We start from the raw sequence: 115,343 nt of genomic DNA on the forward strand, positions 1-115,343 counted from the left end.
AGCGAAGCCTACTGATACTAAATCCAACTATAAGCAAAAGTCTACATTAGAGAAAAAAGGTGAAGCGAAGCCTACTGATACTAAATCCAACTATAAGCAAAAGTCTACATTAGAGAAAAAAGGTGAAGCGAAGCCTACTGATACTAAATCCAACTATAAACAAAAGTCTACATTAGAGAAAAAAGTTGAAGCTGAAGCTGAAGTTAAACAAGAACCTATAATAGAATTAGATAATAAACCAGAAAAAGAAATTGAAAATCAGGGAATAAAAGATAAAACGAAAACTCATTCTGTTAGAGATATGATTAAGGAGTCGCTTAGGGAATCGGTTAGAAAGACGATCATAGAACAGATGATTATCGATTCGAATGAAGTTTCAACTGAAGATTCGATTAGCAACTTAATTAGGGAGTTGAAAAGAAGAAGAAACATTGAATAAGTGAGTAAGGCTGCATCATGATAATGATAAGCCCCGTTTCAAAGTAGAAACGGGGCTTATCATTGTGAAAAGTATATCGTAAAAATTTATTTCGGATGTCTTAAATAGATTTGACTCTATACACCCAATACACCTACAAGCTATATATTAAGGAATAGATCTGAGCATTTGTATATTGGACAACCTCTTGGAACTTAGAAGAGGGAGTGGAGTAAAATGGCCTTTTAATAGATTGAACTTGATCCACTTAATTATAATTAAGGGTACAAGTCAATATACTCAAGAGAAATCATTTTTGTGGCACCAATTATTAATTTTATATCCTCGTCAGGAAAATCGATTTTTTAACCTCTAACTAACAGATTATCGGCCTGAACCACTACTTTATTTAACAATTCGGTATATTGCATTCTTCTACCTATAAATTCTTCTTCAAGTCGCATATTGTTTCACCTCGACTATTCGTTTATACTCAGCATTTGCTTTAGGGGAGGCATCTGATCAACCTCTACCCAAATATCCTTGTCCAGATCACATCCATCAATCAAACGGTACAATGCGAATTCATATTCGTGCAAAAAGCTCATCTTTCTGTCGGAATAGTTCCAGCAATAAGAGATCCTTTTGAAAAAAGAAAGTCTAGAGTAACAGTTGTGAACTCCGCAATATGTATTGATATCCTAATCAGTTTTAAACAAACCGTGCTTTTTGAAGGTTCTATTTTCCAAATAGTTTTAAAATCTCCTCTTTGCATGACTTTCATGTTAAACATTTAAAAGTGAGAATAAAACGTAGTCATCAAATGTTGAATCGGGAGATATGTTTTGAAGTATCCATTTTGCTTCGCGCATTGTGTAGTTTATGGATATTAGACCATAAAATAAAGAGTGAATAGCATGTCTAAAGAATAAGATATTGAGCCTTCGTTCAAAGATGAACAAGGTGATAAGTTTTCATCATCTTTGTTTAATATTTCACTCATATCGGAAATTGGGCGATCGACAGTGAGAGAATCCATTTTATAGATAAAAATTCCGTCACTGTCAATCACAATCATACTTGAGGCAAAATCCTGGTGGCATAATGACTTGTTCATCTTTATTTCTTCTGGTCATGAATCAAAAACCAGATTAATGAGCATGGTGATAGAAGTCTGGTATCTTATTAATAAAGTATCTATATGTGAAAAAATAGCAGTTCAAATTTATTTTGAACAGTTACTAGTGATCTTCGTTATTTCAAGTTGACTATCCACACCTATCTTTTTTCAAATCTGATTTCCATTCTGTTAATTGAAAAGGCGGCAGTGTTTCTGCTGGGAATCCAATTACTTTTGAAGTTTGATGAAAGGATACTCACTCTTTCATGAATTTCAGCAGTTCATTTAGATACTCATTTTCCGGAAATCTTCCATAGATCGCTTTAAAGACTAAAAAGTATTTGCTATCAACATTTACAGAACCTCGCCCAAATCAGTTTTGAGTGCAACCGAGGTATGAATCTTGACGTTTTCCAAATAATGTATTTTGTGAATTATAAAGATAATATGGTCTTATTAAATGAATCCTTTTCATCATGACTCCACCAAAATCCGTTTCAATTGACATACTGCTTTTTTACTTTAAAACGATATTAAATAATTCTTCTTCACTGCTAGTGGATAGTGAGCGATTCTGTTTTTTGCATCTACTACGAATACCGTTTCCATTTAGACTCCTCTCTAAGGTTTCTTTCTTTGCGTGGAAGCTACATAAAGCCCTTCCATCCGTTTTGTTACATGCTCAAATCCAAAATTTGATTCAACGAAAATCCGGCCTGTTCTCGCAATCGAGTTGGCTACTTGCTTATTAGATAATAAAAAGGCAATCGCGTCTGCAAAAGCTTCTGAATTTGTATAATCATCAATGACGATACCGTTTTCTAGATGTTTAATAATTTCCGCATTTCCGCCTCGGTTCGTAGTAATGATCGGTAATCCAGCGCCCATCGCTTCATAATGTACTCGAGCAAGGGGCTCTTGCCATTGGGAGCTGCATACGAATAGATCCCCTATAAGGAAATGAGAAGGAATTTCGCTTGGTGGTACAAAACCGGTAAATACAACTTTGTTCTTACCTAACACTTCAGCGAGCTTTCGCAAGCTTAGTCCAAACTCGTCAATTCTATCGTCACTAAACCATTTACTACCTACAATAACTAATACTGCATCAGGATGATTTTTGATGACTTGCTCCATGGCTTCTAGAAGTATATCGGGTCCTTTTACGGTACTCAATCGTCCTACGAATAAGACGACTTTCTTATCTTCTACGCCATACTTTTTCCGAAGTTCGTTCCTTCGCGATTGTGCATCTTGTTCCCAAATCGGTTTATATCTTTGCAAATCGACTCCTGAATAAATAGCCTTAACTTTACTTTTGGCTAAAGGAAAACGAGATATGATCGTTTGTCCGATATATTCGCTGATGGTCATGATCCTATCCACAGCTCTAATGACCAGATTCCCCATTTCAGTAGAGATTTTGCCGTCCCGAAACATTTCATTATGGAGACTCAACACAAAACGACTCATTGGCATAGCATTTTTATAGATCAGGAGATCACGAGGTCGGTTGAATACATGAATTACATCGTAATATTCCATGCTTGCCGTTTTTTCTGCTAGCTTTTTGCCGACATGAAAGGCGTAATTCTCACGAGGAAAACGAATGTATTTAACCTCGTTCACTACTTCCATGTCAGGAAGATCAGGGTCTGTAATACAATAGATTGTTAAATGATGGTTTTTACTAAGATGAGGTGTTATTCCATCGATTAAAACTTGAATAGCACCCCCTCTAATTGAAGGAACGGTAAGCATCTCTGTACAAATCAATGCGATTTCTATTGGGTACACGCCCTTTCATTGAAAACTGGGTCTTGCTGGTTTTAAACCAATAGTACTAATTTCACTCACTTAAGTGCTTCTGTTAGAATGTTAAAATTGAATATACAATGCTCCAGCCATCAATTATAGGGGGTTACTCCATAAATGGTTGGATGTATTGATTGGCAGCTAAAAATTCTTCAAATCTGCTAATATCAAAGCGCTTACCAAGAAGCGTTGTACCAAAGAAATTTTCCGTCTTCATCATTTCGTTAATGGCATCTGTTAATTGAATTTCGTATCCTACTCCAGGTGTTATTCTTTCTAGATAGGAAAAAATTTCAGGGTTAAAGACATATCTACCGATGACGGCTAAATTTGAAGGTGGATTTTTTGCAGGTTTCTCAACGATGCTAATAACTTTACTTATCTCATTTTTAATTTTCTCACTTTTAACTACGCCATAGTTTGACAATAAGTGTTTTTCCACTTCATATAGACCAAGTACACTTTTTTTATGCTTTTCATAAACTTTTATTAATTGATTTAATCCTGTTGTCTCCTTATCAAAAATAATTTCATCTGGTAACAAAACAGCAAATGGTTCATTACCAACAAAATTTTTCCCTAGGAGGATTGCATCACCAAGCCCTTTAGCATATGGTTGTCGAATATATTGGATATGAATATCGGGAATTTTGTTTTTTTCTAATAAATGAGTGGATTGTTTTTTTTCAAGAAATGCTTCAAGTTCAAGTGATCGATCAAAATAGTCAGCAATCAGATTTTTTGATTGTGAAACTATAAATAAGATCTCCTCAATCCCTGAGGCCAGGGCTTCTTCTACGACATAATGAATAGCAGGTTTTACACCAATCGGAAATAATTCTTTCGGAACAACTTTAGTTATCGGTAAACCTCTCGTTCCATATCCAGCTGCAGGGATAATAGCCTTTTTGATCATTTCTTAATTCACCTCGAATGCTATTGCTTATTCTATGAAAAAATGGGGTTTTATGACAATGTTAAATTTTTATTAACTTTAATATTAAATGATTTTGTGGTCCTTATTGGCAGTGCAATAGTCTAATTTCTAAGTATTTTATTAAAATAATTGAATAATGGTGTTTCGGTTAAAAGAAGTTGAGAATAACATGTGATTATTCTTTATTTAAAGAGAGGATGAGGTCGAAATAAAAGAAACTTTCATTGTATATAGGCAGATGTTAAATCATTGTAGATTGTCCACTAATATGATATAGAACTTTAGATTATTAGAGAGGGGACAATGTCGTATGGAAATCTGTGTGATAGGTGCGGGATATGTTGGCTTAACGACTGCAGCGGTTCTGGCCGATCTCGGACACACTATTTGCTGTGTAGACACAAATATTGAAAAAATAAAACAATTAAAACGCGGGGAAATTCCAATCTATGAACCAGGTTTAACTGAATTAATAAGTAAAAATAAAGACCAATTAACCTTTAGTTCAATGATTGTTGAAAATATTCAAAAAGCAGCGGTTATTTTCATCGCTGTTGGCACTCCATCTTTAGCAGATGGAAGAACGGATTTGACTTATATTCAATCAGTAGTAGATGAAATTGCAAAAGCCATAAGGTCTTATAAAACGATTATTACAAAAAGTACGGTACCGCCGGGAACTAATGAAAATATATATAGAATGATAAAAGAAAAAGGAGTAGACCCACAGCTTTTCAATGTCGTCTCCAATCCTGAATTTCTAAGAGAGGGTTCTGCCATCTCAGATATGATAAAACCAGACAAAATTGTCGTGGGTAAACAACAAGAAGATCAAAAATCCCTTTCTATCATAAAAGAAATATATGTAAAAATTAAAGCACCCTTCATCATTACAAGTCTCAACGGTGCTGAAATGATTAAATATACATCTAATGCTTTTTTAGCTACAAAAATATCGTTTATCAATGAAATAGCTAGAATCTGTGATAAGTATAATGTGAATATTGAGGATGTTTCAAAGGGAATAGGCACCGATCCAAGAATCAGTCCCCATTTTCTTTCAGCGGGTATTGGATATGGTGGTTCCTGCTTTCCAAAGGATGTTCGTTCATTAGAACACAGTGCATTAGACAAAAATATAACGCCACAGTTGTTACAAGCTGTTCAAGCGGTCAATCATTCACAAGTTAATCTGTATATTGATAAGCTAAGTGCCTTCATAGATGATTTTTCAGAGAAAACGATTGCAATATTAGGAGTTGCCTTTAAGCCAAATACGGATGATACAAGGTATTCTCCAGCCGTTTCATTAATTGAAAAATTAAGTTCGCTAGGATGCTTAGTACAAACGTATGATCCGAAAGCTCAACTACCTTTCGCAATGATGGAAACGGTCAGTCAGCATTCCAAGTTAGAACAGGCAATTATGAATGCTGATTGTGTGATTATCGCAACAGATTGGGAAGAATTTAAACAGTTGAATTGGCTGAAAATAAAAGAGTTAATGAAAGGTGAATACATTTTGGACGCACGTAACTGTATTGATCCACAAGCAGTTAGAGATACTGGCTTAACGTATATCGGAGTTGCCCGTCCATGAAGATATTGGTCACAGGGGCAGCGGGATTTATTGGTTCACATCTTTGTGAGAAGCTTTTAACAGACGAGAACAACGAAATAGTTGGGGTTGACAAATTTACTGGTCCAACACCTAAAAACCTGAAGAGTGTGAATCTAGGCAATTTGCTCAAAAACGCGCGATTTAGGTTAATTGAAACGGATTTATTGACAGCTAACTTAGAAAAGTTACTAGAGGATATAGATGTTATTTATCATTTAGCTGGTATACCTGGTGTACGTTCGAGCTGGGGGGTGGACTTTGATCCATATGTGAGTAACAATATATCTGTCACACAGCGTCTTTTAGAAGCCGTTAAGAATAAAAAAATAGTTAAGTTTATATATGCCTCCACATCCTCTGTTTATGGAGAAGTAGATGGGAAAGTGACAGAAGGTGCATATCTATCTCCGCTTTCTCCATATGGAATTACAAAATTAACAGGTGAACATTTATGTAATGTTTATCATAAAAGCTTCAACATCCCGATTGTAACTGTAAGGTTTTTCACTGTTTATGGGCCAAGACAGAGACCGGATATGGCATTTCATCGCTTCATCACACAAGTTTTGAAAGAAGAAACGCTTTCCATATTTGGTGATGGGACACAGACAAGAGATTTTACCTATGTAACGGATTGTGTTGAAGCTATTGCGTCGATTATTTACAAAAAACATGTGATTGGCGAGACCATCAATATTGGAGGAAAAGAACGGGCCTCGATTAATGAAATCCTTGCAATTATAGAAGCGCTTACAGGAAAAAAAGCAACGATCGATTATTTACCAAAACTACTTGGAGAGCCAACTCACACATGGGCAGATATCTCAAAAGCAAAAAAATTGCTGAACTACAATCCTGAAATTTCCTTGAGGGAGGGGATTGCAAAGGAAATAGAGTATATCCGTTCTATATACACATTAAATGGGGAGATCGATTCTTGTTGAGATAAAGGAAAATGAATGGATATTATGTGTAACTGTTGAGAGGATCCAATACTCAAAGTGTCAAACTTACAATCCCTCTTTTCGAAAACCTTTCTTTAGTTCGAACTAGAACAAAAGAAGGGCTTCTTTTGTTATTTTGGGCGAGGTTCGCCAAGCAAACGCTTATGCATCCATATAGCTGCTTGGGAGCCGTCTCCCATTGAAATGGTCACTTGTTCGGAATGTGCAATCAGGTCGCCGCCTGCCCAAATCCCAATTATATTCGTTTCCTTTGTGCGCGGATTAACGACAACGTGCTTACTTTCATTTAATTGGACACCAACTTGTTTAGCTAAATGATTGTTTAATTGATTGCCGCTAAAGCCGGTAAATCCGCGCTCGGCTTTAATCAATTCACCATTTTCAAGCAATAAGCCAATAAGCTGTTTTTTTGCATCCACTACGATCTCGCTAATGGGTTCTTCAATAATCTGAATCCCAAGCGATTTTAATTTCAAGAGGTTCTCTTCACTGATTTCTTTATTATCATGATTGATGACGGTTAGTTCTTTTGACCAATATGTAAGAGTCATTGCCATATTTGCTACAGTATTTCCACTCCCAAATACTATGGTCTTTTTACCAGTTATTTCATAGCCATCACAGTCAGGGCAAATAAAGATTGAAGTCCCAAGGCACTGTTGAAGATTAGGCAAGTCTGGTAAATAATCCGTTAATCCTGTTGCTAAGAACACGGTATTTGTTAAATATATTTGCTTTAGTAAGGTGCGCACGGTAAATATATTGTCAGATTTTTCAAGAGAAGTCACTTTATCATCAATAAAAGAAACACCGTATTTCTCAGCATGTTGCTTGCCGAGGTTTCTTAATTCTGGTCCGCTAATTCCATCCGGCCAGCCGAGAATATTATGATATCCCCTTGTAATTGTGGACCGGCCTTGATTCGAATCGATTACAAGAACAGAATGATTATATCGGCCTAGTTGAATGGCAGCCTGTAACCCAGCAATTCCACCCCCAATAATGATGCAGTCAACTGTCTCCATATCCTTCACCACCCGTAAAAAAGAAATCAAATAATAGTTCCTAGTTTTAAAAAATATACCCATATTAATCTGTAACTATCCCCAGAAAGTGAAACTTCAATCAGTGGGGGTTTCTTCATTCTCTACTAATTTCCCATGATACTCTAAACAAAAATACAGCCTGTGAAACCGGGATAAATAAAAAAGTAACCCAACGTATATGTATTGGATTACTTTTTATTGTCATATATCCTCATTTTTCTTCACTACTATTTTCGATCCATTCTTGTGACCATTTCTGGATTTCTCTGACAGCAGGTGCAAGTGCACTTCCTTTTTCAGTTAGGGAATATTCAATCCGTACCGGTGTTTCGGCGAAGACTTCGCGTTTAATGATGCCTATTTGCTCAAGGTCCTTTAGCCGTTCCGATAAAATACGACCGCTAATTGGAAAGGCAGATTCTATTTGACAAAATCGTTGAGGTCCATTCAATAATTGATTGACGATTAGAACCGTCCAGCGTTTTCCGAGTATCTGTGTGCCCTTTTCAAAGCGAGGGCATAACAAATCTTCAGTTTTATTCATTTAATATCACCCCATAATAGTAGTATAACTCTTTACGCATAATGTAACAACATAACAGTTTAGTATATAGTGTCATAAAGTAATCATGAAAAAATGATTCTTGATGGCATGAATAATATGCAGTCTTTGTTTAGAATTTTTCAGTAAGTGGTATATAGAAGTAATCAAAAAGGAGGTTGGTAGGGATGGGATTAGTAAAATCCGTAGGTTCATATGTCATGCTTGGGGTCGGAATTGCAGGTGTCTCAATGGTATCAACGAAAAGGAATAGAGAAAAAGTTGTTAGTGCATATTCCAAAATGAAAACGAAAGCACTGAAATTTTGGCAAAAACAACAAAGTGAGGTAGACCAATTATTAGAAAAAGCGGGACATCCTAATCCATACGATATCGGAGATTCGCGAATGATTGACGAAGGTAGCATGACGGGTATTCAATATTACAATAAAAAACAGTGAATGAAATGCTAGTAGCTAAGATGGGGTTCAAATGACTTCTACCAGAAATTAATTAATGGGCAATTTGTGGTTACGGTGTTTAATAGCATTGTAAATGAGGATATTCCAAAAGGGTCTTGACCCAGCACTCACCACACGGTTTATAGTGTTACTTACACTTCATTTAAACTGTATGTAGCAGTTGCGGGGTCTGACCATTTACTTATATGACATCCTTACTGATCGAAAAAATCTTGCTTTTTAATCCCCACTTTTTGTTGATATGGATTTTCTTCGTCGGTATTTTGATCCAAATTTGTTGAGCTCACAAGTTTAGGACTGTCTGAAGGTTCTACATAAAGTCTAGCACGATGTTTTGGATTCGTTCCTTCAGTCATATATCAGCCGCCATTTTCAAATATGTTCTTTCGGCACATTAAAGAAGAATGAGAGAAATTAACTGCGTTTTTGTTTCTTGTTTGATGAAGGTACTTGAATGGAACCTGTTTCATGAGTGGTAGTTCCTTGACCTTCTACTTGTGAAGAACGTAGGCTTGCTTTGGAATGATCCTTTTTAATTTTACTCATTATGTTCACCTCCAACATTACTTTTTGCTAACAGGTGAGAAACTATACAAGACGAAAAATGGTTTCTAGAGTGGAGACAAAGTTTCTAAATAGGAATGTAAAAAGGCTATTTGCTTTTCTTTCTCTAGTGTGCAGATATGATCTCTACTTCTAAAGAAATTTCTACATTCCCTTTTAGGGCTCGTGAAATCATACACGATGTCTCGGCTTTTTCGGCAAGCTTTCTTGCTAAACGATGATCACTTTCATTCGCCTCTTGTTTGAGAACGACTTTAGGCCGATGGATGATTTTCTTATAAGTAAATACCCCATCCGTTACATCTACAATGCCTTCTGAATGAAGAGTAATTCTTTCTTTTTCCAGCTTACTTCTTTCCATCATCGCCGCTAACGTAATAATATAGCAAGTTGCTGCTGCTCCAAGTAGCATTTCATCTGGATTTGTCCCAATACCTGGTCCATTCATTTCAGGGGGAATGCTTATTTGTGTTTTCAGATTGCCAGACTCTATTGTCCCAGTATCGTTTCGTCCACCTTCCCAAATTGCCTGTAAATGAAACTGGTGTTCTGCCATATCAATAGCCTCCTTGTTTAGTATGTACTCCTATTGTATAGCAAACTGCAGGTAATTCCTTGTGTTTTGCTTTGGAACAGAGGGGATGAAATCTCTTGCAATCTGCAAAAAGTAGAGGTTGTATTGACAATTGCTAAAAAAAAAGTTATCTTTAATTCAAGATATCTGAATAAAGGTGATTATGAATGATTTCGTCACATATCTCGAAAATAAGATAAAAATAGAATATAAAATCCAATTTTAATTAAAGTAATATTTAAAAAGGAGCTGGATAATATGGAACTTAAAGGAATTCACCATGTATCAGCGATTACTGCAAGAGCAGGAGAGAATTTTGATTTTTATACTAAAACATTAGGTCTGCGTTTAATCAAGAAAACAGTGAATCAAGATGATATTGGTGTGTATCATTTATTTTACGGTGATGAAGTGGGGAATCCTGGAACGGAATTAACGTTTTTTGAAATTCCGAACGCAGGAAAAGTACATGAAGGTAATAACAGTATTTCTGAGTTATCACTGCGTGTTGCAAATGACGATGCGTTAAATTTCTGGAAGAAACGTTTTGAAGAAGAGGGCGTTTGGCACGGGGAAATCACTAAAAGATACACACGTCTTGTTCTTCCATTCAAAGATTTTGAAGGACAGAGATTTGTGTTAGTTTCCGATGAGTATAATCAAGGTATAGCTGGTGGAAACCCTTGGGAAAGAAGTCCGATTCCAGCTGAATTCGCGATTCTTGGATTAGGACCAGTCTCATTGACTGTACCAAATAGTGAGCCAACGGAAAAAGTACTAGTTGAAATTATGGGGTTTAGGAAGGCAGGAAGCTATCCGTCAGAAGTTGAAGGGCAATTAGAGACAATCGTCTATGAAACAGGTGAAGGTGGAACAGGTGCAGAAGTGCATGTTGTAACACGTAATGATCTACCACGTGAACGTCTAGGGCATGGAGGCGTCCATCATGTTGCTTTCCGCGTGGATAATGAAGAAGAAATGAAGCAATGGATTGCAAAAATAAATGAAAATAGAATTCCAAATTCAGGATTTGTAGATCGATATTACTTTAGATCATTATATTTCAGAGAACCCAACGGAGTTTTATTTGAGCTTGCGACAGATGGCCCAGGATTTGCAACAGATGAAGAGCTAGCACATTTAGGAGAAACTTTAGCATTACCGCCCTTCTTGGAATCAAAACGAGAACAAATTGAGGCGAAATTAAAACCATTGAACACGAAAATAAATTAACGAGTAAAGGTAGAATCACTATGCAAAAGCAAACAACTGGAATTCACCATATTACGGCTATTGTCGGCAATCCACAGGAAAACGTCGATTTTTATGCAGGTGTCCTCGGCTTAAGAATGGTCAAGAAAACTGTAAACTTCGATGATCCAGGCACCTATCATTTATATTTTGGGGATGACGCAGGTTCGCCAGGGTCAATTATTACTTTTTTCCCTTGGCCAAATGCTTATCAAGGTCGTTTAGGTTCCGGACAAGTTGGAATCACATCCTATGTAGTACCAGAAAAAACATTGGGATTCTGGGAGGAACGTTTAACGAAATTCAAGATTACCTTTGAAAAACATACACGATTTGGAGAGGAATATCTCGAACTTCATGATCCACATGGCTTAAACGTGGAACTTGTTGCCCGAAAAGCCGGGAAAAACAGTAGGTGGTCATTTGGCGGCGTACCTACTGATAAAGCTATTAAAGGATTTGGCGGCGCTGTTCTTCTATCGGCCTCGCCAGAAAAAACAATGAAAACGTTAGAAGAAGTTATGGGTTTGAAAAAAATGGCTGAAGAAGGAGATTTTGTACGATTTCAATCAACTTCAGATATTGGAAATATGATTGATGTAAAGAAAATCGCTTTACCAAGGGGCCAAATGGGTGTAGGAACGGTTCATCATATTGCTTGGCGTGCGAATGACTCAGATGACCATAAAGAATGGCGTGAGCATGTAAGTCGTTTTGGCTTTGGTGTAACTCCGTTTAAGGATCGACAATATTTCGATGCGATTTACTTTCGGGAAGATGGTGGCATATTATTTGAAATTGCCACAGATCCACCAGGATTTGCTTATGATGAATCATATGAGACGATGGGAAGTAAGTTAATGCTCCCATCATGGTTGGAAGAGAAACGAGAATCTATTGAAACAACTTTATTACCGGCAATCCCAAGAGTATTGGAGGAAGATAAGTAATGATGAAACATATTTTTCAAAAGGGAAGTAATTTAGAGACACCTGTTTTATTGCTTTTACATGGTACAGGAGGGACGGAAACCGATTTACTGGGAATAGCTGAGATGGTATCCCCTGAATCCTCTGTTTTAAGTGTTCGAGGAAATGTGTTAGAGAGTGGGATGCCTCGTTTTTTCCGCCGACTTGCAGAAGGTGTATTTGATGAAGAGGATTTGGTGTTTCGCACACAGGAATTAAATGAATTTCTTGATCACGCAGCAAAAGAATACGGGTTCGACCGCAAAAACATCGTAGCACTTGGCTATTCAAATGGTGCCAATATTGCTGCAAGCTTGCTGTTTCATTATGAGGGAGCGTTGAAAGGAGCCATCCTTCATCATCCGATGGTGCCAAGACGTGGAATCGATTTACCGAATAATAGCGGCATCCCCATCTTTATTGGCGCAGGGGTGAATGATCCATTATGTCCAGCGAAGGAAACGGAAGATTTAAGCCAACTGCTTGAATCGGCTGGTGCATCGGTTGAAGTGAAATGGGAAAACTTTGGTCACCAGTTGACACGATCTGAAGTAGAAGAGGCAGGAGTTTGGTTTCAAAAACATTTTGGCTAAAAGGGTGATCAAATGATTTCTTTGAATCCAGAAACGATAACGGAACGGGATAATTATAAAATTTTGGTTGGGAGTATTATTCCGAGACCGATTGCCTTGGTGACAACACTCTCGAATGAGGGTGTCATCAATGCAGCCCCATTCAGCTATTTTAATATTGTTAGTTCAAATCCGCCGTTGCTTTCTGTGTCGATCCAGCGTAAAGCTGGTATTCAAAAAGATACGGCACGGAATGCTATCGAAAAAGGGGAATTTGTTATTCACATTACCGATGAGAATATTGTAACAGAAGCAAATGAAACAGCAGCTGAACTGCCACCAGAAAAAAGTGAATTGGAAAGAACGAATTTTACCCTTGTTGAAAGTGAACGGATTACTGTCCCTGGAATTAGAGAAGCAAAAATCCGTTTTGAATGTAGGCTTGAACAGGCGATTCCATTAGGTGGCAATGATTTGGAGTTGGGATGCGACTTATTGATTGGAAGAGTGGTGTGCTATCATATCGACGAAACGCTCTATCATGAAGGCCGGATAGATGCACTGGGATTAAACCCAGTGGCAAGACTTGCTGGTACTAATTATTCGAAACTAGGTGAACAATTTTCGATCGAACGTCCGAAATAAGATAAGCAAACACTGCTTTATGACATGATAAAAATATAGGTTGTGAAAAATTGGGTGTTCCTTTCATTACGGAACATCTTCTTTTTCTTATAATGAAAGATTGATATTAGTTGATTCAATAAATGGATCTGGTTATTAAGCAATATCATTCGATTTTTATGCAAGTCATCCTTTCTTTTATGTTATCAAACGTTGCCATCAAGTTTTTTATTGATTTTGCTCACAAATCAATCATACCCTTAACAAATACGACCTTTTTTATCCAACTCTTAACGGGCAGTAAGACCCCCCACTGATGGAACTTTATTTGTTAGAAATGATAAGTAGAAATAGCTTCTATTTGAGGGTTTTAGTTCTATTTTGACTGTCTGTGTATATACAGTAATGAGAGAGAGTTGTGAGGAGATGAGCAAAATGGCGAGTGGTGAACATAGTGTAATCATACCATTATCTATTGAAAAGGTATGGGATTTTGTTAGTGTGATTGATAATTGGGCTCCGCTAGTACCAGGATACATTTCACATACGGTGATGACAAAGAACCAGTCAACATGGGAATTCATAAGTGATTTTGGGCTGTTTAAGAAAAAGGTAAAACTGCTTGTGGATATTACAGAATGGTCGGGACCAGAGATCGTCACATTTCGCCTAACAGGAATGAATGAAAATTTCTTAGGTAGTGGTTATTTCAGAGCTGAAATGATTGATAAGAACCAAACGAAAATGACTGGGCAACTGGATATAACAGCAAAAGGAATGAAAGCACCTATGGCTAATTCGCTGTTAAAATCAAATGTCCCTGAAACTGCAAAAGCACTTTCAGATGCGGTTGCAGGCAAGTTGCTAGAAATTCATCATGTAGCAGGATAAGATACAATTCACTTATACTAAAATAGTAGTGCGTGTTCAAAATGTATGATCAGAAAAGGGAAACCAATTTTTATTGATGGCGAAGCTTTGTACCCTTGTTAAAGTGTACAGAGCTCCGTCTTTATTTCTTACATAATGATGAACACTTTCTAAATGAGAAAACAGTCTTAACAGAATAAAATAATGAAACTTATTATAGATGATCATCGTATATACTACTATCCCCTTACATTTAAGGTACGAGCAGATACACTTTTCTTATCCGTATTTGCGTGGTATTGTTAATCTTACTAAGAAATATTCGAAGGTGTTGATTGAGATAGAGGCGCAAATCACTTCTATATTATTTAATTTTGTGCTGGGACTAAATATTCTTTTTGCTTTATTTGTTGTTTTTTGGGAAAGAAGGGATGCAGGCGCTTCTTGGGCTTGGTTACTTGTGCTATTCTTTTTTCCGGTGGCTGGTTTTATCTTATATTTAATTTTAGGACGGACATTGCGACGTGCTCATCACTTTGAATGGGAAGGTCGCGAGAAAATCGGGATTGATGCTATTCTGAAAAATCAACAGGAGCAATTGAATTTAAATCAATTTGCTTTCAGGAATCAGATAACCGAAGAGAATAAAGACTTGATTTATATGCATTTGCGAACGAATGATGCAGTATTAACAGAAGACAATTCTGTTGAAATCTTCACAGATGGCAATGAAAAGTTTGCACAGCTGTTTGAAGATATTAGAGCGGCGAAAGATCATATACATATTCAGTATTATATTCTTAAAAAAGACGAGCTAGGCAAAAAATTCATTGACCTGTTGACCTTGAAAGCAGAAGAAGGTGTCACAGTACGTGTACTCTATGATGAACTAGGTTCCCGTGGACTAACGAAGCGTTTTTTTAAGGAGTTTCGGAAAGCTGGAGGTTTAATCGAAGTATTTTTCCCGAGCAAATTGCCCTTTATTAACTTGCGGCTTAACTTTCGTAATCATCGCAAGCTGGTCATTATTGATGGGAGGATCGGTTATATCGGCGGCTTTAATGTTGGTGATGAATATTTAGGATTAAATCCAAAATTCGGTTATTGGCGTGATACTCATCTGCGGATTCAAGGTTCAGCTGTTTACACGATTCAGACGGTGTTTATTCTCGATTGGAATGAGGCGTCTAAACACCATGATATTGGCTTTGTTCCGAAACATTTTCCTGAAATACATGCTCCTTGTGATTCCATTGGGATGCAGATTGTAACAAGTGGTCCAGATTCCAAATGGGAGCAAATAAAAAATGGGTATATTAAGTTAATCATGTCGGCTAAAGACTCCATTTTAATTCAAACACCTTATTTTGTGCCTGATGCAAGCTTACTGGATGCCCTCCGTATTGCGGCATTATCTGGTATTAAAGTAAGCCTAATGATACCCAATAAGCCTGACCATATGTTCGTATATTGGGCTACCTATTCTTATATTGGTGAGTTGCTTGAGGCAGGAGCAACGATTTATATTTATGATAATGGCTTTTTACATGCGAAGACGATTATCGTAGACAATGAAACAGCTTCAGTAGGAACGTCGAATATTGATATGCGAAGCTTTAAATTAAATTTCGAAGTAAATGCCTTTATTTACGATGGTAAATTCGCCAATGCACTTACAAATGCTTTTTTTGAAGACATCAAAGTTTCAAAGCAACTTACTCTTGAAGACTATCATAAGCGCTCATTATGGCTTCGTTTTAAAGAATCGATATCAAGGTTATTGGCACCTATATTATAAAATGAAATTTCGATTAGAGTGAGTATTACAACATAAATACGTTCATGCCCCTTGAATTAGGTTGCGTCTTTGTAGCCCTAAGTATGGCATTTATGTACACTTAGTAACAAAAACTAATTTAAAAAAATGATTAACTAAAAAAATTCTATCATTTCGGAGTGGAGGAAATCACTTGTTTAAAACGAAGTCAAAATTACAGTTTTGGACTTTACAGTTATTATTAATGGCTCTTTTGATATTCGTTTCTACAAAAATCTCTTTTTTGTTTGAGCCGATCGTAATCTTTACGACTACATTATTTTTCCCAATATTAATCGCAGGCTTTCTTTACTTTATTTTCAATCCAGTTGTCATTTTTTTGACGAATCAAAGAGTTCCCAAAGGCTTAGCAATCCTATTGATTTTTGTCTTATTTGTGGGGATCATTGCCATCCTTGGCAGTTTAATTGGACCAGCGTTAACTAAACAAATCACAGAATTGGTGAATAATTTACCAGAGTATATTGTTCAAGGTCGAGAATTTTTCGATAATTTCCTAGCTTCTAAGCAATATCAATGGTTGTTGAATCAAAATTATGTATCATTGGATAAGATAGAATCATCGCTCATAAATTTTGTGAAAGAATTACCTAGTTACTTAACCACTAGTTTATCTTCTGTATTCAGCGTAGTAACGAACATTACATTAACAATCGTTACGGTACCTTTCGTTCTATTTTATATGCTGAAGGATGGACATAAATTCCCCCATGCGATTGCCAAATTCATTCCTGCTCATTATCGACGTGAAGGGATTACTTTATTAGGAGAAACAGCAACAACATTGTCCACTTATATTCAAGGACAGTTCTTAGTTTGTCTGTTTGTCGGGGTAGCAACATTTATCGGCTATTTAATCATTGATCTTCCATATGCCATAGTCTTGGCCTTAATCGGGGCACTTACTAATATTATTCCCTATGTTGGCCCATTTTTGGGAGCAGCACCGGCGGTCATTGTTGGATTGATTGATTCACCCATTCAAGCGGGTATTGTTATAATAGTTGTTGTTATTGTTCAACAGCTTGATAGTAATCTTATTTCTCCACTTGTTATAGGGAAGAAATTAAATACACACCCATTGACGATTATCTTCGTGTTGCTCGTAGCTGGTAATCTGGCTGGAATTTTAGGGATGATTCTTGCTATTCCTACATATTCTGTCATCAAGACGATTGTGCTAAATATTGTTAAATTCATTCGCTTAAAAAGACGTTCTGAAATTGAAAATCCAGACTCAGAACCACCTATCATTGAATGACTTTTTAAAACGCCTGGTTTTCGTGCTGATTTCCAGGTGTTTTTTTAGATAGATCATAAACATGTAGAGATGATCCATATTTTCGTACAAATTAAGTAAAAGGCGGGATAATATGAAAACATTTATTATAACAGGAGCTTCTAAGGGACTTGGTGCTGCATTGGCAGAAATATGTCTTAATCAGGGATTCCGATGTATACTAGTCGCAAGAAATAATCATAAAACCTTGCAAAAGAGTGAAAATCTTGCATTTGTTAGCGCAGATTTAACTGAAACAAACCAATTAGAAAAGGTCATGGATGAAATTATTTCTCATTTTCACAATGATGAAGATGAGTTGTATTTCATTAATAACGCTGGTATGGTTGAACCAATAAAACGGATTGGAGAACTAGATGCGGAAGCGTTTATTTTACATGCAAAATTGAATTATCTGGCTCCGGCGATTCTAATGGATTCATTTTTAAGAAGAACAAAAGGGTACAAGAATAAGAAAGTGGTTGTCAATATCTCAAGTGGGGCAGCAAAGAATCCTTATGAAGGCTGGGGCGCGTATTGCAGTTCGAAAGCGGGTCTTGAAATGTATACGAGAGTTGCTGGAGCTGAACAATTGAGAGAGGAAAATCCCGCATACGTGATATCGTTTTCTCCTGGTGTGATGGATACAACTATGCAAAAAGTGATCCGTTCTGCAAATGAGACTGATTTTGCTGATTCTGCGAAATTTCATGATTATAAGGAGAAAGGAATGCTACGGACACCTGATTTTGTTGCAAATATCTTACTTGAGTTACTAGATGAACAGGAATTGGATAATGGGAAATTTTACGATATAAAAGAGTTAATAAAATAACTACCAAGAAATATGGATAATTCATCCCTATCAAAAACAGTGTCCAAACCATTCATTCATTTTTCATATTCCATGATGAGTGAATGGAGAGTTTGGACTTCTCTGTATGTATTTACATCGTACAAATCAATCGAATGCTCGATTGTATTCTCTTTACTTATACATGAAATGCTATGAGGAACAACGCATTTGTCATAGCTATCTCTGTTACCCAAGACAGATTCCATGGACGGTGTAGCCTTTACGGCTTCATTGCTAGTATATAATTCTCCTTTGTTTAATTGCGACTTTGCATGGAAAGAAGCTATAAAGCAAGCCGAAAGCAGAAAAGCTAAGCTTATAATCTTCAAATTACGCATTCTTATCCTCCTAATAAAAAATTACTCCCTTTATAATAGACGTTTTATTCCAAGAATAGGTTTCAAAAAAACATAATTTTTAAAAAAAGACATAACAAGACCAAAGAACCCCATAAACTAGTATTAAGTATAATTTTTATCCCAGTTTAACTAACCAATGGAAGTTTCACATGATCTGTAAGTGTGACCTATACAAAATGTGGTCAAGCTATTGAAGGGACAAAAGATGTGACGAATTTAGTCTGTATGGTTAGAGTAATTAAACGGGGGAAAATAGAAATGAGGTGGAGTAATGGGAATCCATGTGGTGAAAACGGGTGACACAATATGGTCAATTTCCCTCATGTATAAGATTGATATAACCAGTCTTATGAATATAAATGGTTTGGTATTAAGCACGGCAATCGTACCTGGTCTTGCGCTTTATATCCCAGAAACTACATTAAGGAATCGGCTGTATTATATTAAACCGAGAGATACATTATATGAAATAGCGAAAGTTTACGGAACGAGTGTGCAAGCTATTACGCAAGCAAATCCGGGCATCGAACCGTCTAACCTTCAAATTAATCGAAGGATTAGAATTCCTTCTCCTTATAAAAACAGGCTGATTACACTTGGTTTTTCATTTCCAGTTAGCGGAGGATTAGTTTTTACCAATCTTGAACAGCATGCCTACCAACTTACATATTTGGCGATTGTTGCATACTCCTTTACCAATGAAGGCAATGCCTATGTCGATGGAGATGACCATGCACTTGTTGCGAAATGTAAACAAGTCGGAGTTAAACCGCTTTTGATGATCCGGAATTTTCAAGATGGCGATTTTAATGCTGAATTGGTTGGGACTGTGTTAGCAAATCCAATCTATCGTACCAATTTAGTAAGAAGCATGATGAATTTCATAGAGGAAAAGGGGTATAGCGGTGTAAGCATGGACCTTGAATTTATCCCGCCAGCAAGACGTGAAGATTATGTATTATTACTTAGAGAATTGAAAGCTGCACTCGGTGCACGCATCCTTCATGTTAATGTTCATTCAAAAACGGAAGATAATTTTTCAAATCGAATTGTTGGAGGACACGATTATCGCGCAATTGGGGAAGTGGCCGATCTTGTTGCGATTATGACCATTGATTATGGCTATCCAACAGGTCCGCCGAACCCCGTTTCTCCACTATGGTGGATGGCTCAAGTATTGCGGTATGGACTTGCCAATATCCCATCAATGAAGCTCCAAGCTGCCATCCCGTTGTATGCATATGACTGGATTGTTCCAAGTAATGTCACCACGGCCACTTCAGTAAAAAATGCCCAAAATCAAGCCATTGTTAAATGGAGCGAAATTAAGTACAATCAAGCTGCAGCTTCCCCTTGGTACACTTATTTGGAAGGTGGCAATCAGCATACTGTCTGGTTTGAAGATATTCGGAGTATAACAGCTAAATATGAGTTGATTGACGGCTATCGCTTAGCTGGGACAACTTTTTGGCATATCGGATTGTCGTTTCCGCAGAATTGGGTGTACATGAATAATAATATACTTGTTTTGAAATAGAAATAGTCCAAAAGAATTTGGATCTTTAGTTATGGGTCAGCGTTACTTGTGAAAAATTTAAGTCCTTCCATATTTTTATTAGTATTGTCGGCTGCTTAATACCAAATATGAGTTTTGAATCATTCTGAAAAAATTTCAATAATATGTAAAAAACGATAATTTAAACGATAGAACACCTTTTTATTAAAAGATCTCTGTTTTTTTTATCGGTAAAAGTGGGGAAATATAAAATTTAGAAGCAATTTTATTAATAAGTCTAAAAAGAATGTATCACTTTTCTTGAAATTCATATTAATCCCGCCTTTAGTTGTTGTACAATAAATAGGGCATTTTTAATAAGTGAGAGAGGAATAGGATAGTTCCTAAAGGGGCTATAACGTCACACTATATACACCTGGGGGATCTGACCCTTTCGTTATGGGGCAGCGTTATTAAGAATAGGTGTGAATGAACCCATTCTTTTTAAGCTAAATTGAATATCTCTCAATATATCACTAAGTACTATGGCTTTTTTACAACAAGGAGTGAACAACATGCAAAAATTAGTTAAACTTTCGGAACGATTTCTTTATTTAACACCTGTTCAAAAAACAGACCGCCCGGTATTGGCAGCGGTTGTAGGAGATGATCAAACGCTGCTGATTGATGCGGGAAATTCCGTGAATCATACAAAATTGTTTCAAGAACAATTAGCAAACCACGGCGTAAAAGGTGATTATCTTGTTCTTACCCATTCAGATTGGGATCATGTTTTTGGTTTAAATGAAATCAAGAGCCCGGTCATCGCGCAACAAAAAACAGCAGAAAATCTTAAACAGATGCAAACTTTATCTTGGGAAGATTCATTCTTGGACGAGCGAGTTGAAGCTGGAACTGAAATTCCATTTTGTGCAGATGCAATAAAGCTAGAATTAGGCAGTGAACGAGATATCGTCATTCCAATACCTCAACTTATTTTTGACAAAACGTTGCAAATTAATCTTGGTGGTGTTACATGCATGATCGAGCATGTCGGTGGAGATCATGCTGATGATTCGACGATTATCTATCTGCCTGAAGAAAAGATTTTATTTCTAGGCGATTGTTTATATGCTAATCTATATGCGGAAAAATGGAATTATACGGTGGAAAAATCATTACAACTCGTGCAGAAATTAGAAACCTTTGAGGCAGAGACCATTTTTCTCTCCCATCATCAATCTCCATTAACAAAGGAAGAATTCCAAAAACAGTTGTCCTTCATGAAGCTTTCAGCACAGCTTACTAAAAAACATAAAGGAAATAAACAAAACATTGAACAAGAACTTTCGCAAGTACTTGCCAGAGCATTGAGTGACGAGGAATTAGAAACTGTAGAATTTTATGTGAACGGTTTTTAAATAGTAGCAGGCTGAAACTGAAAAAATATCCCTAAGAGGTATAAGCTTCTTAGGGATATTTTTATCGCAGATTAACGGTCAGTAAGACCCATAACGAAAAAGACTTTGAGGAATCGAGAAAGAATAAGTGAGGGACAAAGAAAACCCCACTGATGGAAGATTCACTTTATTAATCTACATCATTATTTCTAACAAACGGTAATGAAACTAGATCATTTTTTCTGACCAAGAACAAACTAAATGCGATAAAAATAAGCAGGGAAGCAAAGGTGAAAGTAGTTTTCACGCCATATGCTTCAGTAATGTAGCCTAAAAGCAAAACGGAAAGAGCAAATGTAAAGTTAATTACAACATTCCAAGAGGAATAGACTTTAGCTAACATTTTTTCAGTAGCATGATCCTGAATGACTTTAGTAAAAGCTATTTCCCGGATTTGCTGAGGGAAGCCATGTATTACTGTAATCAATAAAGAGAGTAGCGGGAGGCTCGTTACTCCAAATAAAAAGGTAAGCAGCGCGTCTACGAAAAGTCCGAATATGATATAGGTCTGTGAATGCTTTTCCAGTTGAGAGGCGAAACGAAATGTAAGAATTCCGCCAACAATCATTCCTAAAAAATGACCTGTATTTAAATAGCCCCACCATTCTTCACCACGATGTAGCTGGTCTTCCACATACACATATAAAACAGCTGCGATCCAAATACCTGAAGCAATGCTCGTTATAAAATCTGAGACTATAACGAGGCGAATCGGAGGTGCATGGTAAATGGCAACCCAGCCTGATTTAAACGAATCCCACCTCGTTGATTGAACAGATTCTTCACTGTCTTTTTCAATAGCTAGATTGATATGCATCATACATACAGCAGAAAGAGCGTACAAAATGACCGTTAATAAAATGATAAAGCTGCTATCAGTGATTGCTAACAGAATAGCACCAAGCGACCAGCCGGTTAAAGATACCCCCTGTGTCAAGACACTCAGAAAACCATTGGCCTTAATCCAGTCTTCTTTAGGTACTAAAAGCGGAGTAAGCGAGCTGCTGACGGGAGCTGCAACACCATCCAAGAGTGAGATTAAGGCTATACATATAGAAATCAAGAGAATCATTGGCTGCTCAAAGATAAATAGATAACAAACGAGTAAGATAAGCAATAGCGTTTTTAACCATTGAGATTGTACAAGTATTTGTTTAAGCGGAAATCGATCAATAACCAGGGGGGCAAAAAGGTTACTAATAAAGCGAAACATCGTTGTCGTAAATGGAAGCAAGCTCATATAAAAAGCAGACCCGGTTAAAGCATAAATAAGAGAAATTAACCCGACCACATAGAAAATATCCCCCAAATTCGCAAACACTTGCCCAACCCAAAGAAATCGAAATGATTTATTTTTCATCGTCTCATTCCTTTAGATGATATTGGTAAGCTGTTTAGTGGTTACGAATGGATTCCTACATGTTTTTCGCTCCTTTTGAGATATCGTTTATGTTCCGGAATAATGTTAGGAGCATTTTACCACAATTTCAGCAAACCTTCTACATGAAATTGTGTGCGTAAAAAGAATATTCAGAAATAAAAATGCTCAAATTTCAAGTACTCCAAGACTTCATTCGGAGTAAGGGGGTATTCCTTATTATAGAGCACTTGTTTATTTCCTTTGCTGGTCCTATAATTCTAGTATTATAGGAAAGGGGATACGATTAATGATTCGACGATTTTATTCTTATTATAAGCCACACCGACGTTTGTTTGTGATTGACTTTAGCTGTGCAGTTATCGTGGCTTTACTTGAATTGGCCTTTCCGCTAGCTGTGCAATGGTTCATTGATAGCTTGCTTCCAGGTGAAGATTGGCCAACAATCGTAACCGTAAGTGTTGGTTTGTTAGTGCTATACATAATCAGTACGTTATTGCAGTATATCGTGAACTATTGGGGACATATGCTCGGAATCAATATAGAAACAGACATGCGTCAGCAGCTGTTTCAACATGTACAAAAGCAATCTTTTAAATTTTTTGATAATACGAAAACAGGTCATATTATGAGTCGGATTACCAATGATTTATTTGATATTGGCGAGCTTGCCCATCACGGACCAGAGGATTTATTCATTGCCGTTATGACATTCTTCGGTGCTTTTTGGATCATGATGACGATCAATATCCAACTTACTCTTGTGACAGTTTGTATTATACCGTTACTTGTTGTGCTTATTGTATTCAGTAATATGAAAATGAACAAAGCCTGGAAGCAGATGTATACGGAAGTGGCGGATGTGAATGCACGTGTGGAAGACAGTGTATCAGGTGTACGTGTAGTCCAATCTTTTACAAATGAAAAGTATGAAATGGACCGATTCGCTGTCAATAACAAGAAATTCAGAAGAGCAAAGCTACTCGGCTATAAAGTGATGTCCTTCAGCTCATCGGGAATATACATGATGACTCGCTTCATGACTCTTGCCGTATTGGTAGTTGGTGCTTGGTTAGTATACGAAAACCGTCTATCGTACGGTCAAATGGTAGGGTTTGTCTTATATGTGAATGTGTTATTTAAACCTGTGGATAAAATCAGCGCCTTGATGGAGCTGTATCCAAAAGGGATGGCTGGCTTTAAGCGATTTACCGAACTTCTTGATGTCAATCCAGATGTACAAGATAAGCCGGGTGCTGAGGTTGTTGCGTCGTTACAAGGTGACATCTCATTTTCAAATGTCAGCTTTGGTTATGATGATAAAAGAACGATATTAAACGAGATTGATTTGACCATTCAAGCTGGTGAAACAGTTGCCTTTGTCGGTCCATCTGGTGCTGGAAAAACTACGATCTGCTCGTTGATTCCAAGATTCTACGATGTTACAAAAGGTAGCATTAAAATCGACGGAATTGATATTCGAGAGATGACAAAGCAATCACTACGATCAAAAATTGGTATTGTGCAGCAAGATGTGTTTTTGTTTACTGGAACTTTGAAAGAAAACATAGCTTATGGAATGCTATGTGCAACAGACGAACAAATTCATGATGCCGCAAAAAAGGCACATCTTGAAAGCTTTGTTGCTGGACTTCCAGATGGTTACGAAACCCAAATTGGTGAGCGTGGTCTAAAATTATCTGGCGGACAGAAACAGCGGATCGCCATTGCGCGGATGTTCTTGAAAAATCCGCCAATCTTAATCCTCGATGAAGCCACATCGGCATTGGATACAGAGACAGAGATGATTATTCAAGAAGCATTATCGGAGCTTGCTGTGAACAGAACGACTTTAGTTATTGCCCACAGGCTAGCAACGATTCGTAACGCTGACCGGATAGTAGTTGTTACTGAAGAAGGAATTGCAGAGCAAGGGAAGCATGATGAGTTGATTGATCAGGGTGGAATATTCGCGAACTTGCATCACGTACAGTTTCAAAGATAAAACATAGAGTGAGGATGCCCCAAAAGGCTCAGACTCAGTACTAAACTTACGTACATTTCATGTGAATTGTATGTAATAGTTGCGGAGTCTGATCCTTTTCTTATGGGCCGTCCTTATTTTTTATGTATAAGAAACTCCAAATCCACAGTCCCTTTTCTTATCTCATGTTACTCACTGTTGTTAAATATCCTGAGATTTTGATAAACTGATAAAAAGAAGATTCAGAGGAGTGTTTTGTTTGGTGAATGCTGTATATAAAATCCCGCCTGTAGGCGAGTTTTTAACTTTCGAAAATAGAGAAGAATACATTGAAAAAGGTTTAGAATGGAGTTTGTTTACCGCCAGATCGGTTAAAGATGAAGTATGGTTTAAAACGCCCCATTATCAAGGGAAAGTAAAGCTTGCAGGTTTCCAGGTTTACTCGAATGACTTTAACACGATTGTTGTAGAATTTGAAGATGGTTCACTAAGCTGTATTCATCCAGCCTATTTGAAGGAAATGCAAAGTAACAGCTTTGGCAAGGAATTATTGAGCGGTCCTGCTGAAGAAACAGCAATTGAGGTTACGAATGACACCATTGAAGCGCTAGTTGAAGAACTTGTACCTAAAAAAGAATCGAAGCCTAAAGAAAAAAAACCAAAAAAAGAAAAGAAGCCTAAATTAGCGCTGCCTGAAGATAAAGTTCACTTCACCGCCAAAATCAAAGAATTTACCGCAAAAATGAATCATTTTACTGGTGAGGAGGATGAAGTGATTCTGTTGGAAAATGTCCAGATTACTGGAGAATCAGAGTTATTTATTGGCGATGCGTGGTGTGCCTATAGCAAGACGTTAAAAAAACTTGAGTTAGAAGAACAAGATCAGCTTGAATTTGACGGTAAAATCGTTGATAAAAAATTTAATAAAGAAATCCTGTATAAGATAAATAACCCGTCAAAATTAAAAAAAGAAGTGAACTAACAATGTAAATTCACTAAATTGATTTTTTTAACAAAATCCGTACTAATTCTTTAAACGAAATAGGTATTATGATAAATAAGATGGAATAATTTCGAAACATAAGAGGTAATTTACTAAAGTGGAATGATCCAAATGAGCAGAAGGACATGTTTAGTGGAGAAGCAGAAATGGGTACATTTCTTAATTATAAGGTAAAGAAGGAAGACTACTGCTATCGCCCAATTTCAGTCTTTAACCATTACATAAGAAAGAGGAACCTGCCTATGAGTGAATTACTTAAATTACTGAAGCAAGGTAATAAATCAGCGATTATCGCTGCTTGTGTTAACGCAATTATTGCTATCTTAAAAGCAGTCGCTTATTTCATGACCGGAAATGTCGCGATGTTTGCCGAAATGTTACATAGTATAGGAGATGCGGCCAATCAATTCTTCGTATTTGTTGGCTCAGCTCTAAGTAAAAAAGCACCTACAGACCGTTTTCCAGAAGGCTTTGGTCGACTTGTTAACCTCGTATTATTGGGAGCTGTACTTATTGTAGGAATCATGTCGTATGAAACAATTAAAGAAGGGATTCACCATATCATTCATCCAGCTCAATCTACTGGGATCGCCATCAATCTTGCTGTTCTTATTGTAGCAGTAATTCTTGAAACGTATGTATTATTTAAAGCGATGAAAGAAGTACTTCACGAAACAGGGATAGAAGCAAAAGGGTTTGCGATCGTTACGAAAAGCTTTGGGGCTTATAAAAAAGCGAAACCAGCAACAAAACTGGTGTTTTTAGAAGACTTCGTTGCTACAACTGGAGGAGTTCTCGCTATTGTGGCTATTTTATTGTCACATTACACTGCGTTTGCTCAAGCAGAAGGGATTGCTTCTGTCATGATTGGGGGGATGATGTTCTTTGTAGTAGGTAAAGTCTTTTTAGATAATGCAGCAGGTGTACTCGGAGAATCTGATATAGAAATCCGAAATAAAATTGGCAATATGGTCATTAAGGATCCAGACGTGAAAGACATTCAAGAAATCACTGTATTAAAAGAAGGGGAGCATCTACATGTCGAACTAGAAGTTGAGCTGGATGCATCGATTACGATAGCTGAAGCGGATGATATAAAAGATCGGTTAGTTGAAGCGATCAGCAAGGAAAGAGGTGTCACGGACGTCACGGTCGAATTCGATGAAGATGATGGGGTTCAGACATGGAAGGAAAGTTCTGCAGAACCAAATGCCCCTGATGAAAAATAATAGAAAATGGATCTAACCAAAAAAAGCCTGCCTATCTTCATTATGTCAGGTCTTTTTGTTGTGAAAATTAGCAATTTCTATTATGGTTTAAAGGTAGCTGGGGAATTTGAGTGTAAGGAGGGAGAAAATGAAATCAATTATACGCCAAGAATTGAAGCGAATTGAACAAGAATTTGATGTAACGATTGTTTATGCATGTGAATCTGGAAGTAGGGCATGGGGTTTCCCTTCTAAAGACAGTGACTATGATGTTCGTTTTATTTACGTCCACAAACCAGAATGGTATTTATCAATTGATAACAATAAGCGAGACGTGATTGAAATTCCAATTAATGATTTACTTGACATAAATGGATGGGAAATCACAAAAGCGTTACGATTGTTCCGCAAATCCAATCCACCTCTTTTAGAATGGATGCATTCAAGCATTGAGTATTACACGGCCTATTCTACGATCCAGCAAATGCGCAACTTGGAGAATAGTATGTTTACCCCTATCTCTTGTATGTATCATTACTTACATATGGCCAAAGGCAATTATCGGGACTACTTACAGCAGAATTCTGTGAAAATCAAGAAATATTTTTACGTTTTACGTCCGTTACTAGCTGCAAAGTGGATTGAAACATACAATGAAGTCCCGCCAATTGAATTTCAAGCTCTATTAGTAGTATTAGTTCCTGAAGGAAAATTGAAGGACGAAATTACAACTTTGCTAGAGAGAAAAATAGCAGGTGATGAATTAGATTATGAGCCAAGAATACAGATAATCAATCAATTTATCGAAAGTGAAATTCCTCGTCTTGAACAATATGCAAAATCTTTACATAAGGAAGTTACCGATCCAACAACAGACTTAAATCTGCTATTTAGAAACACACTGCAAGAGGTGTGGGTAAATTAAAAATTTATTCCGGTTAAACAAGCTGTATTTCCTCGTCAGCTGGAGATTAAGTATAAAAATGAAAAAGCGAATGAAATTCAACAGATACGTTCGAAAGGATGAAATCAAAATGTCAGAATACATATTGAAAAATGAAATAAAATTAATTGCTTTGGATATGGACGGAACACTCTTAGATCCAGACAATAAAGTGACACAAGAGAATCGTCATGCCATTAGAGCGGCTGAGGAACTAGGAGTTCGTGTTGTACTAAGTACCGGTCGTACTTATGCAACCTGCAGTGATTATGCGAAATCATTAGAACTATCTTCGTATCTAGTCACAGTGAATGGCAGTGAAATTTATAACGAGCAGGGAAAACTTGTAGAGAGAAATATCGTCCAAACAGATTTTGTAAAATGGATGCTTGATTTAAGTAAGCAATATGGAACAGATTTCTGGGCTGTCAGCTGTGATCGAGTGTATCGAGAAGATATACCTGGAGACCTTTTCGCATCAGAGTGGTTGAAATTCGGATTTAATACGCATGATGATAAAGCACGTGAAGAAATTATCCAGCTGCTTAAAGAAAATGGTCAGCTTGAAATCAGTAATTCTAGTCCAACGAATATTGAAGTGAACGCTCTCGGCATTAATAAAGCTAAAGCGATTGAAGTCGTCTGTAACCGCCTTGGGATCAGCATGAACGAAGTCATGGCGGTTGGCGATAGTTTGAATGATATTATGATGATTAAGGAAGCGGGTCTTGGCGTTGCGATGGGAAATGCACAGGATATCGTGAAGGAGACAGCGGACTGGATTACAGCAACAAATGAAGAAAATGGTGTCGCCAAAGCAATTGAAAAATGGGTATTAAAGTAATAAAAGAAGAAAGTCTGACAGAATTTTGTTAGACTTTCTTTTTTATGGAGAAAAATTATAAATCAGGACTTAAAACCTGAAGAATAAATGATAATTTACATATAAGTCAAATATTAGTATTTATTAAAGGGAAAATAAAATAGTTGTCGAATTTGTAATATTGGGACAATTACAAAAAAGAAAGGGTGATCCTACTTTTTAAATGGCTGACAATGGCTTTTGTGAGAATGGGGGGAACACGCTTCACATATCAATCTTGGAAATAAAATAAATAATTGACATTCATTTGTAATTTTCGTAATAGCTTTGCATTGAAAGGCAACTCGTCTATTTCAAATATGATGAAAAAAGGAGGAATTTGTTTGAAACGAAATAAATATTCATTGTTTGCTCTTGTTTTGGCATTAATGGTAGTGATTTCAGGATGTAATAGTTTTGGAGCATCGGAAAAAACAACGACTAAAGACTCGGGGAAAAGTGATGGAAAAAAAGAAGTAGTAGAAAAGGTTTTGAATCTAAATAATAGCTCTGAACCAGGATCGTTGCACCCAGGCACAGCTCAAGGTACACATGATTCATGGATTTTGGAACATGCTTTTGAAGGATTGACAAAGAAAACGCCCGAAGGTGAAATCATTGATGGAATGGCGTCTGTTCCGACAAGCGATGATGGAATCAATTGGACCTTTAAAATTAAAAAAGACATGAAATGGTCAAATGGAGACCCCGTAACAGCACATGATTTTGAATTTGCTTGGAAATATGCACTTGCTCCTGAAACAGCTTCTGACTATGCCTATCAACTGTTTTATCTTGAAGGGGCAGAAGCTTACAATGGGGGGGAAGGGACAGCCGATCAAGTTGGTGTAAAAGCGAAGGACGATGTAACACTTGAAGTGAAGCTTGCTCAAGCTACACCATACTTCCTTGATTTAACTTCTTTCTATACGTATTATCCGATTAATAAAAAAGTTCAAGAAGAAAATCCGAAATGGTTCACAGAAGCAACGAGCTATGTTTCAAATGGACCATTTAAGTTAACAGAGTGGAAACATAAAGAAAGTGTTAAGTTAGAGAAAAATGAAAATTATTATGAGAAAGATAAAATTAATTTAGATGTTGTCAACTTTATCATTCTTGAAGATGAAAACACAGCATGGCAAATGTATAAATCCGGTGAATTGGATTTAGCGTATCCCCTACCACAAGATGTTCAAGGACAACTAGCACAATCTGATGATAAAGAATTCCATAATGGACCAGATTTATCTGTTTATTATTACAATTTAAATAACGATGTAAAACCATTCAATAACGTAAAAGTTAGAAGGGCATTAAGTATGGCGATTGACCGAAAAACGATTACGGAAAATGTCGCCCAAGGTGGTCAACAGCCAGCATATTCAGTAGTACCTCCAGGAATTCCTGATGTGAATGGTGACTACCAAGAAAATACCGGAGACCTTTTCTCAGAAGGTATTGAAGAAGCAAAGAAATTACTGGCAGAAGGATTAGCTGAGGAAGGAATGGATAAGCTTCCTGAATTCTCTATTTTATTCAATACTTCTGAAGGTCACCAAAAAATTGCTGAAGCTGTGCAAGAGATGTGGCGCAAGAACCTTGGAGTAACTGTAACGCTTGAAAATACCGAATTCCAAGTGAAACTTGACCGTGAAAAAGCCGGTGAATATCAAGTTTCTCGTGCTGGCTGGATTGGAGACTATGTAGATCCGATGACATTTATGGATTTATGGACTTCTGAAAGTGCCTACAATGATGCGAATTGGAAAAATGCTGAATACGATAAATGGATAACTGAAGCAAAACAGACAATGGATCAACAAGTTCGTATGGATAATATGCATAAAGCTGAAAAACTGCTAATGGATGAAATGCCGATTATCCCAATCTATTTCTATACGAAGCCACATACGGTTAAAGAATATGTGACGGGTGTTTATACACCAATCAACAGATATCCTCAATTTATTTATGCAGATGTTGATATGGATGCTAAAGAATAATTGCTATGGAAAATCGGAGGCGTGTCCTATTGTTGGGCATGCCCCCTTTTTCCATTGCGATATCCACAATCAAAAAAAGTCTTCAATAAAGCGAAAATTTCCATCCGTGGGGGTCTTACTTCCCGTTAAGCGTAGGATAAAGAGGATTGGGGTGATTGATCATGTTGAAATATGTCTTACATCGCTTTATGTGGGCGATTATTACTTTATGGGCAACCATTACGATTACCTTTATTATTATGCATAGTATTCCAGGTGACCCATTTGCAAAAGAAGGTACAATGCCTGAATCAGTATACGAAAATTTACAGCGTCATTATAATTTGGACAAACCAAAAATTGTCCAGTATTTCTTTTATCTCAAACAAGTGGCTCTATTAGATTTTGGTCCATCATTGAAATCTAAGACATTAACAGTCAATGATTACATTGAAAAAGGTTTCCCGGTTTCCTTTCATCTAGGTGCTCAAGCTATGATTATTGCTGTTTTCTTTGGCCTAATATTAGGAGTCATCGCTTCATTGTATCGAAAACGTTGGCCAGATTATACATCGATGATTATTGCAATTATTGGAATATCTGTTCCAAGTTTTGTGTTGGCCACGTTACTCATTAATTTCTTGGCAGTTAAATGGTCCTTTTTTCCAGTAGCGACATGGAAATCTTGGAGCCATACAGTATTACCATCCATTGCACTTGCGATGATGCCGCTTGCTTATATCGCGAGATTGATGAGAACAAGCATGATTGAAGTCTTAAATCAGGATTATATTTTAACGGCTAAAGCAAAAGGGTTACGAAAGAATGCAGTGATCATTAAACATGCAATTCGTAATGCTTTGATGCCGGTCGTTACGATTTTAGGTATATTAACGGCGAATGTTGTAACGGGAAGTTTCGTTATTGAACATATATTTGGAATTCCAGGGATTGGGGAAATGTTTGTAAAAGGGATTATGAACCGTGATTATCCAGTCATTCTTGGATCAACTGTTTTTTACAGCGCGATTCTCATCTTTTTAATTTTTATCGTCGATGTGGTTTACACATGGATTGATCCTAGAATTAAAGTGACGGGGGCGAGCAAATAATGGCAGGGAAAATAGAAGTAACCGAAGAAATGTTTATACCGGCAGAAAATAATTTTCAAGAGGCTGATCGAATATCCAGACCAACGATCTCCTATTGGAGTGATGTATGGAGGCGACTGCGCGCTAATAAGCTAGCTATGACAGGACTGGTGTTGATTATTCTGTTATGCTTGATGGCGATTTTTGGTCCATATATGAACGGCTTTACCTATTATGAACAGGATTTTACGAAGAAGAACTTGGCCCCAAATGCGGAGCACTGGTTTGGAACTGACGCTTCCGGGAGGGATTTGTTTACGAGAGCTTGGTACGGAGCGCGGATTTCATTATTTATTGGTTTAATGGCTGCCCTGATAGACTTCATGTTGGGAGTTATCTATGGAGGGATTTCGGCAATCAGGGGCGGGAGAACGGATAATATCATGATGCGTATTGCCGAGGTAATTTACTCAATTCCATATTTACTCATGGTGATTCTAATCATGGTTGTACTAAAGCCTGGTATTTTTCCAATCATTATTGCTATGACGATTACCGGGTGGATTCCGATGGCACGTCTTGTCCGTGGGCAAGTGCTGCAATTAAAGGAAAATGAATATGTTCAGGCGGCTAAAGTTGCTGGTGCAAAGTTAAGCTGGACACTGAGAAAACATTTAATTCCAAATTCGATGGGACCCATTCTTGTAAACGTCACCTTAACGATACCGACTGCCATTTTTGCTGAAGCAACCTTGAGTTTCCTTGGGCTTGGAATTCAACCGCCGCAAGCTAGTTGGGGAAGCTTAACAAATGATGCACTTGGAAGTATATTAATCGGCAATTTCTATCAGCTAGCTATTCCTGCATTATTGATTTCATTAACGATGTTTGCGTTTAATGTTTTGGGGGATGGACTGCAGGATGCATTGGATCCAAAACTTCGTGAGTAGAAAAGGATAGAATGAGGTCCTATGTAGATAAGAAAAAGGCAGAAAAGGAGGACCGAGAATGGGGAAGTTATTAGAAGTGAAGAATTTACGAATTGACTTTAAAACATATGGCGGTGAAGTTCATGCGGTTAGAGGTGTCAATTTTGAAGTTAAGCAAGGGGAAACAATCGGTATAGTGGGTGAGTCTGGATGCGGTAAAAGTGTGACAGCAAAAGCAATTATGAAACTCTTAGCCTCACCACCCGCTCGATATAAAGAAGGGTCTATCACATTTAATGGAAAAAATTTAATTGAAGCATCGGAACGAGAAATGGAGAGAATTCGAGGCAATGAGATTAGTATGATTTTTCAAGATCCAATGACGTCCTTAAATCCAACGAGCAAAGTTGGCGTGCAAATCATGGAGTCTGTTTTAAAGCATAATCAAATTTCTCGGAAGAAAGCGTATAACCATGCGTTGGAAACGTTAAAGCTTGTTGGCATACCTCAGCCTGAAAAGCGAATGGAGCAGTACCCACATGAGTTCTCTGGAGGAATGAGACAAAGAGCGATGATTGCGATGGCATTGGTTTGTCAGCCTAAACTATTAATAGCAGATGAACCGACAACAGCATTGGACGTTACGATTCAAGCCCAAATACTTGAGTTAATGAAAGACATTCAAAAGCAATCAGAAACAGCCATCATTTTAATTACTCATGATTTAGGAGTAGTTGCGGAAATATGTGACCGAGTCGTTGTCATGTATGCGGGGAAAGTAGTCGAATCAGGAACTGTTTTAGAGATTTTTCAAAGTCCAGAGCATCCATATACTAAAGGGTTGTTGAAATCTGTACCTCGCTTCGATATGGATAAGTCTGTTCCGTTATCGCCTATTATTGGTTCGCCACCAGATTTATTTTCACCTCCTAAAGGTTGCTCCTTCTATCCAAGATGTGATTACGCGATGAAAATATGTAAAGACCATGACCCGGAGCTTGAAGATGTAGGAAATGGTCAAATCACTGCTTGTTGGCTACAACATTCAATGGCAAAAGTAATGAATACACATACAGCAACAAATGTGGGAGAGGGGACGAAACGATGACAACGGACGTAAAAAACGTAGAACTAGATGATGATTCAAAGAAGAAAGTTCCCCTTGTTCAGGTGAAAAATTTAAGAAAATACTTCTCAGTAGGAAAACAGAAGCTAAAAGCGGTTGATGGCTTGAATTTTGATATTTATGAAGGGGAAACAGTTGGTCTTGTAGGAGAATCAGGCTGCGGCAAATCCACTGCAGGAAGAACGATGATCCGTTTATATGAACCAACAGATGGGGAAGTTTTGTTTCAGGGAAAGAATATTTATGACCATTCTGAAAAGAAAATGGCAAAAATACGTAGAGATATTCAGCTAATTTTTCAAGATCCTTATGCATCTTTAAACCCCAGAATGACAGTTGAAGAGATTATCGGCGAGCCACTAACCATCCATGGTGTCGTGAAAGGGAAAGAGAAAAAGAAGCGGGTTGAAGAATTATTAAAACTTGTTGGGCTTAGTCCTGAGCATATTAATCGATACCCACATGAATTCAGCGGAGGGCAGCGTCAAAGAATTGGCATTGCACGGGCACTTGCTTTACATCCTAAATTTATCGTCTGTGATGAACCGATTTCTGCTTTGGATGTATCGATTCAGGCTCAAGTAGTGAATCTGCTAAAAGAGTTACAGAAAGAAATGGGTTTAACGTATCTTTTCATCGCACATGATTTGTCGATGGTGAAATATATTTCTGATCGGATCCTTGTCATGTATCTCGGTAAAATGATGGAGTTTTCAGACAGTGAAACACTATGCAATGAACCTCTTCACCCGTACACTAAAGCATTACTTTCGGCTGTTCCCATTCCAGATCCCACAATAAAAAGAGAACGTATCGTGTTGAGTGGGGATGTGCCTAGTCCAATTAATCCGCCCAGTGGCTGTGTATTCCGTACACGCTGTCCAAATGCGATGGAAATTTGTTCGTCAGCTGTTCCAGAATGGAAGGAACAAAAACCGGGTCATTTTGTAGCGTGTCATCTATTTTGGTAAAGTAATTGACGATGTGCCATTTTGAACGTATTCATTAAGCACAATTTTTCAAATTTCGGATAACAATATGTAAAAGCTGATCAATCGTTGATCAGCTTTTACATGGAATATTAATTAATTCCTTGCTTGGTTTGTTTAAATCTCCCTACCAGTACAAAATAAATCACTAACGCTCCCACGTCGGCAATAGCAATGATTATTCCCATAGGTAAAGCGGTATTTTCTCCACCTATCCCAACAAAAGGTGCAACAATTCCCCCAAATAGAAACGTCATCAGTCCAATTAAAGCGGAGGCACTTCCAGCAGAATTTGCCTGATCTTTCATGGCAAGTGAGAAGGTAGATGTATTGATCATACCGACACAGGATACCAGAATGAATAAAGGTATAAGAATGCCGAATAATCCTGCGTTTAATAAAATCATAATAAACAAGCTGATCCCTGCTCCTGCACTAAGTCCAAGACCAATAATTAGAAGTCTTGTTTCCCCAAAGCGTGTAGCCAATTTTCCAGTTAGTTGAGTAACGATAATAATTCCGAACCCATTAACTGCAAAGCATAAACTGAACATTTGCGGTGAAAGCTGATAAATATTTTGTAGAACAAATGGGGAACCAGCGATATATGCGAACAGTCCTGCCCCAATTAATCCTTGGGAAAGTGCGTAGCCCATAAATAAACGATCCCCCATAATCTTTCTAAAAGTTAGGAAGGTTTGCTTCAATCCACCTTTGGAGCGACGTTCTGAAGGGAGCGTTTCACCTAAACCTGAAATAACAAAAAACAATGTAATCATGCCAATTAAACTAAGGACAAAAAATATTCCTCTCCAAGAGGTAAACTCTAGCAACTGACCACCAGCAATCGGAGCTAAAATCGGTGCGGCTCCATTCACGAGCATTAACAGTGCAAAAAACTTAGTGAGCTCAGTCCCAGAGTATAGATCTCTCACAATCGCTCTCGAAATGACTATACCAACAGCTCCTGCTACACCTTGAATGAACCGCAAAATAACAAATATTCCGATAGAGGGGGCGATGATACATAGCAATGATGATAAAATGTAGAGCAATAGTCCGGCAAGTAACGGTTTGCGGCGCCCCCTAACATCACTTAGTGGCCCAGCGAAGATTTGCCCAATGGCAAGGCCGACCATACATGCAGTCAAGCTGAGCTGTGCGTATGATGTAGTTGTATTCAAATCATCCGCGAGTACTGGTAAAGCCGGCAAGTACATATCAAGAGACAAAGGTCCAAACGCGGACAATGTACCCAGTATTAAAGCAAGCCATAAACGTTTTGATTTACTTGGGATTTTTGGTGTATCTAAACTTACATGTACCTGATTCATTCCATTTTCCCCTACCTCAATTACATTAATTTCTACTGAATATTCTTAAATTTATCACAAAAAGGAATGATTTACATTAGTTGAGTGGAAAAATATTATTTTAAAGTCGTATTTTTAAAAATTCCATCGCTACTACTCTACACAAAATGGATTTAGTACCTGTTATTCATATAGCTATTTATGATAAGAGATATTCGAAAATCCAACAAGATGTTTAGAAGTATCAATTGGTTTATCCCGCTTTAACGGGCAGTAAAACCCCCACTGATTGAAGTTTCACTTATAGTTGAATCTAGCTGAATACAGACGTACTTTTACAAGAATTTTTATACAAAATCATAAAAAAGTCATAGAAAGTAGGAGGGGTGTCAAAAATGACTGACTAGTGGAGACAAGCCTGTGCTCTTTTGACTTTACGGTGCGTGTCTCCTAGATACCGTGTGAGGATTTAACCACTAGCTAATGCGATCTAAATAAAAAGAGCAGCAATCAAATGGGGTTGATTACTACTCTACATCTTTTTGATTAAAATCTCTTATTCATTTTCATTCTAGCCAGCATAAAGCCGCCTTTGAATCTAGTAGGTTCATAAGAAATTATGAATGCCTTGGGTTCGAATTTTTCTATTGTCGCATACAGTTCATTTTCTCGATTTCGTTTCGTTAAAATATCCATGCGATAACGATTGCCGTCGCGTCCTTCTCCGGTATAAAGAGTCACACCAAAACCGAGCGTACGAAGTGTTTCAATAAGTTCTGAGTTTTTTTGCTGAGTATTTGCGACAACATTAATATACCCGATTGCTAATTTTCGTTCGATTTTTGTACCTAAAATAATACCTAGTCCAAAACCGACTGCATAAACAACCATCGCGATTAAATTTTGATCGCCACCGAAAACGAGGGAAAGTCCAAACACATAAATTAACATTTCCAAAATCCCAATGGCAGACGCGAGAGATGTGACACCTTTGACTAAGAAGATCGTTCTTAGAGTAAGCAGCGGAACATAAGCTAATTGCAATAATATAATGAGTAGAATTTCTTTCATCATGACCACCTCGGGATGTATCGTTAAAGTGAAACGTCCATTAGTAAGGGGACTTACTTACCCCACTGATGGTTAGTACCGTTCGTCGCTAAATCTTCACGCTTTGTTAAAGCGACACTAAGAGCCCGATTCAATGAACACAGACTAAGTTGCACAGCTTCCTTCAGTTCTTCGTCTGTGTGACCCACATCTTGCGGGATTAAACTATACTATTACTTTCGCATCGGTACGCTTCATTGTATCTCACCAATCAGGTTAATAAGGGCAGATGCCGCCTCTTAGAATTTCAAGATTCATAGGTGCATTCAATAGTAGGCATCGTAAAAGCGAGATAAATACAATCCATAATATAGTACAAAAAAGCGAGAATCACAATGGGATAAATTACCTTGATTCAAATGATCCGTTTAATATAGCAAACGCAAGAATCTAAATAATCCAAGTAGGTGAGTTTGAAACGATTGTGGATAAATAAAAGCAGAGATCATAAAAAAATCTCTGCTTCTTCCAAATTGATTAATTTGTTAAAAATTTCACACATACTGGATATGGAACAGCAACATTGGATTGTTCTAATGTTAGTTTTCCAGTTTCTACATTACGAGAATAGAGAACAAGGTTGCCTGACTGTTCGTTAGAAGCAACCAAGAATTTTTCAGTTGGATCTAATACGAAATCACGTGGCCAATTGCCCTCAGTAAAAGTATGCTCAATGAAGGCTAATTCTCCTGTTTCGTTATTTACGCTGAACAGGGCAATGCTGTTATGTCCACGATTCCCGACGTATACAAACCGGCCATCAGACGATAGATGAATGGCACTTCCTTGACTATTTTCTGTGAAGTCTGCTGGAATAGCAGAAATATATTGAACTTCAGTAAACTTCGCATCTTCACTGTTATAGGACATGACGATAACTTCATTGCTGAGCTCTGTCATTACATAAGCAAATTTGCCATTAGGATGAAAGGCAATATGTCTTGGTCCACTTCCTGGCTTGACAGATAAGCTATTTTTGATTTCAAGTGAGTTATTTTCAATGCTATACGTTACGATTTTATCAATTCCAAGATCGACCACGACAGCATATTTCTCATCAGGAGTAAAACCTGAAAAATGAACATGTGACTTCTCTTGACGCTCTACATTAGGCCCAGACCCTGTATGTTGAACGAAAGCTGAAACTGGAGCCACTTTTCCTCCATTCGTATTATATAATTCGGCCGTACCGCGATGATAATACCCAGTTAGGACCTTTTCATTTGTATGGTTCACACTAACATGACAAGGTGATGAACCAGAAGAAACTTCAGAATTCAATAGAGTAAGTTTACCATTTTCTTCTGATATTTTGTAAGAAGATAATCCGCCAAACTCACCTTCTTTACCGACTGCATACAATGTTTGACTATCTGCTGTGACCGTTATATAGGTTGGATTTTCTAGCTCTGCAGCTAGAGTTGGAGTACTTAATTCTTTTTTCTCAGTATCAAGTGTAAATGTATAGATTCCTTTACTGTCGCCTTTTGTATATGTACCAATATACCCTCTAAAAACTGTCATTTTTTCAGCCTCCATTTATTTCTTCAAATACATCTTACCATAAACTCTCTTTATTCAGACAATTCTATGCTCAATCAAACGATATATCACATTTAAGAGAATGAAGTGATCCAGATCATCAAGGTTAAAACTAAAAGAACAACAAGCATAGATCCAACAATTCTTTCATTACGAATGTCTTCATTTTTAACAAGTCTTTTTAATAGGGTCGTTACATTTAAAAATACAGCCATAGTAATTAGCGGAATAATAAAATAAAAATAATCCATATAATCCCATTCACCTCCGATGCGAATTATCCTTATTATACCAAATTATAAATCTTTAAAAGTATAATGTCATTTCTGTGGAAAAGGGGCGGGGCTTCGCAAAATCAGCACAGCAAAGCCAACTTCATAAGGTGATGCAATTTGCGAACCTGAACATTTTTCATCGTTTTAGTTGAGATCAGATGCTTGTGGATGTTTTTTAAGAGGATAAGTATTTTGATTTTGCTAGAAAAGTGGTACTCTTATCAGTACATAACATTGATGAAGGTGAGTCAAATGGGGTTTTTAGGAGTTTTACTACCGATTTTTGCGATATTTATTTTAGGGTTTATTGGTCAAAAGAAGTTTCACTTTGATACAAAAGTCATTTCGACAATGGCACTTTATTTAATGAGTCCGTTTCTAGTCTTTCGGACATTCTATACAACAGAATTTGATAAAGACTATCTATATATGATTCTCTATACATTTAGCCTTTGCTTAGCTCTAATTCTTCTTGTATACGTTGTGGCATTCTTTCGAAAATATGATATTAGAGAAACATGCGCGATGATTTTAGCATCTTCGTTCATGAATAATGGGAATTATGGAACGCCAGTTGTTTTTCTATTGTTTGGCGCAGCGGGTCTTAAGTACGCGATTGTTCTGATGGTGATTCAGCAAATGGTTATGTGCACAGTGGGGGTGTATTATGCTGCTAAAGGAAGTCCTGAAGGAAATGGGATCAAATCAGCGCTCCGTGCCGTAAGTAGAATGCCAATCGTCTATGGGGCAATCGCCGGCATTTTAGTTAAATATATGGGAATCTCTTTAACTGATCCGATGCTAGCAGCAGTCAGTCTTGTTGCGGATGCAGCGATCCCAACTATAATGATAACGCTTGGGATGCAACTTGCTAATATTTCTATAAAAAATGTAGCTATCAATAAATTGTCATTATCACTAATTCTTAAACTGGCCATATCCCCAATTATCGCGTTTTGTATCTCATTGTTCTTACCAGTAGATGATCTTGTTAAACAAATTATGATTATTATGGCTGCGATGCCGACTGCGGCGAATACAACGATGTACGCATTGCAGTATAATACAGACCCTGAATTTGTATCAAGTGCGACATTTATAAGTACGGTGTTAAGTTTAGTAACGCTGCCAGTCGTATTCTATATTGTGATTTAACCTAAAATGGAACCTCTCATTAGCTGATATCCAGTAGGGTTAGCCCAGATATCAATTGAAAAAAGAGGAATAGTAAAATAAGTAACGCATAAACTTAATTCATTCAACCAATCATTAAGAAATGAAATTATTTCTCGGGAAAGCGCAGGTTTTTACATTTTTTTTGAAAATAGCAATTATTTTCTCGGAATAATCCGATTAATAGCGAAGGATATCGAAAAATCTCCAAATTGAATCGTGAGACAAGCTTTTTTTAACACCACGACTTAATATAGAAAGTACTATATGATCCTAGCTGCTGAAAAAAGATGATAATGGGGGAAATCATATGTTGCAAACGGCTATAGAACTTATAAATCGTGAAGAAATCGAAGGAATATTAAAAGAAATAGTTAAAGCTGAGTATGAAGAAGTACGGGAAGAAGGATTGCTGCTGTGTATGGAATGTGGTGATGTTGATTTATATATTGCAGCTTCACATCATGAAGGTCTTCAAGAGGCCATTAATAAGAACTTTGAAACAGATGAGTGTGGCGATGTTATCGACCGTAAGCTGCATCAGCAACTTATGGATGATTTATTCGAATATTTTCTTGAACTTCATCAAGAAAGCGGGTTTTTCGATTTCTATCCAGCTGGATTATATATTGTGAATGGTGAGGAACGGAGGTCTGAAACAGACATGCTGGCTCCTAAGGGATTGTTTTATGCCCCGTTTGAAGATGCACGGACTGATTAAATAGATGTAAAAAAACCGACAATTGTCGGTTTTTTTATTGGGGAAAAATTCAGGGTTTCATCACATAGGGAAATTGAAGGATAAAGCAAGTACCTTCATCTGATTTACTAGAAACTTTATGTTTCCCATGCATTCTTTTGATTATATCAAAGGAAATCATTAGACCAAGTTCCGTACCTTTTGTTTTGGTTGAATAGTATGGCTGTCCGAGTTGTTTCAGCTGTTCATGTGTCAATCGACACCCTTCATCTTTAATCTTGATTATGATCATATTATCTTTTAAAAAGGAGATCAAATGAAGTTATCCACCTTTTTGATCCATTGATTCAATTCCATTTTTTAAGAAATTTAAGATCAGTTGCTTAAACTCGTTCTGATTTCCAATCATCGTTAAATTTTCATCTATATGTACAATAATTTCTACGTTTGAATATGCAGAATACGGCCTCGTAAAATCGGCGATTTCGATTAAAGAAGTGCTAACAGAGAATATTTCGGTATGTATATTGCCAGGTCTGGAAAGTGAGAGAAAATCATTGATAATATGGTGCGTTCTATCGAGCTCGGTAAGTGAAATAGAAATATACATTTGTTGATCTTTAGTCAAGTTTTCTTCATCCTTCAACATCTGCAAAAAAACGTTGATTGTTGTCATTGGGTTCCGTATTTCATGGGCTACTGATGCAGCTAATTGGCTGATTGCATTTAACTTCTCTGCATTTTTTAATTGATCCAACATCGGCTCTTGTAGTCTACTAGTTTCTAATAGATAGATAATGCAGCAGAGTGCAAGTGAAGAAACAGCAGTGAAAATTAATAAATGGAGATAATATTCTTGGTTATTTGTGTAAGTCATAAAGATAAAGCGGGTAATTGTGATCATGGAATAAAAGCTTATTGCTTGCAACAGCTTTTGATTGTAAGAAAAACGCTTGTAATATTTAGCACTCCAATAAAATAAAAAGGCCATTAGGGAATAATTAATGATTAGCATACCTAATTGAGCAGGGTCCATTATGGCTTTGACCATGATTAAAGCAGCAATTGTCAGAATGCCAAATAAGGGTCCCAGGTAAAAGTAAGCGATATACATGGAAATGAATTTCATATCGAATTCCAAACCATCCGCTATTTGAATCGGAAATAAAAAGGTTAACAAAAGAGAAAAAACAATCGTTACAAACAAGATATTACGCCCTCTAAATGAAGTTTTTTGTCTAAAGAACATATTGTTAATTAAAGGGATAAACATCATGGTAAAAAAATGAAGGAATAAACTTTCAATAAATGATCTCAAAACGGCGCTCCTCCTATAAACCCAACTAAATGAATGGGATTATATCAAAGTAAATGGATCAAATATATAGAATGACTAATATACAAATAAAACGATCTGATTAAAAGAAGATTCCAGAAAATACACTAGAAATATCTTGAATAATGTATGCGGTTACGAAAGTGTTCCGATGTAACTATTGCTGAAATTCTAAGGAAGATCAACTATACCGGGATATTATTTTTTGGTGAGTTTATAATTAGATTTGACTAAACTAGTAGTTTGTGAATATAATTTCTGTATAGTTATAAATTTGTGAATATTTTAAAAAATCAATAAATTTAGTATTACCTGTCTAAATCTTACATAATAGTTACTAGTTACGGGGGGAGACAGAATGATTGTTTTTGACAAAGTAAATAAGTATTATGGGGATTTTCATGTACTGAAGACTATTAATCTAACCATCAATAAAGGAGAGGTAGTCGTTGTTATAGGGCCTTCTGGTTCTGGTAAAAGTACATTGCTGCGATGTATCAACCATCTGGAGTCGATAACTGAAGGTATGTTAACCGTGAATGGGATTTCGGTAAGTGATAAGAAAACAAATATTAATAAGCTCCGCCGTGAAATTGGCATGGTTTTTCAGCATTTTCACCTATATCCTCATAAGACCGTTCTTCAAAATATTATCCTGGCACCTATGAAAGTATTAGGACAAACTGAATCACAAGCAAAAGAAGTTGCTCTTAAATATTTAGAAAAAGTAGGAATTGCTGATAAAGCGCAATCCTACCCATCACAACTTTCTGGTGGACAACAGCAACGTGTTGCCATAGCAAGAGGACTTGCGATGAGCCCAGAAATTATGCTATTTGACGAACCTACTTCAGCACTAGACCCTGAAATGATTGGGGAGGTACTTGATGTTATGAAGGCTTTGGCACATGAGGGAATGACGATGGTCGTTGTCACTCACGAGATGGGGTTTGCCCGAGAAGTGGCTGACCGGATCGTATTCATGGACCAAGGTCAAATTTTAGAAGAAGCAACTCCGGCAGAGTTTTACGAGAATCCAAAAGAAGAAAGGGCTCAACTATTTCTCAGCCGTATATTAAATCATTAAAAAATAAGAGGGGGAACACAAATGGTGAATCCAAAGAAGTTTTTCAAAATGGCAGCTCTGCCACTAATGGCAGCGATGATGCTAGCAGGTTGTGGAAACAGTGATTCAAGCTCAGGATCAGATAATAGTGAGAAAGCTGGAGTATTGGCAAAGGTTGAAAAAAACGACAAAATTGTGTTCGGTGTTAAAAACGATACTCGGCTTTTCGGTCTTAAAAATCCAAGCACAGGAGAGGTGGAAGGCTTTGATATTGATATCGCAAAAGCGCTCGCTGGTGAAATCCTTGGCGATGAATCTAAAGTGGAGTTTAAAGAGGTTACCTCAAAGACTAGAATTCAACTTTTGAAAAATGGGGATATCGATGCGATTATCGCAACGATGACCATTTCAGAAGAACGTAAAAAAGAAGTAGACTTTACTGATGTCTATTTCGATGCAGGACAATCACTACTAGTGAAAAAAGGCAGTGATGTAACAGGTATTGAAAGTCTTGCAGGTAAAACAGTGCTTGCTGTTAAAGGTTCAACCTCAACAATAAATATTCGTGAAAAAGCACCTGATGCAGAAGTGTTAGAATTTGAAAATTACTCAGAAGCATTTGCAGCTCTTAAGCAAGGCAAGGGTGATGCCCTGACTACGGATGATTCTATCCTTTACGGTATGGCTGATGAAGATCCAAGCTTTGAATTAGTCGGAGGAACATTTACAGAAGAGCCATACGGAATTGCCGTGAAAAAAGGTAATGAAGATTTTGTTAAGAAATTAAACGAAGCATTGAAAGCTCTTAAAGATTCCGGTAAATACGATGAAATCCATAATAAATGGATAAAGTGAAACTTCAATAATTGGGGGCCTCATCTCCCACTGTTTGAGTCCCGTTCAAGTGTCGCTAATACCTTCACGCAGCATAGGGAAAGCGACACTACGAACTAAGATTTAATGAATCACAGACTAGTACGCCGCGTCCTCATGTCTTCGTCTGTGTGACCCACATCCTGTGGGCCTCTACTATACCTTTGAAGACCACAAAGGTAAGTTTCGTTATCTCACCAATCGGGCTTTTACGGCAAGTTTATCCCTCCTACCGCTACTTTGATTCCTCTAAGCCTTGTAGTAGGGTCTTGACTTTCCCTTAATGGGGGATAAAGAAAGATTAATGGATTTTGGTTATAATTTTTTGGGATGGGCGTACTTGCTCATCCTGATTAGTTAGAGGAGTTGTTGTTAAAGTGAATTTCTCGATATTAACGGATAATATGGACATGTTTCTTGAAGGATTCAAGGTTACTATAATTGCAAGTATCACTGCACTTATCGCAAGTTTATTGCTTGGAGCATTTATTGCTGTATTAAGAATTGCTCCATACAAGCCATTGAATTGGCTTGGCACTACATATGTTGAATTCTTCCGCAACATTCCACTGTTAATCATTATGCTATTCGTTTATTTAGTATTTAATTTCAAAGGGCTTACGGCTGGGACAATTGCTTTAACCATTTATACAACAGCTTTCATTGCAGAGGCAATTCGCGCTGGTATACTTTCGATTCCCAAGGGTCAAATGGAAGCGGCACGTTCCTCAGGACTTACATATAGTCAGGCAATGAGAATTATTATTTTACCTCAAGCAATTAAAGTGGTAATACCTCCACTCGGCAATCAATTTATTAATCTGGTAAAGAACTCTTCTTTAGTAGCTGTCATAGCCGGCGGTGATTTGATGTATCAAGCTGATCTTATTTCAGCAAGAACCTTTAAAGTGATGGATACGTATATCTTAGTTGCTATGTTTTATTTAATATTAACCATTCCTTTAAGTCTTGGCGTAGGGTATTTAGAGAAACGCCTGGCTAAGAGTAATTGAAGGAGGGATACCGATGGATTTTATTGGTGCATATTCAGCTGATAATCTAACATTTCTAGTGAATGGTTTTTGGCTGACGCTTAAAATGGCTTTTATTGCTATTATTTTAAGCTTCATACTTGGTGGAGTTGTTGGAACGCTTCGTTTTGCCCAGATACCTGTCCTATCACAAGTACTTGCAGTGATTGTCGAGGTTATTAGAAATTTACCCTTATTATTAATTATTTTCTTTACATTCTTTGCGCTACCAGAAATCGGGATTAAATTCAAGGAAGTTCCAGCAGCTATTATTGCCTTAACTATTTTTGAAGCAGCCATGTTATCTGAAATTATTCGAAGTGGATTAAATTCAATCGATAAAGGTCAAATGGAAGCGGCACGTTCATCAGGCTTAAGTTACTTTCAAGCATTATGGCATATAATAGTACCACAAGCTTTACGAAGAATGGTACCGCCGACAGTTAGCCAGTTTATTTCCTTACTAAAGGATACGTCACTTGCGGTCGTAATTTCCGTTCCGGAACTGACACATCAAGCCCAAATTGTCTACGGACAAAAAAGCGGATACCTAGAGCCAACCTTATTGGTAGTTGCTCTCATGTATTTCATCGTGAACTATACATTATCCATACTGTCACGCCGATTAGAAGTAAAACGAACATAAAGTGAAACTTCAATCAGTAGGGGTTTTACTGCTCGTTAAAGCACGGGATAAAAGGGATTGTCCTAAAAGGGTCTGACGACACACTCTATACATCGTTTATTATGACATTTATACATACTATAAACGATATTATATTGGATGTGGTGTTCTGATCCTTACGTTATGGGACAGTCTATTTCAATGTTTATCCAAAGTATTAAATGGTTCGTAACGAATTACATAATAATATTATGTTAACTTTTAAGAAATAGATGTTTAGGAGGTTGTTCAAAAATTCCAGTAAATTAGTTTATTAATCATTCATTGTCACAAGCCAAGCTCTATCTTGAATAAGATAGATTGAGGTGGAAAACCATGGATTCATTAGAAAAACAAAAAGAAGAGACCGTTCTTTTTGAAACAGAATGTCCAAAATCAGTGGATTCTGTGAATGATTATGTAAGGGATGGTTCCTCAGAGTATATTGAACAATTATTTATGTATTTTTGTAAAACAAACCGCCATATTTAATAATGGCGGTTTGTTTTATGTGGAAAATAGCGGATCGTATATTTAATTACATTTATTTCAATAATAATATCGGTAGAATATATTAATAGAAATAACTTGTTGCTTCATAAACAAAAATGATATTTGTTTAATTAAAAAACTCGTTTTGGCACCTTTTTCAATTCCGGCTAGTATTATCTAGATTGTAGTCAGCCATGCACAGATGCTGACTACTAAAGATATTCTGGTAGTACCTTACTCTTGATTCGATTAATCACATTCTTACGTTTTAACTTTTACTTCAATTATAAATCAAGCAGTCGAAATCAGATGTAGTATCATTTTGTACAAATAAAGGTCATGAAAGGAACGTAAGAGCTCCTTATTACTACTGTAAAATAATCGACATTTGTATATTTCAATAAAAACCTCGTCAGAATATAAAAAGTCAAACTCACGATAACAATAGATATATCCATAATAAAAAGGCCTTTAAGGAAAAACGATACAAAAACTGTAATCTGTATTTCTAGCATACATTTAAGAGCTAAATGCCTCCAACTCATTGATTTATGTTTTCTTGAGCGTATTCACATGGACTGGCACGAATCATTTTTATTTTCTCCACAACATCATCGTTGATATGCTATAGTTTATCCAAAGAACAGAATGATACTGAACCTGACAATGGAGGTATACATGATTGTGCAACTTCAAAACCTTTTGTTAAAAAGAGTTCTTTTTGTAGTAGGAAGTCTAATTTTCATCTCCTATCTGTTATTTCTCAGCTACCTATTATTCTTTGCATATTATCGACAATCTGTCATCATCTTGGATTATAACCTTGTCCCGTTCAACACCATTGATTTATATTTTAATTTATTAGCTACAGGCTATTATCATGCTTGGTTCACAAATTTTTGCGGAAATATTCTAGCTTTTATGCCTTTTGGTTTTTTTGTTCCTTTACTAATTAAACGCTTTTACATAGCGAAAACAGTAATTTCGTCATCTATGGCATCACTACTCGTTGAAAGTTTGCAACTAAGTTTTCGGATTGGCAGTTTTGATGTGGATGATATCATTCTGAACACAATGGGCGGATTATGTGGGTACCTTGTAGCGAGAATTTTTATGATCATAATGAGCAAAGTAGATAAGGTAATTTGCTCCTGATTTAAGATGACTATATGTAGAGTTTGACTTAAGTAATATATGACAGCGGCGTGTTTTTTACAATTAAGGCTATTTTCTCATTTGAAAATTTAGTTAAAAAGTTTAACTGGGTAAAATAGAGGGTACAGATTAATATCTTTATGTAAATGTAGAAAAAAGGGAGGCATCCACTGTGGTTACGATCGATATTGATTATTTGTTAGCAACAACCGAAGAGTACGCAGAAGGAGTAGTTTCTTTCCCTATGAATAAAATTGATATTGATGTATTACTTGAGATTACAGAAGATTGGTAATGAACCTATTTCTCTCATAGTTCCTTAATAAAAGGCTCAGTTGTTAGCTGAGTCTTTTTGGTGTTTAACCTATAATCATGCTCTTTCAATAGTACTCTATGACATCATCCAAAAATGGAGTATAATGGGGTTCTATGCAAATGTTGAAAAAGAGAAGGTGGAAAGAGTTTGACAGGAAAAACACATATTATGGGCGGTATTGCGGCTACTGCTGCTTTTGCCCAAACATCGAACTATGATCCTGCAATAATGATTGCAGCCGGAGCACTTGGTGGAATGATTCCAGATATTTGTCATGGGGGAAGTAAAATTGGCAGAAAACTACCGTGGCTATCGAAATTCATTAATGGAGTATTCGGTCATCGTACCCTAACTCACAGTATATTATTTTTAATCATTGTTAATGGCCTACTCCTTTTATTTATCCCTTTTGAATCAATTCGGATTGGTATCTTGATTGGAATGGCAAGTCATTTACTACTGGATGCAGCAACAAAAAATGGAATCAAATTATTGTATCCTTTGGATATAACATTCCGATTACCATTAACGATGAAAACGGGAGGGGCCTTAGAATCTATCGTATTAACAGGATTGACTCTCGTTGTCCTATATTATGGAAAGGACATCTTAATGCATTATTTATAAAAAAATTGCTGAAGTTTTTGGCTAAAAGATGTTTCATCTTTAGCCAGATACATCGTTATATAGTCAGTGCAAATAAAGTGAAACTTCAATCAGTGGGGGTTTTCTCCTACGCTTCTTCGATTCCTCAAGCCTTGGGGGTGGGGGGGACTGCCCGTTAATGCGGGATCAATCGTCACTACCATAGATATTGTTCTGCAATCACTAAGCAATTTTACATCCAGTGTCCTAGATAACATAAGGCATAAAATACTTAAAAAGTAACGATCAAATGCATCGCAATATGATGACGTACACCAATATGCCCTTCTTCAATAAATTGAAGAAGGGCATAAGGACGTGTCGTTCATATGCTAACACGAGATGCACCTTAATGTAATGGAATACGTGAAAGCGTCTACAAGTCGACCGGCTACTAAAAAAGGCAGAGTAGTTGGTAGTCGAGGTGTGTATGTAAAATAAACTTACTCTTCATTACGAATTACGCCTAAAAGAAAGAACATCCCAATCGTTCCTACTATAAATACAATTTTGATGATCCATAATAAAAGTTCATCCATTACACTAACCCCCTTGTTCTTTATTTAAAAGAAACATATGATTGAATTATACCACATTCAACAAAAATAAAACCAAAAATGGAACAATTAGGATTGAATTGAAAACAAGGCTGCCTCAAAAGAAAAAATTCAAACCATCCAACCCCTAATCCATTATAAGTTGCATGTGATTAAACACTAATTAAAGAGGTTGTTCAAAAAGTCTGGTAAAAGTAACTGTCGAATTGCATCAAAGCTCTGTCTCTCCGTTCCTCGAACTTCTCGGCTCTTTTTATCTTCCTTTTTGAACACGAACTTAAAGCATTTGGGGTCAGAGGTCATCCTTTTAATACATACATGTTACTTATTAAATCATACCTAACGCTTTTTTCGTCATCGCACCTACTATTCCATCTGCTTTTAGCTTTCTCGCTTTTTGAAATTCTTTAACGGCCTTTTCCGTCGCTGGGCCAAATACACCATCGCTCCCATTTGTCGAAAAGCCTAATGATGTGAGCTGTTTCTGTAATTTAGAAACCTCTGCACCCTTACTTCCGCGTTTTAAAGTAATTGCCGTTGTTACGGGAGTGGCGGTTGGATTCCCTTTTACCTTAAATCCACTACTGGCCGCAATGGATTCAAAGTTTTTTGAAGAACTTGTTATAACGACAGGAGTATTTATTGATACTGTTTCAAACAGCCACTTTACTTCATTATTATACATGCGAATGCAGCCAGCGCTCACGTAATTACCAATAGAAGCTGGATTATTATTGCCATGAATAGCATAGGTCGTTCCTTGTGTTTGTCTAGCGTTTAAGCCGAGCCAACGATTACCTAAAGGATTTTTTGGAGATCCTCCAGGGATATTCCCCTTATAATAGGGACGATTTACTATCTTATTTACAATTTTGAACGTTCCTTCAGGTGTATCTGATGTCTTGCTACCAGTGGCGACAATAAATGACTTTTTTAGCTGACTATTTTCATAATAGGCAAGCTGATTCGTGTTCTTATTAATAATAATCAGTTGTGATTTCGCAGCTGATGCAGTTTCAACTCCAAAAAACAAACAGCATGTTATGATGAATACGGTTAAACATTTTTTCATCCTTTTTCATCCTTTTCATATTATTTTTAATACAATCAGAACATTATATGGTTGGGTTTGTGATTGGATGATAAAAAGGATAGAAGTGAGAAGACTATTTTGTAGTAATTAGATAATGGAAAATGAATGATTGAATGAAGTATATCTTTTCGAAAGTCTGAATTGGTAAATCAGAGCAACTAAACCAGATTCTATTTGGTTGCTAAAAGTGAGGAAGCTTGCGAAGAATAATATTGCGATCTAGAATCGATCATGAGGTACAATGGGCACCCTTCGTGCCAAGTAGAGTTTTTTATCAATGTAGATTGAAAATAATATTGGTACTTCTTTAATTCATCAAATCTGTATCAGAATTTCAGCACAAATAAAGTGTTACTAAATACACTATTTAAGATGATCAAAACAAGGAGGGAGCCTATTTGTCTGGCAAAAACGTAGATGAAATCATTCAACAAGGAATACACGGACAGAAGGAATTAAAACCCGAAGAAAGAAAAAGGTACCTCGGTACAATTCGAGAACGAATTATTGCTGTATTGACACAGCCGCAAGTGAGGGACAAAGAGGTTTATCAAGAATTTATGAATTTGATGAAAAAGCATCCGCAGGCACTGCTATTTGCGAACGGAAATATGGAATACTCTTCTCTAAAAAAATATATTGAAGCAGCTCAAGTTAACAAAATACCTTATAAAATGGTGATCAATAAAGATTATAATACTGACATTGGACTTGTATTGGCGTTTGAGTATGCGGTTGATAAAGAAGAGATTTTTCTAGAAAAAAAAGATTCAAATTTAAAAATCACCAAAGTAAAAGAAAAAGGGTCTTTAGCTAAATTGACGAGTTGGTTACGAGAAAAACGCCAAGAGGTGAAAGGGAATAAGTAATTCATATGAACACGGATGTCCCAAAAAGGTCTGAACCTTTTGGGACATCCACTTATTTGTATACCAGAAAATCCGGGAGGTTTATTAAAAGATTCGGAAAATTAGGTGATTAAAGCTTGAACTTTGATAGTATAAGGTAGTACAATGAAATATAGAATTTTTATAATAAATTATATCCACAAGGGAGTCTTGGTAATGAAGGAACATGACATGGAGATCACACTAACAACAACGAAGAAAGAAAAACCGAAATCTGATCAACTAGAATTTGGCAAAGTGTTTACTGATCATATGTTTATTATGGATTATACTGAAGGAAGTGGTTGGCATGATCCACGAATCGTTCCTTATCAATCGATTACACTCGAACCCTCTGCAATGATTTTTCATTATGGACAATCCGTATTTGAAGGGATGAAAGCATACTATACAGATGACAAAGATATCGTTTTATTTCGCCCGGAAAAGAACTTCCAACGGTTAAATAAATCGAATGATCGTCTTTGCATACCTGAGGTAGATATCGATTTTGCATTGGCAGCTTTGAAAAAATTAATTGTTATTGATAAAGAATGGATTCCAGACGCAGAGGGAACATCACTCTATATACGGCCATTTATTATTTCAACTGAGCCCTACCTAGGCGTATCACCTTCCTCGCGATATAAATTTATTATCATAATGTCGCCTGTAGGTTCATATTATAAAGAAGGAATACACCCTGTAAAGATTGCTGTTGAAAAAGAGTTTGTCCGTGCAGTTGTAGGTGGAACTGGTACAGCGAAAACAGGTGGCAATTATGCTTCTAGTTTAAAAGCGCAAAAAGTATCTGAAGAAAATGGCTATTCCCAAGTACTTTGGCTTGATGGAGTTGAAAAGAAATATATTGAAGAAGTTGGAAGTATGAATGTGTTTTTCAAAATTGATGGAGAAGTAGTAACTCCTGCACTAAATGGAAGTATTCTTGACGGTGTAACAAGATCATCGATTATCGAGATGCTTGAACATTGGAACATCCCTGTTTCACAACGGAAGATTTCTATGGATGAGGTATATCAAGCTCATCAAGAAGGGAAATTGGAAGAAGCATTTGGTACTGGTACGGCTGCTGTCATTTCACCAATTGGTGAGTTTTTCTGGAATGACGAAAAGCTTGTCCTCAATGAAGGAAAAACGGGTGAATTATCAACGAAATTATACAATACCATTACAAGAATCCAAACTGGTAAAGAAGAAGATCAGTTAGGGTGGATCATGCATGTTGAAGAAAAGGTCACACAAAAATAAAAAAAGAGCAAGCTAATGGAAAATCCAAAAGCTTGCTCTTTTTTAGCTTATTAAAGCATCTTAACGTTTTATTTCTTTTTAGCTGGGTAGTTAAGAAGTAAAAGACAAATAATGATAAGGGGTTGAAATCATGCAAACTACTTCTCCGTGTTTATTAACGAAAGAAGATATGCAAAATCCTAATAAAGTACCTCCATGGTTAATTCAGGAGTACCAAACCTTTCACAAACTTGTTACTGATAAGACGTTTCCTTGCTATTTTGGAATGAAAGCTGAAAACAAGGGCGAGCTTCGCTATGCATACATTTCTCAAGATGATTGGTCCAATCTACCGAAAGCGATTGAAGAATTTCTAGAATTATTTCAAGAGCCACCATATATACGACATGGATTATTTGTTTTTGTCGAACCAGAAAAAGAAGAGGGTGATATTGCGCATTATCGAAATTACTTTTGGAATGTTTTGCAATATTTGCATGAACATGACCCGAAAGAATGGCCCCAAGAGAAACCGAAGAATCCTGACCATCATCTTTGGGATTTTCATTTTGCTGGTGAACCTTTTTTCATATTTGGTAACGCACCTGCCTATAAACAGCGAAAAACTCGTGACTTAGGGAGGGGACTTGTTCTTGGCATTCAGCCGAGAATGATTTTCAACGGACTTGAAGGAACAGAAAAAGGCGGGATTATGTCGCGTGAAAAAGTAAGAGAACGTGTTGAAAAGTGGGATAACCTACCTAAACATCCGGATATTAGCCATTACGGAGACCCAGAACACAATGAATGGAAGCAATTTTTTATCGGTGATGATATTGAACCTATATTAGGAAAATGCCCATTTCACCATAAAAATCTATTGTAAGAAAAATAAATTCTCTTGTGTGTTAATGCTTGTCTAATAATTAAATAGGCTTGAATACTAAGAAAATATAGGACAACAACTATATTCTGTGTTTTCTTTACCATCTTACTTTGCTTATCTCGGAATGAGCATGTTTTTTTACATTTAAACTGTAAATATCAAACATTAGACCGATGCGATTAATGCATTATGGTCTCAATAGGAAAAGATGTATCAATTGAAACAATTGATGTGTTCAAAGCAGATATACCAAAAAATACAGGGAAAGCCTTAACCGAAAGTTCAACTAATACATGAAGGTTTTATATGTAAATTTGTACCCCTATAAGGCTTCATGTCGTTTCCCGTTTCATAATATAAAACCCGCTCCACGCAAATACAATCGAAGCAAGATAAAAGATACTGCCAATCGTCAGAAAATCAACTAAATAACCTGTAGCTATAACAGCAATTGCAGCACCAATCGATGTCCCCATATGATAGCGGCCGATTTCTTTCCCCGCTGTTTCTTTTTTTACTGAACGAGCGAGAACTGTTTTTTCGGAGTTTTTTTGTACGGCACCTAATAATCCCATCACAATCTGTAATAGATAAACCTGCCAAATTTCATAAGCGAGCGGAAAAGTGAGCAAGACCAGTGCCATACCCCAAGAATAAAGGATCAACAATGCCTTATCTCCAACACGATCGGCGAATTTTCCAATTACAGAATAACTCAGTGCTGCCGTTAATGCGAATAAACCATAAGCCCAGCCAAACTGAGAATAGCTGCTACCAGCATTTTTCAAAAGCAAAACATAAAACGGAAAAATCATGCTAGCTGCCATACCGACTGTCCCTTGATAAATAAAAAATCGTCTATAATTCATTTGTGATACTCCTCATAGAAAAGATTCAAGAATCGTCCTTTAGGATCATAGGCTTTTTTCAGAGCAAAGAATTCATCTGTCCGTGGGTACGCTTTTTCTAACTGCTCTCTTGTCGGATAATGATAATATGGAAGATAGTAACTACCCTCGTGATCTAAGGTTATATCTATCATGTTTCGGATTACTTGCTCCGTTTCTTTAATACGATCTTTACTTGTCCCTTGGTTAATAAGCATAACGAGGGCAAACATATCATCTTTTGCATAACTCATAACAGTCTCTTCATTTTTCTCCACATAACGGACGGTGATATTCAATAGGTTAAAATCTTTTTCATTTTTAAGCGTTTCTCTAAGGTCATCAATATAGGCTGTGAATTGTTCAACTGGAACAAAGTATTCCTGTAATACTTCTGTTTTGTTAAAACTATCATACTCCATAAATATGGAATCGGAACGCATGGCATTATTTCTAGAAATATATGAACCATTAATATTCTCATTGTATACATTTTGAGTGGTCCAAAACATATTTTTCCCCCAATTATTCAAGCGAGCAAGTCCGAGAAAGAATTTGGGTATCGCAATGATTGTTTCTCGTTTTAAAGAGCTAAACTTCTCCAATTGAGATCGATCATCTGTTTCGTAATAATCGGTTACATACATTTCTTTCAAGTAGCTGTCAGGTGCAACCGAGATTCGAGCGAGATGCATTTTAACGGCGTCGTTTTGAAGGATTTCACGGTTGAAATACGAGCTATAATCATCATAAGCTAGTGATTTTGTTTGAATTTGATAGAGTTCATCGTCTGTCAAATGTAAAGTAACATCAAGAATCACTCCGAATAATCCATATCCACCAATTACTGCATGGAATAACTCTGAATTTGCATCACGGCTTACAGTCATAATGTCACCCTGTGCGTTTAATAGACGAAATGATTCAACCGTTTCAATCAAGGCGTGATGGCGTATGTCACGACCATGCACATTTACACTTAATGAACCGCCTACTGTAAAAATACTTTGAGACTGGCTTACTTTTAAAGCAAGACCATAAGGATTGATGAACTTTTGAATATCTGCCCAAGTCGTACCACTTTGAACGGTAATTTGTTTTTTATTTTCATCTAATTTTAGAATTTTATTATATTGTTTCATATCAAGTAGGATTCCATTTGGATAAAGCGTCTGGCCTCCTTGACTGTGCTGCATACCGGCAATGGATATCGGATCATGATCAATGTTTGCGTCTAATACGATCTGTTTCAGCTTGTTTTCATCATCACCTGATTTTACCGCTTTCATCTTAACAGGCAAGAGGCGGCCTTTATCTTCTATTATCGGATTTGTAAGCTGAGATTGAAAGTATGATAAAGAATATACAAATATTATCGAATAGATTAAGATAGCGAAATATCGATTCTTGAAAATTAGTCTCGCCTCCTTCTGGAAAAATCCAGCTATACTGTCCTATATTATACCATATTATGAAAGATGCTAAATATTTTCGAAAAAACGGCTAGTTATACAGATTCATACATTTTCGATATAATGGGAAAAATAATATAAAAAGGGGGATCAATTATGACTGCATATTCGACTAGAGCTGATGTTAAAGTAGAAGAAAAGTGGAGATTGGAAGATATTTATGAAAACGAGGAAAAGTGGGAACAGGATTATCAAACGATCTTGAATAGTGTGGAGAAGTTAAAGGCATTTGACGGGAAAATTAGGGATGCAGATTCACTATTTCGTTATTTATCACTTAGTGAAGAATTAGGGTATACATATAAAAAGCTATATGTATATGCAATGCTTCAGGTGGACTTAGACACAAGAGTACCCGCTGCCCAAGGGTTACTTGATCGTGCTAGTCAATTAGGGCAGAAAATTAGCGCAGCTACTTCGTTTTTTATGCCATTTTTATTAAACCTTGAAGAAAGTACGTTAAAAGCGTACATAAAAGAAGTAGAAGGACTACGTTATTTCGAGGATGATTTGCTTGATTCTTATCGCTTTAAAGCGCATGTGCTGAACAAAGATCAAGAAGCAATTCTTTCGCAGCTTGGTGATGCCCTTTCTTCTCCGCAAAAAACGTTTGGTATGATTAACAATGCTGATATTAAGTTTGGAGAAGTGACAAAAAACGACGGCGAAAAAATCACTTTAACACGCGGTATGTACAGTAAATTGATTGAAAATCAGGATCGAGAAAAACGGAAGGAGGCATACAAAGCCTACTATCAACCGTATCTTCAGTTACAAAATACTATCGCGAGTACTCTTTCATCATCCATTCGAAACAATACGACGATGGCGAAAACAAGGAACTACCCTTCAGCTCTTGAAAAATCATTATTTTCAGATCAGGTTCCGCCAGAGGTATATGAAAATCTTATTTCGGCGACGAAAGAGAATATTAAACCGATGTATGACTATATAAAATTGCGCAAAAAACTTCTAGGTGTAGATGAACTACGTGCGTATGATTTAAGTGTTCCGCTTGTACAAGAGGCAAAGGAAGATATTCCATATGATAAAGCGTTTGACCTTATGATAAAAGCACTGAAGCCTCTTGGCGAAGAGTATGTATCGACTCTTTTGAACTTCAAAGAAAATCGTTATTATGATGTAAGGGAAACGCCAGGCAAACGATCCGGCGCTTATAACCTAGGTTTATATGGAGTTCATCCATTCGTTTTATTAAACCATCAGGATGATTTGGACAGTTTATTTACGTTAGCACATGAATCTGGTCATGCAATGCATTCATATTACAGCTCCAAATATCAGCCGCAAATCAGTGCTGGATATTCGATCTTTGTTGCTGAAGTCGCATCAACCGTGAACGAAATCCTATTGATTCGTTACTTATTGAACACGACAACAGACTTGAATAAAAAGAAGCATCTGCTTAACCATTTTATTGACAGCTTTAAAGGAACTTTCTTTACGCAAGTCATGTTTGGGGAATTCGAAAAAATTACACACGAAAAAGCGGAAAATGATGAGCCTTTGAATGCAGAAGTCTTTAATACTGTATATGAAACGATATACCGTGCGTATAATGGGGAAGACATTGTTTTTGACGATGAAGTGAAATTCGGCTGGTCTAGAATCCCACACTTTTATCGACCGTTTTATGTGTATAAATATGCGACGGGGTACGCGTCAGCTATTGATATCGCCGACCGAATTTTATCAGGTGATGAAGGTACACTTGAACAGTATTTAACATTTTTAAAAAGTGGCAGCTCGGAATATCCGCTTGAATTGCTAAAGAAAACTGGAGTCGATCTCACTAAACCAGAGCCGATTGAAAATGCGTTGAAGATATTTAGTGGACTAGTGAAGGAATTTGGCGAATTGTTGGAAAAGTAATATTTTGAAAGAGGCTCATCTCTAAAGGTCTAATCCTTTACTGAGATAGCCTTTTTTTAAATCAATAAATCATGCTACTTTGACAAACTTTATGAAAAGCGTACTATTGTAGAAGAACATTAATTCAAAAATTTAAGGAAGATAAAATGAACTCAACGGTAAGCTATATAAAAGAATGGCAAGTAGCATTAGAAAATGAAATCCGCCATTTAAAAAAATACGGAAGTACAAAATATCACGTTATGAATGGTCATTTGATAGATCAGGTGGATGGATTTACTTATTATTTCGAAACGATTGGATCGCTGAGGATTCCAGTCGGATCATTCGTTCGACTGGAATGGGGAGGAATCAAGCAGGAAGGATTAGTGCTCTCGTCTGAAGGCAAAAGCATCATATTATCTTTTGAAAAAACACTTGGAGATTTGATTTCCGAGGCTTTTCTTTACCATGACCCATGGGAACTTCTGGAACAATTAATTGAGCGCTTAGACGAAGTGAAAAAAAGTAAGAAAAAGCGGCTTAGAGTCAAACGATTGATGGACCCTTCGATGGAGAGCAGGCATCCGATAGATCAGAATCATAGTAATGTTAAGGAGCTTTTTTTGCGCTCTAATTTTAATCCAATTACATACGTTTGGGGACCCCCGGGAACTGGAAAAACATATACATTGGCACGGATTGCAGCGAATCATTATTTTAAAGGAAAAAAACTTTTAGTTCTGTCTCACAGCAACCAAGCCGTGGATGTACTAATGGCAGAAATCGCTACATTTACAAAAAAGAAAAACCGCTTTAAAGAAGGCGATATTTTAAGGTACGGTTCGCAAACAGGAGAAAGCTTAGCGAGTCATCCTGATATCATCTCAAGTCAGTTGTTAGAAAAGCATGAACCTGATTTAGTTGAAGACAAGGAAAACCTAACTGAAGAGAAGCGGCTCTTAAAACAAGATTTATCAGGTTCATTTAGCAAGCGGGATACAGATCGATTAATTGAATTGGAAAAAAAACTTGGCAGAGTCATTGAAAAATTTCGTCGTAAAGAAATGGAGCTTGTCAAAGAAGCTAAAATCGTTGGTAGCACACTGGCAAAAACAGCAAGCGACAGCACACTTTATGAACAGGAATATGATTTAGTCATTCTTGATGAAGCGAGTATGGCTTATGTCCCACAAGTTGCATTTGCTGCATCGTTAGGCAAGAATATCATTGTCTGTGGTGATTTTAAACAATTGCCGCCAATTGCTTCAGCTCGTGATGAATCAGTGAATAAATGGTTAAAAGAAGATATTTTTCATTGTTCAGGCGTTGTGAATGTAGTGAATGAAGGGAAGCTCCATCCACATTTGTTTCTGTTAAAAGAACAACGCAGAATGCATCCAGATATTTCGGCCTTCACGAATAAACATATTTATCATTCCCGAGTTTGCGATCATGAAAGTGTACAAACGAGCCGTGCAAAAATTGCTAAGAGAAGACCATTTCCTAATCGTGCCTTAATGCTGTTAGAAACGAGTGGAACTGGTGAACATTGTATAGCGGAGCGGACATCGAGATCAAGGATGAATCTTTGGCAGCTGTTCTTGTCATTCCAACTACTTCATGAAGCGTATTCAAGCGGTGCACGATCCATCGGTTATGTAACACCGTATCGAGCTCAATCCCGTCTTATGGATCTATTATTACAAGAAGTATATGCGAAAGAGCTTGAACAAGCTGATATTATTGCAGCAACTGTTCATCGATTTCAGGGAAGTGAACGTGATGTAATGATATTTGACACAGTTGATAGTTATCCTGAAACACGTGCTGGTATGCTTTTGACTGGAAAGAATAGTGAGCGACTCATTAATGTCGCAATTACAAGAACGAAAGGGAAATTCATCCAAGTAAGCGATACGGACTATATTCGAAAAACCGTTTATAAAGGCAAAACATTACGTAAGCTTGTGGATCATCAAACAACCTTCGGACATACAGTTGCAACCAGGGACATTGGCAAGTGGATTCAAAATCATCATCCTAAGCTTCAGTGGATGCATGCGCGTAAGTTGGATGTTCTAGGTGAGGATATTAAAAAAGCATGTCACTCAATTATCTTGTCTATACCTGATAAAGGAATAGTTACAGAGGATTGGTTGAATATGCTGAATTGTAAGCAAAAACATGTTAAGATCACGCTTATTTCCATTCGTCCGCTTCCAGGTTTGGCCGTGCAAGAACAGATTGAAACAAATATTGCTTTTCCATTCGTCATCATTGATAAGCAATATCTCTGGCTAGGAATGCCGCTTGAAGCAACACGTAGACTTTCCCCACCTTATGTGGCTGCACGACTTGATTCAGTTGCGGTTGTTGAACATTTTCTTACCCAACTACCTAGCGTAGAATAGAAGAAACTATAAGGAGCATATCTCAAAAGGTCTGACCTCGCACTCTAAATCAGTATGTAGTGTATCTATCACTTATCCTATACTGTATTTAGTTGTTGCAGGGTCAGACCTTTCTTTGGGGACATCCCCCTTCTTAATTATCCTAGTATTACAATGTGTGAATAAATATTATTCACACAATTCCGATGAAAAATATATGATTTAATCTTGACAATCAGTTATTAGAATATTATGATAAAATTAACTTAATACTTCTTATCAAGAGAAGCCGAGGGAATGGCCCGATGAAGCTTCAGCAACCTCTACAACTAGTAGAAAGGTGCTAATTCCTGCAAGCATTGGCTTGTCAGATAAGAGTGACTACGCATAAAGTCCTCTTTCTATCAGGAAAGAGGACTTTATGCGTTTAATATAGATTAAACCCTTTGAATGTAGACCGTACAAAGGATCATAACTAATTTACTAAGAGAGAAGGTCAACAAATGCCCAATGTAGTGATTTTATCTGGAAGCCCTTCAGCAACATCTAGGACTGATGTAGTTTTAAAATTTGTTCAATCGTTGTTAGAAAAGGAGAATATAACGGTAAAGTATATTTCCGTTTTAGATATTTCTGCTGAGGATTTGCTTTATGCACGCTATAATAGCACGGGAATTAAACAAATAGCAAAATCAATCGAGGAAGCGGATGGGGTGATTATTGGTTCACCTGTGTACAAAGCTTCTTATACAGGTATTTTAAAATCTCTAATCGATTTATTACCAGAAAGTGCGTTTAAAGGAATTCCAGTGTTACCGCTAATGGTAGGTGGGAGTAAAGCGCATTTATTAGCAATCGATTTTGCCTTAAAACCGCTTATAACTACTTTAAAAGGAAGAGCCACTCAAGGGACTTATATTATAGATAATCAAATTGATAAAGAAAATAGTATACAGCCTATTACTGATCAAGATATTCAAACTCGACTTAATAACGATTTAGAGGAGTTTCTCCAAACTATTAAACAAACTAAACCAATAATCGCTTAAGACTACATTTAGCACCAATTTACATCATTAAAAAACGAATGGGTGGTAATGATTATGACAAAAAAAAGAATTTATTTAAATGCATTTGATATGAACTGCGCAGGGCATCAATCCCCTGGGCTTTGGACACATCCAGACGATCAATCATCTACGTACAAAGATGCAGAATACTGGACGCATCTTGCAAAAGTACTGGAAAAAGGGAGATTCGATGCCATATTCCTTGCCGATGTCCTTGGAACATATGATGTATACCAAGGTTCTCGCGATGCAGCAGTTCGTCAGGGTGCTCAAGTTCCAGTCAATGATCCCGCATTTGTTGTTCCGATCATGGCGCAAGTTACAAAGCACTTAGGATTTGGCTTAACTGCGTCGACAAGCTATGAACATCCCTATCTATTTGCTCGACGAATTTCGACATTGGATCATTTAACAAAAGGGAGAATCGGTTGGAATATCGTAACATCTTATTTAAATAGTGCTGCACGCAATCTTGGCTTAGATCAACAAATTAATCATGATAATCGTTATGATATAGCTGATGAATACTTAGATGTTGTCTATAAACTATGGGAAGCTAGTTGGGAAGATGATGCAGTCGTAGTGGATAAGGAAAAAGGGATTTATGCAGATCCAGAAAAAGTTCATGATATCGATCATGATGGTGAATTTTATAAAGTTCCAGGAGCTCACCTATGTGAACCTTCACCACAACGTACTCCTGTAATATTCCAAGCTGGGGCATCACCAAAAGGAACGAAATTTGCAGCAAAGCATGCAGAACTTGTTTTCATTGGTTCAACATCGATGGAACGTACAAAAGACACGGTTACCTCTTTTAGAGAAGAGGCAGTGAAGGCAGGTCGGAAAGCAGATGAAATCAAGATTCTTACATTGATTACGCCAATTGTTGGTGAAACTCAAGAAGAGGCTGAAGCTAAATATTTGGATTATAAAAAGCATGCCAGTTATGAGGGCTCACTTGCATTATTCGGTGGCTGGACTGGTGTGGATATGGAAGGGGTGGACCCTAAGGAAAAAATTCAATATGTAAAGAATGATGCCATCCAATCTACATTAAAATCGATGTCCGATTTTACTGTTGAAGAAGTCGCCGAATTTATTGGAGTAGGAGGCATGGGACCTGTTGTTGTTGGTTCGCCTGAACAAGTGGCAGATTCTTTAGAGGAATGGATCGATGTTACAGGAGTGGATGGTTTTAATATTGCTTATGCGGTTACACCTGGTACTTTTGAAGAATTTGTTGAATATGTGATTCCAATTTTACAAGAGCGAGGTTTAGTCAGAAAAGAATACGAAGAAGGAACTTTCCGAAACAACCTATTTGGCAGTGATTATTTGCCAGATCACCATCATGGAAGACAATATCGTAAAAGACTTTTTCCAGCAACTAGTCTGTAACTTGTTAACTAGATATATTGTTGTGGTATTATCGCCGATTCGTGCGAGTCTCTAAATCTAATTTTAGCTCCATAATGATCGAATGATAGGCAATCAAATTATTGATTGTCTATTTTTGTGGAGAACACAATCATACTAAAATATTTGAATTAAATCTCTAAGCATACTATGTGCAATTTTATGGATTCTTTTATATGATGGCTGTAAGTAACCAGATAACAAATGATTCTAGAAAGAAGTTGAATACATGTCACAATCAAAAAAACAGTTGAGTGAAATTCCTCTATCAGTGCTTGATCTTGCAAACATTACTGAAGGAAGTACACCGGCTGAATCGTTTAAACATACACTAGATCTAGCACAGCATGTAGAAAAATGGGGCTTTAATCGTTTTTGGTTAGCGGAACATCATAGTATGCCAGGTATTGCCAGCTCTGCAACATCTGTTGTCATTGGCTATGTTGCAGCTGGAACGTCTACACTCAAGGTAGGATCTGGTGGCATCATGTTACCGAACCATTCTCCACTTGTAATTGCTGAGCAATTCGGTACACTTGAATCTATGTACCCAGGTCGCATTGATTTAGGTCTTGGACGCGCACCTGGTAGTGATCAATTTACAGCTATGGCCCTTCGTCGTGATATCAGAAATACCGGCGATGACTTCCCTGAACAACTAGAGCAGCTTCGGACATATTTTGACGCTGAATCTCGCCATAACAGAGTTCGTGCAATCCCTGGTGAAGGCTTAAACGTCCCGATATGGTTACTTGGTTCAAGCGGTTTCAGTGCAAAGCTTGCTGGAAGCCTAGGCTTACCATTTTCATTCGCGAGTCATTTTGCTCCGGAAAACACGATGGCAGCTCTAGAGATATATCGCAGTAACTTCCAGCCATCAGATGTGTTATCTGAACCGTATGCAATGGTTGGAATTAACGTCTATGCAGCAGACACAGAAGCTGAGGCTGCTTATTTAGCCACTTCTTATCAACAGCAATTCTTGAGTCTGATTCGCAATACACCAAATCAGCTCCAGCCTCCAGTAGACTCAATGGATGGTCTTTGGACACCTTATGAAAAAGCATCGATCCAAAGTAAGCTGGATGCCAGTGTAATTGGTAACCCTGAACAAGTTAAAGAAAAGCTACAAGCATTCCTTGATAAAACAGGAGCCGATGAAATGATTATTAACTCAGGCATGTTTCATCATGAGCCTCGACTTCGCTCCTATGAAATCATTGCTGAAATCGCTGATAAAAAACATTCATGAGCGTCTGCTCTATAACTAAAGCGATGAAAAAAGTTTAGGTTCTCAAATTGTATGACCTGAAGAAGGTGGCGGTGCGAAGCCCCCGCCCCTTTTCCATAGAAAACCTGAATGGCGTAAAAACGACATCAGTTACTATGAAGGATAGATCATTAAGCGCGTTATACTCGCCTAATCACAATGGTGGCGATGCGGAGCTAGACTTACGGATGCTTTCTAAGATTATATAAGTATACCCACTAAGTAGATTAGTTATATGAGTAAGTCGCGAAGCCTCGTCCCCATGTCCTTCATATGAAAAGAGCATAACATACAGCCTCTGAATGAAATTTCAGGGGCTTTTTTTAGATAAGACTTATGAAAATCTTAAAATCTTAAAAAGAACCTGATCAAATATGTATAAAGTACATTTCACAACAAGAATACCTATAAATTGACGAACTCTATCATAGTTGAAAATAATATCTAACAAGCATTTTGAAGCTATTTTTGCTAAAATAAAGTACATCGGAGTATGACTTCTATCCGTTGCTATTTTTATTTCCGACTAATGTATGATTAAATCAAAAAAATGGAGAACAACAATGATTTTACTAATCGATAATTATGATTCTTTTACTTACAATTTATATCAATATATCCTCCAAGAAGGTAAAGAGGTCACAGTCCGTCGTAACAACGAAATTTCGTTGGAAGCGATTAGAGAAATGAATCCTGAATCCATCATTCTCTCACCAGGACCCGGAAATCCTAATGGAGCTGGGATATGTCTAAAGGTTGTAAGGGAATTTCATCAAAGCATACCCATTCTGGGGATTTGTCTCGGACATCAAATAATTGCCCAAGCATTTGGAGGTCAGGTTGAAAAGGCCGAACAGCCAATGCATGGGAAAACATCGATGATCACCCATGATGGAATAGGGGTCTTTAAAGGAATACCTAATTCATTTTTGGTTACCCGCTATCATTCTTTAATTGTCAATGAGTCATCACTTCCTGAGTGTATCGAGGTAAGTGCAAGAACGAAAGACAGTGAAGTAATGGGACTTCGACATATAAAATATCAGGTAGAAGGACTACAGTTCCATCCTGAATCGATATTAACGGAACATGGTCATACTTTAATTGGTAACTTTATTAATAGACGATAAATACGTTATGTAAACGAGGTAGATATCATGAATAATAAAGATGAAAACATCTGTCTTCTATTAGAATTCAATAAAGAAAGCATGTACTTTCAAAATCCAATCAAGATTATTGAAGCACATACAATAGAAGAAGTGTTAACAGCCTTAGAAAATATCCAAAAAGAAGTGAATGCAGGCTTTTACGCAGTCGGGTATTTGTCATACGAAGCAGCTCCTGCGTTTGACTCTGCCTATCAAGTGGCAGAAGGGAATAAAATGCCATTGCTTTGGTTTGGGATTTTTGAAAAATTCGAAAATCAGCATTTAACTGAAACACTAACTGATTTCACTCTTACCGATTGGCAATCCAAGACAACTTATAAAACATATAAGGAATCAATTCAAACGATTAAACAGCAAATTGAAGAGGGCAATACATACCAAGTCAATTATACGCTGAGATTGAATTCCTCATTTATCGGTGATGAATTTTCCTTTTATCGTCAGTTAGCTAAAGCGCAAAGTTCCAATTATAGTGCTTATTTACATACTGGTAGATATAAAATATTATCTGCTTCACCTGAACTTTTTTTTGATTGGAGAAAGGATACCCTGACAACTCGACCGATGAAAGGGACAGTGAAAAGAGGAAATTCCATTGAACAGGATTTGGAACGGCAACAATGGCTACAAGATTCTGAGAAAAATCGTGCAGAAAACTTAATGATTGTTGATCTCTTGCGAAATGATTTGGGGCAAATTGCAGAAGCAGGAAGTGTTTTTGTTGATCGCTTATTTGAAATTGAACAATATCCAACAGTATGGCAGATGACCTCGACCATTTCGGCAAAAACAAAACCGGAAACTACAATAATTGATCTTTTCAAAGCATTGTTTCCGTGCGGTTCAATTACAGGTGCTCCGAAGATAAGTACGATGAAAATAATTTCAGAGTTGGAGGGAACGCCACGTGAAGTATATTGTGGAGCCATTGGTTATATTTCACCTAATCATGAAGCAACTTTTAATGTACCGATTCGAACAGTTGTAATTGATTCGCAGGAAGGGACTGCCCAATACGGGATTGGCGGTGGTATAACCTGGGATTCGAGTTTTACAGAAGAGTATGATGAGGCCTTCTTGAAAGCTGCATTGCTTACGACTGAAACACCTGACTTTGAATTGCTTGAATCGCTAAAGCTTGAGAATGGTCAATATGTTTTGCTTGAAAACCATTTGAAACGACTTTCAAATTCTGCAAAATATTTTGGTATCAGCCTTTCTATTTCAACTATTGAGGCTGCTCTTGAACAATTTGCAAATCGACACGAAACCAGCTCTAAAAAAGTACGTTTACTTGTTTCGAACACAGGAAAATTTACAATTGAAGCTGAAGATTTGCTCCCCTATCCAGATAAAATATGTAATGTTGCATTGGCTAAGAAGTCTGTTTCAAGCAATGATTTGTTTTTATACCACAAAACAACAAATCGTACAATTTATCAAATACATAAAGACCAATGTCCTACTTATTTTGATGTTTTACTTTGGAATGAAAGGGAAGAAATAACTGAATTTACAAACGGTAATGTAGTCTTGAAAATCGCCGAAGAGCTTGTAACACCTGTTCTATATTCTGGACTTCTTGCTGGTACATTCCGTGAAGAATTAATACAAAACGGAACAGTGAATGAAAGAGTTGTCCATATTACAGAACTTAAGTCAGCTGATGAGATTTGGTTCATTAATAGTGTCAGAGGATGGGTAAAAGTAAATTTACATTAACAAAAAAATCTATTTAACTGTTTAAAAACTTTAACTTGAAGGAAGATAGGCAATCGCCATAAATAGGTAGCTAAAGTTATACAAATTTGAAACATTAGCAAAAGGAATTTTTGGAAATACAAATAGAGTGCTGAAGTTAATAACGGTATAACCTGCCCAAAGAGGGACAACTTTATCGTTATTAGGAGATTTAGCTTATCGATAGGAAAAAGAGTATGATTTTTGGAATCATGTTTCATTTTCAGTGCCCTTGGCCTTTTGTGTTCTTAAAGACAGAAAAAATGGGCATTATTCTTATTCAGATTTAATTTTTGATTCATATGATACCTCAGTGTCGCGAGGAGGTGTATATATGAGTTCATATATGTATTGTTCAAATTGTGGGTCAAGTGACTGTAACTGTAAAAATAGAAAATATTCAGCTTATGGACAAAAGAATCGCAACAGGAATATAGAACAAAAAGTCGAGGTTAATGTAAATGTACCCAGTGGTGCGACTGCCTCAATAGGAGCCACAGGTGTAACCGGAAGTACAGGAGGCACAGGATCTACCGGATCAACGGGATCAACCGGAAATACAGGAGCTACAGGATCAACGGGATCAACCGGAAATACAGGAGCTACAGGATCAACGGGATCAACCGGAAATACAGGAGCTACAGGATCAACGGGATCAACCGGAAATACAGGAGCCACAGGTTTAACAGGAGCAACTGGAAACACCGGATCGACAGGATCAACGGGTGCAACCGGAAACACAGGAGCAACCGGATCGACAGGAGTAACTGGAAATACAGGAGCCACCGGATCAACGGGTGCAACCGGAAACACAGGAGCTACCGGATCAACGGGCGTAACCGGAAACACTGGATCTACCGGATCGACAGGAGCAACCGGAAACACAGGATCCACAGGTTTAACCGGAGCAACCGGAAACACAGGATCTACCGGATCAACGGGTGCAACCGGAAACACAGGAGTCACCGGATCGACAGGAACAACTGGAAATACAGGAGCTACCGGATCAACGGGCGTAACCGGAAACACAGGAGCGACAGGTTCAACCGGAGCAACCGGAAACACAGGATCCACAGGTTTAACCGGAGCAACCGGAAACACAGGATCTACCGGATCAACGGGTGCAACCGGAAACACAGGATCCACAGGTTTAACCGGAGCAACCGGAAACACAGGATCTACCGGATCAACGGGTGCAACCGGAAACACAGGAGCCACAGGATCAGCCGGAGCAACCGGAAACACAGGAGCGACAGGTTCAACCGGAGCAACCGGAAATACAGGAGCCACAGGTTTAACAGGAGTAACTGGAAATACAGGAGCAACCGGATCAACGGGTGCAACCGGAAACACAGGAGCAACCGGATCGACAGGAGTAACTGGAAATACAGGAGCCACCGGATCAACGGGTGCAACCGGAAACACAGGATCCACAGGTTTAACCGGAGCAACTGGAAACACCGGATCGACAGGATCAACAGGCGCAACTGGAAATACAGGAGCGACAGGATCAACGGGAGCAACCGGAAATACAGGAGCGACAGGATCAACGGGCGTAACGGGAAACACAGGATCGACAGGTTCAACGGGTGCAACCGGAAACACTGGATCTACCGGAGCTACCGGATCAACGGGTGCAACCGGAAATACAGGATCAACAGGATCAACGGGAGCAACCGGAAACACAGGAGCAACCGGAAACACAGGAGCAACCGGATCGACAGGAGCAACTGGAAATACAGGATCCACCGGATCAACGGGTGCAACCGGAAACATAGGAGTCACCGGATCGACAGGAACAACTGGAAATACAGGATCCACCGGATCAACGGGCGCAACCGGAAATACAGGAGCCACCGGATCAACGGGCGTAACGGGAAATACAGGATCCACCGGATCAACGGGTGCAACCGGAAACACAGGAGCTACCGGATCAACGGGCGTAACCGGAAACACTGGATCTACCGGATCGACAGGAGCAACTGGAAATACAGGAGCCACCGGATCAACGGGCGTAACCGGAAACACAGGATCCACCGGATCAACGGGTGCAACCGGAAACACTGGGGCTACCGGATCAACAGGTGCAACCGGAAACACAGGAGCGACAGGTTCAACCGGAGCAACCGGAAATACAGGAGCCACAGGTTTAACAGGAGCAACTGGAAACACCGGATCGACAGGAGCCACCGGATCAACGGGCGCAACCGGAAACACAGGAGCCACCGGATCAACGGGCGTAACCGGAAACACAGGAACCACCGGATCAACGGGCGTAACCGGAAACACAGGAGCCACCGGATCAACGGGTGCAACCGGAAACACAGGATCCACCGGATCAACGGGAGCAACCGGAAATACAGGAGCCACAGGTTTAACAGGAGCAACTGGAAACACAGGAGCGACAGGTTCAACGGGAGCAACCGGAAATACAGGATCGACAGGTTCAACCGGAGCAACCGGAAACACAGGATCCACAGGTTTAACCGGAGCAACCGGAAACACAGGATCCACAGGTTTAACCGGAGCAACCGGAAATGCAGGAGCGACAGGATCAACGGGCGTAACGGGAAACACAGGATCGACAGGTTCAACGGGTGCAACCGGAAATACAGGATCAACAGGATCAACGGGAGCAACCGGAAACACAGGAGCAACTGGAAACACCGGATCGACAGGATCAACAGGCGCAACTGGAAATACAGGATCGACAGGTTCAACCGGAGCAACTGGAAATACAGGAGCCACAGGTTTAACAGGAGCAACTGGAAACACAGGATCTACCGGATCGACAGGAGCAACTGGAAATACAGGATCCACCGGATCAACGGGCGTAACGGGAAATACAGGATCCACCGGATCAACGGGTGCAACCGGAAACACAGGAGCTACCGGATCAACGGGCGTAACCGGAAACACTGGAGCGACAGGTTCAACCGGAGCAACTGGAAATACAGGAGCCACCGGATCAACGGGCGCAACCGGAAACACAGGATCCACCGGATCGACAGGAGCAACGGGAAATACAGGATCCACCGGATCAACGGGTGCAACCGGAAACACAGGAGCTACCGGATCAACGGGCGTAACCGGAAACACTGGATCTACCGGATCGACAGGAGCAACTGGAAATACAGGAGCCACCGGATCAACGGGCGCAACCGGAAACACAGGAGCAACTGGATCGACAGGAGTAACTGGAAATACAGGATCCACCGGATCAACGGGTGCAACCGGAAACACAGGAGCAACCGGATCGACAGGAGCAACCGGAAACACAGGAGCTACCGGATCAACGGGCGTAACCGGAAACACTGGATCTACCGGATCAACGGGCGCAACCGGAAACACAGGATCCACCGGATCGACAGGAGCAACTGGAAATACAGGATCCACAGGATCAACAGGTGCAACCGGAAACACAGGATCCACCGGATCAACGGGCGTAACGGGAAATACAGGATCCACCGGATCAACGGGTGCAACCGGAAACACAGGATCGACAGGTTCAACCGGATCAACCGGAAACACAGGAGCTACCGGATCGACAGGAGCAACTGGAAATACAGGATCCACCGGATCAACAGGTGCAACCGGAAACACAGGAGCTACAGGAAATACAGGAGCCACCGGATCAACGGGCGCAACCGGAAACACAGGAGCCACCGGATCAACGGGCGTAACGGGAAATACAGGATCCACCGGATCAACGGGTGCAACCGGAAACACAGGAGCCACCGGATCAACGGGTGCAACCGGAAACACAGGAGCGACAGGTTCAACCGGAGCAACTGGAAATACAGGATCAACGGGCGTAACGGGAAACACAGGATCCACCGGATCAACGGGTGCAACCGGAAACACTGGATCTACCGGATCGACAGGAGCAACTGGAAATACAGGAGCTACCGGATCAACGGGCGCAACCGGAAACACTGGATCTACCGGATCGACAGGAGCAACTGGAAATACAGGAGCCACCGGATCAACGGGCGCAACCGGAAACACAGGAGCCACCGGATCGACAGGAGTAACTGGAAATACAGGATCCACCGGATCAACGGGCGCAACCGGAAATACAGGAGCCACCGGATCAACGGGCGTAACCGGAAACACAGGATCTACCGGATCAACGGGTGCAACCGGAAACACAGGAGCCACAGGATCAGCCGGAGCAACCGGAAACACAGGATCGACAGGTTCAACCGGAGCAACCGGAAATACAGGAGCCACAGGTTTAACAGGAGCAACTGGAAATACAGGAGTCACCGGATCAACGGGCGTAACGGGAAATACAGGATCCACCGGATCAACGGGTGCAACCGGAAACACAGGATCTACCGGATCAACGGGCGTAACCGGAAACACAGGATCTACCGGATCGACAGGAGCAACTGGAAATACAGGAGCCACCGGATCAACGGGCGCAACCGGAAATACAGGAGCCACCGGATCAACGGGCGTAACCGGAAACACAGGATCTACCGGATCAACGGGCGCAACTGGAAATACAGGAGCCACCGGATCAACGGGCGTAACCGGAAATACAGGAGCCACCGGATCAACGGGCGTAACCGGAAACACAGGATCTACCGGATCAACAGGTGCAACCGGAAATACAGGAGCCACAGGTTTAACAGGAGCAACTGGAAACACCGGATCGACAGGATCAACGGGCGTAACCGGAAACACAGGATCTACCGGATCTACCGGATCAACAGGTGCAACCGGAAACACAGGAGCGACAGGTTCAACCGGAGCAACTGGAAATACAGGATCCACCGGATCAACGGGCGTAACGGGAAACACAGGATCGACAGGTTCAACGGGTGCAACCGGAAACACAGGAGCGACAGGATCAACCGGAGCAACCGGATCCACCGGCGCCACAGGTTCAACAGGCGCAACCGGAAATACAGGAGCGACAGGATCAACCGGATCGACAGGAGCCACAGGTTCTAGTGCTATAATTCCATATGCATCAGGGATTCCAGTTGCAATGACTGTACTTGTAAGTGGATTAGCTGGAACGACAGGTCTAATCGGATTTGGAAATTCTGCTCCTGCTGTTCTTGTAGGAGGAACAACGATTGATCTAACAGGCGCTGCAGGAACACTTCTTAATATGGCATTTACAGTTCCACGAAGTGGTACGATTACTTCAATATCCGGATTCTTCAGTACTACAGTGGCATTAAGTCTCTTAACATCATCAGTAACCGTTACTGCCGAACTATTTAGATCAGCTGGACCAACGGCTAACAACACATTTACTGCAATTCCTGGAGCATCAGTAACGTTAACACCATCTCTAAATGGAGTAATTGCAATTGGCGCTATTAGTCAAGGTCTTACTACAGGATTGAACATTCCGGTAACTGCACGAGATCGCCTATTGATGGTGTTTTCTGTAACAGGAACAGGAATTACTCTTCTTACTACCGTTGCAGGTTATGCAAGTGCGGGGATCACAATCAATTAAATAACTTTTTAGCAATGAAATCTAGTAAGGGAGTTTAACTTTGTCTATCCAAAAATCATAGATGTGCTATTCACTCCAAAATTTTTAGTAACGAGGTTTGAGGATAACTCAATTTGTTCTTAAATAAACTCTATAGTCACACGAAGACCTAAGATTGAAATCTAATTTCAGTTTCGGTTTTTGTGTGATTCGTAATTTAATAATAATGAAGTGGTCTGTTTTTATGACTTCGAGGTCTTGCTTAAATTCAATTACTTAATCATTGCTGTCGCTTAAAACTTTTTGATATCAGTAGCAAGATCAGCTCATTCATTTTGAAACCAGTTATCTTAGATTAAGAAGTGTCCTCTCTTACTGAGGAAGATTTGCAATAATTAAAATTATTTCGGAAATAATATATTAATTTTGCATATATTTATGAAAGGAATAGGGGGGGAGTGTTTGATTACAATTAGTCTATGTATGATTGTGAAAAATGAAGAAGACGTAATTGGTCGATGTTTAGAGTCTGTGCGTGATATCGTAGATGAAATCAATATTGTTGATACTGGTTCTACGGATCGCACGAAGGAAATTGTTAATTTGTATACGAACCGGATTTTTGATTTTTCCTGGATCGATGATTTTGCAGCAGCTAGAAACTATTCATTTAATCAAGCAACAAAGGACTATATTTTATGGTTGGATGCAGATGATGCATTTTTAGAACTTGATCAAAAAAAATTTCTTCATCTTAAACAGACTTTGAATCGAAATACTGATTCCGTATCGATGGATTATCATCTAGCTTCCGATGAAGAGCAAAATATAACGACAAGTATAAGGAGAAATCGCTTAGTTAAAAGGGAAAACCATTTCCTTTGGATAGGAGAGGTACATGAATATTTAGCCGTTCACGGGATCATCCATGATAGTGATATAGCGGTGACACATTTACCACTTACTCACGATCCCAATCGCAACCTCGTTATTTATGAAAGAATGCTAACGGAAGGAAAGGAATTCTCTCCACGAGACTTGTTTTACTATGCAAATGAATTAGTCGATCATGGAAATTATAAAAAAGCGATTGAATATTATCTTCGCTTTCTAAGAACCAAGCAAGGTTGGGTAGAAGATAATATTCGTGCATGTAGCAAATTAGCAGATTGTTACCATCAATTCAATCTTAAAGAACAAGAAGCACATTGGGCATTAAAAGCACTCTCATATGGAATCCCTCAACCGGAAACATGTTGCAGATTAGGTTTTTATTTTTTAGAAAAGAATGAAATCCAAACAGCTATTTATTGGTATGGAAAAAGTTTAGAAAATAAAGAAGTAGAAAAATTAAGTTTTCAAAACAACGCATGTTCTTCTTGGCTACCACATCTTCAACTAGCTGTTTGTTATGATCGATTAGGTCAGTATCAATTAGCCTCCAAACACAATGAATCAGCACTACTATATAGGCCAAACGATCCGAGAATGTTAGCAAACAAAGAATATTTTGATGGGTTGACTAAAAGTGGAAAATAATTTCCGTTTTTGTGTCGGCTTATTTTATCTGACATTGTAGTATAAAAACCTTTGTGAATGTGTCCTCATCCAGTATATACGCATATGCTTTCAAAATGAGATGTAGCTAGATAAAGAAGAACGGCACTGTGTACCAAGCCGTTCTTTCTCATATCTAAGTAGTTGTGTTATCAGATTTATTCATTCGTTTCTTTTTTTACTACATGTATAAGTGTTTGATAAACCTTACTGTAGTTCGCTAATTGATCCATGTTATACCCGAAATTTTCAGCTAAATGAATGACTTCATTAAGGAAAAGCTCTACATTGGTTTCTACGGCAATTTGCTGATAACGTTGATCGATTATTTCAAATTGGTTAGATGGAAATAATGTGTGAACGGTTTGAGGGGTGAAAAATCTTAAATGGGTTCGATCTAAAATTCCCGCATCGGTATAATGCCAATTACCTTGTAATAAAGGGATAAGTGCCTCAGCATGAGATATATTAGGAATACTACATATGATGGAGCCATTAGGTTTTAGATATTTAGACAGATTTTGAATAACTTTCCAAGGATCTTTTAGGTGTTCTAGGATGTCAGCAAGTATAATCGTATCGAAGTAATTAAGTGGGTAAGAGAGTTCTAGTACTTCAACATCTGTATGATCTACAGTTTCATAATGCGCTTTGGCAATGGAACTTACCAATGCATTTAATTCAATCCCATATAATTGACAAGGCTGCCGATTTAAAAGTTCTAAACCGGTTGCACCGGCACCGCAGCCTACATCTAGTATTTTCCTAGCTTCAATAGGGACTAAATCAACAATTTCTGGACGTGGATGGGTGAAATAAGTTAAATCAATTTGCCACTTATCGATAAATCTCCGCCGATTTTCATGATATAAGGAATGAATGTCGATATCTTGATTTCCGCTAAAAGTTGCATGACCATGATGGTGGATAAAAGAATCTAAAGCGATATGTAGCTGGTATCCCTCTTGTATAGCACGAAGACATAGATCATCATCCTCAAATGAGCCATATGCAAATCTTTCATCAAAACCACCGATTTTTTCCAAAATCTCTTGTTTTGTTAATAAACAAAATCCTACTAAACGTAGTACGCGTCTGGATTTTCCACGTTGCTGTTCACAGTATCTAGAAGCAAAGTCGTCTATCTGCTCGATATCTTGATAATCGACAGAAATCTGCTGTAACCCGCTGACATAATTACTAACAGGCCCGACCATCCCTACATTCTCTTTGTCTAGTAGCTCAATCATTGGATCTAACCAATTCTCCGTCACAATGACATCATTATTTATGAATAAAATATAATCACCAGTTGCAAGCTTTAATCCTTGATTACAACCCTTCGCGAATCCCACATTGCTGGGATTAAAACAAGTTTTGATAAAAGGTAAACCCTTAAGATAATCAACAGTACCATCTGTCGAGCCGTTATCAACGACAATTATTTCAATTTCCTCCATCACAGTGTGCTTTTGAATGCTATTCACACATCTTATGGTTAGAGGTAACTGATTGTAGGTAAGAATAATCACACTTGTTTTTTTCAATTCGATCTCCATCCTTCCAGATTTCCATTCAATAAAATATATATATGTACTTGTGGATTAATATTTTACAAGAAATAAATTTTGTTTGAACTAAAAAAGCAATATAACGTTAATGTCGTGAAAAGTGATAATTTGAAGTAGAAATCATACATAGTAGATGAAATGACACATACCAATTGTAAATGGGGGGAGTAACTAAAATAAATTAGATGAATCGTAATTTCACGTTTCAATCTTGCTAGACAATCGACAAAAGTCTTATGAAGGATGTGACTGAATATGAAAGGTATCGTACTAGCAGGCGGAACTGGTACCAGACTATATCCTTTAACAAAAGCTGTTTCCAAACAGTTAATGCCTGTTTACGACAAACCCTTAATTTATTATCCACTATCGGTTTTAATGCTTGCGGGTATTAGAGAAATTCTAATTATAACAACCGACGAAGATCAACCACGTTATCAAACCTTACTTGGCGATGGATCACAACTAGGCATTACACTTACTTATATGATTCAAGAAAAGCCTGAGGGAATTGCACAGGCATTTATTATTGGAGAACCGTTTATAGGGGAAGATTCCGTAGCGCTCATACTTGGGGATAATCTTTTTCATGGTCATAATTTTACAAAAACGCTGGAACGAGTAGCAGCGATTAAATCAGGTGCGACTATCTTTGGCTATCCGGTTAAAGATCCCGAGAGATTTGGAGTCGTAGAATTTGATCGAAATGGAATCGTCTTATCATTAGAAGAAAAGCCAATTCAACCTAAATCTACGTATGCTGTTACCGGCTTGTATTTTTACGACAATCAAGTCATTAACATTGCTAAAAGTATTAAACGATCACCTCGAGGAGAATTTGAAATTACGACCATCAATGAATACTATCTAAATAAAGGAGAGCTTAATGTGGAGCTTTTGGGTAGAGGGTTTGCGTGGTTAGATACTGGCACTCCTAAATCATTATTGCAGGCCTCATTATTCGTGGAGATGATTGAGGATCGGCAGAGTCTTAGAATAGCTTGTTTAGAAGAAATTGCCTTTCGGAAAGGCTATATTTCTAGGGAACAGTTACTAGCGTTAGCTAAACCACTAGAAAAAAGTGACTATGGGAAATATCTTACTCGTATAGTGGATAGATAAATAGCGATACAAAGTACAAATTTTTGAATTCCTATAAAATTATTACTCTAGGAAAGTATGGTGGCGTAATGAAGATTACTAAAACCAAGTTAAAAGGGGTCCTAATTTTTGAACCAGCTGTATTACATGATCGACGTGGCTGGTTTATTGAATCATATAGCCAAACAACATTAAAGGCATTAGGAGTAGAGGTGGTTTTTGTTCAAGATAATCACTCCTTATCTATAGAAAGGGGGACTTTACGAGGTTTACATTACCAATTACATCCTAAAGCGCAAGTCAAGCTCGTCCGTTGTACAAATGGGGCAATTTTTGATGTGGCGGTGGATATACGCAAAGGAAGTCCAAGCTACGGGAAATGGATGGGCATCGAATTAAATGCGGAAAATAAAAAGCAATTATACATTCCCAAAGGCTTTGCTCATGGTTTTTTGACGCTAACAGATAATGTTGAAGTCCAATATAAAGTTGATACTGAATATGTATCGAACTTTGATCGAGGAATACGCTGGGATGACCCGACGATCAATATAAAATGGCCGATTCATAATGAACCTATAGTATCAGCTAAAGACCAGAAAGCGCCACTTTTAAAAGATGCTGAACATAATTTTGTATTTGGGAAGTGAGGAATTGAAACTATTAGTGACTGGTATCGGTGGACAGCTTGGTTACGATGTTATGAGGCAAGGGGTGCAGCAAGGATTAGATGTACATGGAACCAGGAGAAGGAATTTAGATATAACGAAAGAGCAAGAAGTGTATCATTATATTAGACATTTGAAACCAGATGTAATTATTCATTGTGCTGCCTACACAGCGGTTGATCTAGCTGAAAGTGACAAAAAAACTTGCTGGAATGTCAATGTGGAAGGCACAAAATATTTAGTGAATGTAGCTAAAGAACTTAATATAAAATTTATGTATGTTAGCACGGATTATGTGTTTGGTGGACTAGGTGAAAAAACGCTTGTGGAAACAGATCTACCGTGTCCTAAGAGTTACTATGGATTAACAAAATATGAAGGTGAAAAAGCGGTACAAAGTATGTTACAAGAATATTTTATAGTACGTACTTCATGGGTTTTTGGAATAAATGGCAATAATTTCACAAAAAGAATGCTTCATCTTGCGAAATCCCGTGAGGAGGTAAAGGTAGTAGGTGATCAAATTGGTTCCCCTACGTATACGCATGACTTAGCGAAATTGTTAATAAGTATGGTCCAAACAGATAAATATGGCATCTATCATGCTACGAATGAAGGTTTTTGCAGTTGGGCCGAGTTTGCTGAGGAAATATTCAAACAATCAAATTGCAATGTACAAGTACGTGTAGTTTCATCCGAAGATTATCCTGTGAATGCTGTAAGGCCAAAAAATGCTCGACTGTCAAAGGAAAAGCTTAAAAGTAACGGTTTTAAATCATTACCAGCTTGGCAAGATGCCCTAGAACGTTATTTAAGTATGTTAGTAAAAAAGGAGAAGTAAATGAAAAAGAAAGTTCTTGTGACAGGTGGGGCGGGATTTATTGGTGGTCATTTTGTTCAACAAATGATGAATAGATATCCAGAGTATCATATTTATAATTTAGATTTGTTAACGTATGCAGGGGATTTATCCAAACACAAGAATATTGAGAAAAAAGAAAATTACCGCTTTATTAAAATGGATATTACAGATTGTAAGGCAATTATGGCTTTATTTGCGAAAGAGAAGTTTGATTTTGTCGTTCATTTTGCCGCAGAGAGTCATGTTGATCGATCGATTACAGATCCTGAAATTTTTGTTCGAACTAATGTTTTAGGTACACAAATCTTATTACATGCTGCGCATCAAAATAAGGTAACGAAGTTTGTCCATGTTTCCACAGATGAGGTATATGGAGAACTTGATTTTGATCCTACCACCTTTTTTATGGAAGAGTCGAAACTGTTACCAAATAGTCCTTATAGTGCAAGTAAAGCCTCATCTGATCTCCTTGTTCGTGCCTACCATGAAACCTATGGATTACCCATAAATATTACACGATGTTCTAATAATTATGGGCCATTCCAGTTCCCAGAAAAGCTTATCCCTCTCACAATTTCTCGCGTTGTACAGGAGCAGAAAGTTCCTGTGTATGGGGATGGTAAAAATATTCGAGATTGGTTACATGTGTATGATCACTGTTCAGCCATCGATTTAGTGATGCATGAAGGTGTAAAGGGGGAAATATATAATGTTGGCGGGCATAATGAACGAACAACATTAGAGGTAGTAAAAACAATTATCCATAAACTCGGAAAATCAGAAAGTTTGCTAGAGTTTGTAGAAGATCGAAAAGGACATGATAAGCGATATGCAATCAACCCAACAAAATTAGAGAAATTAGGTTGGATACCGAACTATTCATTTGAAATAGGATTAACACAAACTATTCAATGGTATCTTAATAACAAATGGTGGTGGGATAAACAACTGTAGAAGAAGGATATCAAGATTTCTACAATTATCTATATGAATTGATAATAAGTAAAGAACGTTCATTCATTTTATGAACGTTCTTACTAGTTGTGTAAGGATCACTTTGATTTTTTTCACGAAGTATCCCACCTCGAAAAACATTCCTTCTAATCATTTAACTGGAAAATCCCCAGGCATGCAATAATAGTTGAATCGCATCATCTAATTTTGCTTCAGGAATACCAGCAAAACCAAGAATAAGTTCCGGAAGTGCATCAATTTTCTTCTCAATTGAATACGCAGACATCGGATAGATTTTTATACTTGCTTTTGCAGCTTGATTGATAAGGGCCGTTTCATCCATCCCGTTATTGACGACTAACACAATATGCAAGCCGGATCTCTCGCCAATTATTGAGATTTTGTTTTGATAGGGCTTAAATAGTGTCAAAACAATGTCCAATTTACGTCGATATAGCTTCCGCATTTTGTTTAAATGTTTTTCAAAGTCTCCTTGAATTATAAATTTAGTCAAAATTTGCTGGTCGATTCGAGATACCGTTGAATGATAAAACGAAAGCTCCTCCGTATACCGATTCATGAGCGGTTTAGGAAGCACCATATAGCTGATTCTAAGCGATGGGATGAGTGATTTTGAAAACGAACCTAAGTAGATCACTTTTTCAAATTGATCCATACTTTGCAAAGAAGGAATCGATTTTCCTGTATAACGAAATTCACTATCATAATCATCTTCAATAATATACCGATGTTCAGAGCTCGATGCCCAGTTGAGTAACTTAGTTCTTCGATTAATGGAAAGTACAGAGCCATAAGGGAAATGATGCGATGGTGTCACATAGACAACATTAATCTTGTGCTTTTCAATGCTTTCCACTTTTATGCCATCTTCATCAACTTCAAGTGGGAATGTTGGATTACCATAGCTTTGGATAATTTTTTGAAATAAATGATATCCAGGGTCTTCCACACCATAAACTGAATTCCTCTCAAATAACAACACAAGCTGCTGAAGTAGTATCTCAATGCCTGCACCAACGATAATTTGTTCTGGTTCACAAATCACCCCGCGTGCATGGTATAGATATGTAGCAATTTCTCGGCGAAGCGAATATTCTCCCTGGGCATCACCTAGTAATAGCAACTCTTGATTGGCTAAATCCATCGTGTTTTTTGCATACTTTCTCCATTGTGCAAAAGGAAAATGTTCGGTATCAATTTGACTCGGATGAAAGTGATAGTCATATGTTTTTTTAGATTCATACAATGGCAAAATATCAGTTTTTGCGCCTGCATATTCTAAATCCTCCAAGTCCATGACATAATATCCTTTCCTAGCTTTGACCTCTAAGTACCCTTCAGCCGCTAGCTGTTCATAAGCCGTCTCTACTGTGTTCCCGCTTATATGTAAATGCTGCGCTAATTTTCGTTTTGACGGAAGCTTTGTCTGGAATTCTAGGCGACCTTCAATGATTTCTGTTTTAATATATTCATATAATTGCTCATATAAAGGGATGGCTATTTCCCGATTTAATACACATGAAAGCATATTCATAATTAATAACCTCTCCTCTGACACCGTTATTTAATGGAAAACTGACACTTTTAATGATGCCACTTTCTTTTTATACTAAGGAATATAAATGAAAATTGCAAATATTTTTTTAGGGGGATTAAGAATGGAGAGATTAGTAGCAACAGATGCAGTTAAAAGAGGAATGGCTCAAATGCAAAAGGGTGGCGTCATCATGGACGTTGTCAATGCGGAACAAGCAAGAATTGCGGAAGCAGCAGGAGCTGTTGCGGTCATGGCACTTGAGCGAGTACCTTCTGATATTCGCGCAGCAGGTGGAGTTGCTAGAATGGCAGATCCGCGAATTGTAGAAGAAGTTATGAATGCTGTAACGATTCCGGTCATGGCGAAAGCTAGAATTGGCCATATCGTTGAAGCGAGAGTGCTAGAAGCGATGGGTGTGGACTATATTGATGAAAGTGAAGTATTGACACCTGCTGATGAAGAGTTTCATCTATTAAAAAGCAGCTTTACAATTCCATTTGTTTGTGGATGTCGTGATCTAGGGGAAGCAGCACGCAGAATTGGTGAAGGAGCATCGATGTTACGGACAAAAGGGGAGCCTGGTACAGGGAATATTGTAGAAGCAGTTCGTCATATGCGAAAAGTGCAAGCACAGGTTCGTAAACTTACTTTAATGAACGATGACGAAATCATGACTGAAGCAAAAATTCTTGGCGCTCCTTATGAGATTTTGAAACAAATTAAAGAAGCTGGCAAATTACCGGTCGTGAACTTTGCAGCTGGCGGCGTGGCAACACCTGCTGATGCAGCATTAATGATGGAGCTTGGAGCGGACGGCGTATTTGTCGGTTCTGGGATATTCAAATCAGAAGATCCAGAGAAATTCGCGAATGCTATTGTCCAAGCAACAACTTATTTCACTGATTATGATTTAATTGGGAAGCTATCCAAAGAATTAGGAACCGCTATGAAAGGCATCGATATTTCGAGATTACCGCAAGCAGAAAGAATGCAGGAGCGTGGCTGGTAATGGCAACGATTGGTGTTTTAGGCTTACAAGGTGCCATTAGTGAACATGTGAAACAGATAGAAGCAACTGGACAAAAAGCCGTAATTGTAAAGCAAACTGACCAATTAGCAGAGCTCGATGGCTTAATTCTTCCCGGTGGCGAAAGCACAACGATGCGGAAGCTAATGGATCGTTATGGCTTTATGGAACCGATCCTGCAATTTTCAAAGCAAGGCAAGCCAATCTTTGGAACATGTGCTGGTATGGTTTTACTCGCGAAAAAAGTAAGTGGATCTGACACCGCTCATTTACAATTAATTGATATCGAAGTTTGGCGGAATGCGTTTGGCCGTCAGCGTGAAAGCTTTGAAGTGAACATAGATATAAAAAATTTAGCTCAGCCTTTTAAAGCGATTTTCATTCGTGCACCATATGGAGAGAGAGCTAGCAAAGACGTTGAAGTACTTGCATACTATGAAGGGAAAATCGTTTGTGCAAGACAAAAAAATATTCTTGTCAGCGCTTTTCATCCAGAGTTGACGAATGATATACGTATATTGGAACAATTTATTGACATGGTCGAAGAAAATCTAAAAGCTGGTGTTTAATGAAAAACAGTCTCCTCAAAATGTAATTTAATAATTGGGGGAGGCTGTTTTTTTATGGTATTCGAAATCATATTTGTTTCTTGATATTTTATAAAAGTTTAAATTTCGTTACGGGTTTCAAATAAAGTTGCGATGTTTCACCTCTTTGGATCTGTTTATCAAAAGGGGTATTTTTGTAATGAAAAGAGAAAAGGAAATCTCAACTGAAAGGTAGATTAAGGAACTGCTTAGTGGCAATAAAGTTACTCGACTAAAGATTGTGGAATAATACTTAAGAAACTGGTTAAGTACACTATGCAAAGATGATTTGGATGTAAACATTTATGGATAACCCATGAAGAAATCAGTGTTATTCATCTTTACTTATATCGAATTCCATTGGATGCTTTATCTAAATCATCCCAATTTAATATACGAATAGAATTTTTGTCTCTTTCAATAATGTTCTTTTGAGTAAGAGAATGAATAATTCGATTTAGATGGCGATATGTCGTGCCAAGTAAATTTGCCATTTCTTTGATGTTGGAAGTCGTTAGCTCTATTCCAAAGTTGTTATTAGGTTCAGCTGATATCGTAGACATAAGGTAACTCGCAAATTTGTTTTCAACAGATGCTAATAAGTTTACACGAGAAGCTGTTGTGCAAGTTTGAAGTTTATAGCATACATGTTCTAAAAGTGTATGCAAAAACTTTGGGTTGTCTATTTCGTATTGCTTTATATAATCGAAGGGAAGTCCGATTAATAAGCACTCATTGACTGCTTGAACTTGTGATTGAACGGGAACATCACGGATTAATTCAATATCTCCAATGATGGAAAAAGGGTGAATAAATCGTAGTAAAAGTGATCTTCCGGTTTCGATACTTGATGTTATTCTCACTTTCCCATCTACCAAGAATAACAGTGATTGCATCTCCATTCCTTCAAGTAGAATAATTTCATCTGGTGTATATTGCTGTAGTGTAAATGGGAGTTGCTTTGTTTGATCAAACATTTCTTCAACATGATACTCCTGTAAAATTTTTTCAAGTAGCTCCGAATCTTGAATATATTTCATATAGAACTCCTTTTTGGGACATATGTCCTTTTCATTATAAGATAAACTGATATGCTAAGAACAATAAAAAAATGTAGGAGTGGAGTAGAATGAAATTTGTATTCGATTTAGATGGGACAATCTGCTTTAAAGGTCAGCCTGTTTCTGAAAAACTACTAGTATCGTTAGAAAAGTTAGTAGCACAAGGGCATGAAGTCATTTTTGCTTCAGCTAGGCCAATACGTGATTTACTCCCCGTATTACATGCACGTTTTCATCAATACCCAATGATTGGTGGAAATGGATCAATGGTTGCAATAAACGGAAAAATTATATTATCAGTGGGTTTTGCGGAAGAAACACTCGCCGATATTGTTCAATTACTAGAGACGTATAATGTTTCTTACTTAATAGATAGCGATTGGAATTATGCTTATACGGGGCCAGCTAATCATCCCATTTTAAATAACCTTGACCCACAAAAATGTGCTAAAAATGTTGAACTGGATAAATTACAGTCAATTGTAAAAATCTTGATACTTACTTCAGATAACATGGGAGAAGTATCAGAACAACTTAGCAAAATGGAAGTAGTAGTTCACATTCATGGAAATGAAGGAATCTTAGATATAAGCCCAAAAGGAGTAGATAAATGGAGTGGATTACAGCAATTGGGTGTGGAAGAAGGGGAGTATATTGCATTTGGCAACGATGCAAATGATATGACAATGTTTCAACATGCAAAGTATTCAGTTATGATTGGCGAAAATGCACAGCTAAACCCATTCTCATCTGAACAATTGCCATTAGATCACGATATAGAAAACCATTTAATACAAAGATTTGGTGAGCTGGGAAAGATAAACCCATTAAATAGGCCTGTAAACTTACAAGCAGTAACCAATTAAGTTTTGTACATAACTAAAGCCCTAAACAAACCAACCTATTTGTTTTCCTGGTTTAACAGGGTACAATACTCCTAACTTTATCTTTGTTTAGAGAATTAAGAATAAAATATGTGGGGGATAAACAGCCTAATCTAACTATTGTCCTTTACAAGGTGTTATCCACTAATAATTCACGGTTAATAAAAAAATCCTTACGTTTATTAACGTAAGGATTTTTTTAAGTCTTACCCAGCATTCTGCAAATTCTGTTTAGGTTTTTCATGAGGAATAATCAAATTTAAAACAACAGCAGAAATGGCACCTATACCAGTTCCAGAAGAAAGTAGATAGTTTGCAAAGTCAGGTAAAGAATAGAGTATGTCCTTTGGAAGTACGGTTACACCGATTGCCAATAGAATAGGTATACCAATCACCATCATGTTACGATCATCTACTACGACATGTTGGATAACTTTAAATCCATTCATAACAATAGCTACACAGACGATTCCGAAAATACCGTTGATTACAGGCTCAGGAATAGAAATAATCAAAGCGGAAAGTTTCGGCATAAGTCCTAAAGCAATCAAGATCGCACCAGCTGCGAGAATCGCCATTCGACTAGCAACACCAGTGATAGCAATAATTCCGGCATTTGAGGAATATCCTGTCATTGGAGTTCCGCCGAATAACGAGCTAACGAAACAACCAAGACCTTCACCAAATGATGCTTTATTCAATCTTTGTTCCGTTAATTCACTATCCGTCACTTTAGAGACAACGAACCATGTGCCAGTTGTTTCAATTAAAATAATTAAATAAATAAAGAGGATTGTTAAAATAGCACTCATATCGAATATAGGTGCTCCGAAAGGAAATAGCTTAGGTAGGGAAAACCAAGCTGCATCGGAAACAGCTGAAAAGTCAAGTTTACCAAAAAGACGAGCTGTGATTGTACCAGCTATGATTGCAAGAATAACTGAAACAAGTCTGAAAAAGGTCCCAAAGTGTTTTGCTTGCTTACCAAGAATCATACAGGCAACTAATACACCAGCTGATACAGCTGCAACAATGACATTGTGACCTAAGTTTCCGGGTGCTGCGTAAATGCTATTAAATGCATTTGGCATTAAAGAAATTCCAACAATTACAATTACAGTTCCGCCAACGAGTGGTGGGATTATTTTCACAACCGTTTTCGCAAAAACTTTCAATGGGTATCCAAGCAACGCGATTAAAATTGCTCCGGGAATCAAGCTTCCGTAAATAGCTCCAAGTCCTAGCTTCCCCCCAATTGCCGCAAGAGCACCGATCGGAACATAGGATGGTCCCTGTACGACTGGAAGTTTAATTCCAAATCCAGTTTGAATGATTGTCGCAACACCAGCCGTTAAAAAACACATTTGTACAAAGAACGTTGTATTACTCGTATCAAGCGCCAATAAGCCGGCGATGATGATTGGTGCAATATAGAGATCCATAGCCAGTACATGTTGCAATCCAAGCAAAATCGATCTCCCAACACTGATTTTTTCATCAATTCCTACTAATACTTCTGAATTATTCTTTTGGTGTTCCACCTGATACTTTCCCCCTCGGAAATATGTTTGTGAAAGTTATAAACGTTATTATAGGAGAAAAAGTCCGTTTCGTAAATAAAAAAACGAACATTTTTTTAATTGTTTAAAAAAACATTCGGTTTCTGTTGACAATTTCTTAATATATTTTTAAAATTATAACTGAAGTGAACTGGCTAGAGGGGGAACTATGTTGTTAATACAAGATGATGTTTTACGAAATGATTGGATCGTTGCTAGTAGGTCGATAGATATTAAAGAAGAACCTGTTCAAGTTATTGTAATGGGTGAGCGTCTGGTTCTTTTCCGCAATGAAGAAGGTGTTCATGCTTTTAAAGATTTATGTATACATCGAGGAGCAGCTTTGTCATTAGGATGCGTGAAAGATGGAAAGTTGGTATGTCCATATCATGGATGGGAATACGAATCGAATGGGGAATGTACTCACATCCCTCAACTTCCTGAAGGTCGAGCGATTCCAAAGAAAGCAAAGGCTTTTAAATATGGCTGTATCGAAAAATATGGACTAATTTGGGTAAATCTCGAAAACTCTGGTACAGAGTTATTTAATCTTCCTGAATATAATGATGAGAACTTTCGTAGTGTGATATGGGGACCTGTTGAAGCATTAGCAAATCCGCCTAGAATTGTGGAAAATTTTCTTGACGTTGGTCATTTATCTATTTTACATGGAGGCTTTCTCGGTGTCCCAGAGCATTCGGTTATTGGTGATTATGATATTCATTGGGAGGATGAAAGCATTCGTTCCGGTGAGATTGCGATCTATCAACCGGATCCAGATGGTTCAGGACAACCGAAGCATGTGTACTATACGTATGAAATTCTTCGTCCATTAACCGTCCGTTTTACGAAAAAGGATCATGAAACAGGGCAAGAGATGGTGATTCTTTTAACAGTTTTACCTGTGGAAGAGAAGAAATCCATTGCATTTGGTGTCATGTTATTCAATTATGATTCAGGTCAATCAGATCAGGAAATAATTGAGTTTCAGGATATGATATTTGCTCAAGACAAACCAATCGTAGAAAACCAAAAACCTGAAGACTTACCATTGGATTTGCAAGTGGAACTATCGCTTAAGAGTGATCGGGTAAGTATTGCGTATCGTCAGTATTTAAAGAAATTAGGGGTAGTATTAGGAACAGCATAAGAATTGCTAAACTAATTCAATGAAATAGAATAACTCGGGTCAGCCCTTGCACTCTAAATCAGTAGATAGTGTTATATACACTTATCTTAAACTGTATTTATTTGTTGTGGGGTCTGACCTTTTTCATTTGGGACCAGCCCCTTAAAAATAATAAGTAATCACTCACTTTTTATTGACATAAGAATGAAGAAGAGAAATAATAAGTGAGTAATTACTCACTTATTATTTAGAGGAGGTAATATAAATGAATGTCAGTATTGCTATTAACCAAGTGAGCAAAAGCTTTGGCAAAAAAGTAGTTTTAAATCAAATTGATTTTACAATTGAAGAAGGTAAAATTTACGGGTTTATTGGTCCTTCAGGCGCCGGAAAGACAACATTAGTAAAAATGATTGTTGGTATGGATACCCCAGATACTGGAACGATTCACGTATTAAATGAAAAAATGCCCAATTTAGGATTACTCCAAGAGATTGGTTACATGGCACAATCTGATGCCCTGTATACCGAGTTAACAGGGAAGGAAAACCTTAAATTCTTTGCTTCACTTTACAAATTGAATAAAACAGAGATGAAGGAACGTATCACTTATACAGCAAATTTAGTCAATTTAACAAACGAGCTAAATAAAAGAGTATCGGCATACTCCGGTGGAATGAAACGGAGATTATCTCTTGCGATCGCTTTAATCCAAAATCCAAAAATCTTAATATTAGACGAACCAACTGTAGGAATCGATCCTGAATTGCGATTAAGCATTTGGAAGGAATTGTTACGCTTGAAAAATGAGGAAGGAAAAACAATCATTGTGACTACACATGTTATGGATGAAGCGGAAAAATGTGATTTTGTAGCGATGGTAAGAGATGGCGTCATCTTAACTAGGGGTACACCAAAAGAATTAAAGGCGCAATACCAGGTTGATAATTTAGAGGAGGTATTCTTAAAAGCGGGGAGGAAAGATTCATGAGAACAGTGGCATTAATCAAAAGAATTTGTCAGGAGATGCTACGGGACAAAAGAACATTAGCATTGCTGTTTATTGCACCATTAATCATTTTAACCTTAATGTATTTCTTATTTAACGGAAATACTGTTGACCCTAAATTGGGCGTAGTGAATGTTGAAAATAACCTCGAAAAAATATTAGTCGAAGCAAATATTGACTTGAAGCATTATGAACAAGCAGATAAGGAAACAATCGTAGAAGAAGATCTTGATGGTTTATTGGAAGTAAATGATGAAAAATTGGTACTAACATTAGAAAATAGCGACCCATCAATAGCGAAAGTCTTGCAGATGAAAGTAAACCAATCAGTATCCTTGCAAGCCCAATCAAAAATTTTAAATTTAAATGCTGCACCAGTGGTAATACAGAAAAAAGAAATAGATACACAATACGTATACGGAAACAGTGAAACAGCATTTTTTGATGTATTAAGTCCTGTCTTAGTTGGTTTTTTTGTATTCTTTTTTGTATTTCTCATCTCAGGAATTGGATTATTAAAGGAGCGAACGACCGGTACATTGGAACGGTTAATGTCGACACCAATTCGCAGAGGAGAAATCGTAACAGCATATTTGGTTGGTTTTGGTATATTTGCTGTAATTCAAACAGTTATTATCGTAATATATTCAATAAATGTATTAGATATGGTTATGGTAGGTTCCGTTTGGAATGTTATCCTTATTAATTTACTGCTAGCGTTAGTCGCTCTTTCATTAGGAACACTGTTATCCACCTTTGCCGCTTCAGAATTCCAAATGGTACAATTTATTCCAATCGCTGTTATCCCACAAGTATTCTTTGCCGGGATTTTCCCGCTTGAAGGAATGGCGAATTGGTTACAATCCATTGGTAAAATCATGCCAATCTATTATGCAGCTGACGCTTTGAAAGGTGTCATGTATAAAGGACTAGGTTTGAAGGATATAAGTGGGGATCTATTCGCATTGGTTGTATTTGCGACAATCTTTATTATACTGAATATATTGGCATTGAAAAAGTACCGTAAGTTATAAGTAGTCCAGAGTTTAAAGGAAGTGGTCTTCATTGTCTAAAGACAATCTATTGGATGTAATCATAGCCCAAACTAAATTAACAAAGAAACAAACAGATAAACAACAAAAAATAGTTGAAACTGCTATAAAACTGTTTGCAGAAAAAGGATATGCAAACACTTCAACAAGTGAAATAGCAAAAGCAGCGATGGTTGCTGAAGGAACCATTTTTCGCCATTATGGAACGAAGGATAATTTATTACTATCTGTTATTCTCCCGTTTATAAAGGATTCCATCCCTACGATGGCTGAAGAGGTTTTTAATGAAATTATGTCAAAAAACATTGGGTGTTTTGAGGACTTTTTGAGAGCTTTACTAAAAAATCGAATCGACTTTATTAATGAAAATAAAGAAATATTTCAAATTGTTGTCAAAGAACTTTTATATAGTGATGAATTAAGGAAAGAGTTACTGCCTTTTTTTGCTGAAAACATCTTAGATAGAATTATCAAAGTGATTAATATGTATAAAGAACGTGGTGAACTTATCGATATCCCAAGCAATACAATTCAAAGAATGATTTTTACGATGATTGGCGGTTATTTCGTATCACGGTTTGTCTTACAACCAGATAATTTGGATGAAGATGCAGAAATTGAAAACTTAATTCGATTTATGATGGATGGATTAAGAAAACGAGGCTAGAGAATGTAATACCTTTGGCTTTATTTTATAGAAGTAAAAGTTTCACAATATTTATCCTCCAATGGAGGATAAATATTGTGAAAAGGGTAGGAAATTCCTTATGCGAATGTAAAATAGATATATAAGAAATGAGAAGAGGGAGTAGAATGGAAGGCATCTTAGATCATCTTAAGGTAGATTTGGATCTGCTTTTTGTCGGCTTTAACCCTAGCGTCCGCTCTGGTGAAACCGGTCATCATTATGCAAATCCGAACAATCGCTTTTGGCGGATTATCCATGAAGCGGGATTAACACCAAGAAAATATCAGCCGATTGAAGATCGCTCACTATTAGAATTAGGCTATGGATTTACGAACATTGTTTCACGGCCCACTAAAGCGGCTAATGAAATTACGAAAGAGGAATACATACAAGGTAGGCAAGAATTGAAGCAAAAAATTATAACTTTCAAGCCAAAGGTAGTTTGCTTTGTAGGCAAGGGGGTATATCAGCAATACAGCAAAAAAAGAGATATACTTTGGGGTGTACAAGACGAAAGAGTTATTCCAGAAACGATTGAATTTGTTGCTCCTTCTTCAAGTGGACTGGTCAGAATGAAAATAGACGATGTCATAAGAATATACAGCAAGCTACCTTCTATTATAGAAGAAACAAAAAATGATCATCGTTGAATAGTGAACAAATCCATGCAGAACAGGAGCAGAACAAATGAGTGAACTAAGTACAGATTTGAACAAAAATGTAATGGAAGAGGGAGATAGTTTTTGGCAAGGAGTCAAAGATTGCATTCCTACATTATTAGGCTACCTCAGTATTGGATTCGCAGCAGGAGTTGTTGAAAAGACTGCAGGCTTGAACATGATTGAAATTGCACTAATGAGCCTGCTTCTTTATGCTGGCTCAGGTCAGTTTATTGCAGCAGGAATGATTGCAGCAAGTCACCCTGTATCTGCGATTATCGTCACCATTTTCTTCATCAATAGTCGACATCTACTATTAAGTGCAGCAATTGCTCCATACTTTAGGAAAAATACGACATCAAAAAATCTTATCACAGGTGCATTACTAACAGATGAAACATTTGGAGTAGCCATTACCCACGCCCAATCAAAAAAACAATTAGATTATAAATGGATGCTCGGTTTAAATATAGCTGCCTATTTAAATTGGGTACTCGCTACAATTGCTGGAGGTATTTTCGGTCAATGGATACCAGACCCCGAACTATTTGGACTAGATTTCGCTTTGCCAGCCATGTTTATCGGCCTACTAGTTCTACAAATTCTTAGCCAGAAAAAGTACTTCACAGATATCATCGTTGCAGTAAGCTCAGGTATTATTGTCCTAGCGGCAAGCTTTTTCGTATCAGGAAGTGCTGGAGTCATTTTGGCGACAATACTTTCAGCTACAATCGGGTTGGTGATTTCAAAATGGAGATAAATTGGTATATTATGAGCGTCATTATTGGATCTGCCATTGTTACATTTATACCTAGAGTATTACCTCTGATTGTCCTAAGTAAACTTGAAATACCAGAATGGGGAATAAATTGGCTCAAGCATGTACCCGTGGCTGTAATGGCTGCTTTATTGGCATCTGAATTACTTTTACTTGATAATAAAGTTTCTTTTCAAGCAAACACTTTAAACCTACTGTCTGCAATTCCAACGTTACTAGTAGCTATTTACACAAGGAGTTTACTCGGCACAGTTCTTGTAGGAGTTACGACACTTATGATATTAAGATTTTTACTTTAATCGTTTTAAGAGGTTGTTCAAAAAGTCCGATAAAAAGTGCTGCCGAATTTCATTGTTACTCATTAATGACCTTCTATTAAAACTGCGCACGTTCTGTACGTAACACAAAGGTCAGCACACCCTGCCCAAGTCCGGTCCTCACGTACTATTGTATACGCGAAGGATTTGAGGTATGGATTCCTAGAACATCTTGGCTCTTTTTTTATCCTCCTTTTGAACACGTACTATAATCGTTTAGATGAAAACCCAATAATTTTGGGTTTTTTTGAATTTTCCATACTTTAATCAATATATTTAGTAAGAAAGAATGATAAATCGCCTTTTTTATAAGAGCTGGAATAGCCAATATATAACATTATTCATTTAGGCAGATGCTGAATTTTAGATGTTGATAATCAAATCACATATTTCAACATAAAGTATAAGTAACAACAATTGTAAGCGTTATCTTATGGGGGCTTGTCTTAAAATCCTTGCCTTCATATGTTTAGAAATTGTAACTCTGTCAACAATGGAGAGGAAAGCAAATAGCTATGGGGGTGTTATTAAATGAATACGAATGAAGCCATTAAAGTTCTAGATCGGATGCGTTTATCGAATGGAGCTTATACGGCAAGTTTGTCACAAGATTACAGTTTTGTATGGATTCGGGATATCGTTTATACGGTTCTTCCTTTTATGCAAAAACCATCAGAACGTTATGAAAAAGCATATCATGCCTTATTCGATCTATTTAAAACATACGAATGGAAAATTGATATCCATCGACAAAAGCGTCCGGTATATTTGTTTGAGTATATTCACTCACGCTATTCAACAGATCTAAAGGAAATACCTGTCGAATGGGGTCATGCCCAAAATGATGCGATTGGTGCATTCTTATGGGGAGTAGGTGAAGGCTTCCGTTTAGGGCAAAAAGTGATTCGCGATGAAAAAGATTTAGAAATTGTTCAAAAGCTCGTTGATTATCTAGACTGTCTACAATATTGGCAAGCAAAAGACAATGGAATGTGGGAAGAGAATATGGAGCTCCACACTTCAAGTATTGGGGCCTGTATAGCAGGATTGCATGCAGTGAAAATGCTCGTGAATGTGAAAGAAGAAACCATTAAAAAAGGCGAAGAAACATTAAGATTTCTTCTTCCTAGAGAAAGTGAATCAAAGGACACGGATTTAGCATTGCTCTCTCTTGTCTATCCATATCGAATACTGGATCGTAAAACCGCACTGAAAGTTGTTGAAAATGTATCGAACAAATTAGAACGTAAATATGGCGTGATTCGTTACGAAAATGACCAGTATTATAATCAAGGCAGTGAGGCTGAATGGTGCTTTGGACTTCCGTGGCTTGGTCTTTGTTATTTAGAATTAGGTCTCTTTAATAAGGCGATTGGTTATTTAGAAAAAACAGAAGCGATTATTCCAGAAAATTGGGAAGTGCCAGAATTATATATCGGTGGCACAAACATTCCTAATGGCAATACGCCGCTTGCTTGGTCAGTTGCGTTATCTTATCTGTTTATCAATCGGATCGAAAAAGTAAGCGATGAAAAAGCAACATAGACCATTGAAATGAGGCTGCTCAAACAGCCTCTTTTTTGTGTACGGATTATGCTGAAGAAACTGGATATAAGGAAATACCATTATTCAATAATAATATATTGGTATGAAAAATAAGTTGAAAATCAAAATGAGAAAATTATCAATTAAATGTAAAAAAATCATTAGTCAAAAGGAAATGAACACCCTTTTATTGAAAGCGTTTCCCTTGATAGGAAAATCTCTTTTGTTTGTAAAATACTATTCTTTTTTTGAATTTTCCTACAATTCGACATTAAAAAACATTTTTCGCTAAAGGAATAATGCTTTTAATAGCGAATCTAAATTATAGAACTATGTTAGTATCTATTACTTTTAAAAATTGGAGGTGTACGTGTGAACAGCATAGCGAGTCAAAATTTAGATATTTTTCCTAGTGAATTAGAAATGTATTTATTTCATGAAGGAACACTCTTTGAAAGTTATAAGATGTTAGGTGCGCATGTCAGTACATATAAAGGAAATGATGGTGTCCGCTTTTCCGTTTGGGCTCCGCATGCTAAGCAAGTTGCTGTCGTCGGGAATTTTAATAACTGGAATGGTGCTCAGCACGTAATGCAACAAGTGAATCATTCTGGAATTTGGGTTTCCTTTATCCCAGATCTCGAGGAAGGGGAAATTTATAAGTACGAGATAGAAACGGCGAATGGGGAGAAGAAATTAAAAGCAGATCCCTACGCGTTTTTCTCGGAATTACGACCTAACACAGCTTCTGTTGTGAAGCGTTTGGACCAATATGAATGGAAGGATAAAAAGTGGCTACAACAGCGGAATAAAGAAGAATCTTATCATAAACCGCTTCTTGTTTATGAATTACATATGGCATCTTGGAAAAAAAAGGAAAATGGAGATTTGTATTCCTATCGTGAGCTTGCTGATGAGCTTATCGATTATGTGGTCGAGCATGGATTTACACATATTGAATTAATGCCGGTAATGGAACACCCATTAGATTTGTCCTGGGGCTATCAGCTTACCGGATTCTATTCGATAACGAGTAGACATGGAACGCCAGAAGACTTTATGTATTTCGTTGATCAGTGCCATCAAAAAGGGGTAGGGGTCCTCCTTGATTGGGTGCCGGCCCATTTTTGCAGAGATGAACATGGTTTAGGGAGATTCGATGGTACGCCACTTTATGAACCTCATGATGCACGTAAAGCTGACCGGCCTCTCTGGGGTACCTATAGTTTTGATTTTGGCAAACCCGAGATTCATAGTTTTCTAATCTCTAACATAATGTTTTGGATGGAGGTCTACCATATTGACGGGTTCCGTGCAGATGCGGTCTCCTCAATGATTTATCTGAATCACGATAATCCTCAATCAGAGAAGTTAACGAATCAATTCGGTGGCGAGGAGAATATTGAAGCCATTTCATTCTTGAAAAAAATGAATGAAGCAGTATTCGCGAAATACCCTGGAGTTCTGATGATGGCAGAAGAGGCAACAGATCATCCATTGGTAAGTGCACCAACTTCCATTGGGGGTTTAGGCTTTAATTACAAATGGAATATGGGATGGGCTAATGATCTTCTTAAATATATGAAGCTTGATCCATCTGAACGACGCTATCATCATAATCTTTTAACGTTTTCATTTTTCTATGCATTCTCGGAAAACTTTATTCTTCCTTTTTCACATGACGAAGTGGTTCATGGGAAACTGTCGTTATTGAATAAAATGCCAGGTGATTATTGGCAAAAATTCGCCAATTATCGATTACTTTATGGGTACTTCATGACACATCCGGGTAAAAAGCTCGTATTCATGGGAGCAGAATTTGGACAATTTGCCGAATGGAAAGAATTAGAGGAGCTAGACTGGCTTCTTCTCGATTATGAGTCTCATGCTAAACTGAATCGCTACATTACAACGATTCAGCATTTCTATAAAGACACATCCAGTTTATGGAGATTAGATCATGAGCAGGAAGGTTTTGAATGGATTGACGCCGATAATCGGGACCAAAGTGTCATTACCTTCATGAGGCATGGAAAACGGAAAGGAGATTATTGCATTATTGTTTGTAATTTTTCAACAGATGTTTATCATGATTATCGAATTGGAGTGCCTTCTACTGGAAAATACATCGAGGTATTAAACAGCGATGAGGAAGCCTTCGGAGGTTCAGGGCAGCTTAATGAAAAAGCAATTACAGTAGACAAACAGCCTCATCATAACCAGCCATACAGCATGAACATTAAAGTTCCGCCACTTGGCATAACAATCTTTATGAAACAAACAAAAAAGCGGCAGGGGAGAGTAATTCATAATGAAATCTAAAAAATGGATCGCAATGTTATTAGCAGGAGGGCAAGGATCAAGACTTGGCGAATTAACGACTGGACTTGCAAAACCGGCTGTTCCGTTTGGCGGAAAATACCGTATCATCGATTTCCCCCTAAGTAACTGTACTCATTCTGGAATCGATACAGTTGGAGTGTTAACACAATATCAACCGCTTGTCTTAAATCATTATGTTGGAAATGGTAGACCATGGGATTTGGACAGAAACTTTGGAGGTGTTTCTGTTCTTCCCCCTTATCAAGGAAAAGATGGTGGTGAGTGGTATGCGGGTACAGCAAATGCCGTCTATCAAAATATTCAATATATTGATCATTACGACCCAGAATATGTAGTTGTTTTATCAGGTGATCATATTTACAAAATGGACTATAGCAAGATGCTTCAGTATCATGTTGAAAAGGGTGCACAAGCGACTATAGCAGTCATTGAAGTACCTTGGTCAGAAGCAAGTCGATTCGGGCTGATGAATACAGACGAAGAAAATAAAATTTCTGAATTTGAAGAAAAACCAGCAAAACCGAAAAGTAACTTAGCATCAATGGGTGTTTATTTATTTGATTGGAAATTATTGAAAAAGTATTTAATCGAAGATGAGCTTGATCCATTTTCCACGAAAGATTTTGGGAAGGACATTATCCCGAAAATTCTTAGCGATGGAAAGAGTTTGTATGCCTATCGCTTTGAAGGCTATTGGAAGGATGTAGGAACAGTCGAAAGTTTATGGGAAGCTCATATGGATCTTTTGGATGATATTCCTGGATTCGATTTAAATGATCCACATTGGAAGTTTTATGCTGGTAATGCAAATCATCCGCCACAATATATTTCAAAAGAAGCGCATATCTCTCAGTCGCTAGTCAATGAAGGCTGTGTTGTTCACGGTAATATTGAACATTCCGTCCTTTCCTTTAATGTTCAAGTAGGAAAAAACACGACCATTAAAGATTCGGTTATAATGCCGAATGTAAAAATCGGCAACAATGTTACGATTAATAATGCAATCATTGCGAGCGACATTTGCGTTGAAGATGGTGCAGAAATTGGCTCATCTTCACCGGCTGCAGAAATTACATTAATAGGGGATGCCCAGAATATTTCATATGTTGCAACAAACGGGAAAAGTAGTGTTAAATAAGAATATGCATATAGGGGAGCCGGTGTACTTGAAGAACGTAATTGGAGTTATTAATCTTGTGAATGAAAAACAATATTTAAAAGAATTAACATCACATCGCTGTCTTTCTGCTGTTCCTTTTGGCGGAAGATATCGACTAATTGATTTCACCATGTCGAACTTTATTCATGCAGATATTACGAAAGTGGCCGTGTTTACGAAAGAAAAATACCGATCAATCATGGATCATCTTGGCTCAGGGAAGGAATGGGATTTAGATAGACGCAATGGTGGGCTGTTCATACTGCCTCCCACTCATCCAGATGAACTTATTAAAGGTGATTTACAGCAATTTCACGATCACATCGAGTTTTTTCACCGTTCACCTGAAGATACGGTGGTTATCTCACCAGGGCATCATGTTTGTAAAATGGATTTTCAAGAAATCGTTGAACATCACAAAAACAGCAATGCTGATATAACCGTTGTCTATAAAGACTTTGATGGGGAACCTGTAGACAAACCGATTTATCATAAATATGCGATTCGGAACGATGGAAGAGTTAAGAATATTGAACTCTATACATCACCTGAGCAGGGTGAATCAGTAGGGCTTGAGACATTTGTCATCAAAAAGGACTTGCTTATTGAAATTATTAAAACTTGTTGTGAAAATGGAGAATATGATTTCTTAAAAGATGGCATAAAGGCCAACTTACATCATCTAAAAGTTAATGGCTATCATTATAAAAGGTATTTTCCATTCATTCATTCTATTTCTAGTTTCTATAAAAGCAATATGGATTTTCTAAATCCGGAGCTTGCACAAGATTTCTTTTATGATACTTGGGACATCTATACAAAGATCAAGCACGAAGCACCAGTTAAATATTCTATTTCTTCTAAAGTATCTAATTCTTTAGTTGCGAATGGCTGTGACATTGAAGGAACGGTTGAAAACAGTATTATATTCCGCGGCGTGAAAATTCGAAAGGGAGCCGTTGTAAAAAATAGCATTATCATGCAAAAAGGGGAAATCAACGAAGGAACGTATATCGAAAATGTGATAACGGATAAACAAGTAAAAATCACATCAGAACAAGTTGTCATAGGTGATTCTATCCCGCGGATCGTAAAAAAAGCAGATGTCGTGTAACGGAGGATTTGTAATGAATATTTTATATGCTGCATCCGAGTGTGCCCCGTTCATCAAAACCGGAGGGCTCGGGGATGTAATCGGTGCATTACCAAAAGCTCTGCAACAACAAGGTGTCGAGGTAACAGTTATTTTACCTAAATACAGTGACCTTGCAGTAGAATATAAGGACCAATTAGAACTCGTTAAAATTATTGATGTACCTGTTGGCTGGAGAGAACAATATTGTGGAATTGAAAAACTCGAACATGAAGGAATAACTATCTATTTTCTTGATAACGAGTACTACTTCAAACGGTATGGTAGTTATGGATATTATGATGATGGGGAACGGTTCGCCTTCTTTTCACGGGCAGTGCTTGAAGCAATTCCTCATCTTGATAAAAAGCCTGACATTATCCATTGTCATGATTGGCAGACAGGGCCTATCCCTGTTCTATTAAAAGCCCATTATCGTAATCATCCATTTTATCAGGGGATAAAAACTGTATTCACGATCCATAATTTGCGATATCAAGGCGTGTTTTCTAAGAGTGTTTTATCAGAGCTACTTGATTTAAGTGAGCTATATTTCCATATGGATGGTCTGGAATTTCGCGGAAATGTTAGTTATATGAAAGCAGGATTGGCATATGCTGATTATTTGACGACGGTTAGTCCGACCTATGCAAATGAAATTCAAATGTCTTATTATGGAGAAAATTTAGATGGATTCTTGCGAAAGCGGAGTGGAAATCTTCGTGGAATCGTCAATGGAATTGATCTTGACACATATAATCCAGCACTAGACCAAGCTCTTTTTACAGGCTATAAGTCTTATGAAGGCAAAATGGCGAATAAACGAATGCTCCAGGAACAATTAGGACTACCTGTGAATGAAGAAATTCCAGTTATTTCAATGGTAACAAGGCTAGTTGATCAAAAAGGGATCGATTTAGTTCTTCGTGTAATGGAAGATATTATCAAGCAAAATGTTCAGGTTATCGTACTTGGAACAGGCGAAGAACATTATGAATGGGCATTTAAAGATTTAGCACATCGCTACCCTGAACAAGTTTCAGCACAAATTTATTTCGATGAAGGATTATCTCGGAGAATCTATGCAGGTTCTGACCTGTTTTTGATGCCTTCACATTTTGAGCCTTGTGGTATCGGGCAGCTGCTTGCACTGCGCTATGGTACACTTCCACTTGTAAGAGAAACTGGAGGTCTTAAAGATACCGTCGTTCCGTATAATGAGCTGAGCGATCAAGGGAATGGATTTAGCTTCTCGAATTACAATGCTCATGATATGTTATACACAATTGAACGGGCGGTTTGGTTTTATCGCTATCAACCGAAGAAATGGAAAAAGCTCGTTGAACGAGCGATGAGTATTGATTACAGCTGGGATAAGTCTTCTAAGGAATACAAAGAATTATATGAAATGTTAGTATAAAAAAAGTGGCACTTCCATGAAACATTGGGAGTGCTTTTTACCTTTTGATATGCTCCTGATAGTAAATAGTGCAAATCCGTTAGGTAGTAAAATGTAAAAAGGAATCAATCTCATATCTGTCCTGAGATTGATTCCTTTTATGCTTCTTTTCAAATTTTGCTAAAGTTGCTTGCTTCGTTTTTGTCATTCGACTAATTGGCTTCAGCTCACCCCATGTTCCTCTGCTTATTGAAACATCTCTGTTACCTTCCCTTAGATGTTTTTCTCTAATCTTCATTGCTCTTGATTTAGCCAAGTATTGTCACTCCCTTTAAAAAAGATATCATGCTTTCTTTCATTATATGTATAGTCATGATTATTGCAAGGTTTTCTTTATACTCAGAATCGGGTATAAAGAAGAGAGAGAATAATTTAATTAGATGAGGATGAGCCTTATGAAAAGACGAAGAATGGAATTTATATTTTTATTTGTCTTAATGTTATCCGTTTATATCGTTTTTTTTAGCAGTTTTAGCTTAAACCTGAAGCTTTTTTCGATTGGATTATACGTTCTCATTATCCTCATCACGACGTATTCCTTGATGTTGGAATACCGATCTTCCCACCACACGTTGCTCTGGATGTATGTTTTGTTATTTATCCCTGTGTTTGGCTATATGTTTTACCTATATTCAGGACAGCTCTACTTAAAAGGATATTTATTTAGAACGAAGCGTCAGAGTAACCGTGAAGAATGGAGAAAACTAGTAAATCAAGCGACATCACCTGATTTATCCTTTCTAAACGATCATCAACGAGTCTTTTCAACGTTTGCTAGTAATGCTTCACAAACTACATTCAGCACGAACTCTAATACGTATGTTTTAAAAAACGGAAAAGAAACATTTAGTGAAATTATTAAGAAACTAAAAGAAGCAAAGCAATTTATTCATATCGAATATTATATTTTTAGGTCAGACCGGCTTGGAAAAGAGATCATACATATTTTGATGGAGAAGGCCAAAGAAGGGGTGGAAGTCTTATTTATTTTTGATGCGGCAGGTAGCTTTAGTCTAGCCAAATCTGATATTAAGGATATGATTTCTGCTGGAGTGAAGGTCCAACCATTTTCACCATTGAAAAGTGGTTTTTTTAATCAAAAATTCAATTTCAGAAATCATAGGAAGATCATTGTTATTGATGGACAAACAGGTTTCGTTGGGGGGTTGAATGTTGGGGAAGAATACTTAGGTAAAAATAAAAAAATTGGGTTCTGGAGAGATACTCATTTGGAAATAGAGGGTGAGGCAGTCTATACGTTACATACGGTATTTTTAATGGATTGGGAGTATGTGAGCGGGGAGCAGGTTCTTTCTGAAAGACCGAAAATGAATCGGACTGACAAACTGGGTGACGGTGCTGTCCAGATTGTAGCAAGCGGTCCAGATACCCAGCAAGGCATTATGAGTGATTTTTATTATGCGCTTATTTCATGTGCAACGAAATCGATTTGGATTGCGACCCCTTATTTTGTTCCAGATGAGGCAATCCGTGCAGCTATGAAATTCGCTGCTCAAAAAGGCGTTCAAGTACGTTTAATGATTCCAGAAGTAAATGATGGGTTTCTGACTCAAAATGCAAGTCGCTCCTATTTCAATGAGCTGCTTGAGTGCAATGTAGAGATTTATTTGTATAAAAGGGGGTTTTTACATCAGAAAGTTATTATTGTCGATCATGATATGGCGACAATCGGAACAGCCAATATGGACAAACGCAGTTTTCATTTGAATTTCGAAGTAAATGTTTTTTTACTTGGAACACAATCTATTAATGAACTTGTGGAGAATTATGAAGGAGACATTCTAGAGAGTGAAAAAGTAGAGATGGACTCTTATCGTAAGCGAGGCTTTGTTGTGAAATCGAAGGAAGCATTCAGTCGCTTGTTTTCAGATGTTCTTTAATAGGAATATGATTGTGAACATTGTATAGTAGAAAAAAGATAATTAGCAAATGTATTAGGGAGAGTAGAAAAATGAGATTAGTTTCTTGGAATGTAAATGGAATTCGAGCCTGTGTTAAGAAAGGTTTTCTTGATTATTTTCACGAAGTAGACGCAGATATCTTTTGTTTGCAGGAAACAAAGCTACAAGAAGGACAAATCGAATTGGAGCTTGATGGCTACTATCAATACTGGAATTATGCATGGAAAAAAGGCTACTCCGGAACAGCTGTTTTTACAAAACAAAAACCATTATCTGTTTCATACGGTGTCGGGGATCAAGATGAAGAACCAGAAGGACGCATTATTACGTTAGAGTTCGAATCTTTTTATTTGGTTAATGTGTATGTGCCAAATGCTAAACGGGATTTAACAAGACTTGATTATCGACTTCAATGGGAAGATGAAATTTGCGCTTATTTAACCGAACTGGATCAGAAGAAGCCGGTTTTATTTTGTGGAGATTTAAATGTTGCCCATCAGGAAATAGATTTACGAAATGCAAAATCTAATTTCGGTAATTCTGGATTTACCATTGAAGAGCGTGAGAAAATGACCGATTTGCTTCAAGCTGGATTTGTTGATACGTTTCGATATTTACACCCTGAAAAAGAAGGGGCTTACACATGGTGGTCCTATATGAGCAAGGTCAGGGAGCGGAACATTGGTTGGCGGATTGACTATTTTCTTGCATCAAAACGCCTAGATACCAATTTATTGGAGGCTGGCATTCATCCCCATGTTCTTGGAAGTGATCACTGCCCGATTTATCTAGAAGTTGATTTCATATAATCGCCAATAATTGGTTATAGTACTAACGCAGTCACCAAATTAAAGGAGGATATGGATGAAATCATTTAATGTAACGTTTCATAAGGAAGATGATGTAGATACAATGCTTGTCCAAAAACTGATGGAGCAGGAGTTCGAACAAGCAACTGTTGGAGGAACACGTCAATTATTTGAGCTTGATACGAATGTAGGTTTATTCGTATTTTTTGATGGACAAGACAAAGATGGGGATCTTTCTTATTTGATGCTTCAATATGAAGAAGACAATGAAGATCCACAAGCTTGTTACTCATTTGAAATGAAAGATTTTTATGAGTTCATCACACTTTATTTACAAGGAGTCGACGATTTCCCAGAGGATGATGAAGAAGATGATTCGTATGGTCCGATTCATCACTTGGCACATCTCTTATTCCATGTGGTTGAAGAAGGGAATTCGATTAACCTAGAATAATCTATTGGGCGTTGACCTCCTATTTTTACAGGGGGTCTTTGTTCTGTATATGAGGATGTTCAAAAAGAAGGGGGGACGTGGGAGATTTGGTGTTTACGGATCCTGTTACAAGCAATCGATGCTCTTAAATGACAAAATTACGTGAAGCATCGCTCTAAATTATTTAAACAAGTAAATGAAGAAGATAGGGGGATAAAAATTGATCAAAACAATGAATATAAAACAAGAAGAAACAGCACGTGAAGTTTTAGGTATCCAACTTCCAGCCTATCAAATTGAGGCAGAGCTAATTAATTTTCATGAAATTCCTCCTTTAAAAGACACAGTAGAGACGATTATGGCTAGTAGAGAACAATTCTTCGGCTATTATATAGAAAATCAGCTTACTGGGTTTATATCCTTCGAAGAAACAGAGACAGAAATCGATATTTGCCGCATGGTCGTTCATCCTAATTTTTTCAGGAAAGGAGTAGCAAAAAAACTTGTTCAATATATTTTACATACAATAAATGGTCATAAAAAACTAACCGTCATGACTGGCGAGAAAAACTACCCAGCAAAAAATCTATACCTGTCATTGGGCTTTATAAAAGTAAAAACCGTTGAAGTGTCAGAGGGTATCTTTCTGTCAGGGTTTGAGAGGAAGTAAAAAAGCATCAGAGAATTCTTCTCGATGCTTTTTCTAGATATTAAGTTGAACGGATGTTTTTCACTCTTCCAACCTGTCCGTCGGTTAGCCTTACTTTAATGCCATGAGGGTGGGAACTTGATTTTGTTAAGAGATCCTTCACAATTCCACTAGTTAATTTTCCTGTGCGTTGGTCTGCTTTAAGAACGATTTCAACGGCAGCTCCAGGTGTGATATCTTTTCTAGTTTGCCCGTTCATCATACACCCATTTTTCTGCGGGTATTGCTGACTTTTTTCGTTTGCTGGCTCTTCATCTTTTGACCTGTCTGTAGCCCATTCGTATTTGTTTTTCCTTTAGAGCCTTGATTTTTTTTCGCTTCAAGCTGCTGCTTAATTGCATCTTGAAGGCTTATTTTCTTCTTGGGTGTTTCTTCTGAAGTAACTTGATTATTGTCTGTCATGTAAAAAATCCTCCTGATCAGGTATGTCGTATACATCTAGTATAAACCATCTTATTGTATAAAAGCTATGTATTGATGTAGGTCACTCACATTTTCTAAAAAGAAAAGTTTATACGTAACTATAATCAAACGAGATAATATGTTGGTATCATATCCTGATTGGTAGATTAATTTGCAATAATAGCCACAGGTTGCCAAGAAAAATGGTGAAGACAAAGTGATCTTAAGGCATCTTTTGCCCATCATATGAGCCATAAAAAAGAAAAGAATCTATAAATATGAAATAAAAGTCCGCTTTAATACATAGAAGCACTGTCTACGTTCAGTAATAAGTGTTTAAGTATTAACAGAAAATTCAATATACCAGAACTTGCATTTATCTATAAGTATTATGTATGATTGAACTATATTTACCAAATACAAGGAGGTATATGATGAGTACATTTGTAAAATCTAATCAAACTGCACCGTTTTCGGGGAATTATGTAGAAGTTGGGCAAGGCGGAGGGAAAATCAAAAGAGCACAAACGATTGAAGCAAAAGAAGGAACTGAGTTACCTGAATTAAAGTCCTATACGATTAAGTTAGAGCATAAAGGAACAGAAAAATCAGTAGAAAGACAGCATCAATGGAAGCTAATTAAGTAAAAACCAGGATAACTTCTTAATAAAGAGGTTATCCTGGTTTATTTTTTTAAACGATTACTCTTATATCCTTTAATTTTAAAAATATTAAATTCACTTATGAACTGTTATTTCACTCTGTTTGCCTGCTTTAACTTTTCGTTTTTTATCGATGGGATTGGGTAATGATAATACATAACGGCCTTTTCAATAAAGTAAAACTTCAATCAGTAGGTATTTTCTTCATCCCCCACTGGATTGTTAGTTGAACCAATCGGGCTTTTACGGGCAGTTAACCTCCACCTTTACGTTCCTTCGTTTGAAGGTGGGGGTCTTGACTTTCCGTTAATGCGGGATAAAATGGAGGGAATTATTCATGAAACTTACACCAGAGCAGCGTATTGAGTTGCATGGGTTTAATAATTTAACGAAATCACTTAGCTTTAATATGTATGATATTTGTTACACAAAAACGAAAGAAGAGCGTGAAGCGTATCTAGAATATATCGATGAGCAATATAATGCTGAAAGATTAACGGCCATTTTAGAAACGGTGTCAGATATGATTGGTGCACATGTATTAAATGTGGCGAGGCAAGATTACTATCCACAAGGGGCAAGTGTTACAATGCTGGTGTCAGAAGGTCCAATTATTGCACCTTCAGAATCGTTAGAGAAGTCGCCAGGTCCCTTGCCAGAAGCACTAGTCGTGCATCTTGATAAAAGTCATATTACGGTGCATACATACCCCGAATATCATCCAGATGAAGGAATTAGTACATTTCGGGCAGACATTGATGTTTCCACTTGTGGAGAGATTTCTCCGCTTAAAGCATTGAATTATTTGATCCATTCGTTTGATACCGACATCATGACGATGGATTTTCGTGTTCGAGGATTTACAAGAGACAAAAATGGTCATAAACTCTTCATAGATCAGGACATTAATTCGATTCAAAATTATATTCCTGAAAATGTAAAAGATCAATATGACATGATTGATGTTAATGTGTACCAAGAAAATATCTTCCACACAAAATGTAAATTAAGAGAATTTGACTTAAATAATTACTTATTCGGATATACAAAAGATAAAATTTCACAGAATGAAGAGAAAGAAATCACAAGAAGATTAAAGCGAGAAATGGATGAAATCTTTTTTGGGAGAAATATGAAGGAAAAATGAAAACATGGAACGGCTACTATTAATTCTGCATTCTTTCTAAATATAAAAGCTCGAATAGGTTTCAAAAAAAGGTGTTGTCCTATACATTTCTCATTAGAGGGAAGTGGTTGTTTCATACCACGTATTCGCGGATTGTGTTCACAGGACTTGTTTTCCATTCTTTCTTTTTCATAGGAAATACCCTTCATAATTCCTTACATACAGAACGCTAATAGGATAAATTTATTAGTCAAGGAGACAAGTGCAACATACCATTAAAAAGCAAGTTCAATTTCTTCCAAAATTATCGCAAATCTTTTAATATGGAAATAGTACCATTCTAAAATGAAAGTAGTGATGATGTTGTCATTGAATACGTGGTTTGAAAAAGGAATGTCGTTTGAAGAATACAGAAAGAGCATGGAAGTAAATCGTGATGAACTTTCTCGTGTTTACGAAAAAGTGGATTTTACTGAAGAAGACTTTCAATTCTTCAGCAATTTAGCTAACAAGAAATGGAGAGGTATCGTACTTACTGCCGATTGGTGTGGAGATGCTTCATTCTGCGTCCCAATTATTCAACGAATCGCAGAAAAAAGTAATATGGATTTGAAGTTTTTGATCCGCGATGAAAATTTAGAATTAATGGATCAATATCTAACGAATGGAACAGCGCGTTCTATTCCAATTTTTATCTTTATTGATGAAGCTGGAAATGAGCAAAGGGTATGGGGACCCCGAGCAGAAAAAGTGCAGGAGTTTCTACAAACATTGTTGGTTAATCTCCCAGACAAAGATGCTGCTGACTTCAAAGACAAGCAGAAAGAAGTTTTTGGTCAGTTCAAAGAAAAGGTTACAACAGATCCTGACATGTGGCGAGTTGTTATTGAAAGTGTAATAACAAGACTGAAATAAAGTGAAGTTTCAATCAGTGGGGGCTTCATCCCCTAGTGCTCGTTAAAGTAGCTATCGAACTTCTTGGCTCTAATTATCCTTTTTGAACACGTACTAATAGCTAATTATGATACCAATTTGAATAAATCAAAAAACATCTCTCGAAAATTCGAGAGATGTTTTTTGATTTTTTGTTTCTTGACAATCAATGTATACCTATCAGGTCAATGAAAAATAAGACTCAAGGCTTATTAAAATGTACTTTTTAAGTCCATGTTTAGAATATCCCCTTTCATGTATCGTTAATGGTGTTATCTGAAAGGGAGTGCTATGTATTTATGTTTGAATTTATTTATTCAGTAGGCCAGTTTATTTCCATCTTACTTGTTGTTATATGGGGACTAGCTATTTATTCAACGAATGGCCTTATATATGCTTCAACAAAGAAGGGACAAAGGATTTGGAAAGGAGTCATCCTCTTTAGTATTCGCTCAGGGTTGGTGCTCAATTTCGCTTGGATCAGTTCAATAATAACAATGGGTGCGATGTTAGGTTGGCTATTTATAGAAGATAAAGTATTTGTGTTTCTTCCATTAATTCTTTTTCCATCAATCATGGTGATGATTTGGACGATGCCGATATTTAGCCAAATAAAAGCGATTGAGGAAGGAGATAAAGAGGTTGTATCCTTATGTAGGAAAATAGCCGCTTCCCCACGTTTTTCATTCCCAATTAAGACCATGCAGCTAGGTGCAGTCTTGATATTAGGTTTATCGATTTTTGGGTCAGGTGTGTTACCAGAGGGAATTGATTTATTACTCTTTTTTGTTGTATTTGGATTATTAGTATGTTTTTTATTTTTACTTCAAAAAAGAATACATGAAAAGGTTACAAAAGAAGATTTTCAAAAGCCTAAGTGGATGATACGGTTAATTAAACGATTGGCTATCATCGCTGTTTTTATCATCGGCGGCATCAGCTGGATCACTATGGGAATGGAAAGAAGTACATTGCCAGCCGAAATTAGTATGGTGAATCATGACAACGTTGAATTAGGCGGTGGTTCAATGATCCATCATAACCATAGTCATCATAGCGGGGGCATGACGTAAGTGTAACGGAACTTGTCGACAGCAGTTCAGCCAAACCAGACCGGACCTATACCCTTGTATCCCAGAAAAAACCCATCGAATTAAGTGATGGGGAGACATTTGATGCTTGGATATTTAATGGACAATATCCTGGTCCTCAATTAAGAATTCAAAAGGACGAATTGGTGGAAGTGACTTTAATTAATAAAGACATTGAGGCAGGAGTGACGATTCATTGGCACGGTTATAACGTACCAAATGCGATGGATGGAGTTGCTGGAATGACCCAGGATGCCGTTCAAGTGGGAGAGCAATTTACGTATCGTTTCAAAGCGAATGACGAAGGGACATACTGGTATCACTCACATCAACAATCCTCTGAACAGGTGAAGAGAGGACTATTCGGATCATTTGTTGTTTTGTCAGGTGATGAAGACGGCAAAACGAACGAAATTACCTCCATCGGGGACAATTGGCTTTTTGGTGGAAATGAGGCGATCGTTTCTGATGGGCATGACCAAGGGTTTGTGAAAAAAAGGATGTCAACAGGTTCGGATGTCCGTTTGCGCTTAATTAATACGACGAATTACACAAAAACATATTTTATTGAAGGTTCAGAGTTTAAAGTAGCGGCGATTGATGGGCAATCCATCCATAAACCACAGGATCTAAAAAATACGAAATTAGAACTTGGTGCAAGCGGAAGGTATGATGTTATATTTACGATGCCAGATAAACCTGTGTTAATAAAGACAAGTGGATACTCACAACAAGGAAAAACAGATGCGCAGCTCTTATTGAGTCAAGATGGTCAATAGCGTTCCACTTATTTCTGCTGAAATGCAAAGCTTTAAACCTGAAGAATATGGGGAAGTCTACAAATACCTTTTGATCTTTCAAGCGATTTTGATCGAAAATTCACAATGGTTCTTGGGCAACGATTCGGTTTTTACGATGGGAAACCAAACTATTTATGGACAATTAATGGGGAAATATTTCCGAACACCCCGACAATGATGGTAAAGGAAGGAGATTGGGTAAAAACAACATTTGTGAATAAGAGTTTCATGGATCATCCGATGCATTTACATGGCCATCGTATGCTTGTCTTAAGTAAGAATGGAAGCTGGTAACGGGTAGTCCATGGTGGACAGATACTCTGAACGTTGTACCTGGGGAAACCTATGAGGTCGCTTTTCTAGCGAACAATCCAGGCGTGTGGATGGAACATTGTCACAATCTCGATCACGCAGCTGTGGGAATGACTATGCATTTATCCTATGAAGGAGTTAGTTCACCATTTTCAATTGGTCGAGATACGTTGAATCAGCCAGAATAAGAGCTTTATAAAAATCGCTTTAATAATAAATCATCATTTTAAATAATGGGTCCTCATAAATGAGAACCCATTATTCCATTATAGTACCATTTTTGACTCGTTTAAAAAACGGAATGAAGTTTTTCTAAAAGGGTCTGACCCCAACGTTCTTGGGACAGTAACGAAAGTTCTTTTATTCAGATTGTTGGACGATTATTGCACTTTGGACTTGACTAACTGCTGTTTGGGCTTGTGCAATTTCATTGGCGGCTTGTTTGATTGCTTCCTCAGCTAACGTTGGATCTGAAGCAGATTTTTCGATTGCTTGGCTTAATAATGTTTGAGTCAGTGTAACATTTGCTTTAGCTTGGTTTAGCTGATTAACATCAATTGGTTGATTATTTGGGCTCATACGAATCCTCTCCTTTTTAAATTGAATACCTATATAGCTTGACCTTGCTGGCTTGTTTTATCGGTGGAAAAAAATACCGTGCAATTGTTTTATCAATTCCACTTCACTTTACAATATTTTTCCTAAAACAATGGCCCATGATTGATAGTAAGAAAGAAGAAGTTTTAAATAGTGCCTCTAGAAATTACACGAAAAAGCAATTAATAGGCATTAGAACTATTGTTCTGTCACCTTTTTTCCTTGTATACCCAGCATATTCAAATTTTTTAATAGTTTAAAAACTAAAAAATTACTTTGACAGATAGAGCAATTAAAGGTAAGATTACTCTATCAGATAGAATAGTTAAGGTACAAGGAAGTGAAAAAATGATAAGAAGTGATATTATTCGTGGGCATTTGGATTCGATTATCTTACGTTTGATCTTAGAAGAAGACAGGTATGGGTATGAAATATCGAAGGAAATTAGCCTACGTACAGACAATCGATTTCACATAAAAGAGGCAACCTTATATGCTGTGTTTCAACGGCTAGAAAAAAAGGAATTAATTGAAGCCTATATAGGTAGTGTTTCTCAAGGTGGAAAAAGGAAATATTACAGAATTACGTTACTTGGAAAAGCCTACTTAAAAGAATTGGTTGAAGAATGGAACGAGGTTAAGGAAATAATTGATTTATTTATGGAGGGCTTAAAATGAAGAAACTGAAAAATCATGTTGAAGAATTATTTAAAGATATTCCAGAAAGTGAGCAAAAAAAGGCAATCAAACAAGAAGTTTTGGAAAACCTTGAAGAAAAAGTGTGGGATTTAATGGAACAAGGGAAAGAAGAAGAAGATGCCATTAATAAAGCAATTGTCGATTTTGGGGATATTGAAGAGATCAAAAAGGAACTGGGAGTAAAGCGACCAACAAAGAAAAACATGACTAAATTAAATTTAGGATATTCCATATGGGGGAGTCTTTTAATCATTGCCCTTTTTATTTTTATCAATGTTTCATATTCCCCTGACACGATTTGGTTCGTCTATCCAACCTTCGCCGTTTTATGGTGGCCTTTAACGATGTATTTTCATTGGCAACGTTCAAAATAGGGGGGATTAGAAAATGAAGAAATACGATGTTGGCTTTGCTGTGGCAGGAAGTGTAATGAGTATGATCTTTTTCATGCTTGTCAATTATTTAACAAGCTCTCAATATCCTTGGTTTATTTATCCGTCTATCTTATTACTGTTATGGCCTATTGGCTTGTACTCTAAAAAAAACGGGAATTACAAACTACTTTCTATTATTTATAGTCTGTTTATTATCGTTCTTATTATTGCTGAAAATATATTTTATTCACCTAACTATGCATGGTCATTATATGCAGTTTATCCGATCCTTTGGTGGCCGATTCTTGTCTTTTTAGGCAAGAAGGCGAAAACGATACGAGTTGCATTAATTGGAAGTTTGAGCATGATCCTATACTATTCGATCTTAAACGCCTTCCATTCTCCCGGATATTTATGGTTTATCTATCCGACTTTCGTAGTGTTATGGTGGCCACTATCTGTATTTCATGCATGGAAAAAGACATACTATAAATTCTCAATCCATGCAAGTATATTACTCATTACATTTTTTATATGTGTAAATATTATTTCCTCACCTCATACGATTTGGGCGGTCTATCCGATTTTTTGTGTGCTCTGGTGGCCGCTAAGTATGTATTATTTTGTGTATAATAGGAGAGTAGAAGAGTAATCCGAAACTATAGAAAATGGTGGTACTTATAAATGAAAGAGAGAAAAGTATATCTCCTATTTACTGATACAGGAACGTATTTTACGAAGCTAATAAAACTATTTACGAAGCAACCATTTAACCATGTTTCGATCTCATTTGATAATGAATTAAGAGAAATTTTCAGTTTTGGCCGTAAAAAACCTGATAATCCTTTTATCGGTGGCTTTGTAAGGGAAAAAATAGCAGTAGGATTATTTAAAAAAGCTAGATGTGAAATATATAGTTTTAAAGTTTCAGAATTGGATTATGAGCGAATGATATGTAAAGTGAAACAAATTGAAGCTGAAAAAGACCTTTACAAATATAATTTACTAGGCCTATTTGCTATTCTACTAAATATAAATTTAAAGAGAAAAAATGCCTTTTTTTGCTCTCAATTTGTGGCAACGATTTTGAATGAAAAAAAACATATAATTGATAAATCACCAAATATGGTAACGCCGCAAAATTTATTGGCTCTAAATAGTCTTCAATTAGTTTATAAAGGGAAACTCCATTTATACTCATATCAGACGAAAGAAATAGTGAGGAGAAACGATTTAGAATTAAGTTTTAGAAACCATTTTATTGGCAATACAGCTGATTTTAGCTAAGTATATAGTAACTAAATAATTTTGATAAATAAGCGGGGGAAGATCTACAGAAAGACTTTCCCCCGCTTATTTATCTTGGTTAACAGTCGACTCGGCTGTTGCTCTAAAAACTGTGAGCTTACGATTTAGAGACACTAGAACGAGACAGACTACCTTTTGTAGTGGGGATGAGAAAAGTCCACTAATGGGAGTTTCACCTTTATTGAGAAGTATCTTCCTTTTGCTCTGAAGGTTCCTCTGTTGGATCTGGCTCATCTTCGTCCACACCATTACAGCCGTATAAGAAGCCCATAGATAAAACGGTTGACATTCATGCAAACATATATTTTTTCCTTTTCATTCCTTCTTTATATTTTTACGTTACCCTGTATTAAGTAAATTCACTCAAAATAATTTCCGAGTTATTTAATTTTTTGTTAGAAAAATCAAGAATTCTCAACTCATCTTATAAAGATACCGAATTCGTCTTTATACCATTAATTTTATCCTTATTAATTAAAGTTGCGAATACTATTTATTTTCAGAAAAAATAAACTTGACCTCCCAATTTTATCAAGTTAGAATTATATTAAACTTAATAATGAATAAGCGATGATTGGAAATAGTAAAAGGTTAAATAATCTTAAAGAGAGCCGATGGATGGTGAAAATCGGTAGTTGTTTGCCTTTGAACTCGTCCATAAGCTACTCCGTGAACTAATAGTAGGGGATGTCGGTTTTCGACCGTTATAAGGGTAGGTGGTAACAGCCACCGAATTAAGTGGATTAATTATGCGAATTAATCAATTAGAGTGGTACCGCGAGCAAAGCCTCGTCTCTATAGTTTCTATAGAGGCGAGGCTTTTTTTATATCCAATTATTGAAAAGGAGTGATTTTATAATGTCAAGAAAAATTTGGGTGTTTGATACAACTTTACGGGATGGGGAGCAAGTTCCTGGTGCTAAACTTAATTTGTATGAAAAACTCGAAGTAGCACAGCAATTAAAGAAACTGCAAGTTGATATTATTGAGGCTGGTTTCCCCGCATCTTCAGTTGGTGATTTTAATGCTGTTAAAGAAATTGCAACGAAAGTGGGAAATACAGATGATATCATAATCACAGCGTTAGCACGGGCAGTAAAAGCAGATATTGATTCTGTTTATAACAGTGTGAAATATGCTGAAAAACCATTAATTCATATGGTTCTTGGAACTTCAGATATTCATGTCGAGAAGAAATTTGGCAAATCCAAAAATCAAATTTTAGACATTGGTGTGGAAGCAGTGAAATATGCGAAAACACTACTCCCCGATGTGCAATATTCAACAGAAGATGCGTCTCGATCAGATTTTGAGTACTTATGGACAACAATTGAAGCTGTTGTGAAAGCGGGAGCTACGATTATTAATGTACCTGACACAGTTGGTTATGCCGTTCCTGAAGAGTTTGGTGAGTTAATTTTCAAATTAAATGACCGCTTGAAAAATCTAAATGATAAGGTACTTTTAAGTGTACATTGTCATAATGATCTTGGAATGGCAACTTCAAACACGTTGGCAGCTATTAAAAATGGTGCTGATAAAGTCGAATGTACGATCAATGGTATTGGTGAACGTGCAGGTAATGCTGCTCTAGAAGAAGTTGTCATGGCTCTTAATACGCGTCAAGCATTCTATAATGTTCACACAAACATTAATACAAAAGAAATAATAAATACCTCAAAACTTGTCAGTAGTTTAATGGGGCTTGATGTACAAGTGAATAAAGCAATTACAGGGGATAATGCCTTTGCACATTCTTCTGGTATCCATCAAGATGGGTTGTTGAAATCAAGAGATGCTTATGAGATTATTAGCCCAACAGAAGTCGGTTTAAGCGATATGGAACTCGTTTTAACTGCTCGTTCTGGTCGTCATGCAGTGAAAAATGCTCTTGAAAAATTAGGGTTTAATCAGTTAACAGATCCACAATTTGAAGATATATTTGCTCATTTTCTTGAGTTAGCAGATGTGAAAAAAGAAGTATATAACCATGATTTATATGTCATCGTCGAAAACTATTACTCAAGACATGATATGAATAATGAGGATATCAAATATTATAGCGACAATTTCTATGAACTAATCGACCTTCAAGTAATTAGTAATCCCATTTTTCCTTCTGCAAGTGTGAAAATTAAGAAGGGAAATCAAATATTTAAGAGTAGTACTGTAGGATCTGGACCAATTGATGCACTATATTCTTCCATTAAAGAAATCATTGATTTAGATATTAAATTATTAGAATATAAAATTAGCAGTGTATCAAGAGGGAAAGAGGCGTTAGGTAAAGTTAAGCTACAAGTAGAGTATAAAGGAGAAAAATACATCGCCAAAGCAACAGATACAGATGTAATCAAAGCAAGTGCTTTAGCTTATATTAATGTCGTAAACAGTATTGTTGTTGAAAACTTACTTCCAGTTTAATTAGTTGTTGGCTGCCTGATAAAGAAAGGGTGACCCTCACACTCTAAACATGACAATGTAAATAGAATAGAGTGTGAGGTCATCTCAAATGAGAAGTTCATATTGATTGTGTGTAAGAATTCCCGTGAAATCATTATTTAGATGAATGTAATGCTGCGAGAAAACAAAATGGCTCCTAGCCTTTAGTTTAGTAATCTTTGCAACTAATTAGGGTTCATTATTAATAATAAAGCGTTGTTATACGAGAAAATATGATAAAACACTAAGACAAATTGAGGTTATCAACATTGCAATCAATGGTTTTAACGCTTTTGTGCGAAGATCACGAAGACTCACATTTAGGCCTAGACCTACCATGGCCGCGGTTAAACACCAAGTAGTTAGATTAGAGATACCACTCAGAACTCCTTCAGTAACTGGGATATAACTTCCAAGCGCATAGCTCCCGAAAAAACTCATAAGGATGAATCCGATTAAGAACCATGGGAATTCAATTCTGTCCTCTTGTGAATTCTGATCAGGATTTTTCCGCTTCATAAAGTACATGAAAATAAAGCATAGCGGAACGAGCAGGAACACACGGCCTAATTTTGCTAGTAAGCCGATTGCAAGCGCATCTTCTCCACCAGGTGCGGTAGCTAAGGCAACATGGGCGATTTCGTGTAAGCTAATACCCGACCAAATCCCGTAATCGATAGCTGATAATGGTAAAATAGGACGGAGAATGGTGTAAACAATTGCAAAAATTGTCCCAACTAGTGCAATAATTCCGACTCCAATGGCCGTATCTTCATCCTTTGTTTTGACAATCGGAGCAATCGCAGCGATGGCGGCAGCACCGCAAACGCCGGTCCCAACTCCTAAAAGCAAAGAAATGTTTTTATCGGCCTTAAATACTTTGGCAAGCCAAATGGTTAAGAGAATTGCAAAAATAATGACGCAAGCGTCACGAATTAGCAGCCCAATCCCGTCTTGTATAACCGTATTGATATTTAATTTCAAACCATACAAAATAATGGCTAAGCGTAGTAGCCTTTTTGACGAGAACGCAATTCCAGGTCGGATCACCTCTGGATAACTAAACACTTGCCGGTATACTACCGCAATAACAATCGCAGATGCTAGTAGACCAACATGATTAAACCCTGGCACTTTAGCTAACAAGAAGCCAAGAAAAGCGATAAAAAAGGTGAATGCAATTCCGCCAATCCAGAGTAAGGCTGTAGATTTCCGTGTTGGTTCCATAGGTTCATGTGCTTTTACTCTTTCTGTTTCCAAATCATCACCTCCCAAAAATGTACCTCATTGATAAGATAAATCATAATTGATGATAAGAAAAATAATTATCTATGATATTAATAATAAGTAATTCTTATAGAAGGAGGGGGAGTATGGATCAACATTTACTCGTATTTGTAACAGTAGTGGAAAATGGAAACTTTTCACGTGCTGCAGAGAAGTTACATATGACGCAACCAGCGGTAAGTCAGTACATCCAATTATTAGAGCGTTCTTATGGTGTAAAGCTACTCGATCGGAGTAATAAATATGTTCGGCTAAATAAAGCGGGAGAAATTGTTTATTACCATGCTAAGGAAATATTAGGACTATATTCGAAAATGCAAGATTTAATTGATGATTTATCCAATCGAGCAAGCGGTCAGCTATCAATTGGTGCAAGCTATACTTTTGGGGAATATGTTCTTCCACATTTTGTTGCCAGATTACACGATCAATATCCTCTCATAAAGCCTAGTATTACGATTGGAAATACAAAGGAGATAGCAGAATTGGTACTTAGAAACCAACTGGA

The 115,343-nt window shown here is 37.4% G+C and carries 110 protein-coding genes, 1 riboswitch and 1 other annotated feature (1 of these 112 cut by a window edge); of the genes, 83 read left to right on the forward strand and 27 right to left on the reverse strand.

All coding sequences use genetic code 11. The annotated features are described in order from the left end of the window. Positions 1 to 439, forward strand: a 439-nt coding sequence (locus tag ACIQZI_RS07225) for a hypothetical protein (protein WP_403071030.1), incomplete at its 5' end; no start/stop codon positions are given. 868 nt (positions 440 to 1,307) lie between these two features. Here ACIQZI_RS07225 and ACIQZI_RS07230 read toward each other — a convergent pair. The 3 genes from ACIQZI_RS07230 to ACIQZI_RS07240 form a co-directional block, all read right to left on the reverse strand. Further along, positions 1,308 to 1,535, reverse strand: a complete 228-nt coding sequence (locus ACIQZI_RS07230) for a hypothetical protein (RefSeq protein WP_403071033.1) — start codon at positions 1,533 to 1,535, stop codon at positions 1,308 to 1,310. Positions 1,536 to 2,159: 624 nt separating this feature from the next. After that, a complete protein-coding gene (locus tag ACIQZI_RS07235) occupies positions 2,160 to 3,335 on the reverse strand; it encodes a glycosyltransferase family 4 protein (RefSeq protein ID WP_403071036.1) in 1,176 nt (391 codons plus the stop codon). A 124-nt stretch (positions 3,336 to 3,459) separates the two neighbouring features. Continuing rightward, positions 3,460 to 4,269, reverse strand: coding sequence for a UTP--glucose-1-phosphate uridylyltransferase (locus tag ACIQZI_RS07240; RefSeq protein WP_403071039.1), 810 nt, complete (start codon positions 4,267 to 4,269; stop codon positions 3,460 to 3,462). A gap of 331 nt (positions 4,270 to 4,600) precedes the next feature. Here ACIQZI_RS07240 and ACIQZI_RS07245 point away from each other — a divergent pair, with 331 nt between their 5' ends. Further along, positions 4,601 to 5,890 (forward strand): UDP-glucose dehydrogenase family protein, encoded by a 1,290-nt coding sequence (locus ACIQZI_RS07245; protein ID WP_403071042.1) that lies wholly within the window; start codon positions 4,601 to 4,603, stop codon positions 5,888 to 5,890. Continuing rightward, entirely contained in the window at positions 5,887 to 6,855 is a 969-nt protein-coding gene (locus tag ACIQZI_RS07250; protein WP_403071046.1) for an NAD-dependent epimerase/dehydratase family protein, read from the forward strand. The genes ACIQZI_RS07245 and ACIQZI_RS07250 overlap by 4 nt, the downstream gene beginning before the upstream one ends. A 131-nt stretch (positions 6,856 to 6,986) precedes the next feature. Here ACIQZI_RS07250 and ACIQZI_RS07255 read toward each other — a convergent pair whose 3' ends face one another. Together ACIQZI_RS07255 and ACIQZI_RS07260 are read right to left on the reverse strand one after the other, a co-directional pair. Continuing rightward, positions 6,987 to 7,901, reverse strand: a complete 915-nt coding sequence (locus ACIQZI_RS07255) for an NAD(P)/FAD-dependent oxidoreductase (RefSeq protein ID WP_403071049.1) — start codon at positions 7,899 to 7,901, stop codon at positions 6,987 to 6,989. Between the two features lie 232 nt (positions 7,902 to 8,133). Further along, positions 8,134 to 8,466 (reverse strand): winged helix-turn-helix transcriptional regulator, encoded by a 333-nt coding sequence (locus tag ACIQZI_RS07260; RefSeq protein ID WP_062179144.1) that lies wholly within the window; start codon positions 8,464 to 8,466, stop codon positions 8,134 to 8,136. Positions 8,467 to 8,651: 185 nt separating this feature from the next. Here ACIQZI_RS07260 and ACIQZI_RS07265 point away from each other — a divergent pair, with 185 nt between their 5' ends. Next, positions 8,652 to 8,924, forward strand: a complete 273-nt coding sequence (locus tag ACIQZI_RS07265; protein ID WP_403071054.1) for a hypothetical protein — start codon at positions 8,652 to 8,654, stop codon at positions 8,922 to 8,924. A 215-nt stretch (positions 8,925 to 9,139) separates the two neighbouring features. On the opposite strand, the gene ACIQZI_RS07270 is transcribed toward ACIQZI_RS07265, so the two are convergent. From ACIQZI_RS07270 to ACIQZI_RS07280, 3 genes are all read right to left on the reverse strand, one after another. Further along, positions 9,140 to 9,301 carry a hypothetical protein gene (locus ACIQZI_RS07270; RefSeq protein ID WP_403071057.1) on the reverse strand — a complete coding sequence of 54 codons (162 nt, stop codon included), beginning with the start codon at positions 9,299 to 9,301 and terminating at the stop codon, positions 9,140 to 9,142. Between the two features lie 58 nt (positions 9,302 to 9,359). Next, the gene (locus ACIQZI_RS07275) at positions 9,360 to 9,494 is read right to left on the reverse strand and encodes a YuzL family protein (RefSeq protein ID WP_152534766.1); all 135 of its coding nucleotides are present in this window, start codon (positions 9,492 to 9,494) and stop codon (positions 9,360 to 9,362) included. 121 nt (positions 9,495 to 9,615) lie between these two features. Beyond that, positions 9,616 to 10,065: an OsmC family protein gene (locus ACIQZI_RS07280; RefSeq protein ID WP_403071060.1), complete on the reverse strand. Its 450-nt coding sequence runs from the start codon at positions 10,063 to 10,065 to the stop codon at positions 9,616 to 9,618. Positions 10,066 to 10,341: 276 nt separating this feature from the next. Here ACIQZI_RS07280 and ACIQZI_RS07285 point away from each other — a divergent pair, with 276 nt between their 5' ends. From ACIQZI_RS07285 to ACIQZI_RS07320, 8 genes are all read left to right on the forward strand, one after another. Next, a complete protein-coding gene (locus tag ACIQZI_RS07285) occupies positions 10,342 to 11,316 on the forward strand; it encodes a ring-cleaving dioxygenase (RefSeq protein WP_062179153.1) in 975 nt (324 codons plus the stop codon). A 20-nt stretch (positions 11,317 to 11,336) separates the two neighbouring features. Further along, positions 11,337 to 12,284, forward strand: a complete 948-nt coding sequence (locus ACIQZI_RS07290; RefSeq protein ID WP_403071063.1) for a ring-cleaving dioxygenase — start codon at positions 11,337 to 11,339, stop codon at positions 12,282 to 12,284. Beyond that, positions 12,284 to 12,895, forward strand: coding sequence for an alpha/beta hydrolase (locus ACIQZI_RS07295; RefSeq protein WP_062179159.1), 612 nt, complete (start codon positions 12,284 to 12,286; stop codon positions 12,893 to 12,895). Before ACIQZI_RS07290 ends, ACIQZI_RS07295 begins: the two co-directional genes overlap by 1 nt. A 12-nt stretch (positions 12,896 to 12,907) precedes the next feature. Beyond that, positions 12,908 to 13,519, forward strand: coding sequence for a flavin reductase family protein (locus tag ACIQZI_RS07300; RefSeq protein ID WP_403071066.1), 612 nt, complete (start codon positions 12,908 to 12,910; stop codon positions 13,517 to 13,519). 414 nt (positions 13,520 to 13,933) lie between these two features. Next, on the forward strand, positions 13,934 to 14,389 hold the full coding sequence (locus ACIQZI_RS07305) for an SRPBCC family protein (RefSeq protein ID WP_062179165.1): 456 nt from the start codon (positions 13,934 to 13,936) through the stop codon (positions 14,387 to 14,389). Positions 14,390 to 14,720: 331 nt separating this feature from the next. Further along, entirely contained in the window at positions 14,721 to 16,166 is a 1,446-nt protein-coding gene (gene cls / locus ACIQZI_RS07310; protein WP_403072123.1) for a cardiolipin synthase, read from the forward strand. Between the two features lie 223 nt (positions 16,167 to 16,389). Then, entirely contained in the window at positions 16,390 to 17,466 is a 1,077-nt protein-coding gene (locus tag ACIQZI_RS07315; RefSeq protein ID WP_062183170.1) for an AI-2E family transporter, read from the forward strand. A gap of 112 nt (positions 17,467 to 17,578) precedes the next feature. Beyond that, positions 17,579 to 18,319 carry a (S)-benzoin forming benzil reductase gene (locus ACIQZI_RS07320; RefSeq protein WP_403071069.1) on the forward strand — a complete coding sequence of 247 codons (741 nt, stop codon included), beginning with the start codon at positions 17,579 to 17,581 and terminating at the stop codon, positions 18,317 to 18,319. A 56-nt stretch (positions 18,320 to 18,375) separates the two neighbouring features. Here ACIQZI_RS07320 and ACIQZI_RS07325 read toward each other — a convergent pair whose 3' ends face one another. After that, positions 18,376 to 18,678: a hypothetical protein gene (locus ACIQZI_RS07325; protein ID WP_062179171.1), complete on the reverse strand. Its 303-nt coding sequence runs from the start codon at positions 18,676 to 18,678 to the stop codon at positions 18,376 to 18,378. A gap of 292 nt (positions 18,679 to 18,970) precedes the next feature. Between ACIQZI_RS07325 and ACIQZI_RS07330 the strand changes: the two genes are divergently transcribed. After that, complete coding sequence (locus ACIQZI_RS07330) at positions 18,971 to 20,236, forward strand: LysM peptidoglycan-binding domain-containing protein (RefSeq protein ID WP_403071072.1); 1,266 nt, start codon at positions 18,971 to 18,973, stop codon at positions 20,234 to 20,236. A gap of 533 nt (positions 20,237 to 20,769) precedes the next feature. Beyond that, entirely contained in the window at positions 20,770 to 21,615 is an 846-nt protein-coding gene (locus tag ACIQZI_RS07335; protein WP_403071075.1) for an MBL fold metallo-hydrolase, read from the forward strand. Between the two features lie 169 nt (positions 21,616 to 21,784). On the opposite strand, the gene ACIQZI_RS07340 is transcribed toward ACIQZI_RS07335, so the two are convergent. After that, positions 21,785 to 23,014, reverse strand: coding sequence for an MFS transporter (locus tag ACIQZI_RS07340; protein ID WP_403071078.1), 1,230 nt, complete (start codon positions 23,012 to 23,014; stop codon positions 21,785 to 21,787). 307 nt (positions 23,015 to 23,321) lie between these two features. Between ACIQZI_RS07340 and ACIQZI_RS07345 the strand changes: the two genes are divergently transcribed. From ACIQZI_RS07345 to ACIQZI_RS07395, 11 genes are all read left to right on the forward strand, one after another. Continuing rightward, positions 23,322 to 25,037 (forward strand): ABC transporter ATP-binding protein, encoded by a 1,716-nt coding sequence (locus tag ACIQZI_RS07345; RefSeq protein ID WP_403071081.1) that lies wholly within the window; start codon positions 23,322 to 23,324, stop codon positions 25,035 to 25,037. A 241-nt stretch (positions 25,038 to 25,278) separates the two neighbouring features. Continuing rightward, positions 25,279 to 25,998 (forward strand): hypothetical protein, encoded by a 720-nt coding sequence (locus ACIQZI_RS07350; protein WP_403072127.1) that lies wholly within the window; start codon positions 25,279 to 25,281, stop codon positions 25,996 to 25,998. Positions 25,999 to 26,261: 263 nt separating this feature from the next. Next, positions 26,262 to 27,248: a cation diffusion facilitator family transporter gene (locus ACIQZI_RS07355; RefSeq protein WP_403071084.1), complete on the forward strand. Its 987-nt coding sequence runs from the start codon at positions 26,262 to 26,264 to the stop codon at positions 27,246 to 27,248. A 6-nt stretch (positions 27,249 to 27,254) separates the two neighbouring features. Continuing rightward, complete coding sequence (locus tag ACIQZI_RS07360; protein ID WP_403071087.1) at positions 27,255 to 27,413, forward strand: hypothetical protein; 159 nt, start codon at positions 27,255 to 27,257, stop codon at positions 27,411 to 27,413. After that, positions 27,376 to 28,152, forward strand: a complete 777-nt coding sequence (locus tag ACIQZI_RS07365; RefSeq protein ID WP_403071090.1) for a nucleotidyltransferase domain-containing protein — start codon at positions 27,376 to 27,378, stop codon at positions 28,150 to 28,152. Before ACIQZI_RS07360 ends, ACIQZI_RS07365 begins: the two co-directional genes overlap by 38 nt. Positions 28,153 to 28,261: 109 nt before the next feature. Continuing rightward, complete coding sequence (locus ACIQZI_RS07370) at positions 28,262 to 29,014, forward strand: Cof-type HAD-IIB family hydrolase (RefSeq protein WP_172796826.1); 753 nt, start codon at positions 28,262 to 28,264, stop codon at positions 29,012 to 29,014. A 362-nt stretch (positions 29,015 to 29,376) separates the two neighbouring features. Beyond that, a complete protein-coding gene (locus tag ACIQZI_RS07375) occupies positions 29,377 to 31,038 on the forward strand; it encodes a peptide ABC transporter substrate-binding protein (RefSeq protein ID WP_403071093.1) in 1,662 nt (553 codons plus the stop codon). Positions 31,039 to 31,199: 161 nt separating this feature from the next. Beyond that, positions 31,200 to 32,129, forward strand: a complete 930-nt coding sequence (locus ACIQZI_RS07380) for an ABC transporter permease (protein WP_062179204.1) — start codon at positions 31,200 to 31,202, stop codon at positions 32,127 to 32,129. Then, positions 32,129 to 33,058: an ABC transporter permease gene (locus ACIQZI_RS07385; RefSeq protein WP_062179208.1), complete on the forward strand. Its 930-nt coding sequence runs from the start codon at positions 32,129 to 32,131 to the stop codon at positions 33,056 to 33,058. The genes ACIQZI_RS07380 and ACIQZI_RS07385 overlap by 1 nt, the downstream gene beginning before the upstream one ends. Positions 33,059 to 33,116: 58 nt before the next feature. Beyond that, complete coding sequence (locus tag ACIQZI_RS07390) at positions 33,117 to 34,145, forward strand: ABC transporter ATP-binding protein (RefSeq protein WP_403071098.1); 1,029 nt, start codon at positions 33,117 to 33,119, stop codon at positions 34,143 to 34,145. Beyond that, positions 34,142 to 35,134 (forward strand): ABC transporter ATP-binding protein, encoded by a 993-nt coding sequence (locus tag ACIQZI_RS07395; protein WP_403071101.1) that lies wholly within the window; start codon positions 34,142 to 34,144, stop codon positions 35,132 to 35,134. Before ACIQZI_RS07390 ends, ACIQZI_RS07395 begins: the two co-directional genes overlap by 4 nt. A 110-nt stretch (positions 35,135 to 35,244) precedes the next feature. On the opposite strand, the gene ACIQZI_RS07400 is transcribed toward ACIQZI_RS07395, so the two are convergent. The 3 genes from ACIQZI_RS07400 to ACIQZI_RS07410 all read right to left on the reverse strand — a co-directional run bounded on the left by ACIQZI_RS07400 (position 35,245) and on the right by ACIQZI_RS07410 (position 39,099). Continuing rightward, positions 35,245 to 36,486 (reverse strand): multidrug effflux MFS transporter, encoded by a 1,242-nt coding sequence (locus ACIQZI_RS07400; protein WP_403071104.1) that lies wholly within the window; start codon positions 36,484 to 36,486, stop codon positions 35,245 to 35,247. A 525-nt stretch (positions 36,487 to 37,011) separates the two neighbouring features. Then, positions 37,012 to 37,536 (reverse strand): DUF2179 domain-containing protein, encoded by a 525-nt coding sequence (locus ACIQZI_RS07405; RefSeq protein ID WP_062179221.1) that lies wholly within the window; start codon positions 37,534 to 37,536, stop codon positions 37,012 to 37,014. A 516-nt stretch (positions 37,537 to 38,052) separates the two neighbouring features. Further along, positions 38,053 to 39,099, reverse strand: coding sequence for a lactonase family protein (locus ACIQZI_RS07410; RefSeq protein WP_403071107.1), 1,047 nt, complete (start codon positions 39,097 to 39,099; stop codon positions 38,053 to 38,055). A 545-nt stretch (positions 39,100 to 39,644) separates the two neighbouring features. Between ACIQZI_RS07410 and ACIQZI_RS07415 the strand changes: the two genes are divergently transcribed. Then, positions 39,645 to 40,547, forward strand: coding sequence for an AEC family transporter (locus tag ACIQZI_RS07415; RefSeq protein WP_403071110.1), 903 nt, complete (start codon positions 39,645 to 39,647; stop codon positions 40,545 to 40,547). Positions 40,548 to 40,875: 328 nt separating this feature from the next. After that, on the forward strand, positions 40,876 to 41,286 hold the full coding sequence (locus tag ACIQZI_RS07420; protein WP_403071113.1) for a hypothetical protein: 411 nt from the start codon (positions 40,876 to 40,878) through the stop codon (positions 41,284 to 41,286). Between the two features lie 49 nt (positions 41,287 to 41,335). Here ACIQZI_RS07420 and ACIQZI_RS07425 read toward each other — a convergent pair whose 3' ends face one another. Both ACIQZI_RS07425 and ACIQZI_RS07430 read right to left on the reverse strand, forming a co-directional pair. Continuing rightward, positions 41,336 to 41,557 (reverse strand): ATP-binding protein, encoded by a 222-nt coding sequence (locus ACIQZI_RS07425; protein WP_403071116.1) that lies wholly within the window; start codon positions 41,555 to 41,557, stop codon positions 41,336 to 41,338. Positions 41,558 to 41,587: 30 nt separating this feature from the next. Beyond that, complete coding sequence (locus ACIQZI_RS07430) at positions 41,588 to 42,583, reverse strand: histidine kinase dimerization/phospho-acceptor domain-containing protein (RefSeq protein ID WP_403071119.1); 996 nt, start codon at positions 42,581 to 42,583, stop codon at positions 41,588 to 41,590. A gap of 376 nt (positions 42,584 to 42,959) precedes the next feature. On the opposite strand from ACIQZI_RS07430, the gene ACIQZI_RS07435 reads away from it, so the two are divergent. The 8 genes from ACIQZI_RS07435 (at position 42,960) to ACIQZI_RS07470 (ending at position 48,825) form a co-directional block, all read left to right on the forward strand. Beyond that, positions 42,960 to 43,688 carry an amino acid ABC transporter ATP-binding protein gene (locus tag ACIQZI_RS07435; RefSeq protein WP_403071122.1) on the forward strand — a complete coding sequence of 243 codons (729 nt, stop codon included), beginning with the start codon at positions 42,960 to 42,962 and terminating at the stop codon, positions 43,686 to 43,688. Between the two features lie 21 nt (positions 43,689 to 43,709). Further along, on the forward strand, positions 43,710 to 44,522 hold the full coding sequence (locus tag ACIQZI_RS07440; protein WP_403071125.1) for a transporter substrate-binding domain-containing protein: 813 nt from the start codon (positions 43,710 to 43,712) through the stop codon (positions 44,520 to 44,522). A 422-nt stretch (positions 44,523 to 44,944) separates the two neighbouring features. Continuing rightward, the gene (locus tag ACIQZI_RS07445) at positions 44,945 to 45,553 is read left to right on the forward strand and encodes an amino acid ABC transporter permease (protein ID WP_082675109.1); all 609 of its coding nucleotides are present in this window, start codon (positions 44,945 to 44,947) and stop codon (positions 45,551 to 45,553) included. 13 nt (positions 45,554 to 45,566) lie between these two features. Beyond that, positions 45,567 to 46,217, forward strand: a complete 651-nt coding sequence (locus ACIQZI_RS07450; RefSeq protein ID WP_403071128.1) for an amino acid ABC transporter permease — start codon at positions 45,567 to 45,569, stop codon at positions 46,215 to 46,217. Positions 46,218 to 46,571: 354 nt separating this feature from the next. Beyond that, positions 46,572 to 46,727 (forward strand): hypothetical protein, encoded by a 156-nt coding sequence (locus ACIQZI_RS07455; protein ID WP_403071131.1) that lies wholly within the window; start codon positions 46,572 to 46,574, stop codon positions 46,725 to 46,727. Between the two features lie 678 nt (positions 46,728 to 47,405). Then, positions 47,406 to 47,882 carry a VanZ family protein gene (locus ACIQZI_RS07460; protein ID WP_403071134.1) on the forward strand — a complete coding sequence of 159 codons (477 nt, stop codon included), beginning with the start codon at positions 47,406 to 47,408 and terminating at the stop codon, positions 47,880 to 47,882. A 172-nt stretch (positions 47,883 to 48,054) separates the two neighbouring features. Then, a complete protein-coding gene (locus ACIQZI_RS07465) occupies positions 48,055 to 48,177 on the forward strand; it encodes a hypothetical protein (protein WP_403071137.1) in 123 nt (40 codons plus the stop codon). A gap of 168 nt (positions 48,178 to 48,345) precedes the next feature. Then, on the forward strand, positions 48,346 to 48,825 hold the full coding sequence (locus tag ACIQZI_RS07470) for a metal-dependent hydrolase (protein ID WP_062179252.1): 480 nt from the start codon (positions 48,346 to 48,348) through the stop codon (positions 48,823 to 48,825). Between the two features lie 903 nt (positions 48,826 to 49,728). Here the strand turns inward: ACIQZI_RS07470 and ACIQZI_RS07475 are convergent. Then, the gene (locus tag ACIQZI_RS07475; RefSeq protein ID WP_403071140.1) at positions 49,729 to 50,472 is read right to left on the reverse strand and encodes a L,D-transpeptidase family protein; all 744 of its coding nucleotides are present in this window, start codon (positions 50,470 to 50,472) and stop codon (positions 49,729 to 49,731) included. A gap of 419 nt (positions 50,473 to 50,891) precedes the next feature. On the opposite strand from ACIQZI_RS07475, the gene ACIQZI_RS07480 reads away from it, so the two are divergent. From ACIQZI_RS07480 to ACIQZI_RS07490, 3 genes are all read left to right on the forward strand, one after another. Then, positions 50,892 to 51,362, forward strand: coding sequence for a YueI family protein (locus tag ACIQZI_RS07480; RefSeq protein WP_403071143.1), 471 nt, complete (start codon positions 50,892 to 50,894; stop codon positions 51,360 to 51,362). Positions 51,363 to 51,557: 195 nt separating this feature from the next. Next, positions 51,558 to 52,649, forward strand: a complete 1,092-nt coding sequence (locus ACIQZI_RS07485; protein ID WP_062179261.1) for a branched-chain amino acid aminotransferase — start codon at positions 51,558 to 51,560, stop codon at positions 52,647 to 52,649. A gap of 130 nt (positions 52,650 to 52,779) precedes the next feature. Then, on the forward strand, positions 52,780 to 53,514 hold the full coding sequence (locus ACIQZI_RS07490; protein ID WP_403071150.1) for a YqcI/YcgG family protein: 735 nt from the start codon (positions 52,780 to 52,782) through the stop codon (positions 53,512 to 53,514). Between the two features lie 332 nt (positions 53,515 to 53,846). Here the strand turns inward: ACIQZI_RS07490 and ACIQZI_RS07495 are convergent, their stop codons facing one another. After that, complete coding sequence (locus ACIQZI_RS07495) at positions 53,847 to 54,383, reverse strand: MFS transporter (protein ID WP_403071153.1); 537 nt, start codon at positions 54,381 to 54,383, stop codon at positions 53,847 to 53,849. Further along, entirely contained in the window at positions 54,380 to 55,690 is a 1,311-nt protein-coding gene (locus ACIQZI_RS07500; protein WP_403071156.1) for an FAD-binding oxidoreductase, read from the reverse strand. Before ACIQZI_RS07500 ends, ACIQZI_RS07495 begins: the two co-directional genes overlap by 4 nt. A 279-nt stretch (positions 55,691 to 55,969) precedes the next feature. Here ACIQZI_RS07500 and pepF point away from each other — a divergent pair, with 279 nt between their 5' ends. The 9 genes from pepF to ACIQZI_RS07545 all read left to right on the forward strand — a co-directional run bounded on the left by pepF (position 55,970) and on the right by ACIQZI_RS07545 (position 73,809). Continuing rightward, complete coding sequence (gene pepF, locus ACIQZI_RS07505) at positions 55,970 to 57,766, forward strand: oligoendopeptidase F (RefSeq protein WP_403071159.1); 1,797 nt, start codon at positions 55,970 to 55,972, stop codon at positions 57,764 to 57,766. Positions 57,767 to 57,912: 146 nt separating this feature from the next. Further along, positions 57,913 to 60,159 (forward strand): AAA domain-containing protein, encoded by a 2,247-nt coding sequence (locus ACIQZI_RS07510; protein ID WP_403071162.1) that lies wholly within the window; start codon positions 57,913 to 57,915, stop codon positions 60,157 to 60,159. 252 nt (positions 60,160 to 60,411) lie between these two features. Continuing rightward, a riboswitch (SAM riboswitch) is annotated at positions 60,412 to 60,516 on the forward strand. A gap of 125 nt (positions 60,517 to 60,641) precedes the next feature. Then, positions 60,642 to 61,187: an NADPH-dependent FMN reductase gene (gene ssuE, locus ACIQZI_RS07515; RefSeq protein WP_403071165.1), complete on the forward strand. Its 546-nt coding sequence runs from the start codon at positions 60,642 to 60,644 to the stop codon at positions 61,185 to 61,187. Positions 61,188 to 61,241: 54 nt separating this feature from the next. Beyond that, positions 61,242 to 62,609, forward strand: a complete 1,368-nt coding sequence (locus tag ACIQZI_RS07520; protein WP_403071168.1) for an LLM class flavin-dependent oxidoreductase — start codon at positions 61,242 to 61,244, stop codon at positions 62,607 to 62,609. Between the two features lie 247 nt (positions 62,610 to 62,856). Further along, positions 62,857 to 63,879, forward strand: coding sequence for an LLM class flavin-dependent oxidoreductase (locus ACIQZI_RS07525; RefSeq protein WP_403071171.1), 1,023 nt, complete (start codon positions 62,857 to 62,859; stop codon positions 63,877 to 63,879). Between the two features lie 581 nt (positions 63,880 to 64,460). Continuing rightward, a complete protein-coding gene (locus ACIQZI_RS07530) occupies positions 64,461 to 65,027 on the forward strand; it encodes an anthranilate synthase component II (RefSeq protein ID WP_403072132.1) in 567 nt (188 codons plus the stop codon). Between the two features lie 27 nt (positions 65,028 to 65,054). Next, positions 65,055 to 66,791 carry an aminodeoxychorismate synthase component I gene (gene pabB / locus ACIQZI_RS07535; protein ID WP_403071174.1) on the forward strand — a complete coding sequence of 579 codons (1,737 nt, stop codon included), beginning with the start codon at positions 65,055 to 65,057 and terminating at the stop codon, positions 66,789 to 66,791. A 1,792-nt stretch (positions 66,792 to 68,583) separates the two neighbouring features. Next, entirely contained in the window at positions 68,584 to 72,291 is a 3,708-nt protein-coding gene (locus ACIQZI_RS07540) for a beta strand repeat-containing protein (RefSeq protein ID WP_403072135.1), read from the forward strand. Positions 72,292 to 72,732: 441 nt separating this feature from the next. Next, on the forward strand, positions 72,733 to 73,809 hold the full coding sequence (locus tag ACIQZI_RS07545; protein WP_403071178.1) for a tetratricopeptide repeat-containing glycosyltransferase family 2 protein: 1,077 nt from the start codon (positions 72,733 to 72,735) through the stop codon (positions 73,807 to 73,809). A 176-nt stretch (positions 73,810 to 73,985) separates the two neighbouring features. Here ACIQZI_RS07545 and ACIQZI_RS07550 read toward each other — a convergent pair whose 3' ends face one another. After that, positions 73,986 to 75,386: a glycosyltransferase gene (locus ACIQZI_RS07550; protein ID WP_403071181.1), complete on the reverse strand. Its 1,401-nt coding sequence runs from the start codon at positions 75,384 to 75,386 to the stop codon at positions 73,986 to 73,988. A 267-nt stretch (positions 75,387 to 75,653) separates the two neighbouring features. Here ACIQZI_RS07550 and rfbA point away from each other — a divergent pair, with 267 nt between their 5' ends. From rfbA to rfbB, 4 genes are all read left to right on the forward strand, one after another. Then, the gene (gene rfbA, locus ACIQZI_RS07555) at positions 75,654 to 76,520 is read left to right on the forward strand and encodes a glucose-1-phosphate thymidylyltransferase RfbA (RefSeq protein WP_403071184.1); all 867 of its coding nucleotides are present in this window, start codon (positions 75,654 to 75,656) and stop codon (positions 76,518 to 76,520) included. A 68-nt stretch (positions 76,521 to 76,588) separates the two neighbouring features. After that, a complete protein-coding gene (gene rfbC, locus ACIQZI_RS07560; RefSeq protein WP_403071187.1) occupies positions 76,589 to 77,149 on the forward strand; it encodes a dTDP-4-dehydrorhamnose 3,5-epimerase in 561 nt (186 codons plus the stop codon). Between the two features lie 4 nt (positions 77,150 to 77,153). Beyond that, positions 77,154 to 78,008 (forward strand): dTDP-4-dehydrorhamnose reductase, encoded by an 855-nt coding sequence (rfbD, locus tag ACIQZI_RS07565; protein WP_403071190.1) that lies wholly within the window; start codon positions 77,154 to 77,156, stop codon positions 78,006 to 78,008. Further along, positions 78,009 to 78,983 carry a dTDP-glucose 4,6-dehydratase gene (gene rfbB, locus ACIQZI_RS07570; RefSeq protein WP_403071193.1) on the forward strand — a complete coding sequence of 325 codons (975 nt, stop codon included), beginning with the start codon at positions 78,009 to 78,011 and terminating at the stop codon, positions 78,981 to 78,983. Positions 78,984 to 79,137: 154 nt separating this feature from the next. Here rfbB and pdxR read toward each other — a convergent pair whose 3' ends face one another. Next, the gene (gene pdxR, locus ACIQZI_RS07575; protein ID WP_403071196.1) at positions 79,138 to 80,538 is read right to left on the reverse strand and encodes a MocR-like pyridoxine biosynthesis transcription factor PdxR; all 1,401 of its coding nucleotides are present in this window, start codon (positions 80,536 to 80,538) and stop codon (positions 79,138 to 79,140) included. Between the two features lie 124 nt (positions 80,539 to 80,662). On the opposite strand from pdxR, the gene pdxS reads away from it, so the two are divergent. Together pdxS and pdxT are read left to right on the forward strand one after the other, a co-directional pair. Next, a complete protein-coding gene (gene pdxS / locus ACIQZI_RS07580; RefSeq protein ID WP_403071199.1) occupies positions 80,663 to 81,550 on the forward strand; it encodes a pyridoxal 5'-phosphate synthase lyase subunit PdxS in 888 nt (295 codons plus the stop codon). Then, the gene (gene pdxT / locus ACIQZI_RS07585) at positions 81,550 to 82,137 is read left to right on the forward strand and encodes a pyridoxal 5'-phosphate synthase glutaminase subunit PdxT (RefSeq protein ID WP_403071202.1); all 588 of its coding nucleotides are present in this window, start codon (positions 81,550 to 81,552) and stop codon (positions 82,135 to 82,137) included. Before pdxS ends, pdxT begins: the two co-directional genes overlap by 1 nt. A 359-nt stretch (positions 82,138 to 82,496) precedes the next feature. On the opposite strand, the gene ACIQZI_RS07590 is transcribed toward pdxT, so the two are convergent. Further along, complete coding sequence (locus ACIQZI_RS07590) at positions 82,497 to 83,195, reverse strand: Crp/Fnr family transcriptional regulator (protein WP_403071205.1); 699 nt, start codon at positions 83,193 to 83,195, stop codon at positions 82,497 to 82,499. An 89-nt stretch (positions 83,196 to 83,284) separates the two neighbouring features. Between ACIQZI_RS07590 and ACIQZI_RS07595 the strand changes: the two genes are divergently transcribed. Next, positions 83,285 to 84,082, forward strand: coding sequence for an HAD-IIB family hydrolase (locus tag ACIQZI_RS07595; protein ID WP_403071208.1), 798 nt, complete (start codon positions 83,285 to 83,287; stop codon positions 84,080 to 84,082). Between the two features lie 224 nt (positions 84,083 to 84,306). Here the strand turns inward: ACIQZI_RS07595 and ACIQZI_RS07600 are convergent, their stop codons facing one another. Further along, the gene (locus ACIQZI_RS07600) at positions 84,307 to 85,641 is read right to left on the reverse strand and encodes a uracil-xanthine permease family protein (protein ID WP_403071211.1); all 1,335 of its coding nucleotides are present in this window, start codon (positions 85,639 to 85,641) and stop codon (positions 84,307 to 84,309) included. Positions 85,642 to 85,831: 190 nt separating this feature from the next. Here ACIQZI_RS07600 and ACIQZI_RS07605 point away from each other — a divergent pair, with 190 nt between their 5' ends. The 12 genes from ACIQZI_RS07605 (at position 85,832) to glgA (ending at position 98,890) form a co-directional block, all read left to right on the forward strand. Further along, complete coding sequence (locus ACIQZI_RS07605) at positions 85,832 to 86,809, forward strand: Rieske 2Fe-2S domain-containing protein (RefSeq protein ID WP_062179330.1); 978 nt, start codon at positions 85,832 to 85,834, stop codon at positions 86,807 to 86,809. A 244-nt stretch (positions 86,810 to 87,053) separates the two neighbouring features. After that, the gene (locus ACIQZI_RS07610; RefSeq protein ID WP_403071214.1) at positions 87,054 to 87,779 is read left to right on the forward strand and encodes an ABC transporter ATP-binding protein; all 726 of its coding nucleotides are present in this window, start codon (positions 87,054 to 87,056) and stop codon (positions 87,777 to 87,779) included. Next, the gene (locus ACIQZI_RS07615; protein ID WP_403071217.1) at positions 87,776 to 88,831 is read left to right on the forward strand and encodes an ABC transporter permease; all 1,056 of its coding nucleotides are present in this window, start codon (positions 87,776 to 87,778) and stop codon (positions 88,829 to 88,831) included. The genes ACIQZI_RS07610 and ACIQZI_RS07615 overlap by 4 nt, the downstream gene beginning before the upstream one ends. 31 nt (positions 88,832 to 88,862) lie before the next feature. Further along, positions 88,863 to 89,516, forward strand: a complete 654-nt coding sequence (locus tag ACIQZI_RS07620; RefSeq protein ID WP_403071220.1) for a TetR/AcrR family transcriptional regulator — start codon at positions 88,863 to 88,865, stop codon at positions 89,514 to 89,516. A 146-nt stretch (positions 89,517 to 89,662) separates the two neighbouring features. After that, the gene (locus ACIQZI_RS07625) at positions 89,663 to 90,187 is read left to right on the forward strand and encodes a mismatch-specific DNA-glycosylase (protein WP_403071223.1); all 525 of its coding nucleotides are present in this window, start codon (positions 89,663 to 89,665) and stop codon (positions 90,185 to 90,187) included. Between the two features lie 37 nt (positions 90,188 to 90,224). Then, complete coding sequence (locus ACIQZI_RS07630) at positions 90,225 to 90,956, forward strand: AzlC family ABC transporter permease (RefSeq protein ID WP_403071226.1); 732 nt, start codon at positions 90,225 to 90,227, stop codon at positions 90,954 to 90,956. Further along, the gene (locus ACIQZI_RS07635) at positions 90,947 to 91,273 is read left to right on the forward strand and encodes an AzlD domain-containing protein (protein ID WP_403071229.1); all 327 of its coding nucleotides are present in this window, start codon (positions 90,947 to 90,949) and stop codon (positions 91,271 to 91,273) included. Before ACIQZI_RS07630 ends, ACIQZI_RS07635 begins: the two co-directional genes overlap by 10 nt. 549 nt (positions 91,274 to 91,822) lie before the next feature. Next, entirely contained in the window at positions 91,823 to 92,836 is a 1,014-nt protein-coding gene (locus tag ACIQZI_RS07640) for a glycoside hydrolase family 15 protein (RefSeq protein WP_062179351.1), read from the forward strand. Positions 92,837 to 93,259: 423 nt separating this feature from the next. Beyond that, positions 93,260 to 95,158 (forward strand): 1,4-alpha-glucan branching protein GlgB, encoded by a 1,899-nt coding sequence (glgB, locus tag ACIQZI_RS07645; protein WP_403072139.1) that lies wholly within the window; start codon positions 93,260 to 93,262, stop codon positions 95,156 to 95,158. After that, complete coding sequence (locus ACIQZI_RS07650; RefSeq protein WP_062179354.1) at positions 95,148 to 96,317, forward strand: glucose-1-phosphate adenylyltransferase; 1,170 nt, start codon at positions 95,148 to 95,150, stop codon at positions 96,315 to 96,317. The genes glgB and ACIQZI_RS07650 overlap by 11 nt, the downstream gene beginning before the upstream one ends. Positions 96,318 to 96,345: 28 nt before the next feature. Further along, positions 96,346 to 97,452: a glucose-1-phosphate adenylyltransferase subunit GlgD gene (gene glgD, locus ACIQZI_RS07655; RefSeq protein ID WP_403071234.1), complete on the forward strand. Its 1,107-nt coding sequence runs from the start codon at positions 96,346 to 96,348 to the stop codon at positions 97,450 to 97,452. Positions 97,453 to 97,465: 13 nt separating this feature from the next. Continuing rightward, positions 97,466 to 98,890 carry a glycogen synthase GlgA gene (gene glgA / locus ACIQZI_RS07660; RefSeq protein WP_403071237.1) on the forward strand — a complete coding sequence of 475 codons (1,425 nt, stop codon included), beginning with the start codon at positions 97,466 to 97,468 and terminating at the stop codon, positions 98,888 to 98,890. A 79-nt stretch (positions 98,891 to 98,969) separates the two neighbouring features. Here glgA and ACIQZI_RS07665 read toward each other — a convergent pair whose 3' ends face one another. Continuing rightward, the gene (locus ACIQZI_RS07665; protein WP_403071240.1) at positions 98,970 to 99,185 is read right to left on the reverse strand and encodes a hypothetical protein; all 216 of its coding nucleotides are present in this window, start codon (positions 99,183 to 99,185) and stop codon (positions 98,970 to 98,972) included. Between the two features lie 139 nt (positions 99,186 to 99,324). On the opposite strand from ACIQZI_RS07665, the gene cls (ACIQZI_RS07670) reads away from it, so the two are divergent. From cls (ACIQZI_RS07670) to ACIQZI_RS07685, 4 genes are all read left to right on the forward strand, one after another. Beyond that, positions 99,325 to 100,830, forward strand: a complete 1,506-nt coding sequence (gene cls / locus ACIQZI_RS07670) for a cardiolipin synthase (RefSeq protein ID WP_403071243.1) — start codon at positions 99,325 to 99,327, stop codon at positions 100,828 to 100,830. 71 nt (positions 100,831 to 100,901) lie between these two features. Beyond that, on the forward strand, positions 100,902 to 101,660 hold the full coding sequence (locus ACIQZI_RS07675; RefSeq protein WP_062179366.1) for an exodeoxyribonuclease III: 759 nt from the start codon (positions 100,902 to 100,904) through the stop codon (positions 101,658 to 101,660). A gap of 55 nt (positions 101,661 to 101,715) precedes the next feature. Next, positions 101,716 to 102,114 carry a hypothetical protein gene (locus ACIQZI_RS07680; protein WP_062179369.1) on the forward strand — a complete coding sequence of 133 codons (399 nt, stop codon included), beginning with the start codon at positions 101,716 to 101,718 and terminating at the stop codon, positions 102,112 to 102,114. Positions 102,115 to 102,313: 199 nt separating this feature from the next. Further along, the gene (locus tag ACIQZI_RS07685; RefSeq protein WP_403071247.1) at positions 102,314 to 102,763 is read left to right on the forward strand and encodes a GNAT family N-acetyltransferase; all 450 of its coding nucleotides are present in this window, start codon (positions 102,314 to 102,316) and stop codon (positions 102,761 to 102,763) included. A gap of 40 nt (positions 102,764 to 102,803) precedes the next feature. On the opposite strand, the gene ACIQZI_RS07690 is transcribed toward ACIQZI_RS07685, so the two are convergent. Together ACIQZI_RS07690 and ACIQZI_RS07695 are read right to left on the reverse strand one after the other, a co-directional pair. Continuing rightward, entirely contained in the window at positions 102,804 to 103,001 is a 198-nt protein-coding gene (locus tag ACIQZI_RS07690; RefSeq protein ID WP_403072142.1) for a YwbE family protein, read from the reverse strand. Beyond that, a complete protein-coding gene (locus ACIQZI_RS07695; RefSeq protein ID WP_403071250.1) occupies positions 103,001 to 103,204 on the reverse strand; it encodes a hypothetical protein in 204 nt (67 codons plus the stop codon). Before ACIQZI_RS07695 ends, ACIQZI_RS07690 begins: the two co-directional genes overlap by 1 nt. Before the next feature lie 434 nt (positions 103,205 to 103,638). On the opposite strand from ACIQZI_RS07695, the gene ACIQZI_RS07700 reads away from it, so the two are divergent. The 7 genes from ACIQZI_RS07700 (at position 103,639) to ACIQZI_RS07730 (ending at position 108,316) form a co-directional block, all read left to right on the forward strand. Further along, the gene (locus ACIQZI_RS07700) at positions 103,639 to 103,851 is read left to right on the forward strand and encodes a hypothetical protein (RefSeq protein WP_062179381.1); all 213 of its coding nucleotides are present in this window, start codon (positions 103,639 to 103,641) and stop codon (positions 103,849 to 103,851) included. A 352-nt stretch (positions 103,852 to 104,203) separates the two neighbouring features. Then, complete coding sequence (gene speD / locus ACIQZI_RS07705; protein WP_403071253.1) at positions 104,204 to 105,013, forward strand: adenosylmethionine decarboxylase; 810 nt, start codon at positions 104,204 to 104,206, stop codon at positions 105,011 to 105,013. 333 nt (positions 105,014 to 105,346) lie between these two features. Beyond that, a complete protein-coding gene (locus ACIQZI_RS07710) occupies positions 105,347 to 105,907 on the forward strand; it encodes a thioredoxin family protein (RefSeq protein WP_403072145.1) in 561 nt (186 codons plus the stop codon). 317 nt (positions 105,908 to 106,224) lie between these two features. After that, positions 106,225 to 106,998, forward strand: coding sequence for a hypothetical protein (locus ACIQZI_RS07715; protein WP_403071256.1), 774 nt, complete (start codon positions 106,225 to 106,227; stop codon positions 106,996 to 106,998). A gap of 74 nt (positions 106,999 to 107,072) precedes the next feature. Beyond that, positions 107,073 to 107,795 (forward strand): multicopper oxidase family protein, encoded by a 723-nt coding sequence (locus tag ACIQZI_RS07720; protein WP_403072148.1) that lies wholly within the window; start codon positions 107,073 to 107,075, stop codon positions 107,793 to 107,795. Between the two features lie 105 nt (positions 107,796 to 107,900). After that, complete coding sequence (locus ACIQZI_RS07725) at positions 107,901 to 108,110, forward strand: multicopper oxidase domain-containing protein (RefSeq protein WP_403071259.1); 210 nt, start codon at positions 107,901 to 107,903, stop codon at positions 108,108 to 108,110. Next, positions 108,104 to 108,316 (forward strand): multicopper oxidase domain-containing protein, encoded by a 213-nt coding sequence (locus tag ACIQZI_RS07730; protein ID WP_403072151.1) that lies wholly within the window; start codon positions 108,104 to 108,106, stop codon positions 108,314 to 108,316. Before ACIQZI_RS07725 ends, ACIQZI_RS07730 begins: the two co-directional genes overlap by 7 nt. Before the next feature lie 172 nt (positions 108,317 to 108,488). Here the strand turns inward: ACIQZI_RS07730 and ACIQZI_RS07735 are convergent, their stop codons facing one another. Beyond that, positions 108,489 to 108,707 (reverse strand): hypothetical protein, encoded by a 219-nt coding sequence (locus tag ACIQZI_RS07735; protein ID WP_049681663.1) that lies wholly within the window; start codon positions 108,705 to 108,707, stop codon positions 108,489 to 108,491. A 366-nt stretch (positions 108,708 to 109,073) separates the two neighbouring features. On the opposite strand from ACIQZI_RS07735, the gene ACIQZI_RS07740 reads away from it, so the two are divergent. The 5 genes from ACIQZI_RS07740 (at position 109,074) to ACIQZI_RS07760 (ending at position 113,530) form a co-directional block, all read left to right on the forward strand. Then, complete coding sequence (locus ACIQZI_RS07740) at positions 109,074 to 109,403, forward strand: PadR family transcriptional regulator (protein ID WP_062179394.1); 330 nt, start codon at positions 109,074 to 109,076, stop codon at positions 109,401 to 109,403. Further along, on the forward strand, positions 109,400 to 109,798 hold the full coding sequence (locus ACIQZI_RS07745) for a permease prefix domain 1-containing protein (RefSeq protein ID WP_062179397.1): 399 nt from the start codon (positions 109,400 to 109,402) through the stop codon (positions 109,796 to 109,798). The genes ACIQZI_RS07740 and ACIQZI_RS07745 overlap by 4 nt, the downstream gene beginning before the upstream one ends. 13 nt (positions 109,799 to 109,811) lie before the next feature. Next, a complete protein-coding gene (locus ACIQZI_RS07750; protein ID WP_403071264.1) occupies positions 109,812 to 110,450 on the forward strand; it encodes a hypothetical protein in 639 nt (212 codons plus the stop codon). Between the two features lie 32 nt (positions 110,451 to 110,482). Next, positions 110,483 to 111,085 (forward strand): hypothetical protein, encoded by a 603-nt coding sequence (locus ACIQZI_RS07755; RefSeq protein ID WP_216636866.1) that lies wholly within the window; start codon positions 110,483 to 110,485, stop codon positions 111,083 to 111,085. 582 nt (positions 111,086 to 111,667) lie between these two features. Beyond that, positions 111,668 to 111,906, forward strand: a binding site (T-box leader). Between the two features lie 58 nt (positions 111,907 to 111,964). Beyond that, positions 111,965 to 113,530 carry a 2-isopropylmalate synthase gene (locus tag ACIQZI_RS07760; protein ID WP_403071268.1) on the forward strand — a complete coding sequence of 522 codons (1,566 nt, stop codon included), beginning with the start codon at positions 111,965 to 111,967 and terminating at the stop codon, positions 113,528 to 113,530. Between the two features lie 237 nt (positions 113,531 to 113,767). Here ACIQZI_RS07760 and ACIQZI_RS07765 read toward each other — a convergent pair whose 3' ends face one another. After that, the gene (locus ACIQZI_RS07765) at positions 113,768 to 114,775 is read right to left on the reverse strand and encodes a YeiH family protein (protein WP_403072154.1); all 1,008 of its coding nucleotides are present in this window, start codon (positions 114,773 to 114,775) and stop codon (positions 113,768 to 113,770) included. Between the two features lie 146 nt (positions 114,776 to 114,921). On the opposite strand from ACIQZI_RS07765, the gene ACIQZI_RS07770 reads away from it, so the two are divergent. Next, a protein-coding gene (locus tag ACIQZI_RS07770) for a LysR family transcriptional regulator (protein WP_403071272.1) crosses the window boundary here: on the forward strand, positions 114,922 to 115,343 show its beginning. The gene runs 460 nt beyond the window's last position; only the first 422 of its 882 coding nucleotides appear in the window; the start codon lies at positions 114,922 to 114,924; its stop codon lies beyond the right edge, outside the window.

The sequence above is a fragment of the Peribacillus sp. NPDC096379 genome, from assembly GCF_044762875.1.
GTDB lineage: Bacteria > Bacillota > Bacilli > Bacillales > DSM-1321 > Peribacillus.

Excerpts from the sequence above, each read along its gene's own strand:
- ACIQZI_RS07230 (WP_403071033.1), bottom strand. The coding sequence starts at position 1,535 with ATGAACAAGTCATTATGCCACCAGGATTTTGCCTCAAGTATGATTGTG.
- ACIQZI_RS07240 (WP_403071039.1), bottom strand. The coding sequence starts at position 4,269 with ATGATCAAAAAGGCTATTATCCCTGCAGCTGGATATGGAACGAGAGGT.
- ACIQZI_RS07245 (WP_403071042.1), top strand. The coding sequence starts at position 4,601 with ATGGAAATCTGTGTGATAGGTGCGGGATATGTTGGCTTAACGACTGCA.
- ACIQZI_RS07250 (WP_403071046.1), top strand. The coding sequence starts at position 5,887 with ATGAAGATATTGGTCACAGGGGCAGCGGGATTTATTGGTTCACATCTT.
- ACIQZI_RS07255 (WP_403071049.1), bottom strand. The coding sequence starts at position 7,901 with ATGGAGACAGTTGACTGCATCATTATTGGGGGTGGAATTGCTGGGTTA.
- ACIQZI_RS07260 (WP_062179144.1), bottom strand. The coding sequence starts at position 8,466 with ATGAATAAAACTGAAGATTTGTTATGCCCTCGCTTTGAAAAGGGCACA.
- ACIQZI_RS07265 (WP_403071054.1), top strand. The coding sequence starts at position 8,652 with ATGGGATTAGTAAAATCCGTAGGTTCATATGTCATGCTTGGGGTCGGA.
- ACIQZI_RS07270 (WP_403071057.1), bottom strand. The coding sequence starts at position 9,301 with ATGACTGAAGGAACGAATCCAAAACATCGTGCTAGACTTTATGTAGAA.
- ACIQZI_RS07280 (WP_403071060.1), bottom strand. The coding sequence starts at position 10,065 with ATGGCAGAACACCAGTTTCATTTACAGGCAATTTGGGAAGGTGGACGA.
- ACIQZI_RS07285 (WP_062179153.1), top strand. The coding sequence starts at position 10,342 with ATGGAACTTAAAGGAATTCACCATGTATCAGCGATTACTGCAAGAGCA.
- ACIQZI_RS07290 (WP_403071063.1), top strand. The coding sequence starts at position 11,337 with ATGCAAAAGCAAACAACTGGAATTCACCATATTACGGCTATTGTCGGC.
- ACIQZI_RS07295 (WP_062179159.1), top strand. The coding sequence starts at position 12,284 with ATGATGAAACATATTTTTCAAAAGGGAAGTAATTTAGAGACACCTGTT.
- ACIQZI_RS07300 (WP_403071066.1), top strand. The coding sequence starts at position 12,908 with ATGATTTCTTTGAATCCAGAAACGATAACGGAACGGGATAATTATAAA.
- ACIQZI_RS07305 (WP_062179165.1), top strand. The coding sequence starts at position 13,934 with ATGGCGAGTGGTGAACATAGTGTAATCATACCATTATCTATTGAAAAG.
- ACIQZI_RS07315 (WP_062183170.1), top strand. The coding sequence starts at position 16,390 with ATGGCTCTTTTGATATTCGTTTCTACAAAAATCTCTTTTTTGTTTGAG.
- ACIQZI_RS07320 (WP_403071069.1), top strand. The coding sequence starts at position 17,579 with ATGAAAACATTTATTATAACAGGAGCTTCTAAGGGACTTGGTGCTGCA.
- ACIQZI_RS07325 (WP_062179171.1), bottom strand. The coding sequence starts at position 18,678 with ATGCGTAATTTGAAGATTATAAGCTTAGCTTTTCTGCTTTCGGCTTGC.
- ACIQZI_RS07330 (WP_403071072.1), top strand. The coding sequence starts at position 18,971 with ATGGGAATCCATGTGGTGAAAACGGGTGACACAATATGGTCAATTTCC.
- ACIQZI_RS07335 (WP_403071075.1), top strand. The coding sequence starts at position 20,770 with ATGCAAAAATTAGTTAAACTTTCGGAACGATTTCTTTATTTAACACCT.
- ACIQZI_RS07340 (WP_403071078.1), bottom strand. The coding sequence starts at position 23,014 with ATGAAAAATAAATCATTTCGATTTCTTTGGGTTGGGCAAGTGTTTGCG.
- ACIQZI_RS07345 (WP_403071081.1), top strand. The coding sequence starts at position 23,322 with ATGATTCGACGATTTTATTCTTATTATAAGCCACACCGACGTTTGTTT.
- ACIQZI_RS07355 (WP_403071084.1), top strand. The coding sequence starts at position 26,262 with ATGAGTGAATTACTTAAATTACTGAAGCAAGGTAATAAATCAGCGATT.
- ACIQZI_RS07360 (WP_403071087.1), top strand. The coding sequence starts at position 27,255 with ATGGATCTAACCAAAAAAAGCCTGCCTATCTTCATTATGTCAGGTCTT.
- ACIQZI_RS07365 (WP_403071090.1), top strand. The coding sequence starts at position 27,376 with ATGAAATCAATTATACGCCAAGAATTGAAGCGAATTGAACAAGAATTT.
- ACIQZI_RS07370 (WP_172796826.1), top strand. The coding sequence starts at position 28,262 with ATGTCAGAATACATATTGAAAAATGAAATAAAATTAATTGCTTTGGAT.
- ACIQZI_RS07380 (WP_062179204.1), top strand. The coding sequence starts at position 31,200 with ATGTTGAAATATGTCTTACATCGCTTTATGTGGGCGATTATTACTTTA.
- ACIQZI_RS07385 (WP_062179208.1), top strand. The coding sequence starts at position 32,129 with ATGGCAGGGAAAATAGAAGTAACCGAAGAAATGTTTATACCGGCAGAA.
- ACIQZI_RS07390 (WP_403071098.1), top strand. The coding sequence starts at position 33,117 with ATGGGGAAGTTATTAGAAGTGAAGAATTTACGAATTGACTTTAAAACA.
- ACIQZI_RS07395 (WP_403071101.1), top strand. The coding sequence starts at position 34,142 with ATGACAACGGACGTAAAAAACGTAGAACTAGATGATGATTCAAAGAAG.
- ACIQZI_RS07400 (WP_403071104.1), bottom strand. The coding sequence starts at position 36,486 with ATGAATCAGGTACATGTAAGTTTAGATACACCAAAAATCCCAAGTAAA.
- ACIQZI_RS07405 (WP_062179221.1), bottom strand. The coding sequence starts at position 37,536 with ATGAAAGAAATTCTACTCATTATATTATTGCAATTAGCTTATGTTCCG.
- ACIQZI_RS07410 (WP_403071107.1), bottom strand. The coding sequence starts at position 39,099 with ATGACAGTTTTTAGAGGGTATATTGGTACATATACAAAAGGCGACAGT.
- ACIQZI_RS07415 (WP_403071110.1), top strand. The coding sequence starts at position 39,645 with ATGGGGTTTTTAGGAGTTTTACTACCGATTTTTGCGATATTTATTTTA.
- ACIQZI_RS07420 (WP_403071113.1), top strand. The coding sequence starts at position 40,876 with ATGTTGCAAACGGCTATAGAACTTATAAATCGTGAAGAAATCGAAGGA.
- ACIQZI_RS07425 (WP_403071116.1), bottom strand. The coding sequence starts at position 41,557 with ATGATCATAATCAAGATTAAAGATGAAGGGTGTCGATTGACACATGAA.
- ACIQZI_RS07435 (WP_403071122.1), top strand. The coding sequence starts at position 42,960 with ATGATTGTTTTTGACAAAGTAAATAAGTATTATGGGGATTTTCATGTA.
- ACIQZI_RS07440 (WP_403071125.1), top strand. The coding sequence starts at position 43,710 with ATGGTGAATCCAAAGAAGTTTTTCAAAATGGCAGCTCTGCCACTAATG.
- ACIQZI_RS07445 (WP_082675109.1), top strand. The coding sequence starts at position 44,945 with ATGGACATGTTTCTTGAAGGATTCAAGGTTACTATAATTGCAAGTATC.
- ACIQZI_RS07450 (WP_403071128.1), top strand. The coding sequence starts at position 45,567 with ATGGATTTTATTGGTGCATATTCAGCTGATAATCTAACATTTCTAGTG.
- ACIQZI_RS07455 (WP_403071131.1), top strand. The coding sequence starts at position 46,572 with ATGGATTCATTAGAAAAACAAAAAGAAGAGACCGTTCTTTTTGAAACA.
- ACIQZI_RS07460 (WP_403071134.1), top strand. The coding sequence starts at position 47,406 with ATGATTGTGCAACTTCAAAACCTTTTGTTAAAAAGAGTTCTTTTTGTA.
- ACIQZI_RS07475 (WP_403071140.1), bottom strand. The coding sequence starts at position 50,472 with ATGAAAAAATGTTTAACCGTATTCATCATAACATGCTGTTTGTTTTTT.
- ACIQZI_RS07485 (WP_062179261.1), top strand. The coding sequence starts at position 51,558 with ATGAAGGAACATGACATGGAGATCACACTAACAACAACGAAGAAAGAA.
- ACIQZI_RS07490 (WP_403071150.1), top strand. The coding sequence starts at position 52,780 with ATGCAAACTACTTCTCCGTGTTTATTAACGAAAGAAGATATGCAAAAT.
- ACIQZI_RS07495 (WP_403071153.1), bottom strand. The coding sequence starts at position 54,383 with ATGAATTATAGACGATTTTTTATTTATCAAGGGACAGTCGGTATGGCA.
- ACIQZI_RS07500 (WP_403071156.1), bottom strand. The coding sequence starts at position 55,690 with ATGAAAGCGGTAAAATCAGGTGATGATGAAAACAAGCTGAAACAGATC.
- pepF (WP_403071159.1), top strand. The coding sequence starts at position 55,970 with ATGACTGCATATTCGACTAGAGCTGATGTTAAAGTAGAAGAAAAGTGG.
- ACIQZI_RS07510 (WP_403071162.1), top strand. The coding sequence starts at position 57,913 with ATGAACTCAACGGTAAGCTATATAAAAGAATGGCAAGTAGCATTAGAA.
- ssuE (WP_403071165.1), top strand. The coding sequence starts at position 60,642 with ATGCCCAATGTAGTGATTTTATCTGGAAGCCCTTCAGCAACATCTAGG.
- ACIQZI_RS07520 (WP_403071168.1), top strand. The coding sequence starts at position 61,242 with ATGACAAAAAAAAGAATTTATTTAAATGCATTTGATATGAACTGCGCA.
- ACIQZI_RS07525 (WP_403071171.1), top strand. The coding sequence starts at position 62,857 with ATGTCACAATCAAAAAAACAGTTGAGTGAAATTCCTCTATCAGTGCTT.
- ACIQZI_RS07530 (WP_403072132.1), top strand. The coding sequence starts at position 64,461 with ATGATTTTACTAATCGATAATTATGATTCTTTTACTTACAATTTATAT.
- pabB (WP_403071174.1), top strand. The coding sequence starts at position 65,055 with ATGAATAATAAAGATGAAAACATCTGTCTTCTATTAGAATTCAATAAA.
- ACIQZI_RS07550 (WP_403071181.1), bottom strand. The coding sequence starts at position 75,386 with ATGGAGATCGAATTGAAAAAAACAAGTGTGATTATTCTTACCTACAAT.
- rfbA (WP_403071184.1), top strand. The coding sequence starts at position 75,654 with ATGAAAGGTATCGTACTAGCAGGCGGAACTGGTACCAGACTATATCCT.
- rfbC (WP_403071187.1), top strand. The coding sequence starts at position 76,589 with ATGAAGATTACTAAAACCAAGTTAAAAGGGGTCCTAATTTTTGAACCA.
- rfbB (WP_403071193.1), top strand. The coding sequence starts at position 78,009 with ATGAAAAAGAAAGTTCTTGTGACAGGTGGGGCGGGATTTATTGGTGGT.
- pdxR (WP_403071196.1), bottom strand. The coding sequence starts at position 80,538 with ATGAATATGCTTTCATGTGTATTAAATCGGGAAATAGCCATCCCTTTA.
- pdxS (WP_403071199.1), top strand. The coding sequence starts at position 80,663 with ATGGAGAGATTAGTAGCAACAGATGCAGTTAAAAGAGGAATGGCTCAA.
- pdxT (WP_403071202.1), top strand. The coding sequence starts at position 81,550 with ATGGCAACGATTGGTGTTTTAGGCTTACAAGGTGCCATTAGTGAACAT.
- ACIQZI_RS07590 (WP_403071205.1), bottom strand. The coding sequence starts at position 83,195 with ATGAAATATATTCAAGATTCGGAGCTACTTGAAAAAATTTTACAGGAG.
- ACIQZI_RS07595 (WP_403071208.1), top strand. The coding sequence starts at position 83,285 with ATGAAATTTGTATTCGATTTAGATGGGACAATCTGCTTTAAAGGTCAG.
- ACIQZI_RS07610 (WP_403071214.1), top strand. The coding sequence starts at position 87,054 with ATGAATGTCAGTATTGCTATTAACCAAGTGAGCAAAAGCTTTGGCAAA.
- ACIQZI_RS07615 (WP_403071217.1), top strand. The coding sequence starts at position 87,776 with ATGAGAACAGTGGCATTAATCAAAAGAATTTGTCAGGAGATGCTACGG.
- ACIQZI_RS07625 (WP_403071223.1), top strand. The coding sequence starts at position 89,663 with ATGGAAGGCATCTTAGATCATCTTAAGGTAGATTTGGATCTGCTTTTT.
- ACIQZI_RS07630 (WP_403071226.1), top strand. The coding sequence starts at position 90,225 with ATGAGTGAACTAAGTACAGATTTGAACAAAAATGTAATGGAAGAGGGA.
- ACIQZI_RS07635 (WP_403071229.1), top strand. The coding sequence starts at position 90,947 with ATGGAGATAAATTGGTATATTATGAGCGTCATTATTGGATCTGCCATT.
- ACIQZI_RS07640 (WP_062179351.1), top strand. The coding sequence starts at position 91,823 with ATGAATACGAATGAAGCCATTAAAGTTCTAGATCGGATGCGTTTATCG.
- glgB (WP_403072139.1), top strand. The coding sequence starts at position 93,260 with ATGTATTTATTTCATGAAGGAACACTCTTTGAAAGTTATAAGATGTTA.
- ACIQZI_RS07650 (WP_062179354.1), top strand. The coding sequence starts at position 95,148 with ATGAAATCTAAAAAATGGATCGCAATGTTATTAGCAGGAGGGCAAGGA.
- glgA (WP_403071237.1), top strand. The coding sequence starts at position 97,466 with ATGAATATTTTATATGCTGCATCCGAGTGTGCCCCGTTCATCAAAACC.
- cls (WP_403071243.1), top strand. The coding sequence starts at position 99,325 with ATGAAAAGACGAAGAATGGAATTTATATTTTTATTTGTCTTAATGTTA.
- ACIQZI_RS07675 (WP_062179366.1), top strand. The coding sequence starts at position 100,902 with ATGAGATTAGTTTCTTGGAATGTAAATGGAATTCGAGCCTGTGTTAAG.
- ACIQZI_RS07680 (WP_062179369.1), top strand. The coding sequence starts at position 101,716 with ATGAAATCATTTAATGTAACGTTTCATAAGGAAGATGATGTAGATACA.
- ACIQZI_RS07690 (WP_403072142.1), bottom strand. The coding sequence starts at position 103,001 with ATGAACGGGCAAACTAGAAAAGATATCACACCTGGAGCTGCCGTTGAA.
- ACIQZI_RS07695 (WP_403071250.1), bottom strand. The coding sequence starts at position 103,204 with ATGACAGACAATAATCAAGTTACTTCAGAAGAAACACCCAAGAAGAAA.
- ACIQZI_RS07700 (WP_062179381.1), top strand. The coding sequence starts at position 103,639 with ATGAGTACATTTGTAAAATCTAATCAAACTGCACCGTTTTCGGGGAAT.
- speD (WP_403071253.1), top strand. The coding sequence starts at position 104,204 with ATGAAACTTACACCAGAGCAGCGTATTGAGTTGCATGGGTTTAATAAT.
- ACIQZI_RS07715 (WP_403071256.1), top strand. The coding sequence starts at position 106,225 with ATGTTTGAATTTATTTATTCAGTAGGCCAGTTTATTTCCATCTTACTT.
- ACIQZI_RS07725 (WP_403071259.1), top strand. The coding sequence starts at position 107,901 with ATGGTTCTTGGGCAACGATTCGGTTTTTACGATGGGAAACCAAACTAT.
- ACIQZI_RS07735 (WP_049681663.1), bottom strand. The coding sequence starts at position 108,707 with ATGAGCCCAAATAATCAACCAATTGATGTTAATCAGCTAAACCAAGCT.
- ACIQZI_RS07740 (WP_062179394.1), top strand. The coding sequence starts at position 109,074 with ATGATAAGAAGTGATATTATTCGTGGGCATTTGGATTCGATTATCTTA.
- ACIQZI_RS07745 (WP_062179397.1), top strand. The coding sequence starts at position 109,400 with ATGAAGAAACTGAAAAATCATGTTGAAGAATTATTTAAAGATATTCCA.
- ACIQZI_RS07750 (WP_403071264.1), top strand. The coding sequence starts at position 109,812 with ATGAAGAAATACGATGTTGGCTTTGCTGTGGCAGGAAGTGTAATGAGT.
- ACIQZI_RS07755 (WP_216636866.1), top strand. The coding sequence starts at position 110,483 with ATGAAAGAGAGAAAAGTATATCTCCTATTTACTGATACAGGAACGTAT.
- ACIQZI_RS07760 (WP_403071268.1), top strand. The coding sequence starts at position 111,965 with ATGTCAAGAAAAATTTGGGTGTTTGATACAACTTTACGGGATGGGGAG.
- ACIQZI_RS07765 (WP_403072154.1), bottom strand. The coding sequence starts at position 114,775 with ATGGAACCAACACGGAAATCTACAGCCTTACTCTGGATTGGCGGAATT.